At 71.3% G+C, this 113,164-nt stretch carries 111 protein-coding genes and 4 pseudogenes (2 of these 115 cut by a window edge); 57 read left to right on the top strand and 58 right to left on the bottom strand.

The features are described 5' to 3' along the window. On the top strand, positions 1-171 hold the 3' portion of the coding sequence (locus QRX50_RS41440) for an MFS transporter (RefSeq protein WP_285968538.1). It extends 1,026 nt beyond the left edge of the window; the window shows 171 of its 1,197 coding nt (coding positions 1,027-1,197); its start codon lies off the left edge, out of view; the stop codon is at positions 169-171. Positions 172-177: 6 nt separating this feature from the next. Here the strand turns inward: QRX50_RS41440 and QRX50_RS41435 are convergent, their stop codons facing one another. The 3 genes from QRX50_RS41435 to QRX50_RS41425 are packed head-to-tail and all read right to left on the bottom strand — an operon-like array spanning position 178 to position 2,776. Further along, complete coding sequence (locus QRX50_RS41435; protein WP_285968537.1) at positions 178-660, bottom strand: hypothetical protein; 483 nt, start codon at positions 658-660, stop codon at positions 178-180. Then, the gene (locus tag QRX50_RS41430) at positions 657-2,084 is read right to left on the bottom strand and encodes an ATP-binding protein (RefSeq protein ID WP_285968536.1); all 1,428 of its coding nucleotides are present in this window, start codon (positions 2,082-2,084) and stop codon (positions 657-659) included. The genes QRX50_RS41435 and QRX50_RS41430 overlap by 4 nt, the downstream gene beginning before the upstream one ends. Further along, positions 2,081-2,776, bottom strand: a complete 696-nt coding sequence (locus QRX50_RS41425; protein ID WP_285968535.1) for a response regulator — start codon at positions 2,774-2,776, stop codon at positions 2,081-2,083. Before QRX50_RS41425 ends, QRX50_RS41430 begins: the two co-directional genes overlap by 4 nt. Positions 2,777-2,999: 223 nt before the next feature. Between QRX50_RS41425 and QRX50_RS41420 the strand changes: the two genes are divergently transcribed. After that, positions 3,000-3,545 carry a M15 family metallopeptidase domain-containing protein gene (locus tag QRX50_RS41420; protein ID WP_285968534.1) on the top strand — a complete coding sequence of 182 codons (546 nt, stop codon included), beginning with the start codon at positions 3,000-3,002 and terminating at the stop codon, positions 3,543-3,545. Here QRX50_RS41420 and QRX50_RS41415 read toward each other — a convergent pair. Then, complete coding sequence (locus tag QRX50_RS41415) at positions 3,529-4,020, bottom strand: EXPERA domain-containing protein (protein ID WP_285968533.1); 492 nt, start codon at positions 4,018-4,020, stop codon at positions 3,529-3,531. The two genes, QRX50_RS41420 and QRX50_RS41415, sit on opposite strands and share 17 nt — an antisense overlap. A gap of 42 nt (positions 4,021-4,062) precedes the next feature. Here QRX50_RS41415 and QRX50_RS41410 point away from each other — a divergent pair, with 42 nt between their 5' ends. Next, the gene (locus tag QRX50_RS41410; RefSeq protein WP_285968532.1) at positions 4,063-4,875 is read left to right on the top strand and encodes a DUF1295 domain-containing protein; all 813 of its coding nucleotides are present in this window, start codon (positions 4,063-4,065) and stop codon (positions 4,873-4,875) included. Positions 4,876-4,879: 4 nt separating this feature from the next. Here the strand turns inward: QRX50_RS41410 and QRX50_RS41405 are convergent, their stop codons facing one another. The 4 genes from QRX50_RS41405 to QRX50_RS41390 all read right to left on the bottom strand — a co-directional run bounded on the left by QRX50_RS41405 (position 4,880) and on the right by QRX50_RS41390 (position 8,681). After that, positions 4,880-6,157, bottom strand: a complete 1,278-nt coding sequence (locus tag QRX50_RS41405) for a pentapeptide repeat-containing protein (protein WP_434533187.1) — start codon at positions 6,155-6,157, stop codon at positions 4,880-4,882. A 118-nt stretch (positions 6,158-6,275) separates the two neighbouring features. Further along, a complete protein-coding gene (locus tag QRX50_RS41400; RefSeq protein WP_285974687.1) occupies positions 6,276-6,800 on the bottom strand; it encodes a DUF6069 family protein in 525 nt (174 codons plus the stop codon). 44 nt (positions 6,801-6,844) lie between these two features. After that, positions 6,845-7,435: an HdeD family acid-resistance protein gene (locus tag QRX50_RS41395; protein ID WP_285968530.1), complete on the bottom strand. Its 591-nt coding sequence runs from the start codon at positions 7,433-7,435 to the stop codon at positions 6,845-6,847. 109 nt (positions 7,436-7,544) lie between these two features. Then, the gene (locus QRX50_RS41390) at positions 7,545-8,681 is read right to left on the bottom strand and encodes a cytochrome P450 family protein (RefSeq protein WP_285968529.1); all 1,137 of its coding nucleotides are present in this window, start codon (positions 8,679-8,681) and stop codon (positions 7,545-7,547) included. Positions 8,682-8,772: 91 nt separating this feature from the next. Here QRX50_RS41390 and QRX50_RS41385 point away from each other — a divergent pair, with 91 nt between their 5' ends. Continuing rightward, positions 8,773-9,825 (top strand): TetR/AcrR family transcriptional regulator, encoded by a 1,053-nt coding sequence (locus tag QRX50_RS41385; RefSeq protein WP_285968528.1) that lies wholly within the window; start codon positions 8,773-8,775, stop codon positions 9,823-9,825. A gap of 16 nt (positions 9,826-9,841) precedes the next feature. Here QRX50_RS41385 and QRX50_RS41380 read toward each other — a convergent pair whose 3' ends face one another. Then, a complete protein-coding gene (locus QRX50_RS41380; RefSeq protein ID WP_285968527.1) occupies positions 9,842-11,014 on the bottom strand; it encodes an epoxide hydrolase family protein in 1,173 nt (390 codons plus the stop codon). Between the two features lie 82 nt (positions 11,015-11,096). On the opposite strand from QRX50_RS41380, the gene QRX50_RS41375 reads away from it, so the two are divergent. Further along, positions 11,097-11,672: a CGNR zinc finger domain-containing protein gene (locus QRX50_RS41375; RefSeq protein WP_285968526.1), complete on the top strand. Its 576-nt coding sequence runs from the start codon at positions 11,097-11,099 to the stop codon at positions 11,670-11,672. Between the two features lie 80 nt (positions 11,673-11,752). Here the strand turns inward: QRX50_RS41375 and QRX50_RS41370 are convergent, their stop codons facing one another. The 4 genes from QRX50_RS41370 to QRX50_RS41355 form a co-directional block, all read right to left on the bottom strand. Then, a complete protein-coding gene (locus QRX50_RS41370) occupies positions 11,753-15,184 on the bottom strand; it encodes a S8 family serine peptidase (protein ID WP_285968525.1) in 3,432 nt (1,143 codons plus the stop codon). A gap of 217 nt (positions 15,185-15,401) precedes the next feature. Further along, positions 15,402-16,622 carry an MFS transporter gene (locus QRX50_RS41365; protein ID WP_285968524.1) on the bottom strand — a complete coding sequence of 407 codons (1,221 nt, stop codon included), beginning with the start codon at positions 16,620-16,622 and terminating at the stop codon, positions 15,402-15,404. Further along, on the bottom strand, positions 16,619-17,263 hold the full coding sequence (locus tag QRX50_RS41360) for a GntR family transcriptional regulator (protein ID WP_285968523.1): 645 nt from the start codon (positions 17,261-17,263) through the stop codon (positions 16,619-16,621). Before QRX50_RS41360 ends, QRX50_RS41365 begins: the two co-directional genes overlap by 4 nt. Before the next feature lie 55 nt (positions 17,264-17,318). Next, complete coding sequence (locus tag QRX50_RS41355) at positions 17,319-19,649, bottom strand: glycoside hydrolase family 2 protein (protein ID WP_285968522.1); 2,331 nt, start codon at positions 19,647-19,649, stop codon at positions 17,319-17,321. 265 nt (positions 19,650-19,914) lie between these two features. Between QRX50_RS41355 and QRX50_RS41350 the strand changes: the two genes are divergently transcribed. The 6 genes from QRX50_RS41350 (at position 19,915) to QRX50_RS41325 (ending at position 28,537) form a co-directional block, all read left to right on the top strand. Beyond that, positions 19,915-23,970, top strand: coding sequence for a carboxypeptidase regulatory-like domain-containing protein (locus tag QRX50_RS41350; RefSeq protein ID WP_285968521.1), 4,056 nt, complete (start codon positions 19,915-19,917; stop codon positions 23,968-23,970). Between the two features lie 97 nt (positions 23,971-24,067). Then, positions 24,068-25,231, top strand: a complete 1,164-nt coding sequence (locus tag QRX50_RS41345; RefSeq protein WP_285968520.1) for an NAD(P)/FAD-dependent oxidoreductase — start codon at positions 24,068-24,070, stop codon at positions 25,229-25,231. Further along, entirely contained in the window at positions 25,228-25,506 is a 279-nt protein-coding gene (locus QRX50_RS41340; RefSeq protein ID WP_285968519.1) for a (2Fe-2S)-binding protein, read from the top strand. Before QRX50_RS41345 ends, QRX50_RS41340 begins: the two co-directional genes overlap by 4 nt. Then, a complete protein-coding gene (locus tag QRX50_RS41335) occupies positions 25,490-26,869 on the top strand; it encodes an NAD(P)/FAD-dependent oxidoreductase (protein ID WP_285968518.1) in 1,380 nt (459 codons plus the stop codon). The genes QRX50_RS41340 and QRX50_RS41335 overlap by 17 nt, the downstream gene beginning before the upstream one ends. After that, positions 26,862-28,127, top strand: a complete 1,266-nt coding sequence (locus QRX50_RS41330; protein WP_285968517.1) for an aconitase X — start codon at positions 26,862-26,864, stop codon at positions 28,125-28,127. The genes QRX50_RS41335 and QRX50_RS41330 overlap by 8 nt, the downstream gene beginning before the upstream one ends. Next, complete coding sequence (locus tag QRX50_RS41325; protein ID WP_285968516.1) at positions 28,115-28,537, top strand: aconitase X swivel domain-containing protein; 423 nt, start codon at positions 28,115-28,117, stop codon at positions 28,535-28,537. Before QRX50_RS41330 ends, QRX50_RS41325 begins: the two co-directional genes overlap by 13 nt. 42 nt (positions 28,538-28,579) lie before the next feature. On the opposite strand, the gene QRX50_RS41320 is transcribed toward QRX50_RS41325, so the two are convergent. Beyond that, complete coding sequence (locus QRX50_RS41320; RefSeq protein WP_285968515.1) at positions 28,580-29,806, bottom strand: metal-dependent hydrolase family protein; 1,227 nt, start codon at positions 29,804-29,806, stop codon at positions 28,580-28,582. A 28-nt stretch (positions 29,807-29,834) separates the two neighbouring features. Beyond that, the gene (locus QRX50_RS41315; protein ID WP_285968514.1) at positions 29,835-31,241 is read right to left on the bottom strand and encodes an MFS transporter; all 1,407 of its coding nucleotides are present in this window, start codon (positions 31,239-31,241) and stop codon (positions 29,835-29,837) included. 139 nt (positions 31,242-31,380) lie between these two features. On the opposite strand from QRX50_RS41315, the gene QRX50_RS41310 reads away from it, so the two are divergent. Genes QRX50_RS41310 through QRX50_RS41290 form a run of 5 tightly spaced genes read left to right on the top strand, consistent with a single transcriptional unit; the run spans position 31,381 to position 35,109 of the window. After that, positions 31,381-32,289, top strand: coding sequence for a dihydrodipicolinate synthase family protein (locus tag QRX50_RS41310; protein ID WP_285968513.1), 909 nt, complete (start codon positions 31,381-31,383; stop codon positions 32,287-32,289). A 3-nt stretch (positions 32,290-32,292) separates the two neighbouring features. Continuing rightward, positions 32,293-33,294, top strand: a complete 1,002-nt coding sequence (locus tag QRX50_RS41305; RefSeq protein ID WP_285968512.1) for a proline racemase family protein — start codon at positions 32,293-32,295, stop codon at positions 33,292-33,294. Beyond that, entirely contained in the window at positions 33,291-34,187 is an 897-nt protein-coding gene (locus QRX50_RS41300) for an ornithine cyclodeaminase family protein (RefSeq protein ID WP_285968511.1), read from the top strand. Before QRX50_RS41305 ends, QRX50_RS41300 begins: the two co-directional genes overlap by 4 nt. Beyond that, positions 34,184-34,858, top strand: coding sequence for a GntR family transcriptional regulator (locus tag QRX50_RS41295; protein ID WP_285968510.1), 675 nt, complete (start codon positions 34,184-34,186; stop codon positions 34,856-34,858). Before QRX50_RS41300 ends, QRX50_RS41295 begins: the two co-directional genes overlap by 4 nt. A 38-nt stretch (positions 34,859-34,896) precedes the next feature. Continuing rightward, positions 34,897-35,109, top strand: a complete 213-nt coding sequence (locus QRX50_RS41290) for a hypothetical protein (protein WP_285968509.1) — start codon at positions 34,897-34,899, stop codon at positions 35,107-35,109. On the opposite strand, the gene QRX50_RS41285 is transcribed toward QRX50_RS41290, so the two are convergent. Next, positions 35,110-36,006 (bottom strand): isocitrate lyase/PEP mutase family protein, encoded by an 897-nt coding sequence (locus tag QRX50_RS41285; protein ID WP_285968508.1) that lies wholly within the window; start codon positions 36,004-36,006, stop codon positions 35,110-35,112. Between the two features lie 136 nt (positions 36,007-36,142). On the opposite strand from QRX50_RS41285, the gene QRX50_RS41280 reads away from it, so the two are divergent. The 7 genes and pseudogenes from QRX50_RS41280 to QRX50_RS41250 all read left to right on the top strand — a co-directional run bounded on the left by QRX50_RS41280 (position 36,143) and on the right by QRX50_RS41250 (position 41,476). Next, positions 36,143-36,775, top strand: a complete 633-nt coding sequence (locus QRX50_RS41280; protein WP_285968507.1) for a GntR family transcriptional regulator — start codon at positions 36,143-36,145, stop codon at positions 36,773-36,775. Continuing rightward, entirely contained in the window at positions 36,772-37,062 is a 291-nt protein-coding gene (locus tag QRX50_RS41275) for a hydantoinase/oxoprolinase N-terminal domain-containing protein (protein WP_353074053.1), read from the top strand. The genes QRX50_RS41280 and QRX50_RS41275 overlap by 4 nt, the downstream gene beginning before the upstream one ends. A gap of 14 nt (positions 37,063-37,076) precedes the next feature. Then, positions 37,077-38,166: pseudogene (locus QRX50_RS41270) on the top strand (hydantoinase/oxoprolinase family protein); the annotation flags it as partial. Beyond that, positions 38,167-38,985, top strand: coding sequence for a hydantoinase/oxoprolinase family protein (locus tag QRX50_RS41265; RefSeq protein ID WP_353074195.1), 819 nt, complete (start codon positions 38,167-38,169; stop codon positions 38,983-38,985). 3 nt (positions 38,986-38,988) lie between these two features. Beyond that, positions 38,989-39,282: a hydantoinase B/oxoprolinase family protein gene (locus QRX50_RS41260; protein WP_285968505.1), complete on the top strand. Its 294-nt coding sequence runs from the start codon at positions 38,989-38,991 to the stop codon at positions 39,280-39,282. Between the two features lie 2 nt (positions 39,283-39,284). Continuing rightward, positions 39,285-40,865: a hydantoinase B/oxoprolinase family protein gene (locus QRX50_RS41255; protein WP_285968504.1), complete on the top strand. Its 1,581-nt coding sequence runs from the start codon at positions 39,285-39,287 to the stop codon at positions 40,863-40,865. Next, on the top strand, positions 40,862-41,476 hold the full coding sequence (locus QRX50_RS41250) for an isochorismatase family protein (RefSeq protein WP_285968503.1): 615 nt from the start codon (positions 40,862-40,864) through the stop codon (positions 41,474-41,476). Before QRX50_RS41255 ends, QRX50_RS41250 begins: the two co-directional genes overlap by 4 nt. Positions 41,477-41,542: 66 nt before the next feature. Here QRX50_RS41250 and QRX50_RS41245 read toward each other — a convergent pair whose 3' ends face one another. The 6 genes from QRX50_RS41245 to QRX50_RS41220 all read right to left on the bottom strand — a co-directional run bounded on the left by QRX50_RS41245 (position 41,543) and on the right by QRX50_RS41220 (position 44,819). Next, complete coding sequence (locus QRX50_RS41245) at positions 41,543-41,740, bottom strand: antitoxin (protein ID WP_285968502.1); 198 nt, start codon at positions 41,738-41,740, stop codon at positions 41,543-41,545. A 114-nt stretch (positions 41,741-41,854) separates the two neighbouring features. Then, positions 41,855-42,154 carry a putative quinol monooxygenase gene (locus tag QRX50_RS41240; RefSeq protein ID WP_220239029.1) on the bottom strand — a complete coding sequence of 100 codons (300 nt, stop codon included), beginning with the start codon at positions 42,152-42,154 and terminating at the stop codon, positions 41,855-41,857. Positions 42,155-42,203: 49 nt separating this feature from the next. Next, positions 42,204-42,470, bottom strand: a complete 267-nt coding sequence (locus QRX50_RS41235; RefSeq protein ID WP_285968501.1) for a hypothetical protein — start codon at positions 42,468-42,470, stop codon at positions 42,204-42,206. A 71-nt stretch (positions 42,471-42,541) separates the two neighbouring features. Then, positions 42,542-42,799, bottom strand: coding sequence for a non-oxidative hydroxyarylic acid decarboxylases subunit D (locus QRX50_RS41230; RefSeq protein ID WP_285968500.1), 258 nt, complete (start codon positions 42,797-42,799; stop codon positions 42,542-42,544). A gap of 23 nt (positions 42,800-42,822) precedes the next feature. After that, positions 42,823-44,244 carry a non-oxidative hydroxyarylic acid decarboxylases subunit C gene (locus QRX50_RS41225; protein WP_285968499.1) on the bottom strand — a complete coding sequence of 474 codons (1,422 nt, stop codon included), beginning with the start codon at positions 44,242-44,244 and terminating at the stop codon, positions 42,823-42,825. Next, positions 44,214-44,819 (bottom strand): non-oxidative hydroxyarylic acid decarboxylases subunit B, encoded by a 606-nt coding sequence (locus QRX50_RS41220; protein WP_285968498.1) that lies wholly within the window; start codon positions 44,817-44,819, stop codon positions 44,214-44,216. Before QRX50_RS41220 ends, QRX50_RS41225 begins: the two co-directional genes overlap by 31 nt. A gap of 65 nt (positions 44,820-44,884) precedes the next feature. Between QRX50_RS41220 and QRX50_RS41215 the strand changes: the two genes are divergently transcribed. Then, on the top strand, positions 44,885-45,292 hold the full coding sequence (locus tag QRX50_RS41215) for a MarR family winged helix-turn-helix transcriptional regulator (RefSeq protein ID WP_285968497.1): 408 nt from the start codon (positions 44,885-44,887) through the stop codon (positions 45,290-45,292). 45 nt (positions 45,293-45,337) lie between these two features. Next, the gene (locus QRX50_RS41210) at positions 45,338-46,432 is read left to right on the top strand and encodes a CaiB/BaiF CoA transferase family protein (RefSeq protein WP_285968496.1); all 1,095 of its coding nucleotides are present in this window, start codon (positions 45,338-45,340) and stop codon (positions 46,430-46,432) included. Here QRX50_RS41210 and QRX50_RS41205 read toward each other — a convergent pair. The 3 genes from QRX50_RS41205 to QRX50_RS41195 all read right to left on the bottom strand — a co-directional run bounded on the left by QRX50_RS41205 (position 46,410) and on the right by QRX50_RS41195 (position 49,561). Beyond that, entirely contained in the window at positions 46,410-46,904 is a 495-nt protein-coding gene (locus tag QRX50_RS41205; RefSeq protein ID WP_285974685.1) for an MFS transporter, read from the bottom strand. The two genes, QRX50_RS41210 and QRX50_RS41205, sit on opposite strands and share 23 nt — an antisense overlap. Before the next feature lie 6 nt (positions 46,905-46,910). Next, positions 46,911-47,666: an MFS transporter gene (locus QRX50_RS41200; protein WP_285968495.1), complete on the bottom strand. Its 756-nt coding sequence runs from the start codon at positions 47,664-47,666 to the stop codon at positions 46,911-46,913. A gap of 959 nt (positions 47,667-48,625) precedes the next feature. Next, entirely contained in the window at positions 48,626-49,561 is a 936-nt protein-coding gene (locus QRX50_RS41195) for a LysR family transcriptional regulator (RefSeq protein ID WP_285968494.1), read from the bottom strand. 192 nt (positions 49,562-49,753) lie between these two features. Here QRX50_RS41195 and QRX50_RS41190 point away from each other — a divergent pair, with 192 nt between their 5' ends. Together QRX50_RS41190 and QRX50_RS41185 are read left to right on the top strand one after the other, a co-directional pair. Then, positions 49,754-50,998, top strand: coding sequence for an MFS transporter (locus tag QRX50_RS41190; protein WP_285968493.1), 1,245 nt, complete (start codon positions 49,754-49,756; stop codon positions 50,996-50,998). A 10-nt stretch (positions 50,999-51,008) separates the two neighbouring features. Continuing rightward, positions 51,009-51,404 carry a PPOX class F420-dependent oxidoreductase gene (locus tag QRX50_RS41185; protein WP_285968492.1) on the top strand — a complete coding sequence of 132 codons (396 nt, stop codon included), beginning with the start codon at positions 51,009-51,011 and terminating at the stop codon, positions 51,402-51,404. On the opposite strand, the gene QRX50_RS50145 is transcribed toward QRX50_RS41185, so the two are convergent. The 15 genes from QRX50_RS50145 to QRX50_RS41115 form a co-directional block, all read right to left on the bottom strand. After that, entirely contained in the window at positions 51,401-51,859 is a 459-nt protein-coding gene (locus tag QRX50_RS50145; protein WP_353074052.1) for a cytochrome P450, read from the bottom strand. The genes QRX50_RS41185 and QRX50_RS50145 overlap by 4 nt on opposite strands. Positions 51,860-51,910: 51 nt before the next feature. Next, positions 51,911-52,318: a cytochrome P450 family protein gene (locus QRX50_RS50140; protein ID WP_353074051.1), complete on the bottom strand. Its 408-nt coding sequence runs from the start codon at positions 52,316-52,318 to the stop codon at positions 51,911-51,913. 498 nt (positions 52,319-52,816) lie between these two features. Next, positions 52,817-54,376, bottom strand: coding sequence for a purple acid phosphatase family protein (locus QRX50_RS41175; RefSeq protein ID WP_285968491.1), 1,560 nt, complete (start codon positions 54,374-54,376; stop codon positions 52,817-52,819). 171 nt (positions 54,377-54,547) lie between these two features. Further along, a complete protein-coding gene (locus QRX50_RS41170; protein ID WP_285968490.1) occupies positions 54,548-55,084 on the bottom strand; it encodes an HD domain-containing protein in 537 nt (178 codons plus the stop codon). Continuing rightward, entirely contained in the window at positions 55,081-55,902 is an 822-nt protein-coding gene (locus QRX50_RS41165; protein WP_285968489.1) for an inositol monophosphatase family protein, read from the bottom strand. Before QRX50_RS41165 ends, QRX50_RS41170 begins: the two co-directional genes overlap by 4 nt. Next, on the bottom strand, positions 55,899-57,104 hold the full coding sequence (locus tag QRX50_RS41160) for an alpha-D-ribose 1-methylphosphonate 5-triphosphate diphosphatase (RefSeq protein ID WP_285968488.1): 1,206 nt from the start codon (positions 57,102-57,104) through the stop codon (positions 55,899-55,901). Before QRX50_RS41160 ends, QRX50_RS41165 begins: the two co-directional genes overlap by 4 nt. Further along, positions 57,101-57,838, bottom strand: a complete 738-nt coding sequence (locus tag QRX50_RS41155; RefSeq protein WP_285968487.1) for an ATP-binding cassette domain-containing protein — start codon at positions 57,836-57,838, stop codon at positions 57,101-57,103. The genes QRX50_RS41160 and QRX50_RS41155 overlap by 4 nt, the downstream gene beginning before the upstream one ends. A gap of 5 nt (positions 57,839-57,843) precedes the next feature. Beyond that, positions 57,844-59,661 (bottom strand): alpha-D-ribose 1-methylphosphonate 5-phosphate C-P-lyase PhnJ, encoded by a 1,818-nt coding sequence (locus tag QRX50_RS41150; protein WP_285968486.1) that lies wholly within the window; start codon positions 59,659-59,661, stop codon positions 57,844-57,846. Then, entirely contained in the window at positions 59,661-60,776 is a 1,116-nt protein-coding gene (locus QRX50_RS41145) for a carbon-phosphorus lyase complex subunit PhnI (RefSeq protein WP_285968485.1), read from the bottom strand. Before QRX50_RS41145 ends, QRX50_RS41150 begins: the two co-directional genes overlap by 1 nt. Beyond that, complete coding sequence (phnH, locus tag QRX50_RS41140) at positions 60,776-61,372, bottom strand: phosphonate C-P lyase system protein PhnH (protein ID WP_285968484.1); 597 nt, start codon at positions 61,370-61,372, stop codon at positions 60,776-60,778. The genes QRX50_RS41145 and phnH overlap by 1 nt, the downstream gene beginning before the upstream one ends. After that, positions 61,369-61,803: a phosphonate C-P lyase system protein PhnG gene (locus QRX50_RS41135; RefSeq protein WP_285968483.1), complete on the bottom strand. Its 435-nt coding sequence runs from the start codon at positions 61,801-61,803 to the stop codon at positions 61,369-61,371. Before QRX50_RS41135 ends, phnH begins: the two co-directional genes overlap by 4 nt. After that, positions 61,796-62,545, bottom strand: a complete 750-nt coding sequence (locus QRX50_RS41130; protein ID WP_285968482.1) for a GntR family transcriptional regulator — start codon at positions 62,543-62,545, stop codon at positions 61,796-61,798. Before QRX50_RS41130 ends, QRX50_RS41135 begins: the two co-directional genes overlap by 8 nt. A 95-nt stretch (positions 62,546-62,640) precedes the next feature. Beyond that, the gene (gene phnE / locus QRX50_RS41125; RefSeq protein WP_285968481.1) at positions 62,641-64,287 is read right to left on the bottom strand and encodes a phosphonate ABC transporter, permease protein PhnE; all 1,647 of its coding nucleotides are present in this window, start codon (positions 64,285-64,287) and stop codon (positions 62,641-62,643) included. Then, positions 64,284-65,072 carry a phosphonate ABC transporter ATP-binding protein gene (gene phnC / locus QRX50_RS41120; protein WP_285968480.1) on the bottom strand — a complete coding sequence of 263 codons (789 nt, stop codon included), beginning with the start codon at positions 65,070-65,072 and terminating at the stop codon, positions 64,284-64,286. The genes phnE and phnC overlap by 4 nt, the downstream gene beginning before the upstream one ends. After that, positions 65,069-66,028, bottom strand: a complete 960-nt coding sequence (locus QRX50_RS41115; protein WP_285968479.1) for a phosphate/phosphite/phosphonate ABC transporter substrate-binding protein — start codon at positions 66,026-66,028, stop codon at positions 65,069-65,071. The genes phnC and QRX50_RS41115 overlap by 4 nt, the downstream gene beginning before the upstream one ends. A gap of 232 nt (positions 66,029-66,260) precedes the next feature. On the opposite strand from QRX50_RS41115, the gene QRX50_RS41110 reads away from it, so the two are divergent. The 5 genes and pseudogenes from QRX50_RS41110 to QRX50_RS41090 all read left to right on the top strand — a co-directional run bounded on the left by QRX50_RS41110 (position 66,261) and on the right by QRX50_RS41090 (position 70,051). Next, positions 66,261-66,575, top strand: coding sequence for a maleylpyruvate isomerase N-terminal domain-containing protein (locus QRX50_RS41110; RefSeq protein ID WP_285968478.1), 315 nt, complete (start codon positions 66,261-66,263; stop codon positions 66,573-66,575). An 18-nt stretch (positions 66,576-66,593) separates the two neighbouring features. Continuing rightward, positions 66,594-67,019: pseudogene (locus QRX50_RS41105) on the top strand (maleylpyruvate isomerase family mycothiol-dependent enzyme); the annotation flags it as partial. Positions 67,020-67,202: 183 nt separating this feature from the next. Next, positions 67,203-68,480, top strand: coding sequence for a phosphopyruvate hydratase (gene eno, locus QRX50_RS41100; protein WP_285968477.1), 1,278 nt, complete (start codon positions 67,203-67,205; stop codon positions 68,478-68,480). Positions 68,481-68,574: 94 nt separating this feature from the next. Further along, positions 68,575-69,141: a PadR family transcriptional regulator gene (locus tag QRX50_RS41095; RefSeq protein ID WP_285968476.1), complete on the top strand. Its 567-nt coding sequence runs from the start codon at positions 68,575-68,577 to the stop codon at positions 69,139-69,141. A 10-nt stretch (positions 69,142-69,151) separates the two neighbouring features. After that, positions 69,152-70,051, top strand: coding sequence for a LysR family transcriptional regulator (locus tag QRX50_RS41090; RefSeq protein WP_285968475.1), 900 nt, complete (start codon positions 69,152-69,154; stop codon positions 70,049-70,051). A gap of 15 nt (positions 70,052-70,066) precedes the next feature. Here the strand turns inward: QRX50_RS41090 and QRX50_RS41085 are convergent, their stop codons facing one another. Beyond that, a complete protein-coding gene (locus tag QRX50_RS41085) occupies positions 70,067-70,873 on the bottom strand; it encodes a S1 family peptidase (protein ID WP_285968474.1) in 807 nt (268 codons plus the stop codon). Positions 70,874-71,020: 147 nt separating this feature from the next. Continuing rightward, complete coding sequence (locus tag QRX50_RS41080) at positions 71,021-72,271, bottom strand: DUF8814 domain-containing protein (protein ID WP_285968473.1); 1,251 nt, start codon at positions 72,269-72,271, stop codon at positions 71,021-71,023. 284 nt (positions 72,272-72,555) lie between these two features. On the opposite strand from QRX50_RS41080, the gene QRX50_RS41075 reads away from it, so the two are divergent. Genes QRX50_RS41075 through QRX50_RS41060 form a run of 4 tightly spaced genes read left to right on the top strand, consistent with a single transcriptional unit; the run spans position 72,556 to position 78,293 of the window. Continuing rightward, entirely contained in the window at positions 72,556-73,500 is a 945-nt protein-coding gene (locus tag QRX50_RS41075; protein ID WP_285968472.1) for an ABC transporter permease, read from the top strand. Then, positions 73,500-74,396 (top strand): ABC transporter permease, encoded by an 897-nt coding sequence (locus tag QRX50_RS41070; protein ID WP_285968471.1) that lies wholly within the window; start codon positions 73,500-73,502, stop codon positions 74,394-74,396. Before QRX50_RS41075 ends, QRX50_RS41070 begins: the two co-directional genes overlap by 1 nt. Before the next feature lie 4 nt (positions 74,397-74,400). Then, positions 74,401-76,464, top strand: a complete 2,064-nt coding sequence (locus tag QRX50_RS41065; RefSeq protein ID WP_285968470.1) for an ABC transporter ATP-binding protein — start codon at positions 74,401-74,403, stop codon at positions 76,462-76,464. Continuing rightward, the gene (locus QRX50_RS41060) at positions 76,461-78,293 is read left to right on the top strand and encodes an ABC transporter substrate-binding protein (protein ID WP_285968469.1); all 1,833 of its coding nucleotides are present in this window, start codon (positions 76,461-76,463) and stop codon (positions 78,291-78,293) included. Before QRX50_RS41065 ends, QRX50_RS41060 begins: the two co-directional genes overlap by 4 nt. Positions 78,294-78,489: 196 nt before the next feature. Here the strand turns inward: QRX50_RS41060 and QRX50_RS41055 are convergent, their stop codons facing one another. Next, complete coding sequence (locus QRX50_RS41055) at positions 78,490-78,687, bottom strand: hypothetical protein (protein WP_285968468.1); 198 nt, start codon at positions 78,685-78,687, stop codon at positions 78,490-78,492. Positions 78,688-79,145: 458 nt separating this feature from the next. Between QRX50_RS41055 and QRX50_RS41050 the strand changes: the two genes are divergently transcribed. Both QRX50_RS41050 and QRX50_RS41045 read left to right on the top strand, forming a co-directional pair. Beyond that, positions 79,146-80,228 (top strand): MFS transporter, encoded by a 1,083-nt coding sequence (locus tag QRX50_RS41050; protein ID WP_285968467.1) that lies wholly within the window; start codon positions 79,146-79,148, stop codon positions 80,226-80,228. 68 nt (positions 80,229-80,296) lie between these two features. Beyond that, positions 80,297-80,671, top strand: a complete 375-nt coding sequence (locus tag QRX50_RS41045; RefSeq protein ID WP_285968466.1) for a YrdB family protein — start codon at positions 80,297-80,299, stop codon at positions 80,669-80,671. On the opposite strand, the gene QRX50_RS41040 is transcribed toward QRX50_RS41045, so the two are convergent. From QRX50_RS41040 to QRX50_RS41020, 5 genes and pseudogenes are all read right to left on the bottom strand, one after another. Beyond that, positions 80,652-81,038, bottom strand: coding sequence for an Imm1 family immunity protein (locus QRX50_RS41040; protein ID WP_285968465.1), 387 nt, complete (start codon positions 81,036-81,038; stop codon positions 80,652-80,654). The genes QRX50_RS41045 and QRX50_RS41040 overlap by 20 nt on opposite strands. A gap of 97 nt (positions 81,039-81,135) precedes the next feature. After that, a pseudogene (locus QRX50_RS41035) lies at positions 81,136-82,349 on the bottom strand (RNA polymerase sigma factor). Next, on the bottom strand, positions 82,349-82,744 hold the full coding sequence (locus QRX50_RS41030) for a YciI family protein (protein WP_285968464.1): 396 nt from the start codon (positions 82,742-82,744) through the stop codon (positions 82,349-82,351). The pseudogene QRX50_RS41035 and the gene QRX50_RS41030 overlap by 1 nt, the downstream one beginning before the upstream one ends. A gap of 74 nt (positions 82,745-82,818) precedes the next feature. Further along, a complete protein-coding gene (locus QRX50_RS41025; protein WP_285968463.1) occupies positions 82,819-83,292 on the bottom strand; it encodes a mycothiol transferase in 474 nt (157 codons plus the stop codon). A gap of 47 nt (positions 83,293-83,339) precedes the next feature. Continuing rightward, positions 83,340-84,147: pseudogene (locus QRX50_RS41020) on the bottom strand (oxidoreductase). A gap of 211 nt (positions 84,148-84,358) precedes the next feature. Between QRX50_RS41020 and QRX50_RS41015 the strand changes: the two are divergent. Both QRX50_RS41015 and QRX50_RS41010 read left to right on the top strand, forming a co-directional pair. Then, positions 84,359-84,646 carry a hypothetical protein gene (locus QRX50_RS41015; protein ID WP_285968462.1) on the top strand — a complete coding sequence of 96 codons (288 nt, stop codon included), beginning with the start codon at positions 84,359-84,361 and terminating at the stop codon, positions 84,644-84,646. A 117-nt stretch (positions 84,647-84,763) separates the two neighbouring features. Further along, the gene (locus QRX50_RS41010) at positions 84,764-85,210 is read left to right on the top strand and encodes a nuclear transport factor 2 family protein (RefSeq protein WP_285968461.1); all 447 of its coding nucleotides are present in this window, start codon (positions 84,764-84,766) and stop codon (positions 85,208-85,210) included. On the opposite strand, the gene QRX50_RS41005 is transcribed toward QRX50_RS41010, so the two are convergent. From QRX50_RS41005 to QRX50_RS40990, 4 genes are read right to left on the bottom strand one after another with little or no spacing between them, the layout of a single operon-like run. After that, the gene (locus QRX50_RS41005; RefSeq protein WP_285968460.1) at positions 85,207-86,199 is read right to left on the bottom strand and encodes an LLM class flavin-dependent oxidoreductase; all 993 of its coding nucleotides are present in this window, start codon (positions 86,197-86,199) and stop codon (positions 85,207-85,209) included. The two genes, QRX50_RS41010 and QRX50_RS41005, sit on opposite strands and share 4 nt — an antisense overlap. Positions 86,200-86,247: 48 nt before the next feature. Next, positions 86,248-87,492 carry an MFS transporter gene (locus QRX50_RS41000; RefSeq protein WP_285968459.1) on the bottom strand — a complete coding sequence of 415 codons (1,245 nt, stop codon included), beginning with the start codon at positions 87,490-87,492 and terminating at the stop codon, positions 86,248-86,250. A 3-nt stretch (positions 87,493-87,495) separates the two neighbouring features. Beyond that, the gene (locus tag QRX50_RS40995; RefSeq protein WP_285968458.1) at positions 87,496-88,272 is read right to left on the bottom strand and encodes a GntR family transcriptional regulator; all 777 of its coding nucleotides are present in this window, start codon (positions 88,270-88,272) and stop codon (positions 87,496-87,498) included. A gap of 3 nt (positions 88,273-88,275) precedes the next feature. After that, positions 88,276-89,097: a creatininase family protein gene (locus QRX50_RS40990; protein ID WP_285968457.1), complete on the bottom strand. Its 822-nt coding sequence runs from the start codon at positions 89,095-89,097 to the stop codon at positions 88,276-88,278. Positions 89,098-89,190: 93 nt separating this feature from the next. On the opposite strand from QRX50_RS40990, the gene QRX50_RS40985 reads away from it, so the two are divergent. The 6 genes from QRX50_RS40985 to QRX50_RS40955 all read left to right on the top strand — a co-directional run bounded on the left by QRX50_RS40985 (position 89,191) and on the right by QRX50_RS40955 (position 96,045). Further along, positions 89,191-90,423 (top strand): NRAMP family divalent metal transporter, encoded by a 1,233-nt coding sequence (locus QRX50_RS40985; RefSeq protein ID WP_285968456.1) that lies wholly within the window; start codon positions 89,191-89,193, stop codon positions 90,421-90,423. A gap of 28 nt (positions 90,424-90,451) precedes the next feature. Then, the gene (locus QRX50_RS40980; RefSeq protein ID WP_220247576.1) at positions 90,452-91,216 is read left to right on the top strand and encodes a putative hydro-lyase; all 765 of its coding nucleotides are present in this window, start codon (positions 90,452-90,454) and stop codon (positions 91,214-91,216) included. A gap of 27 nt (positions 91,217-91,243) precedes the next feature. Then, positions 91,244-91,444, top strand: a complete 201-nt coding sequence (locus QRX50_RS40975; RefSeq protein ID WP_285968455.1) for a hypothetical protein — start codon at positions 91,244-91,246, stop codon at positions 91,442-91,444. A 324-nt stretch (positions 91,445-91,768) separates the two neighbouring features. Next, positions 91,769-93,700: a S9 family peptidase gene (locus tag QRX50_RS40965; RefSeq protein ID WP_285968453.1), complete on the top strand. Its 1,932-nt coding sequence runs from the start codon at positions 91,769-91,771 to the stop codon at positions 93,698-93,700. Between the two features lie 231 nt (positions 93,701-93,931). After that, entirely contained in the window at positions 93,932-95,284 is a 1,353-nt protein-coding gene (locus QRX50_RS40960) for an MFS transporter (RefSeq protein WP_285968452.1), read from the top strand. Then, entirely contained in the window at positions 95,281-96,045 is a 765-nt protein-coding gene (locus tag QRX50_RS40955) for an N-acyl homoserine lactonase family protein (protein WP_285968451.1), read from the top strand. Before QRX50_RS40960 ends, QRX50_RS40955 begins: the two co-directional genes overlap by 4 nt. A gap of 5 nt (positions 96,046-96,050) precedes the next feature. Here the strand turns inward: QRX50_RS40955 and QRX50_RS40950 are convergent, their stop codons facing one another. Further along, positions 96,051-96,707: a TetR/AcrR family transcriptional regulator gene (locus QRX50_RS40950; RefSeq protein ID WP_285968450.1), complete on the bottom strand. Its 657-nt coding sequence runs from the start codon at positions 96,705-96,707 to the stop codon at positions 96,051-96,053. A gap of 157 nt (positions 96,708-96,864) precedes the next feature. Here QRX50_RS40950 and QRX50_RS40945 point away from each other — a divergent pair, with 157 nt between their 5' ends. Further along, positions 96,865-97,734, top strand: coding sequence for a shikimate dehydrogenase (locus tag QRX50_RS40945; RefSeq protein ID WP_434533381.1), 870 nt, complete (start codon positions 96,865-96,867; stop codon positions 97,732-97,734). Further along, positions 97,721-99,592 (top strand): bifunctional sugar phosphate isomerase/epimerase/4-hydroxyphenylpyruvate dioxygenase family protein, encoded by a 1,872-nt coding sequence (locus QRX50_RS40940; protein ID WP_285968448.1) that lies wholly within the window; start codon positions 97,721-97,723, stop codon positions 99,590-99,592. Before QRX50_RS40945 ends, QRX50_RS40940 begins: the two co-directional genes overlap by 14 nt. Positions 99,593-99,599: 7 nt before the next feature. On the opposite strand, the gene QRX50_RS40935 is transcribed toward QRX50_RS40940, so the two are convergent. After that, positions 99,600-100,772, bottom strand: coding sequence for a citrate/2-methylcitrate synthase (locus QRX50_RS40935; RefSeq protein ID WP_285968447.1), 1,173 nt, complete (start codon positions 100,770-100,772; stop codon positions 99,600-99,602). A 180-nt stretch (positions 100,773-100,952) separates the two neighbouring features. Between QRX50_RS40935 and QRX50_RS40930 the strand changes: the two genes are divergently transcribed. The 6 genes from QRX50_RS40930 (at position 100,953) to QRX50_RS40905 (ending at position 106,895) form a co-directional block, all read left to right on the top strand. Continuing rightward, positions 100,953-102,023, top strand: coding sequence for an isocitrate/isopropylmalate dehydrogenase family protein (locus QRX50_RS40930; RefSeq protein WP_285968446.1), 1,071 nt, complete (start codon positions 100,953-100,955; stop codon positions 102,021-102,023). 35 nt (positions 102,024-102,058) lie between these two features. Continuing rightward, a complete protein-coding gene (locus QRX50_RS40925) occupies positions 102,059-103,390 on the top strand; it encodes an MFS transporter (protein ID WP_285968445.1) in 1,332 nt (443 codons plus the stop codon). Beyond that, a complete protein-coding gene (locus tag QRX50_RS40920; RefSeq protein WP_285968444.1) occupies positions 103,387-104,130 on the top strand; it encodes an MBL fold metallo-hydrolase in 744 nt (247 codons plus the stop codon). The genes QRX50_RS40925 and QRX50_RS40920 overlap by 4 nt, the downstream gene beginning before the upstream one ends. Further along, on the top strand, positions 104,127-105,164 hold the full coding sequence (locus QRX50_RS40915) for an Ldh family oxidoreductase (protein WP_285968443.1): 1,038 nt from the start codon (positions 104,127-104,129) through the stop codon (positions 105,162-105,164). The genes QRX50_RS40920 and QRX50_RS40915 overlap by 4 nt, the downstream gene beginning before the upstream one ends. Then, positions 105,161-106,003: an amidohydrolase family protein gene (locus QRX50_RS40910; RefSeq protein ID WP_285968442.1), complete on the top strand. Its 843-nt coding sequence runs from the start codon at positions 105,161-105,163 to the stop codon at positions 106,001-106,003. Before QRX50_RS40915 ends, QRX50_RS40910 begins: the two co-directional genes overlap by 4 nt. A gap of 94 nt (positions 106,004-106,097) precedes the next feature. Then, positions 106,098-106,895 carry a thioesterase family protein gene (locus tag QRX50_RS40905; RefSeq protein WP_285968441.1) on the top strand — a complete coding sequence of 266 codons (798 nt, stop codon included), beginning with the start codon at positions 106,098-106,100 and terminating at the stop codon, positions 106,893-106,895. Positions 106,896-107,008: 113 nt separating this feature from the next. Here the strand turns inward: QRX50_RS40905 and QRX50_RS40900 are convergent, their stop codons facing one another. The 3 genes from QRX50_RS40900 to QRX50_RS40890 are packed head-to-tail and all read right to left on the bottom strand — an operon-like array spanning position 107,009 to position 110,126. Further along, positions 107,009-108,196: an FAD-dependent oxidoreductase gene (locus tag QRX50_RS40900; protein ID WP_285968440.1), complete on the bottom strand. Its 1,188-nt coding sequence runs from the start codon at positions 108,194-108,196 to the stop codon at positions 107,009-107,011. 17 nt (positions 108,197-108,213) lie between these two features. Then, the gene (locus QRX50_RS40895) at positions 108,214-109,149 is read right to left on the bottom strand and encodes an alpha/beta fold hydrolase (protein WP_285968439.1); all 936 of its coding nucleotides are present in this window, start codon (positions 109,147-109,149) and stop codon (positions 108,214-108,216) included. Between the two features lie 14 nt (positions 109,150-109,163). Continuing rightward, complete coding sequence (locus tag QRX50_RS40890) at positions 109,164-110,126, bottom strand: ABC transporter substrate-binding protein (protein ID WP_285968438.1); 963 nt, start codon at positions 110,124-110,126, stop codon at positions 109,164-109,166. Between the two features lie 233 nt (positions 110,127-110,359). Between QRX50_RS40890 and QRX50_RS40885 the strand changes: the two genes are divergently transcribed. Genes QRX50_RS40885 through QRX50_RS40875 form a run of 3 tightly spaced genes read left to right on the top strand, consistent with a single transcriptional unit; the run spans position 110,360 to position 112,690 of the window. Continuing rightward, positions 110,360-111,172 carry an ABC transporter ATP-binding protein gene (locus tag QRX50_RS40885; protein ID WP_285968437.1) on the top strand — a complete coding sequence of 271 codons (813 nt, stop codon included), beginning with the start codon at positions 110,360-110,362 and terminating at the stop codon, positions 111,170-111,172. Beyond that, positions 111,169-111,936 carry an ABC transporter permease gene (locus tag QRX50_RS40880; protein WP_285968436.1) on the top strand — a complete coding sequence of 256 codons (768 nt, stop codon included), beginning with the start codon at positions 111,169-111,171 and terminating at the stop codon, positions 111,934-111,936. The genes QRX50_RS40885 and QRX50_RS40880 overlap by 4 nt, the downstream gene beginning before the upstream one ends. Then, the gene (locus QRX50_RS40875; protein ID WP_285968435.1) at positions 111,926-112,690 is read left to right on the top strand and encodes an ABC transporter permease; all 765 of its coding nucleotides are present in this window, start codon (positions 111,926-111,928) and stop codon (positions 112,688-112,690) included. Before QRX50_RS40880 ends, QRX50_RS40875 begins: the two co-directional genes overlap by 11 nt. Before the next feature lie 73 nt (positions 112,691-112,763). Here the strand turns inward: QRX50_RS40875 and QRX50_RS40870 are convergent, their stop codons facing one another. After that, positions 112,764-113,164: the 3' portion of a MarR family winged helix-turn-helix transcriptional regulator gene (locus tag QRX50_RS40870; RefSeq protein ID WP_285968434.1), read on the bottom strand. The gene runs 151 nt beyond the window's last position; the window shows 401 of its 552 coding nt (coding positions 152-552); its start codon lies off the right edge, out of view; it ends in the stop codon at positions 112,764-112,766.

Below are 113,164 nucleotides of genomic sequence, written 5' to 3'. Positions count from 1 at the left end.
GGACTCGGCTACGTCGGGCTGCTCGCCGGTCCCGCCCTCATCGGCGGGCTCACGCGGTGGATGCCGCTGAACGTCGCGTTCGCCGTGCCGTTCGCGCTCTGCGTGGCCGCGTTGGTGGCGGCGCCGGTGCTCGCCCCACGCCAGGTCCGCGAACCGGCCGAAGTGGGCTGAGGCGGCTCAGCCGCAGCGTTCGCCGCTGCGGACGTTGCCCCCGCCGACGAGCGTGAACACGCTGCCGTCCGGGGCGTCGCGCAGGTGCAGCGTGCACACGATCTGCGACACGGCCAGGGAAGACAGCGCCTGCACGTCCGTGGCCAGCTGCACGGTGACCTCCGCCGCCGAGACCGTCACCGCGGCCGGCAGGGCGGAACGGGGGACCTCGGTGGTGTAACCGGAGGCCTTCTCCGCGGAAGTCGGCCTTTGCGCCAGCGCGTCGATCAGCGCGGCGTCGGTCTGGTCCAGACCGGGGCGCTGGACCTGGACGACGGCGCCGTTGGACACCAGGTAGATCGAGCTGACGCCCGGCGCGCCCGGTATGGTGGACGCCGGGCCGCTCGGCGCGTCGTCTGCCGCGCCCGAGATCACGCCGCTCGGCTGCACCCCGCACGCGGTGGCGGTCAGCGCGACCAGCACGAGCGCTGCCGCGGCGCGCCGGATCACGCGTCACCGCCGGGGTTCAGCGGAAGCCGCAGCGTGAAGATCGCACCGCCTTGCGGACGGTTGGCCGCGGTGAGCTCGCCACCGTGCAGCTTGGCGTTCTCCCACGCGATCGCGAGCCCGAGGCCGCTGCCCTCGGAGCGGCTGCGTGCGGTGTCGGCCTTGTAGAAGCGGTCGAACACGTGGGGGAGCACCTCCTCCTTCAGCCCATGGCCCTCGTCGGTGACCTCGATCATGAGCGATTCCTCCACCGCGCTCAACCTCAGCCGGACGGGCGGCGCTCCGTGGCGCAGCGCGTTGCCGACGAGGTTCGCGACGACCACGTCGAGCCGGCGCGGGTCGAGCCGCGCGCGCACGCCCGGCGGCAGCTCCGTGGCGACCGCGTCGACCCAGCCGCGGGCGCGCAGGGTGGCGCCGATCGCCTCGGCGACGTCCACCTCGTCGAGCGCGAGCGACGCGGACCCGGCGTCGAAGCGGGTGACCTCGATGAGGTCGTTGACCAGCCGCGTGAGGTTGTGGGTCTCCTGGCTCACCAGCCGCACCGCGCGCCCGGCGATCTCGGGCAGGCCGGCGACCTCGGCCTCCAGCACCTCGGTGACCGCGGTCATCGCGGCGAGCGGGGTGCGCAGCTCGTGGGACACGTCGGCCACGAACCGCCGCGCGTCGGACTCCATGCGCTCCAGCTCGCCGACGTGGTGTTGCAGCGACTCCGCCGTGGTGTTGAACGTTTTGCCGACCTCGGCGAGCTCGTCGGTGCCGTGGATGGTCAGGCGCGTGTCCAGGTCGCCCTCGCCGAGGCGGTGCGCGGCGCGACGCAGCTCGCGCACCGGCCCGAGCACGCTGCGGGCGGCCGCGAGCGCCAGCAGCAGCGCCAGGACCACCGCGCCGGTGCCGGTCAGCCACGCGCTGCGCGCCAGCGTGGCGATGCTTTCGCTTTCGGCGGTCAGCGGCTGCACTACGTAGATCTCGATCCCGGACGGTTCAGTCACGTGCGACGTGCTGGTCGTGAGCCGCAGCTGGGTGCCGATAAGCAGCCGGGTCTCGCCGCCGACGTCCACTCGCTGCCAGGCGATCTTGCCCTGGTCCACCTGCTCGCGGAGCTCACTCGAAATCCGGGCCCCGCCCAGACTGCCGCCGGAGACGTTGCCCGCGGTCACGAGCGCGCTGGCATCGCGGTCCGCGAGCTTGCCCGCGGCGTTCAGGAGCATGTCCTTCGACGGCTGCGCGGGCAGCGGGTAGAGCAGCTGGATGCGGCTGCGCAGCTCCAGCACCGCGTTGTCCTGCGTGTTCTTCAGGATGGTGTTGCGCGCGGTCCGGTAGCCGAACCCGGCGACGGCGATGGTCGTCAGCACGCTCAGCAGCACGAACGCGAGCAGCAGCCGCGTGCGCAGGCCCCAGCCGGGCCAGAACTTGCGGAGCCCGGTCACAGGGGCCCGAAGCGGTATCCGAAACCGCGCAGGGTCTGCACGTACACCGGGGCCGCGGCGTCGTCCTCGATCTTCGCGCGCAGCCGCTGCACGCACGCGTCGACGAGCCGCGAGTCGCCGAGGTAACCCTGGTCCCACACGGATTCCAGCAGCTGCTGGCGGCTGAGCACCCGGCCCGGCGACGCGGACAGCTCCAGCAGCAGCCGCATCTCCGTGGGCGCGAGGCTGACGGGCCGGCCCTGCTTGCTCACGACGAGCCCGTCGCGGTCGATGGTGAGATCGCCGTGGCGCTCGACCTCGGGTTTCGGCGTGCCCGCTTGGCGCTGCTCGCCGCCGGTGCGCCGCAGCACGGCCTTGATCCGGGCCTCGAGCACGCGCGGCTGGGCGGGTTTCACCACGTAGTCGTCGGCCCCGGCCTCGAGCCCGGCGACCACGTCGATGTCGTCGTTGCGCGCGGTGAGCATGATGATCGGCAGGTCGCCGGACGCCCGGATGCGCCGGCACACCTCGAACCCGTCCATCCCGGGCAGCATCAGGTCGAGCACGACGACATCGGCCGGATCCGCGCTCAGCCGCGTGAGCCCTACCTCGCCGCTTTCCACCGCGTCGACGGTGTGACCCTGGTAGGTCAGCGCGATCTGCAGGCCGTCTCGCACGGCCTGGTCGTCTTCGATCAACAGCACCCGGGGCATGTCTCCCACTATCGCAGCGCACTTCCGCGTCCGCCCGTCCGGATTCCCCGGACAGTCCACAGCGGACACCTCCCGAGAGGATCCGCGTCCGGTCTCATCGCGGGGTGCGCGGAATGTCATGGTTGCGTAACAGCCTCGTCCGTGCGCAGCTGTTACAAAACTGTCGGGGTCCGCGGACACGGCTTCGACCGTCGGCGCACACGGGGCCGCGACCGTGGACACCATGACCGAACTGATCCGCTCCCGTGCCGCGGCCTACGCGGTGGCCGCCCGGCTGCTGGCCGTGCTGCTGCTGCCGGTGGCCTTCGTGCGTTCGCCCCACCACGCCCGCAGGCTCGCCTGCCAGTGGGCGCTCGCGCTGCGCTACCCGGCGGAGGACCTGGCGGGCCTCACGGCCGCGGCGCGCGAGGCGTTCGTGGCGGCGCGCACCGACGCGTTCTGGCGCGACGGGCAGCTGATCGGCCTCACCTCAGGCCACCGCGACGCTGCCCAGCAGCACGCGATGTTCACCGCCGAGGTGCGGCGCACGGGGTCCGCGTGGGCGGCCCGCCGGCTCGTGCTGCCGCCCGAGGAGTCGGCCCACGTCGGCGGCTTCGCGCTCGACGTGCGGCCCACGGAGGGCGCGGCGTGGCTGGAACGCCACGGCGCCGCGTACCACCTGCACCGCCGCTACGACAACGAGTGGTGGCACTTCGAGTACCACGCCGACACGCTCCCGCTCCGCCTGCCGCACCCGGGCGCGGCCGTGCTGGTCAGAACCGCCGGGTGAACGGCATCGGCTTGCGCATGCGGATCAGCAGGAGCAGGGGCACGAGGACGTACCAGAGGTTGAAGGCCAGGAACTTGACCGGATTGCCCGTGCGCATCGCCGGGTCGCCGAAGAACTCCACGCCGAACACGACCACGCCGGTGAGCGTGACGATCATCGTCGCGTAGATCACGGCGAAGAGCTGGATCCAGTTCTTGCCCGCGAGCAGGCACACGACGAGCACGACGTAGAACGGCATGTACACGAACGCGGAGAGCCCCGTGACGATCCGCATCCAGTCCGGCGGGTGCATGAAGAGGATGTCGGCGTCGTGGGCGTACCAGTAGTTGGAGTTCACGAAGAAGTTGTCCGACGGGCGCGAGAAGTCGACGCCCACGGTCGGCAGCAGGTCGCTGATGAGCGAGGTGATCGTGAACGCGGCGAACACGATCGCGAAGAAGATGTCGATCCCGCGTCGGCGTAGCGGCAGGTTCATACGCTGATCCTAAGGGGACGGTTTGAACGCTAGAGTGCGGGCATGAACGCGTTCCAGGTCTGCCTTTGCGTCTTCGCGGGCGTCTGTGCCCTGTGCTGGGTGCTCTCGGTGATCACGCGCGAGTACTCGTGGGTGGACCGGATCTGGTCCCTGGTGCCCGTGGCGTACGTCGCGATCTTCGCCGCCTTCGCAGGCTTCGCCGACGCGCGCCTCGACGTGATGTTCGTCCTGGTGCTGCTCTGGGGTTTGCGCCTGACCTTCAACTTCGCCCGCAAGGGCGGCTACGCCCGCGGCGGCGAGGACTACCGCTGGGTGGTGCTGCGCGGGAAGATGGCGCCCTGGCAGTTCCAGGTCTTCAACTTCTTCTTCATCACGATCTACCAGAACGCGATTCTCCTGCTGATCACGCTGCCGGCGTGGACGGCGCTCTCGCACCGTTCGGCCTTCGGCGTGGGTGATGTGATCGTCGCGGTGATCTTCGTCGCGTGCCTGGTGGGGGAGACGGTGGCGGATCAGCAGCAGTGGAACTTCCACCAGTGGAAGAAGCGCGAGCAGTCCGCCGGGCGGGTGCCTTCGCCGCGGTTCCTGCAGAGTGGCCTGTTCCGCTTCTCGCGACACCCGAACTTCTTCTTCGAGCAGGCGCAGTGGTGGCTGGTGTTCGTCTTCGGCGCGCTGGCCTTCGGCGGGATCCCCTGGACGATCGCCGGCGCGGTCCTGCTGACCCTCCTGTTCGTCGGCTCGACGATCTTCACGGAAACCATCACGCGGGGCCGGTACCCGGAGTACGCGGAGTATCAGAAGCGGACTTCGGCTGTGGTGCCGTGGGTTCCGCGGGGCCGGGTTCCGGTGGGCTGATCCTCTAGCTTTCGTCGGCGAACTCGATGTCATCCGCCTGCAGCTGCGGTGGCCGGTACGGCATTCCGTCGAGCCGGGCGCCCTCGAACCCGATGTCACCGTCGAACACGGCGCCGACGAACGTCGTGTAGCTGGCGAACGACACCCCCTCGAACCACGCCCGCTCCCCGAACCTCGCGCGGTCGAAGTAGGCGCTTTGCATCGCCACGTCGTCGTCGAACACCGGCGCGACCATGAATCCCGCTCGGTCGAAGTTCGCACTGCGCGCGAAGGTGGTGTCGCTGAACCGCACGACGCCGCGGAAGAGCGCCTTGTCGAACTGCGCGTTGTGGGCGAACCGCGCGCTGCGGAACGCTGTGGTGCCGGCGAACTCGGTGTCTTCGAAGCGGGCCTCGCCGCGGAATTGGGCGTTCTCGAACCGGGTGCTGCCCTTGAACGTGGCCCGGGTGAACCAGGCGTCGGCGCCGAAAGTGGCGCCGTCGAACCGCGTCGTGCCGGTGAACCGCACCTCGTGGAACCAGGCGTCCCCGGCGAAGTGGGTGCCGGCGAAGCGGGCGTTGTGGAGCTCGCAGCCGTTGAGCGGGAAGTCGATGAGCACGGCCCCGGAGAGGTCCAGCTCGATGCCCGCCCAGAACCGGTCGTCCTCGTCGGCCGGCACGAGGTGCCGCACGAGCAGGCGCTGCGCCGTCAGCCGCACTTCGCGTTCCTGCACCTGGTCGCGGTCGCCGTTCCGGCCGGGCTCGGGCAGCTCGTACGGCATGCGCAGGTAGGCACTGATGACATCGGCGATCGTCTGGCGCAGCTGCGCGTTGTCCTGCGCCAGGCGGTCGAGCGCGTAGAGGCCCGCGAGCCGGACCGGTGCCTTTTCCGAACCCAGCTGTTCGACGGCTTTCAGGTAGAGCTCGTTGATGCGCCGTTCGGTGGCGTCGTGCCGGGCGGCCCGGTCGGCTTGTTCGCGGAGCCGCAGTTCGGCGCGCTTGGTCGCCAGGTCGTGCTCGGCGGTCTGCTGCCGTCTTGCCGCGAGCACCAGTGCCAGGGCGCCGCCGGTGCCGACCACGATCGTCCCGACGGTGCGGATGCCGTCGAGCCGGGCGCGATCGGCGTCGGTGCCGTGGCCGTACAACGTGAGCAGGACCCAGCAGGCCGCCGTCGCGATCACCACCATCAGCGCGCCGCACAGCGCGATCGTCCGGTTGGACAGTGTCCGGCTCGGGTGCGGTCGAACCCCTGCGCCGGCGAGCGGTTCCGGGGTGGTTGAAGGGATTTCGGCCACGACTTCCATGATCGCAGTTCCCGGTGACGGGGAAAGGTGCAATCGGGTGGTGAATCCGAACCCTGGCTGCCGCCGTGCCGAATGTCCTCAGTAGACACTCATTTCACGAACGGGGCACGTGGTTGCCTCACCGGTCGTAGAAGTTCGACGGTGGTTCATTCCACTGCTGAGTCGGCGCGTCAGGACGCGTGGACCGCTTACGACGGTGCAAAGTCCGCGCATTCGCCGCCATGCTGTTCACCACGAACGCGATCACCAGGCCGATCACGAGGTTGATCGCGGCCGTCGCGTATTTGGCGCTGGGTTCGACCGTCAAGGTCAGCGGCAGGACCACCGCGATGAGGGTCACGAGCACCATGATCCAGCCGAAGAACTGGCTGGGCGCGGGCGTCGCGACGCTCAGCAGGTGCATGAGGCCCGTGGCGAGCAGGGCGGCGGCCGCGGCGGCGAGTGCGTACGTGGTGGTGCTGGCGCTGCCCCAGGCGCCCTCGCCTTTCGGGGCGAGTACGGGGACGTCGAAAATGCCGCGGGCGATGAGGAGTCCGACGATGGCGACGAGCGCGGCCACCACCGCCGTGGCGACGCCGCCCGCCCACAGCCGCGCCGCGTCGATGCCGGGCCGGGTGTCCTGGTCGTACGGGTTCTGCGCCATCACGGATCCCTCCGTCAACGAAGCTGTCCCCCTCGATTGTCGTCCTATGCGGGTTCGTTCGCCTGCTCGAGTTTTGCGACGCGCCGCAAGCGGAAGGACAGGACGACGAGCATGATCCCGTACAGCAGCGCGTAGATGCCCACGAGCAAGGCGATGCCGAACGCCCCCGCGACCGGGTGGATGAGCACCAAGACACCCGCGATGACGGACACCGCGCCGGCCACGATGAGGAACGCCTCGCCCGTGATCTGCTTGCGCAGGCGGATCGCGGCGACGATCTCGGCGATGCCCGTGACCACCGCCCACGCCCCGACGAGCGTCGCCAGCACGAGGATGGTCGCGCCGGGCCAGACCAGCGCGAGCACCCCCGCGGCGAGACCGAGCACACCCAGCAACGCGTACGCGAACCGGTGCGCGCCGTCGCCCGGGCGGAACGCCTGCATGAACGCACCCACCGCGTCGACGAGCGCGTAGACCCCGAAGACGAGCGCCAGCGCCAGCACGGTGACGCCCGGCCAGATCAGCGCGATCACGCCGAACACCACCGCCAGCACACCGCGCACGAGCACCAGCGGCCACGTCCGCCGCGGGTCCATCACGAGACCACCGACTCCAGCGGAGATGTGTGCGGACATGCCTGCCTCCCGAGCACGATGCTGACCTGGGAAAACGTTAGCAGCGCAGGAAGATCGAAGCACCGCTTCGTTGTTCACCCGATCGGTGACGAAGTGTCCGAAGAGGACGTCAGAAGCTCACCGGCAGCCCCGCCAGCCGCCACGTGCCGGGGTCGGGCGCGCGCCGCACGTCGCCAAGGCGCAGCGCGGGAAAGCGCTCCAGCAACCCCCGCAACGCCACCTCCGCCTCCACCCGCGCGAGCGCCGCGCCGAGGCAGAAGTGCGGCCCGTACGCGAACCCGAGGTGCCCGCCCTCGGTGCGGCGCACGTCGAGGCGGTCGGGCTCGGTGAACACGCGCGGGTCCCGGTTGGCCGACGCGATTGCGGCCGACACGGGCTCGCCCGCCCGGATCGCGACGCCGTGCAGGGTGAGGTCCTCGGTGGCCTGCCGGGGAATCGTCAGCAGCTGAGGTCCGCACCATCGCATCAGCTCCTCGACCGCCGTCGGCCACAGCTCGGGTTCCGCGCGCAGCACGGCGAGCTGGTCCGGATGAGTGAGCAGGGCCTCGACGGCGTTGGCGACGAAGTTCGCCGGTGTCTGCCCCGCGAGCACGAGCTGCCACACGAGGGTGACGAGCTCGGGTTCGGACAGCCCGTCCGTGCCGGCCAGCAGTTCGAGGAACTCACTCGCCGGCGGCGTGGTGAGGCCGCGCGCGCCGTCGATGATGCCCGGCACCGCGGCGGCGAAGCTCTCGCCCGAGCCGGCGACCACGTTCTGGCCGAAGATGTGCCAGCGCGGCCGATCCGCCTCGGGCACGCCGACGAGCTCGCAGATCACCTCCATCGGCAACGGCTGCGCGAACCCGGCCAGCAGGTCGGCCCCGTCAGCGGGGAGGCCGTCGAGCAGCTTGTCGACGATCGGCTCGATCCGCGGCCGGAAGTCCGCCGCGCGGCGCGCCGTGAACGCGGGGGAGACGAGGCCGCGCAGCCGCCGGTGCTCGGCGCCTTCCATCTCCTGCATGGTCCGCAGGTACGGCCGGCAGTGGTCGGGCACGTCGAGCGCCTGGTAGCTGCCGGGGCCGAGCGCGAAGCGCGGGTCGGTGAGCATCGCGCGTGCTTCGGCGAGGCGGGTGAGGACCCACAGCGGGCCGAAGCCGGGGCCGACGAGCTTGGCCACGGGGCCGTGCTCGCGGGCGGCGCCGTAGACGGCGAACGGGTCGCGGTGCACGGCGGGGTCGGTCAGGTCGATCTCGGGCACGTCGGTCACCGGTGCTCCTCATTCTGGATGATGAAATCAGATGGTCTCATCATATGTACACCGGCGCTATCGTGACCAGTACGGGAGCTCGAGGAGGACGATGGCCCGGCTGACCAGAGCGGAGGCGCAGGAGCTCAACCGCGCGAAGGTGCTCGCCGCCGCGCGTGACGAGTTCACCGAGCGCGGCTTCCGCGAGGCGAAGATCGACGTGATCGCCGAACGCGCCGAGCTCACGCGCGGCGCCGTCTACTCGAACTTCCCCGGCAAGCGCGCGCTGTACTTCGCCGTGCTCGCGGAGGAGGCCGAGCGGGTCGCCGCCGAGCCCCCGGCTTCGGACCCGGGCCTCACCGCCGCGGAAGCCCTGGGCGCCCTCGCCCGCGCCTGGGTCGCCCGCCTGCCGCTCGCCACCGACCCCGGCTCGCGCCTCGGCGTGGACCTCGGGCCGGAGATCCTCGCCGACGAGCTCACCCACCGCCCGTACGCCCAGCTCCTGCGCTTCGAAGCCGTCGTCCTCGGCCTGGCGCTCGAGCGCCTGGCCCCGTCCGCCGGCCGCCTCGTGCGCGTCGCCGAACTGGCGCTGACCACGTTGCACGGTGCCACGGGTCTCGCCGCGGCCGCGCCGGGGTTCGGTGAGCCGTTCAACGTCGTGCGTGCCTGCGAAGTCCTGCCCGCGCTGGGGTTGGCCGATACGTGGCCCGCGGTGCCGCCGATCGTGGCGCACGCGCAGCCGGTGGACGAGCCTTGGCTGCCGCCCGCGGCCTTCGACTCACTGCGGTCGGAGCCGGCCGACCTGTCCGGCGACGGCGTGGTCGCGATTCTCGGGCTGCACCGGCTTTCCGCCGCGGAGGAGGCCGTCCGGGCCGTACCGCAGGACTCTGCCGTGACGGTCGCCGTGGTGACGGGTTCGGCGCCGGAGCTGGCGCCGTTGACGCACCTCGCGCTGGCCGAGCTGCGTGGTCACTTGCGCCGGGCATTCCCGGTCTCGACCTGGCCGCGCCTGAAGGTGCTGCGCGACGACTCGGGCGCGGTCGCGTCGGCGGCCGGGGTTTCGGCGGTGAGCGACGCGACGGAAACGGCTGTGCGGATCACTTCCGGGCGTGTGGTGCGCCGCGCCGAAGGCTTCGGTGCCTGTCACGCCGCGGCGACCGGCTGAGAGAAACCGGCCGGGTTCACCGATGGGCGGCCAGCACTGCCGCGAGGCCTTCTTGGAGATCTTTGACGAAATACCCGGGAACCTCCAGCGACGGGAAATGTCCGCCGAGTTCGGGCGACTTCCAACGGACGATCTGCCGGTACCGCTCCTGTGCCCAGGGGCGCGGACACTTCTCGACGTCGCGGGGATACATCGTGAGTGCCGACGGGACGTCGACCCGAAGTTCGGGATCGAGCGAGTTGTGGCTTTCGTAGTAAATGCGGGCCGCCGACGCACCGGTCCGCGTCAGCCAATACAGGGTGACGTCGTCGAGAATTCGGTCTCGGGAAATCGTCTCGAACGGGCTGTCTTCGGTGTCCGACCACTCGGCGAACTTGTCCAGGATCCAGGCAAGAAGCCCGACCGGTGAGTCGACGAGCGAGTAGCCGATGGTCTGCGGCCGGGTCGCCTGCTGCTTCGCGTACGCCCCGCGGTGGCGCCAGAAATCGCGGGTTTCCTCGATCCACTCGCGTTCGACCGCCGTCAGCCCGTCCGTGGTCAGCCCGGGCGGTCCCTCCGCGAACGTCGTGTGGATGCCGAGAACGTGCTCCGGGAACCGGCCGCCGAGAACCGTGGTGATATTGCCTCCCCAGTCGCCACCGTGGGCGGCGAACTCGCGGTAGCCGAGCCGGCCCATCAGTTCCACCCAGGCGGCCGCGATCTTTTCGGTTCCCCACCCGGTGGTGGCCGGCTTGTCGCTGTAACCGAAGCCCGGTAGCGACGGGACGACGACGTGGAACGCCGGCGCGTCCGCATCTTTAGGATCTGCCAGCTCGTCCACCGCATCGATGAACCGGGCAATGCTGTCCGGCCACCCGTGCGTCAAGATCAGCGGAGTGGCGTCCGCGCGCGCGGATCGGCGGTGCAGGAAGTGGATTCCCAGCTCGTCGATGGTCGTGCGGAACTGGCCGATCCGGTTCAGCCGCTCCTCGAACGACCGCCAGTCGTACCCGGTGCGCCAGTAGTCCACGACCTCGACGAGGTCGGCGAGAGGAACGCCCTGGTCCCATCGGCGCGGACCGGGCGCGGCGCGATGGACCGTCTCGGCCTCCGGCAGCCGCGCCGCGGCCAGTCGCGCCCGCAGGTCGTCGAGGTCGGCGTCCGGTGCGTGGGCTTCGAATGCTTGCACGTCGCTGGTCAGACGGCGCATGAGTCCTCCTGGTCAGTGCGGAACCGGCTTAGATGGTTCTAGCAGGCCTCGATGCCCGAGCGCAACCTGCTAAGCTGGTTCCATGCGTGCCGAGTTCCCCGACTTTCGCCTCGGTACCGTGCTGGCGACGAGCTTCACGGGGACTCTGTCGGAGCGTCATGGCGACGCGGTGGAGCGCATTCCCACGCCGCAGCGACTTGTCGACTGGCTGGCGGTGAGCGGCCTCGCCGTGGACTCCTGCACCACCGCCCAGCTCGACCTCGCCCGGGAACTGAGGGAGTCGATTCACGCCGCCGCGACCGCGGCTGCGATCCAGGACGCGCTTCCTGCATCCGCAGTGCAAGTCATCAATGACCGCAGCGCTCAGGGCCGGGCCGCGGCCATCCTGACACCCGAAGGCAAGCGGCGATGGCAGCTCGGCTCGGCTTCCTGCGTGGAAGACGCTCTCAGCGTGATCGCCGCCGACGCGATCAGCATCCTCGCCGGCGAACGAGACGGAAAACTGGCCTTGTGTGCGTCGCCGACCTGCCAGGCCGCCTTCTTCGACACCAGCCAAAGCCGCACCCGCAGGTGGTGTGACATGAACACGTGCGGCAATCGTCAGAAGAAGGCGCGCTTCAATGCCAACCGGCGCAAAACCGCCGGATCAGCGGAGTGATCCGGCACCTGCGGTGAGCAAAAGAAAACCGGGCCGCCAGTCCGAAAAGGACTGACAGCCCGGTTGTCCTACTGCGACACTCAGCCGATCTTGTAGCTGTACGGCAGCGTTGCGATCACCTCACCGGTGCCGACCTGCGGGAGGCCCGTCGCGCCGGTCGGGAGGGTCGGGACGGTCACCAGGTTGAGGTGGCCGGCCACCGACGCGCCGCGTTTGCCCGAAGGCGTGATCGTCACGGTGACGGTCACCGTCTGGCCCGGCTGGACGAGCAGCGGCGTGCCGCCCGTGCCGTTGGGGTCCACGGACTGGTCGTACGGGTCGCCGGTGGACGAGGTCACCGCGGAGTCGAAGCCCGCCGTCTTGATCGACGCCGTGTAGGAGGCGTGGCCGGCCGGGGCGCCCGAGGGGCCGAACGGACCGATCTCCTGCACGTCGGCGAACCAGATGCCCTTCGTGACGTAGCCCTGCTTCTCGCCGATCGTCGCGACGGACACGGTGCTGCCGGCCTGCGCGGCCTTCAGGTCGCCGAGCACGTCGATGCCCGCGGCGGAACCCTGGAGCTCCACCTGAGCCGGCACCGAGGACGACGTCGCGACGGTGAACTTGCTCGTGTCCGGCGGGATCGAGTACACCGGCGCGTTGGCGTTGAACTCGGGCAGGTCGACCTCGGTCGATCCCTGGATGGGCTGCGGCTGCAGGGTCTGCTGCGCGTTCGTCCGCGCGTCCACGCCGATCGCGATCGGCTCGACGCCCGTGTTGCGCACCGTCACCGGCACCTTCACGGCCTGGCCGGCGGCCAGCTTCTTCGAGGCCGAGTTCGGCAGCGCCGGAGCGCTCACCACGACCTGGTCGAAGCCCACCGTGCCGGTGAACGGCTGCTCGATCTGCTTGCCCGTCACCGGGTTCTGCACCACGACCACGAAGTGCCAGCGGCCCGGCAGCGGGTTCGCGTCCGTGAGCTGCAACGTGGTGCCCTGCGACAGCTGGGTCGCGGAGCTGAGGAACACGTTGCTGTTCACGTCGGCGAGCTCACCGTTCGGGTCCACGAGCACACCGTCGACGACCGTGCCCGGGTCCTGCAGCTTCACCGCGACGTCGAGGTCCTTCTTGCCCTTGGGCACGTCGAACTCGTAGCTGAACGTCTGCGCCGGCGAGACCGCCCGCGCGTTGCCGCCCGTGATCGTGCCGCCGAAGGAACCCTTGCCGTTCTTGGTCGGGACCAGCGCGCGCAGCACGGCCGACACCGTGGTCTGGTGGCCGTCGGAGCTGCCGAACGTGATCGAGTAGTCCGCGTCGCCTCCGCTCGCCGGGGTCTGCAGCGACACCTTGACCGGCTTGGTCTGGCCCGGCTTCAGCGACAGCACGGCCGGGGAGACCTGGCCGTACGGGATGGCCCGCTGGGTGGAGGTGGCGAGCTGGATGTCGCCGGTGTAGCCCGTCGGGCCGCCCGCCGAGTACAGCACCGCGGTCCACGTGCCCGCGACCGGGCGCGTGACGTCCACGTTGGCGTAGTTCGCCGTGGCCGCGCCACCCTGCGGGCGGCTGTTGGCCACGAACGTGCCGTCCGGCGCCAGCAGCGACACGCGCACGACCGGCGTCACCGACTGGCCGTTCACCGTCTTCGGGCTGCCCTGCCACGCCATCCGGGCGAGCAGGCGCTGCGCACCGGCGGGCACGGAGAAGGTGACCTTCTTGTACGCCCAGTCCGTGCCGTTGTAGTACGGGAACGTCGGCAGCTTCGTCGAGTCGAACGCGGTGGTCTGCGTCTGCGCCGAAAGCGGCGCGAGCGAGCGCGTGCCCGCCGTGACCGTGAGCGGCTTGGTGCCGACGTTGGTCACGTTGACCGTGGCGTTCTGCGTGCTGCCCGGCGCGCCTTCCAGCGTGAGCTGGTCGGCCGACAGGGCGATGTTCGACGAGACACCCGCCGGGGCACCGGACGTGCCGGGCGAGGTCAGCGCCGCCTCCACGGCCGCGCGCGCGTCGAGCAGACCGGAGCCCTGCTCGTCGGCGGGCAGGCCGAGGTCGCGCGTGGTGCCGGTGATGAACTGCTTCACCTGCGCGGGCGTCGGCGATGCGCCGTGGTGTGTGCCGCGGTAGGCCTGGATCACCAGCGCGGCGACACCCGCGGTCAGCGGGGCCGACTCGCTGGTGCCACCGAAGGACTCGAGGTCCGTCGGCTGCGGCACGGTCTTGAAGTCGCGGCATTCGGCATACGCGGGCGCGCAGTCGGCCCAGTTGCCCTCACCCGGGGCGACCAGATCGATGGTGCGCCCGTTCTGCGTGATGCCGGACGACGACAGCGCGGAGATGTTGTCGCTCGTCCACTTCCCGTTGGAGAACGGGAAAGCCGCGTAGGTGGTCTGCGCGTAGAGCCGGTTGTCCGTGGTCGCGCCGGCGGAGATCACCAGCGGGTCGGTGGCCGGGCTGCCGATAGTCGAGGTGATGCCCGCGTCGCCGCTGGAGGCGGTGACGGTGACGCCCGCGGCCACGGCCTCGTCGTTGAACACCTGGAACAGGTTGCGCGAGCTCGCGTCCGGGTACTGGTTCAGGCCCAGCGACTCGTTGATCACGTCGACGTGGTCCACGGTCACCGCGTAGTCGATCGCCTGCAGCACCGCGGAGTTCGTGGCGGTGGAGCCGAACACGTTGAGCCCCACCAGGCTCGCGCCCGGCGAAACGCCCTTGACCACGATGTTGCAGCCCGCGGGCAGCGGGTGCTTCTCGTTCACGAACTTCGACAGGTCGTGCACCACCACGCCCTGCGCTGCGATGGACGACGCGTCACCGAAGGCCTCGGCGCCGGACTCGGTCGTGGCGGGACCGTCGCCGGAGAAGTCCTGGTAGTCGGAGAACACGTGGGAACCGTCGGGACGGATGAAGTCCGCGTAGTTCGGGTCCATGTTGTCCGCGAGGAACGCGACCTTCACGCCCGAACCGTCGGCGAGGTCTGAAGCGGCCTTGGAGCCGTCGGTGCTGTACGCGTGGATCGAGGTCAGCGCCTCGGGCTCCAGCAACGGCTTCGCCGGGTCGGTCGGGCAGATCGCGTTCGGGTCCTGGTTCTGCGCCGTGCCGCCGCCCGCCTTGGGAGCACCGGCGTCGGCCGACTTGGCCGGGTTCGCGTCGGGCAGCGTGACCTTGCTGTCCGGCAGCACCTGCGCCACGGCCGGGTCGGCCGCCAGCTGCGCCGCCTGGTCCGGCGTCACCGTGGCGGAGAATGCGTTGCCCAGAGCGAAGTGCTTGACCTTGGCCGGCGCTGTGCCGGCCAGCTTGGCCAGCACCGACTCCTGCTGCTGGGTCGCCTTGGCCCGCCGGGTGCCCGAAGCCGCTTTGGTGGCCGGCGCGTCGGGCAGCTGGTCCTTGAGGACCACGATCACCGATTGCGGTGCGCTGCTCGCCTGAGCGGTGGGCGCGGCGACGGCGGCCTGACTGCCGAGCTGGGTGACCCCGGCCAGTGCCAGACCGCCTGTCGCGGCTATGACGAGCGCGCGAACGGATCGCGAGGAACGCCGCATGTGCAGCTCCCACTTCCTTCTCGAAGGGTTCGAAAGTTACCGGCCCCGACGAAATCGAGCACGGTCGTGCCGGCCCGATTTCCCATGCCGGAGAACTATTTCGCGCACCTCGACGATCCACAAGCGACAATAGTGGTGAAGATATCCACGCAAATGGGACACCATTTCCGTAATGCCCGGAATCGGTGTCCCATTTGTCGGTGAAGCGAATTCCCGCTCAGGTCACGGGAAGGTGACTGCGGGAGTTTCGGGCAACCGTCAGTGTCCCCGCGAGCGCGATCACGGCGAGGCAGCCGAGCAGCATCGGGTAGCTCGCGAAGCCGCTGAGCGCCGCGAGCAGCGACGGCAGCAGGAAGCCGATGTAGGCCAGCGCGTAGTAGACGCCGGTCAGCTGGGCGATTTCCTCGGGCCGCGCGAGCCGTTGCAGCTCCAGCAGCCCGGACACCACGACGATCCCGTACGCGGTCCCGAGCACCACGGCCGTGAGCAGCGCGAGCCACGGCGAACGCAGATCCGCGGCCACGGCGGCGAGGATCAGACCAGTGCACATCACGGCCATTCCGGTGAGCACCGCGCGGGCGCTGGTGGTTCGGTCCACGCGTTTGGCGATCGGCTGGATGCCGACGCCCGCGCCGATCGCGCACACCGTCAGCAGCGTTGAGTAGGCGAGTGACCACGAACCGAGTTTGTCCTGCACCAATTGCGGCATGATCGCGTACGCGACACCGCACGAGCCGAAGATCCACGGCGCCATCGGCAGGATGATCCGGCGGAACCGCGGGTGCCGGGTCGTCACGGGCAGCCGGCTCAGCGCCGGCTTGCGGCTTTCGACGCCCAGTGTTTCGGGGCTGCGCGGGATGAACGGCAAGGCCACCAGCGCGAGTCCGATGTGGACGGCGAACGGCAGCACCATCGGCCACGGCCCCCACTGCGCGAGCACTCCCGCGGCGCCGGGGCCGATGCCGAGCCCGAGCGTGAGGCACAGGGCCGCGCGCCGGGTGCCGAGGTCGGCCGCGCCGCGCGGGTCGGCGTCGGCGAGCTCCTTGATCCACGTGGAGCCCACGGCCATCGCGGCCGCCACGGCCACGCCGGTGAGGAACCGGCCCGCCGCGATCCAGCCGGCGCCTTCCGGGCCGAGCGCGATCAGCACGCTCGCGAGCAGTGACAGCACGGTGCCGGCGAGCATCACGGGTCGGCGACCGTAGCGATTGGACAGTCCGCCCGAGAGCAGCAGACCCGGCACCAGTCCGACCACATATGCGCCCAGCAGCGCGTCGACGGTGAAGGTGGAGTAGCCGGCTTCCTTGTACATCACCAGGAGCGGAGTGAACTGGTTGCCGCCCCAGCCGACCACGAACACCGCGCCGGCGGCGCCGAACCAGGCCGGGCGCGCGGTGGTTTCGCGGGGGAGCGGCGTGCTTTCGGCAGTGGCGGTCATCGGCGGTGCACCAGATCCAGGTGGGCGCGCAGCGCGGGGCCGAACGCGTCGCCGTCGGCGCGCTCGATGATGCCGAGCAGGTCCTCGTGTTCGCGCAGCACCACGGGCAGCACGTCCGGGATCGGGCGCAGGGCGTGCACGTTCATCCGGCGCTGGCGATCGGCCAGCGTGGCGTAGAAGTCGAGCAGCAACGCGTTGCCGCCGGCCGCGACGATGGTGCGGTGGAACAGTTCGTCGGCCTCGGCGAACCCGTGCAGATCGCCGGAGTCCGCGTGGCCGCGCTGGGTGTCCAGCACCCCGCGCAGCTGCTCCAGCGTGTCCGGGATGAGGTCGGGCCGGCGCACGAGGCGGCGCACGGCCGCGCCCTCCACGGCCTCCCGCGCGTCGAGCACGTCCTCGGCCTCGCCCGGCGGCACGGGCACCACCACGGCGCCGCGCTTCGGGATCAGGTTGAGGAACCCCTCGACCTGCAGGCGCAGGAACGCCTCCCGCACGGGCGTGCGGCTCACCCCGAGCCGCTCGGCGATCTCCCCTTCGCTGAACAGGTGCCCACCGGGGAGCTCGCCGGTGAGGACGAGCTCCTTCGTGAGCCGGTACGCGCGGTCGGCAGCGCCGGGCGCGGTGTACTTGGCAGGTGTCACGCCGGCGACACTAGCATGCGTCCAAGCTTGTATCTAAGGCCTTGTGACCTGCGGCTCACTCGATCCAGTGCAGTACCGGAGCCGACGTCAGATCGCCCGGCTGGAGCCTGGCCTCCGTCTCGACGGTGAACGTGGCCGACTCGCCGGGCAGCAGCGTCACGAGGGCGAAGTCCACGGTCGCGTCGGCGGCGAGGCGGTCGGGGAACAGGCAGACGTCGCGCATGAGCGTGTCGGCGATGACGGTGACTTCGTAGCCGCCGTCGAAGCCGGTGACGGACTGCGTGAACTCGGCCTGGGGGTAGGCGATGTCCTTGTCCTCGGCGAAGAACCAGAACGCGCGCTTGTCGCCGGCATCGGCCACGAGGAACTCGCGCGCCGGGTCGCCGGCCGCGAACTCGGGGCCCAGCGCGGTGCCGGGCGCGACCGCGGCCGACGCCAGCTCCTCGCCGGTCACCGACATCCGCCGCACGTCGACCGTCTCCGGGGTGAAGCCCAGTGCGAAGACCGTGAGACCTTCGGGGCGCGGCTGGATCGTCAGCAGCTCGTCGGCGTAGACCTCGCGCAGCGTGTACCACAGCGGCTTCGGCCGGCCGGCTCCGTCGACCGCGGCCCACGACGTGACGGGCCAGCAGTCGTTGAGCTGCCACACGATCGCGCCCATGCAGCGCGGCGCGTGCGAGCGGTAGTGCTCCACGGCCAGCCGGATCGCGCGCGCCTGGTTGACCTGGTTGAGGAAGTGCCAGTCGTCGAACGTCTCCGGCTCGGCGAAATGCGGGGCGAGGCCGCGGGCGAGCTTTCCGTTGCCGTCGAAGGCTTTCTGGTGGTGCAACACGCCGGGGGAGTCGGCGGCGAGCGGCTCGTCGTGCACGGCCTCGGTGAGCGTCGCGAACGTCGGCGGCGCCTGCCAGCCGAACTCCGACACGAACCGCGGCACGGTGTCGCGGTAGCCGAGGTAGTCGCGCTCGTTCCACATGTCCCACACGTGCTGGCAGCCGTAGTCGGGGTCCAGTGCGTCGCGCTCCGGCGAGAGCGCCCACGGGCTGCCCGGCACGTACGGCCGCGTCGGGTCCAGCTCGCCGACGACCGCGGGCAGCAGCTTCTCGTAGAACGTCGCGCCCCACGGCTGCCCGGCCAGCCGTTCCTGCCAGTCCCAGTGGAACCAGCCGAGGTAGTTCTCGTTGTTGCCGCACCACAGCACCAGCGACGGGTGCGGCGCGAGGCGGACGACGTTCTCGCGCGCCTCGGCCTCGACCTCCTCGGCCAGCACGTCCTCGGGATACGGCATGCAGGCGAACAGGAAGTCCTGCCACACCAGCACACCCTCGCGGTCGCACTCGGCGTAGAACTCGTCGCTCTCGAAGATCCCGCCGCCCCACACGCGCAGCAGGTCGATGTTCACGTCCTTCGCCTGCTCGATGCGGCGGGCGTAGCGCTGCGCGTCGACGCGGTGGGGGAAGCAGTCGTCGGGGATCCAGTTGGCACCGCGGACGAACAGCGGCGTGCCGTTGACCGACAGGATGAACGCGCCGTCGGTGGTGTCGAGCGCGACGGTGCGGAAGCCGATCTCGCGGGTCCAGGTGTCGAGCACGGTGCCGTCGGCGGCCTCGAGCGTCACCTCCAGCGGGTACAGCGGCTGCTCGCCGAGCGTGTGCGGCCACCACAGCTGGGGCGACGGCACGCGCGCGGTGTCGCCGGTCGCCTCGATGCCGGCTACGCGGATACGCACGGTGCCTTCGCCCTCGACCTCGGTGTGGACCGTGACCACGCCTTCGGTGCCCTCGACCGTGACCACCGGCCGGACCGACGCGAGCCGGCCTGTGGTGATCTCCAGCCGCGCCGGGCGCCAGAGACCGGCGGTGACGAGCGACGGGCCCCAGTCCCAGCCGAAGTTGCAGGCCATCTTGCGGATGAAGTTCGACGGCTCGCCGTCGTTGGTGCGCGGCAGCGGATGGGCCGCGGCGCGCGCACGGGCGTAGCGCACGGCGGAGGCGAAGGTGACCGACAGCTCGTTGCCCTCGGACCGCAGCTCGCCGGTCGGGAAACGGTAGGAGCGGTGCATGTTCTCGGTCTCGCCGAGCACGCGGCCGTTGAGCTCGATCTTGGCGACGGTGTCGAGGCCGTCGAACGCGAGCGCGGCCGCGCCGGCGGCGGCCGGACGGTCGAACTCGGTCTCGTAGCGCCAGTCCGTGAGCCCGATCCACTGCACGAGGTCTTCGTTGCGGTCGAGGTACGGATCGGGGATCAGGCCGGCGGCGAGCAGGTCGGTGTGCACCGAGCCGGGCACGGTCGCCGACACCCCGGCGCGCAGCGTGTCCACGAGCTCGGCGGGCACCTCAACCAGGTCGCCGGTCGCCCGCACCGTCCACCGCGTCAGGTCCATCCGCATGCCTCGCCGTCCTCTCTCCGGGCCTGTCCGCGCGATCATGCCCTGTCTCGTCGTTGTCCGCCGCCGTGAGGGACCGCGAACGCGCTGCTCCGTATGGTCTGAACCACTGAGCCGTTCGCTGCGCGCGGGTACCGGACACCGGGAAAACCCTGATCCTGTCCGGCTTTCTGTCCGTTCGGGCGTGATCGTTGCCAGAGCGGCGCTGCCAGAATTCCGCGACGTCGGGTGAGCAGCCGACCGCGGTTCGTCAGCGAAAGGGACGCGCATGTCGTTCGCCAAAGCGGCACTGAAGATCCTCCTCACGTTCCTCCTGGCGGTGGTCGCGTTCGCGGTGGTGCCCGCGGCGGCTCAGGCTGCGCCGGCCGCCGCCGCAGCCCCGGTGGCCCCGGTCCTCGGCCGCAAGGCGTGCCCGGAGCAGCCGAAACCCGGTGAGGTCACGTGCTTCGCGCTCTTCCGCGGCGACGCGCACGGGATGCAGCGCGCCGCGGCGCCGCAAGGCTACGGCCCGGCGGACCTCGCCGGCGCGTACGAGCTCCCGACGGCCACGGGCGGCGACGGGATGACGGTCGCGATCGTCGACGCCTACGACACCCCGGACGCGGAAGCCGAAATGGGTGTGTACCGCGCGCAGTTCGGCCTGCCGCCGTGCACCGTCGCCAATGGCTGCTTCACGCGCGTGGACCAGCGCGGCGGCCAGGACTTCCCGGCCGGGAACCCGGGCTGGCAGCAGGAGACGATGCTCGACCTCGACATGGTCTCGGCCGTCTGCCCGCGCTGTCACATCCTGCTCGTCGAGGCCGACGACTCGCTGGTGCCGAACATGGGCGCCGCCGTGAACCAGGCCGTCGCCATGGGCGCGAAGTTCGTGTCCAACAGCTACGGCGCCGACGAGGACCCCTCCGAGCTCGACCTCGACGAGGCCTACTACGACCACCCCGGTGTCGTGGTCACCGCCAGCTCCGGCGACTACGGCTACGGCCCGCAGTTCCCCGCCGCGTCGCCGCACGTGACGTCGGTCGGCGGCACCTCGCTCTATCGCGACGCGAACGCCCGAGGTTGGCGCGAGACGGTATGGTCCGGCACTGGCAGCGGCTGTTCCGCATATGAGCCGAAGCCGCCGGCGCAGCCGGATTCCGGTTGCGCCGACCGGACGATCGCCGACGTCTCGGCGGTCGCGGACCTCGCCACCGGCGTCGCGGTGTACGTGCACGGCGCGTGGGGCCTCGCGGGTGGCACGAGCGCGTCGTCGCCGATCGTCGCGGCGGCCTACGCGCTGGCCGGCGCGCCCGCCGCGGGCACCTACCCGAACGCGCTGCCCTACCGCTCCGGCGCGACCTTCAACGACGTCACCGAAGGCGCCAACGGCACCTGCGCCCCGGCGTACCTCTGCACCGCGGGTCCCGGCTTCGACGGCCCCACGGGTCTGGGCACGCCACGCGGCATCTCGGCCTTCACACCCGGCGCGACCGGCCTCGTCTCCGGCACGGTCCGCGACTCCGCGGGCGAGCCGCTGGCCGGTGCGCAGGTGAAGGCCGGTGACCTCGCCACCACAGTGGACGCCGAGGGCCACTACACGCTGGGCGTCCCCGTGGGCACCTACGCCGTGACCGCGAGCAAGTTCTCCTACCGCGACACCACCGTCGACGACGTGACCGTCGAGGCCGGCAAGACCGCGACCGCTGACTTCACGCTGGCGAACGTGCGTTCGGTGCAGCTGAGCGGGACCGTGCGCGACGGCAGCGGCCACGGCTGGCCGGTGGCCGCGCACGTCCAGGTCGCCGGGCAGCCGACCACGGCCGTCCGGACGGATCCGCTCACCGGGCGGTACTCGATGACCGTGCCCGAGGGCGCGACCTATTCCGTGCAGGTCGACCCGGACTACCCCGGTTACCTGCCCGACTCGGCGTCCGTGCCAGTCGGCGACATCGCCGCCACGCACGACGCTTCGGTGACCGTCGACCCCGTGACCTGCGGCGCGCCCGGCTACGCCAACCGCTTCACCGGCGACACGCAGGACTTCGAGGCGCCTTCGACGTGGCAGGTCGTGAACAACCTCGGTGACGGCGTGGCCACCTGGGCGTTCGACAACCCGGGCGGCCGCGACAACTACACCGGCGGCAGCGGCGCGTTCGCCACGGTCGACAGCAACTCGATCGGTGGCGACCAGGACACGTCGCTGGTCAGCCCGGTCGTCGACCTGAGCGCCACGGCGAACCCGACCGTGCGGTTCGCGTCCGACTACCAGGGCACGCAGGGCCAGCAGGCAGCCGTGGACTTCACGACCGACGGCGGCGCCACCTGGACCACCGTGTGGCAGCACGGCAGCGACACCCTGGCCGGGCCCTCGACGCAGGTCGTGCCGCTGCCGGGTGCGGCGGGCAAGAAGGCCGTGCAGGTGCGTTTCCACTACCGCGACCAGCTGTTCGGGTTCTGGTGGCAGGTCGACGACGTGCTGATCGGCGACCACGCGTGCGACGTCGTGCCCGGCGGGCTCGTCACCGGCACCGTGCACGACCACGTGAGCGGTGCCGCGCTCGGCGGGGCGTCGGTGGACAGCGTCGACCGGCCCGGCGAGGGTGCGACGACGCAGGCCGACGGCTCGTACTGGTTCTTCTCCAGTGTCACCGGCAGCCACCCGGTCACCGCGTCGGCGACGAACTTCGTGCCGGGCACGCAGAAGACCGTGGTCGCGCCCGACGCGGTGACCCCGGCCGACTTCCGGCTCGACGCCGGCCAGCTCGAAGTGACGACCGCGCCGGTGAACAAAACCGTGGCGTGGCAAGGGAAGGCGACGGCGAACGTCAAGGTGCGCAACACCGGCACGGCACCCGTGGACGTGCGGCTGAACCCGTCGTCCGGCGCGTTCACCCCGGCCGTGGCGCACTCGGCGCCGCTGCAGCGGATCAAGGGCGACTTCAGCACGGGACCGTTGCTGGGGCACGTGAAGCAGGCCGCGCCCGCCGAGACGCTGGCGGCCGGTGACGCGTGGCAGACCGTGGCCGACTACCCGACGAAAATCATGGACAACGGCGTGGCGACCGTGAACGGGAAGGTTTACTCCTTCACCGGCTTCGACGGCGCGGACCTGACGACCAAGAACTTCGTCTACGACCCGGGCACGCTCGCGTGGTCCCCGATCGCCGACCTCGCGACTCCGCGGGAAAACCCCGCGGTGGCGGCCGTCGGCACGAAGATCTACGTGACCGGCGGCTGGGCGGACGGCAGCATCCCGGTGACGAACACCGACATCTACGACACCGTCACCGACACGTGGACCACAGGCGCGCCGATGCCCACGGCTACCTCCGCGATGGGGGTCACCGTGGCCGGCGGGCGGATCTACACGGTCGGCGGCTGCGACGGCGGCAACTGCGGTGTCACGCGGGTGCAGGTCTACGACCCGGCCGTGGACAAGTGGTCGGCCGGCCCGGCGCTGCCCGCGCCGATCGGCTGGACCAACTGCGGCACCATCGCCGGCTCGATCTACTGCGCCGGCGGCGTCAGCGGCCTGGACAACCTGAAGACCGCGTACAAGCTCGACGTCGAGAAGGGCACGTGGTCGCGGGTCGCCGACCTGCCGGTGCAGATGTGGGGCTCGGCCTCGACCGTCGCGAATGGACAGTTGCTGCTCTCGGGCGGCATCGCCGACGGTGCGCTCACCAACGCCGGCTACGCGTACGACCCGGCGGCCAACCAGTGGTCGGCGCTGCCGAACTCCAACGAGACGCTGTTCCGAGGCGGCAGCACCTGCGGTTTCTACCGCATCGGCGGCTCGGCGAACGCGAGCTTCAACCCGACCAGCCACGACCTGCTGCTGCCGGGCTACGGCGAATGCGGGGAGTACGTGTCGATCCCGTGGCTGTCGACCACACCGTCGGTGACCACGATCGTGCCGGGCAGGACGGCGACGTTCACGGTGACGCTCGACGCGAACGTCGCGGCGATCACGCAGCCGGGCACGTACACGGCGCAACTGGTCGTCGGGGCGCAGGTGCCGAAGGCGGTGGCCGCGATCCCCGTGTCGTTCACGGTGAAGCCGCCGGCGACGTGGAGCAAGCTGACCGGCACCGTCACCGGTGCGCGCTGCGGAGCGACGGCGGGCCCGCTCGCCGCGGTGACCATGCAGGTCGACAGCTGGGCGGCGAGCTACACGCTCAAGACCGACGCCGCGGGCCACTACACGCTGTGGCTAGACCGCCGCAACAACCCGCTCACACTCATCGCGGCGCGCGACGGCTGGCAGCCCCAGACGCGCAGCGTCAAACTGGTCGAGGGACAGGCGGTGACGGCGGACTTCGTCCTGAAACCGGGCGGCTGCTGAGCTCGAGCTTCACGCACCGACCGCCGCATTGGGTGCGTTGAATGGAGCGTGAGGAACCGCACGTCCGGGCATTGTGCAATGTGACATACTACTGGCCATGGTGGCGACGGGAAGGTCCCCCGACGTGGTCGTCGTGGGCGCCGGAGTGGTCGGAGCGGCGTGCGCGTACTACTGCGCGGCCGCGGGCCTGCGCGTCGCGGTGCTCGACCGCGGCGGTGTCGCCGGCGGGACGACGAGCGGCGGCGAGGGCAACATCCTCGTGTCGGACAAGGAGCTCGGCCCGGAGCTGGATCTGGCGCTGCTGTCGATCCGGCTGTGGGCCCGGCTGGGCGAGGAGTTCGGGCCCGCTTCCCTGGAGCTGGAGCACAAGGGTGGCGTGGTCGTGGCGCAGTCCGCGGACGCCGCCCGGGGCTTGGCGGAGCTGGCGGCGGAGCAACGTGCGCGAGGTGTTTCGGTCGACGACCTGACGCCGGCCCAGGTCGCCGAGCTGGAGCCGAACCTCACGAAGGACGTCGCGTCCGGCGCGTATTACCCGCAGGACAAGCAAGTGCAGCCGATGCTCGCCGCCGCCTCGCTCCTGCGTCAAGCGGGCCGGCTCGGGGCCGAGCTGCACACGGGAGTCGAGGTGCGGGCGTTCCGGCGCCGCGCCGACGGTTCGGTCGGTGGGGTCCTCACGTCGGCCGGCGAGTTCTCGGCGCCGTGGGTGGTGAACGCCGCGGGCACGTGGGGCGGCGAAGTCTCGAAGCTCGCCGGTGCCCCGATCCCGGTGCTGCCGCGGCGCGGGTTCGTGCTGGTCACCGAACCGCTGCCGCGCGTGATCCGGCACAAGGTCTACACCGCCGACTACGTCGCCAACGTCTCGAGCGGTGATGCCGGGCTCGAAACGTCCGTGGTCGTCGAGGGTACGCAGGCCGGCACGGTGCTCATCGGCGCCAGCCGCGAACGCGTGGGGTTCGACCGGCAGTTCTCGCTGCCCGTGGTGCGCAAGCTGGCGGCCCAGGCGATCGGAGTTTTCCCGTTCCTCGCCGACGTTTCGTTGCTGCGCAGCTATCTGGGCTTCCGGCCGTACTGCCCGGACCACCTGCCGGTCATCGGCGAGGACCCGCGGCTGCCGGGGCTGGCGCACGCGTGTGGCCACGAAGGGGCGGGCATCGGGCTGGCCGCGGCGACGGGACACCTGATCGCGCAGGTGGCGACGGGCGTGAAACCGGAGCTGGACTTGACGCCGTTCCGGGCGGACCGCTTCGAGGAGGTCGCGTGAGCGAGTGCGTGAAGTTTTCCTTCCGCGGTCAGGAGATCGTGGCGGAAGCCGGGCAGAGCGTGGGCGCCGCGTTGATCGCCGCCGGCCACCGGTCGTGGCGGACGACGCGCCGCGAGGGCGCGCCCCGCGGGGTGTTCTGCGGGATCGGCGTGTGTTTCGACTGCCTGGTCGTGGTGAACGGCAAACCGGGGCGGCGCGCGTGCCTGACCGAGGTGCTGCCGGGTGACGTCGTCGAGCCGCAGGAAGGAGCGGGCCGTGGTGAGCTTTCCTGCTGAAGCGGCGGAGATCGCGGTCCTCGGGGCCGGCCCGGCCGGGCTCGCCGCCGCGGTGACCGCCGCGTCGGCCGGCGCGCGAGTGGCGCTGATCGACGCCGGCACGCGCGTGGGCGGACAGTTCTGGCGCCACCGTGAAGGCGACGAAGGCGTGGGCCACCACGACTGGCCGACGCTCGTGCGGCTGCGGGCCGGACTGTCCCGAGTGGACGTCCGGACGCGGCACGCGATCTGGCACGTCGAGCGCGCGGACGGCGGCTTCACGGTGCACACCGACCGCGGCGAGATCGCCTGCCGCACGGTGATCGTGGCGACGGGCGCCTACGACCGGCAGGTGCCGTTCCCCGGCTGGACGCTGCCGGGCGTGTACACCGCCGGCGGCGTGCAGGCGCTGGTCAAGGGCCACGGTGTGCGCGCGGGGGACCGGGTCGTGGTGGCGGGGACGGGGCCGTTCCTGCTGCCCGTCGCCGCCGGACTGGTCGACGCGGGCGCCGAGGTGGCGGGGGTGTTCGAGGCCGGTTCGCCCGCCGGGTTCGCGCGCTCGCCGCTGGCCGTGCTGGCCAACGCGGGCAAGCTCGCCGAAGGCGCCGGCTACCTGAAAACGCTGCTGCGCCAACGGGTTCCGTACCGCACGCGCACCGCGGTCGTCGCCGCGCACGGCACGGACGAGGTCGAGAGCGTGACGGTCGCGTCGCTCGATCGGCAATGGCGGATCGTGCCGGGCAGCGAGCGGACCGTCGCGTGTGACACCGTCGCCGTCGGCTACGGCTTCACGCCTCAGCTGGAGCTGCCGGTGCAGCTCGGCTGCGAAACCCGGCTCGGCGCGGACGGCAGTCTCGTCGCCGTGGCCGACGACCGGCAGCGCGCCACCACGGCCGGGGTCTACCTCGCCGGCGAGGTCTGCGGGGTCGGCGGTTCCGCGCTGTCGCTGGTGGAGGGTGAGCTGGCCGGCCTCCACGCGGCTCTCACCGCGGTGGGGGCCGAGCCGAACCGGGACACCGTCGCGCGCTTGCTGCGGCAGCGAAAGTCGTTGCGGGCCTTCGCGAACGCGATGCACGCGGCCCACCCCGTGCGTCCGGGCTGGCAGACGTGGGTCGACTCCGGCACGCAGATCTGCCGGTGCGAGGAGGTGTCCGTCGGCACCGTTCGGAGCGCGGTGAAGGACCTGGGTGCCACGGACGCCCGGACCGTCAAGCTGCTCGCCCGCCCGGGAATGGGTCTGTGCCAGGGCCGCGTGTGCGGCTACGCGACGGCCTGCCTCGTCGCCGCCGAATGCGGCCGGGAACCGACGGCCGCCGATCTCGACGGCGTCGCGGCGCGGCCGATCGCGCAGCCCGTGACGCTCGGGGACCTCGCGCGTGGCTGACCTCGAACTGTCCGAAGAGGACGAAGCCATGCTCGCCGGCGACCACGGCGAGGCGGCGAAACTGTGCCTGCGCATGGTCATCGCGCTCGCGCGGGTCCGGGGCGCCACCCGGCTGCTGACGGTCGAGTCCGCCCACGTCGATGGCTGCCTCTACCACGGTCAGGCCGGCTTGGACTTCGTCGAACGCCTGGGAGAGCTCGGCGGCCGCGTCGCCGTGCCGACCACGCTCAACGTCGGGTCCCTCGACCTGCGTCACCCCGACCTGGTGCACGCCGATGCCGAAACGACCGCCAATGCGCGCCGCCTGATGGCGGGTTACACCGCGCTGGGCTGCAAACCGACGTGGACCTGCGCGCCGTACCAGCTCACGCACCGGCCGGCGTTCGGCACGCACGTCGCGTGGGCGGAGTCCAACGCGATCGTGTTCGCCAACTCCGTGCTCGGCGCCCGCACCGACCGCTACGGCGACTTCCTCGACATCGGCGCCGCCATCACCGGCCGCGTCCCCGACGCGGGCCTGCACCGCGACGTCCACCGCCACGCGACGATCCGGCTCGACTGCGCGGGCCTGTCGCGGCGGCTGCTCGGCGAGGACGCGGCGTGGGGCGTGCTCGGCCACCTCGCCGGCCGGCTCGCGGGCAGCGGCGTGCCGGTGCTGACGGGCGTGCCCGCGACCGTGACGGAGGACCAGCTGAAGGCTTTCGGCGCCGCAGCCGCGTCGAGTGGGGGAGTGGGGCTGTTCCACGTCGTCGGCGTGACGCCGGAGGCGCCGGAGCTCGCGGCCGTCGCGTCGCCGGACCTCGTGCCGCACGTGGTGGACGCGGACCGGGTGCGCGCCATCCGCGACGAGCTGACCACGGCCCACGGCACGGACCTCGACGCGCTGTGCCTGGGCACGCCGCACTTTTCGCTCACGGAGTTCGAGCGCCTGGCCGGTCTGCTCGCCGACGGCGCGCCGTTCCATCACACCGTGAGCGCCTACGTGACCACGAGCCGCGCCGTGCTCGCGGAGGCCGATCGGCTGGGTTACGCGGAAACCGTGCGCTCCGCCGGGGCCCGGATCGTCGTCGACACCTGCACCTACCTCACGCCGATCCTCGACGCCGGCCTGCGCACGGCCATGACGAACTCCGGCAAATGGGCCTGGTACGCGCCCGGCAACATCGGCGTGGACGTGGCGCTGGGCTCGTTGGCCGAATGCGTCGCGTCGGCGCGGGCCGGCCGGATCGTGCGGGACGAGGCGCTGTGGGCGAGCTGACCGGACGCACCGTTTTCCCCGGCGAAGCCACCGGGGAACCGCTCGTGCTCGACGCGCCACTGTCGTTCTGGGGCGGCACCGACCTGTCCGGCCGGATCGTCGACGAACACCACCCCCAGCGCGGCGCCACGCTCACCGGCCGCGTTCTCGTGCTGCCGCGGGCGCGCGGCTCCAGCTCCTCGTCGTCGGTGCTCGCCGAGCAGATCCGCAGCGGCACCGCACCCGCCGCCCTCGTCCTCACCGAACCCGACGCCATCCTCATGCTCGGCGCCTGGGTCGCGGCCGAGTTGTACGAGCTGCGGTTGCCGATCGTGGTTCTCACCCCGCAGGACTACGCCCGGCTCGCCGCCTGCCGCGGGCCGGTGCGGGTTTCCGCGGGCCCGGAGAACGCGGTGATCCGGCTCGGCTGACGGTGTTCCGGCCCGGCCCGGACCAGGCCGGAACACCGTCGATCAGCGCTGTACGCGCACCACCCCGTCCTGCACCACCGCCGCGAGCCCCGTCGACGGGTTCGCCAGCACGTCCAGGTCCGCCAACGGGTTCGCCCGCGCGAGCACGACGTCGCCCCTGGCGCCGGGCGCGAGCGTGCCCACCGTGCCGACCTGCCGCAGCAGCTCGGCCGCGACCGTGGTGGCCGAGCGCAGCACCGCGGCCGGCTTCTGCACCTTGGCGCGCAACGAGAACTCCTCCGACTGCCGAGCCTGCATCGCGCCCAGCAGGTCGCTGCCATAGGCGATGCGGACGCCGGCGGAGTCGGCGAGCTGCAGAGCCTGGTAGCCGTTTTCCGTCACCCGCACGACCTTTTCGTACTGCTCCGCCGTGAAACCCAGCTCCCGGCTCTGCTCCAGCAAGGCCTGGTAGGTGATCAGCGTCGGCACGTAGAACGCGTCGTGCGCGAGGAACAGGTCGATCGACGTCGCGTCGAGGAGGTTGCCGTGTTCGATCGTGCGGACGCCGAGGCGCAGGCCGCGGTTCACGGCGTCGGCGGTGTAGGCGTGGCCCGCCGTGTAGAGGTTCGCCGCGGCCGCCTCCTCGACGATCGCGGTCACCTCCTCGTCGGAGAACTGCAGGGAGTCCACGCGGTCCGTGGGGCTCGCGCAGCCGCCCGACAGCATGATCTTCAGGTGGTACGCGCCGCGGCGGATCTCATCGCGCGCGGCGCGGCGGACCTCGTCCACGCCGTCGCACACGCGGCCGAGCACGGGGATCGCGTAGTGCTGGTCGTGCACGTCGCGTCCCGCCGGCCGCAGGTCGCCGTGCCCGCCGGTCTGGGAAAGGGCCTTGCCGCCGAAGAAGATCCGCGGGCCCGTGAACAGGCCTTCGGCCACGGCGGCGGCGATGCCGAAGTCGGCGCCCCCGACGTCGCGGACGCTCGTGAAGCCGCGGGCCAGCATGTCCTTCAGCAGCTGCGAAGCCTGCGCGGCCACGTACGCGGGCGACTCGTCCGCGACCGTGCCGAGCGCCGCGCTCACGGCGTTCACGTGCACGTGGCAGTCGATGAGCCCCGGCACGGCGAACAGTCCCGTGCCGTCCAGCTCGCCGGCTCCGGCCGGGCCACCGGGGTCGGCTTCGATCGCCGTGATCCGGCCGCCGGTGATGCGGACGACCTGGTCGCCGGTCACCTGCTCGGACTCGGGATCGACGACACTGACATGCCGGACGCTGAGGTCGGCGGCCATGCGGGCACCTCCAGAGGGTTCGCGGGGTTCAGCCACGTCCGATCGTCTCCTGCCCGATCGTCTCGAGCGAGCGGCCGGTGGTGCGCTGGCCGAACACGGCCACCACCCCGGCGCCGATCACGAGCAGGACCAGCAGCATGGTGAACACGCCGCCGAATCCGACGTTGCTGTAGGAGAAACCGATCACGATCGGCGCGATGATGCCGCCGATCCGCCCGACCGCCGACGCGACGCCGAGGCCGGTGGTGCGGATCATCGTCGGGTAGATCTCGGACGTGTAGGAGTACTCGAGCGCCGCGTTGCCGTTCATGAAGAACGACAGCACGATGCCCCAGATCAGGATCTGCGTGCTGTTGCCCGCGAACGCCAACCCGAGCGCACCGAGCGCGCCGCCCGCCAGGTAGATCACGATCGTCCACTTGCGCTCGATGCGCTCGCTCACGAACGCGGCGGAGTAGTAGCCGGGGATCTGCGCGAGGTAGATGACGATGGAGAACAGGAAGCTCTTCGAGATGTCGAAGCCCTGCTTCACCAGTAGCGACGGGATCCAGGTGAAGAAGCCGTAGTAGGTGAAGATGGCGACGAACCAGTAGACCCACGACGTGATCGTGGTCTTGCGCAGCCTGGACGACACCAGCGCGCGCAGGTTCGACAGGATCGTGCCCGAGGACACCTGCACCTCTTCGTCCTGTGTGGACGGTTGTGGCGCCGGCAGCGGGCCGACGCGGGCGCTGACCTGGCGCTCGATGTCGGCGACCACCAGTTCGGCCTCGGCGACGCGGCCGTGGACGTGCAGGAACCGCGGCGACTCCGGCAGCGAGCGGCGCCACCACAGCAGCATCACGATCGGCACCGCCGTGAGCACCTGGACCCAGCGCCAGCCGTGGGGCACGTCGCTGACCACGAAGTAGCCGAGCAGGCTCGCGAACACGTAGCCGAACGCGAAGAACCCGGCCAGGGAACCGATGTAGCGCCCGCGCACGCGCGAAGGCACGAACTCCGACAGGTAGGGCGCGATGATCGCGCTCTCCGCGCCGGTGCCCATGCCCGCCACGACGCGCGCGACGAACAGCACCGCGAAGTTCGGCGCGGCGGCCGCGACGAGGCTCGCGGCCGCGTAGAGGATGAGTGCGCTGACCATCACCGCGCGCCGGCCGATCTTGTCGCCGAGCACCCCGGCGCCGAACGCGCCGAAGAGGAAGCCGATCAGCAGGCTGCTGCCCAGGATGCCGGTGGCTCCGCTGGACAGGCCCCATTCGGCGGTGACGGAGGGGAGGATGAAGGCGACGATCGCGCCGTCCATCGCGTCGAAGGTGTACCCGAGGCCGCCCGCGAAGAGCAGCTTGTAGTGGAACCGGGAGATCGGCAGGCGTTCGAGCCGGGCCGCCAGCACGTGTGACGTGAGCTTCGGGGGCGCGCCGGTCGTTTCTGACATGGAGCCTCCCACACGAGGGGGGACGAGGTCAGGACACTGTACAATGTCACATGACACATGGCACGATGAATTTCCGACCGAGTTTCGGGCTCGGCTCCGGCCGGCGGCGCTGAGTAACATCGACTTCGTGGAGGGCTTGATGACCGGGCGCGAAAAGCCATGGCACGGCGTGCTGGTGGCGGCCGCACTCCCCTTGCGGGAGACCGAGCCGGGTGCGCTGACCGTCGATTTCGACGCGTACGCCGAGCACGTCGCGTGGCTGGCCGAGAGGGGTTGTGACGGCGTCACGCCCAACGGTTCGCTGGGGGAGTACCAGACGCTGAGCGTCGAGGAGCGCACGCGCGTGGTCCGCACGGCGATCGAAGCGGCGCCCGAGGGCTTCACGGTGATGCCGGGTGTCGCCGCGTACGGCGCGACGGAAGCGCGGCGCTGGGCCGAGAGCGCGGCGGAGGCGGGCTGCCCCGCGGTGATGCTGCTGCCGCCCAACTCCTACCGGGCCGACGAGCGCGCGGTGGTCGAGCACTACCGCGAGGTCGCGAAGGCCGGCGTGCCGATCGTCGCGTACAACAACCCGTTCGACACCAAGGTCGACCTCGTGCCGGAGCTGCTGGCCGAGCTGCACGCCGAGGGCCTGATCGTGGGCGTGAAGGAGTTCTCGGGCGATGTGCGGCGGCCGTACCGGATCGCCGAGCTGGCGCCGGAGCTCGACGTGCTGTGCGGTGCCGACGACGTGCTGCTGGAGCTGGCGATCGCCGGCGCGCCCGGCTGGGTCGCGGGCTACCCCAACGCGTTCCCGAAGGCCACCAGCGAGCTGTGGGCCGCGGCGTCGGCCGGCGACCTGGAGAAGGCCGTGCCGCTCTACCGGCTGCTGCACCCGTTGCTGCGCTGGGATTCGCTCACGGAGTTCGTGCAGGCGATCAAGCTGAGCATGGACATCGCGGGCCGCTACGGCGGGCCGTGCCGTCCGCCGCGGGTGCCGCTCACGCCCGAGCAGGAGAAGGCCGTCCGCCAGGCCACCGAACGAGCGCTCGAGGAAGGGCTTTCCTAGACCATGCGTGCCAAGCGGCTGTTCCACGCGGTCGACTCCCACACCGAGGGCATGCCGACCCGCGTGATCACGGGTGGGGTCGGCGTCGTGCCGGGTGCCACGATGTTCGAGCGCCGGCAGTACTTCGTCGAGCACCTCGACCACATCCGGCAGCTGCTGATGAACGAGCCGCGCGGCCATTCGGCGATGAGCGGGGCGATCCTGCAGCCGCCGACGCGGCCGGACGCCGACTGGGGCGTGCTGTTCATCGAGGTGTCGGGCTGCCTGCCGATGTGCGGGCACGGCACCATCGGCGTCGCGACGGTGCTGGTCGAGACAGGCATGGTCGAGGTCGTCGAGCCGGTCACCACGATTCGGCTCGACACCCCGGCCGGGCTCGTCGTCGCGGAGGTGGCGGTGGAGGACGGCGCGGCGCGGTCGGTGACGATCCGCAACGTGCCGTCGTTCTCGGTGGGCCTCGACCGCAAGGTGGCCGTGCCGGGGCTCGGCCAGGTGCGCTACGACCTGGCCTTCGGGGGCAACTTCTACGCGATCGTCGAGCTCGAGGAGCTCGGGCTTCCCTTCGACCGCGCGGAGAAGCAGAAGCTGCTCGACGCGGGACTGTCCATCATGGACGCGATCAACTCCCAGGACCTGCAGGTGCACCCGGAGAATCCCGCGATTTCCGGGTGCCACCACGTGTACCTCGCCGCACCGGGTTCCGACGCGCGGGTCTCGCGCCACGCCATGGCCATCCACCCGGGCTGGTTCGACCGTTCACCGTGCGGCACCGGCACGAGCGCGCGGATGGCGCAGCTGCACGCGCGTGGCGAGCTGGCGCTGCACACCGACTTCCGCAACGAGTCGTTCATCGGCACGCACTTCATCGGCCGGCTGGTGGAGGAGACAACGGTGGCCTCGCTGCCCGCAGTGGTGCCGACCATCACCGGCCGCGCGTGGCTGACCGGCACGGCGCAGTACTTCCTCGACCCCGACGACCCGTTCCCGACGGGGTTCGAACTGTGATCGAGGTGCTGGCCGCGCGGCCGTCGATGCCCGCGGCGATCGCGGCGTTGCGGGCCGCGCTGGCCGACGGTCTCGACCCTTCGGCGGATCCGGCGCGCGCCGTCGTACCGGTACCGAGCGGGCAGTTCCTGCTGATGCCGGCGTTCTGGGGTTCGTTCGCCGGGGTGAAGGTGGCGACGGTCGCGCCCGGAAATCCGGCCCGTGACCTGCCGCGGATCCAGGGGGAGTACCTGCTGCTGGACGGGACGACGTTGACGCCGCTGGCCTTGTTCGACGGGGTGGCGTTGACGTCCGTGCGCACCGCGGCGGTGTCGGCCCTGGCCGTCGACTGCCTGGCCGCGCCGGACGTGTCGCGGCTGGTGGTGTTCGGGACCGGGCCGCAGGCGGCGAGCCACCTCGAAGCGCTGCGGGAGGTCCGGCCGGTGCGCGACGTCGTGGTGGTGGGCCGTTCTGCTGCGCGTACCGAAGCTTTCGCGTCGGCTTGGGGCGCCCGGGTCGGCACGGCGGCGGACGTGGCTTCGGCGGACCTGGTGGTGTGCTGCACCACCTCGTCGACGCCGTTGTTCGACGGCGCCCTGGTTCCGGACGGAGCGACGGTGGTGGCGGTCGGTTCGCACGAGCCACACGTGCGTGAGGTCGATGCCGCGCTGATGCGCCGCGCCACGGTGGTCGTCGAAGCGGTGGACACCGCCCTGCGCGAGGCCGGCGACGTCGTGCTGGCGGTTTCGGAAGGAGTTCTGGCGCCGGACGTGCTGGTGCCGCTGTCCGATGTGGTCCGCGGGAAGGTGCTGCCCGCGTCGGGGCCCCGGCTGTTCAAGAGCGTGGGAATGGCGTGGGAGGATCTGGTGGTCGCCGCCACCACCTACGAGGCCGCCCGGGGAGAGTCACGTTGACCAGCCAGGAGCACCTCACGCTGACGCTGCCCACCTTCGGCGTCCAGCGGAACCTGCGCGACCAGATCACGCAGACGCTGCGGGCCGCCGTCATCTCCGGCGAGCTACGCCCCGGCGTGGTGTACTCGGCGCCCAGCCTCGCCACGCAGTTCGGCGTCTCCGCGACACCCGTGCGCGAGGCCATGCTCGACCTCGTCAAAGAGGGCCTGATCGACACGGTGCGCAACAAGGGTTTCCGGGTCACCGAACCGTCCGAAAAGGACCTCGACGACCTCAGCGAGCTGCGTGCCCTCATCGAGGTGCCCACCGTCCGCCGCCTCGCCGAGACCGGCGTCGCCCCCGCCGTGATCGCCGAACTGCGCCCACTGGCCACCGGCATCGAACACGCGGCCGCCGAGCACGACCTCATCGCCCACGTCGCCACGGACATGCAGTTCCACCTGCGCCTGCTCGAACAGGCGGGTAACCCGCACCTCGTCGAGACCGTCCGCTCCCTGCGCTCCCGCTCCCGCATCTACGGCCTCCGCGGCCTCGCCGACCGCGACGAGCTCATCCCCTCCTCCCACGAACACGCGGAACTCCTGGACCTCATCGAAGCCCGCGACGCGGACGGCGCGGAGGCCTTGATGAGCCGCCACATCCGGCACGTGCGGGGGATCTGGGCCGAGTAACGCCGGCGAACGCAAATTTGCAGTCTGGCGGGCGGTTCGTGCTGATCACGGTTCTGGAAGACATCGAGGACCTGCGATTCGAGTTCCTCGACCAGGTCGTCCAGGCCGCGAGTTTCGCATCCGGCGAGTTCGAAAACCGGGTGCGGGCCGCCGGGCTCGAGGTGACCTCGACGCGGTCGGAGGTCTTCGAGCCCGGCAAGCCCGGCGCCGAGCCTGAGGAGCACTTCCTCGTCACCGCGCGAAAACCCTGATCACTCCCCGGAAAACCGCTGCTCCAGCTCGCTCACCTCGGGCAGCCCGATGAGCGTCGTGAACTCATCGAACGTCGGCACGCCCGGCAGAGCGGCCGCCGGCGTGCCGTCGCGGCGGATGACGTCGAGCAGGGAGCGGATGCCGGCCGTCGCGGCGAGCAGTGTGCCGATCGGGTAGAGCACCAGCGAGAAGCCGAGGTCCGTGATGCGCGACAGCGGCAGCGGCGGCGTCCGGCCGCCTTCGGCCCAGTTGAACACCAGGGGCGCGACGCCGCGCAGCTCGGTGGCCACGCGCTCGATGCTCTCCTCGCTCGTCGGCGCTTCCACGAACAGCACGTCGGCGCCCGCGTCGGCGTAGGCCTTGGCGCGGCCGAGGGCGTCGTCGAGGCCGTGGACGGCGGCGGCGTCCGTGCGGGCGATGAGGACGAAGTCCGGGTCGCGCCGGGCGGCGGCGGCCGCGGAGATCTTGCCGACCATCTCCTCGCGCGAGATCACGGCCTTGCCCGACATGTGGCCGCACTTCTTCGGCATCACCTGGTCTTCGAGGTGGATCGCCGCGACGCCGGCCTGTTCGTACGCCCGGACGGTGCGCACCACGTTGATCGCATTGCCGTAGCCGGTGTCGGCGTCGGCGATCACGGGCACGTCGACGGCCGAGACGATGCGCGTCGCGTTGTCGATCATCTCCGCGGCCGAGAGCAGGCCCACGTCCGGGCGCCCGATCAGCGACGCGGTGGTGCCGAAGCCCGTCATGTACACGACGTCGAACCCGGCCTGCTCCACCAGCCGGGCCGAAAGCGCGTCGTACGCCCCGGGCGCGACCAGCGGCGGGCCCGCCGCCAGCAGCTCGCGCAGGCGCTTGCGCGGGGTTCCGGCGGTACCGAGCAGATTTCCCACGGAATTCCTCCTTGTATACATCAACAGCAAAATTACGCCGCACGCCTTGCGGAGGACAAGACTCCAGCCTAGATTGCACACAATCTGCGAGACGGGGTGACGGGTGACACAGGCGGCGACTTCATCGGGACGCGCGGTGGACGCATTGCGCGAGCTGATCCTGAAGGGCGAGTTCCCGGCGGGCGCCCGGCTCGGCGAGGTCGAGCTGGCCGTCCGGCTCGGCGTGAGCCGGACCCCGGTCCGCGAGGCGCTGACCCGCCTCGCCGCCGAGGGGCTCGTGGAGATCGTCCCGAACCGCGGGGCCCGGGTCAGCCGGTGGACTGTCGCCGAGCTGGAAGGCGTGTTCGAGCTGCGCACGCTGCTGGAACCCCAGCTCACCGCGCTCGCCGTGCCCCACGCGACCGAGGCCGACCTGGCCGCGCTCGACGAGCTCGCCGCACGCATGGTCGAGATCGGGTGCCCCGGACCGGGGCAGGATCTCGACGCGCTGGTGCCGATGAACCGCGAGTTCCACGCCAAGCTCGTGGAGCTCGCGCGGCACCCGGCGCTGGCCGGCGCGCTCGCGAGCGCCATCCACGCGCCGATCGTGCTGCGCAACTTCCACACCTACGACGAACAGTCCCTGCGGCGCAGCCTCGCGCACCACGTCGAGATCGTCGCCGCCCTGCGCGCCGGCGACCCCGACTGGGCTCGGGCAACGATGACCGCCCACATCCGCAACGCCCGTGCCGTGATGGTGCGCGCGGCTCAGAAGACGGAGAACCCATGACTCATCTCCTCAGCCACATCACCATGGCGGCCAGCACGTCCTCCCGACAGCAACCACAGCGCGAGATCGGCTCAAAGGCGATCTCGCACGCCTCGGCGGAGCCGAGGCCAACAACACAGAGTTACCGGCTCGGTGTCGACGTCGGCGGTACCTTCACCGACGTACTGCTGGTCGAGGAGACGACCGGCGGCACCTGGCGGGCGAAGACCCCGTCCACCCCCGCCGACCAGTCGGTCGGCGTCCGCAACGGCATCGCGAAAGTGGCGCCGACGCGGGCATCGCACTGAGTGAGGTCGCGCAGGTGCTGCACGGCACCACCGTGGCCACCAACGCCATCCTCGAAGGCACGGGCGCCCGTGTGGGGCTCGTGATTACGCGCGGGTTCCGCCAGGTGCTGCAGATCGCGCGCTCCTACGTCCCGGGAGGGCTCGCCGGCTGGATCATCTGGCCGAAGCCGGAACCTTTGGCGGCACTGGAGAACACCGTCGAGGTCGATGAGCGTATCGCCAGCGACGGCGCGGTGATCCGCGAGCTCGACGAGGCCGACGTGCGGGCGCAGCTGGAGAAGCTGCGCGGCCGCGACATCCAGGCGCTCGCCGCGTCGCTGATCAATTCGTTCGCCGATTCCGCGCACGAACGCCGCGTGGGCGAGATCGCGGCCGAGGTGCTGCCCGGCGTGCCGGTGTCGCTGTCTTCGGACGTGCTGCCCGAGCTGCGCGAGTACGAGCGCACGGTCACCACCGTCGCCAACGGCTACGTGCAGCCGCAGGTGAAGAAGTACGTGGAGACGCTGGCCAGTGAGCTCGCCGGCAGCGGCGTGGCCGGTGAGCTGGCCATCCTGCGCAGCGACGGTGGCCTTTCGGCGGCCGACGCCGCGGTCGCCGCCCCCGTGACGATGCTGCTGTCCGGTCCCGCCGGTGGCGTGACCGGTGCGGTGTGGGTCGCCGAGCAGTGCGGCCACCGCGACCTGATCACGTTCGACATGGGTGGCACGTCCACCGACGTCGCGCTCGTGCAGGACCTCAACCCGCGCATCGGCCGCGAGACGCAGGTCGGTGACCTCACCGTGAGGGCGTCCAGTGTGGACGTTCGGACCGTCGGCCGGCGGTGGTTCCCTCGCCCACGTACCGGAACTGACGAAGGCGCTGCGCGTCGGCCCGCAGTCCGCGGGCGCCGACCCCGGCCCCGCCGCGTACGGCAAGAGCGGCACCGAGCCGACGGTGACCGACGCCAACGTGGTCCTCGGCTACCTGCCCGCGCAGCCGGCCGGCGGCGAGATCACGCTCGACGTCGCGGCCGCCCGCGCGGCCGTCGCCAAGGTGGCCGACGCGATGGGCCTGCCGAGCGTGGAGGCCGCGGCGGCCGGGATTATCGACATCGTCAACGAGAACATGCTCGGCGGCCTGCGGCTCGTCTCGGTGCAGCAGGGCTTCGACCCGCGCGACTGTGTCATCGGGCCCGGCTCCGCCAGGCCGTGCGAGATCGCCGAGAAGCCGGTGCGTCGGATGGACGGCCGGATCGGCCGGGGCCGATCGCGCCGCCCATCCGACACACCGGCGCGATCTCGCGTTGTGGTCACCGTCGCTGGAGGCGCTGCCAGCGCCATGTGCTCAGTCTGGTGTGCGGGCCGACGCATCGCGCGGGCTCGTGTTCGCGTCGCACAGCGCTCACAACACGCCGCCGTGTCGTGTTGCCGCAGTCCGGGCCGCGAATCGGCTACAGCAACCACGGCGCGAGATCGCGCCGGCGTCTCGACTGAGCGGTGCGATCGGCCCCCGGCCGATCCGACCGTTCAGTCGAGACGCCGGCTTCCCGGCGATCTCGCACGCCCCGGCGGAGCCGGGGCCAAAGACACAGCCAAGCACTTCGGCGCCGAGCACGACCGGCTGTTCTCCTTCCTGCTCAACGTGGACCACGAGCTGGTCAACGCCCGCGCCACGGTCACCGGCCCGCGCCCGTCGGTGGCGGCCGTGACGCTGGCTGAGGGCACCGGTGACCCGGTCGCCGCGCTGGTCGACACGCACCCGATCCACGTGTCGGGCAAACAGCTCGACGCGAAGGTCTACGACCGCGCGAGACTCCTGGCCGGCGACGTCGTCGCCGGGCCCGCGATCGTGACCGAAATGGACTCCACGACCCTCGTGCTGCCCGAGCACGCCGCCACCGTGCACGCGTCCGGCAGCCTGCTGATCACCCCGCTGGAGGGCTGAACCTTGGCTGAGATCATCGAGACCGCCACCGGCGCGATCACCAGGTCCGAAGTGGACCCGGTCACCCTCGACCTCATCGAGAACGGGCTGCGCAACGCCCGCTACGAGATGGACGAGGTGCTCTTCCGCACCGCGCTCTCGCCGGGCATCGGCGAGCAGCACGACGAGTTCCCGCTCATGGGCGACCCGAGCGGCAAGATGGTGGTCGGCCAGTTCGGACTGTCCATCCCGGACTTCCTCGAGGTCTTCGACGACACCATCGAAGAGGGCGACGTGCTCATGACGTCGGACCCGTAGGCGTGCGGCGCGGCGATAGCCACGCCAACGACTGGCTGATCGTGATGCCGATCTACCACGAGGGCCGGCTCGTCGGCTGGGCCTCGATGTTCGGGCACATGTCCGACGTCGGCGGCAAGACCCCGTCGTCGATGCCCACGGACGCGCGCACGATCTACGAAGAGGGCGTGGTCGTGCCGCCGTTCAAGCTGTACCGCGAGGGAAAGCTGAACGAGGACGCCCTGCGGATGATCCTCAACCAGGTCCGCATGCCCGACTGGAACCGCGCCGACCTCAACGGGCTCGTCGCCGCCTGCCGCACGGCGTCGCGCCGCGTGGTGGAGATGTGCGACCGGTTCGGCACGGCGACCTACATGTCCGCTTTGGACGCTCTGCTGCAGCGCAACTACGACGCCATGAAGATCCTGCTGCAGACGGTGTTCGAGGACGGCAAGACGATCAGCTTCACCGACTACATCTGCGACGACGGCGTGGGATTCGGTCCGTACGAGCTGAAGCTCTCGCTGAGCCGAACCGGCGAGAAGGTCCACCTGGACTTCACGGGCAGCTCGCCGCAGGCCGCGGGGCCGATCAACTACTACATCAACGAGAACCTCACCCGGATGTTCTTCGGGATCTACATGATCACCGTGGCCGACCCGCAGATCCTGTGGAACGACGGGTTCTACCCGCTGGTCGACGTGACCATTCCGGACGGTTCCTACTGGAAGCCGAAGCACCCGGCTTCGCTCAACGGCCGCAACCACGGCATCGGCCGCGTGTTCGACCTGTTCGGCGGCCTGCTCGGCCAGACGAACCCGGCTCTGCTCAACGCGGCGGGCTTCTCGTCGAGCCCGCACTTCATGTACTCCGGCAACTACTCGACCGGCGAGCGCAAGGGCGAATGGTTCCAGCTGTACTCGATCGGCTTCGGCGGCATCCCGGGCAGGCCGCTGGGCGACGGGCCCGACGGGCACTCGCTGTGGCCGAGTTTCGTCAACATCCCGTGCGAGTACCTGGAGTCCTACTATCCGCTGCGCATCGAACGCTGGGAGACCGTCGCCGACACCGGCGGCGCGGGCCTGCACCGCGGCGGCAACGGCGTGAACGTGACCTACGTCTTCGAAGAACCAGGCACGATCGCCATCCACGACGACCGCTGGCTCACCTACCCGTGGGGCGTCAACGGCGGCGCGCCCGGCGCGCGCGGGACCAAGTGGATCGACCGCGCGGACGGCACCAGGGAAGTGCTGCCCAGCAAGTGCCACGACGTCCCGGTGCACACCGGCGACGTGCTCCACTTCGTCACCTGGGGTGGCGGCGGCTGGGGCGATCCGCTGGAGCGCGACCCCGCTCTGGTGGGGCTGGAGGTCGAACGCGGCCTCGTGACGCCCGACGGCGCCCGCGCCTACGGCGTGGTCATTGGCGCGGACGCCACTGTGGACACCGAAGCGACGAAGACGTTGCGCGATCAGCTGCGCGCGGCGCGGCCCGCGGAACCGCCCGTGTTCGACATGGGGCCGCCGATCGAGGAGCTGCTGGCCAACTGCGAGGCGGAGACCGGTCTGCCGGCCCCGCAGCGCCCGGTCTGGTCGGCGTCGTGAGCGGGCCGCACGGGTCCGCGTTCTCCGGCCGGCTCGGCTGGGGAGCGCGGCCCGCGCTGCTCGTGATCGACCTCGTGCGCGCGTACACCGAAGCCGGCGGTCCCTTCGAGCTTCCCGGTCCGGGGCCGGCGATCGAGGCGACGCGGGCGTTGCTCGAAGCCGCGCGCACGGCCGGGCACCCGGTGGTGTGGACGTCGGTGGCCTACACCCGCGGCCTCGCCGACGGCGGCCTGTTCGTGCGGAAAGTCCCGGAGCTCAGGGCGTTCGAGGAAGGCGGCGAGGGTGGCTGGGGCAAGATCGGCCCGCTGAAGCCCGAACCGGGGGAAGCCGTGGTGACCAAACAATATGCGTCGGCGTTCTTCGGTACCTCGCTGGCGTCCACTTTGCACACGTCCGGTGTGGACACTCTTGTCACCACCGGGGTTTCGACGTCCGGCTGTGTGCGAGTGTCCGCGATGGACGCGCTGAACCACGGGTTCCGGCCCCAAGTGGTGCGCCAGGCGTGCGCGGACCGCACGGAAGCCGTGCACGAGAGCAACCTGGTGGACCTCGACGCGAAGCACGCCGACGTCGTGGACCTCGACGAGGCCCTGGCGCACCTGGCCCGATAAGCCACGAGGGGCCCCCCGGCCGGCTCGGGATACCGGCGGGGAGGCCCCTCTGTGGTGCGGCCGCGACTACTGCTGCTGCTGGTCGTCGCCGCCGAAGCGTTCCTTCAGCTTGTCGGCACCCTGGTGGATCTGGTCGCCGTGCTTGCCGCCGGTCTTTTCGTCGGCGAAGTCGGCGGCCTTGTCGACGCCCTGGCCGACCTTGTCCGGGTGCTGGCCCGCGAACTCCTGCAGCTTCTCCTTGGCCTTGTCGAACATGCCGTCCATCTCGCGCTCCCTTCCGTCGTGCCGAATTCCGGTGGACGATTCGAGGAGTACCCAGCAGTTCACCGGGTCAGCCCCATTGTCCCCTCATCGGGTGAGGTGGGAGCGCGAGGTTTTTCAGTTGAAGCGGCCGGCTCCGTCGATGTAGGACACCTTGTCGACGGTGATCCCGCCCTCGAGCAGCTCGTCGGCCCGCGCGACCAGGCCGCGTAGCGCGTCGTTGCCACTGTGGACCTTCAGGGCGTCGAGGTCGGCGAACATCTCGTAGAAGACGAACTCGTCCTCACGCTTGTTCAGCAGGTAGAGCAGCGTGCCCTCTTCCTGCCGAGCCGCGTCGACGAGCCCGCGCAGCAGCTGCTCCACCTCCGCCTCTTTGCCCGCTTTGGGACGGATGTAGGCGATCTGCGCGACTGTCATTCCTGACCTCCAAGACGAGGGTGTTCCCGGCTCTCCCAACCTACTGGGTTCAGGGCGCGACGGTGCTGTGGTGTTGGAAGGGCCATTGCGCCACCGGACGCGCGAGCAGCTCCTCCGGCGGGTCTGGTAGCCGCGGGGGAGCGGTGGTCCAGCGCGCGATGACCACGACGCGGTCCTGGCCGCCCAGGTAGACGTCGGCGCCGGCGAAGTGCTCCGTGGCGGAGAGTTCCGGCACGGCGGTGGTCTCGACCCACGCCAGCAGATCCTGCTGGCGGCCCGGCGCTGCGCGGACTTCCCACATCAGTGTGTCGCTCATGGCCGCGACTCTACTGTGCCGATCGTTACTGATCCGACCACAGTCACGGCCGAATGGCTTCGCGGCAACGGTTACGTGCCGCGTGGGGGTCGGCCTGCCTTCGGCCGGATTAGTAACGGCGGCACCGTGGGCACGTCAGTGGCCGAGGCGATGTCGTGTGCGGTCAGGCGGAACGCTTCGGGGTAGTGAGCACGCCGGGTGCGGCGGGCCGGTTCGGTGCTGCGCCAGGTGTAGCGGCAGCGCTCGCACTGGTGGACGGTCCAGACACCGGCCACGGGGGAGTCGGCGAGCTTCGCGATGTCGGGGTGGTCACAACGGGGGCAGGTCACGGGCGGGGCTCCTTCCGGGGCGGTCATCGGGCGGCCAGTTTGCGCAGTTTGTCCAGCCACGCGGCGGTTTCCGGCAGGTCCTTCACCGGCTGGCTGAAGTGGCCGCGCTCGTCCGGCGCGACGGGGGTGGTCGCGTCGATGATCATCTTGTGGGTGATGCCCGCGGGGTCGGCCGCCGGATCGAGGGCCACCACGGGCAGGTTCGGCAGCACCATCACGTCGCCGGCCGGATTGACCTTGGTGGACACCGCCCACATCACGCGCGGCAGGTCGAACGGGTCCACGTCCTCGTCGACCACGATCACCGTCTTGAGGTACCCGAGGCCGTGCGGCGTGGTCATGGCGCGCATGGCGACGGTTTTCGCGAAGCCGCCGTAGCGCGACTTCGTGGAGATGATCGCCAGCAGGCCGTGGGTGTACATGGCGTTCACCGCCTGAACCTCGGGGAACTCGGCCGTGAGCTGCTGGTGCACCGGCACGCAGGTGTTAGCGGCCATGAGGAAGTCGATCTCGGTCCACGGCATGCCGAGGTAAAGCGACTCGAATACCGGGTGCGTGCGGTGGGAGATCCGGTCGATGCGGATCACGGGCATGCTGCGCCCGCCGGAGTAGTGGCCGGTGAACTCGCCGAACGGGCCCTCCAGCTCACGCCGCCGGCCGACGATCACGCCTTCCAGCACCACTTCCGCACCCCACGGCACGTCGAGGCCGGTCAGCGGCGCGGCCGTGACCGGGGCGGGGGCGCCGCGCAGGGCGCCGGCCAGCTCGTACTCGTTCTGGTCGTAGGCCAGGGGAGTGGCGGCGACGATGGGGATCACCGGGTCGTTGCCCAGCGCGATCGCCACCGGCAGGTCTTCGCCCGCGCGTTCGGCCTTGGCCAGCTGCAGCGCGATGTCGTGCATCGGCACCGGCTGGATGCCCAGCTCGGCAGGGCCTTTCACCTGCAGGCGGTAGATGCCGACGTTCTGCTTGCCGTCGTTGCCCGGATCCTCGGGATCGCGTGAGACGACGGCGGCCTTGTCCAGGTAGAAGCCGCCGTCGCCGTCGTTGAGGCGGAACAGGGGCAGCACGGAGAACAGGTCGACGTCGTCGCCTTCGAGCACGTTTTCCGCCCACGGCGGGTCTTCGCGGCGCTCCACGGGCACCGGGAAGGCCTCCCAGCGGCGGATGAACTCCGCGACCTGGTCCTTCACCCCCGTGCCGGCGGGCAGCCCGAGCGCGAGCGCGTGGTTGGCCCAGGAACCGTGGACGTTGAGGGCGACGCGGGCGTCGGTGAAACCTTCGAGGTTGTCGAAGTACAACGCGGGGGCGGCGTCGCCGAGCTTCGGCGCCGCGTTGGCGGCCGCGGCGAGGTCGGGTTCGGGGGAGACCTGCTCGGTCACCCGGACCAGCTGGCCTTCTTTGTCGAGCGTGGTCAGGAACGACCTGAGGTCGTCGTGGGGCATGGGTCCTCCTGCGGGTTCGGCCCGGTCCAGCGGCGGGCCGCGGGCGCGGACAGGCCGAACTGGTCGAGCATGCGCGCGACGACGTGGTCGAGCACGTCGTCGAGCGACTGCGGGTGGTTGTAGAAGGCCGGCATCGGCGGCACCATGACCGCGCCCATGCGGGTGAGCGCGAGCATGTTCTCCAGGTGGATCTCCGAAAGCGGCGTCTCGCGCGGCACCAGCACGAGCTTGCGCCGCTCCTTGAGCACCACGTCGGCGGCGCGGCCCAGCAGGCCGTCGGCGTAGCCGGTGCGGATGCCGGCGAGGGATTTCATGCTGCACGGCACCACGATCATCCCGTCGGTGCGGAACGAGCCGGACGAGATCGAGGCCGCCTGGTCCTCGGGCGAGTGCACGACGTCGGCCAGCTCGCCGACTTCGCGCGCGGACAGCGAGGTCTCCAGGTGGATGGTGGTGCGGGCCCAGCGGCTCAGCACCAGGTGCGTCTCCACGTCCGGCATCGCGCGCAGCACCTCGAGCAGCCGGATGCCGAACGGGGCGCCGGTCGCGCCCGTCATGCCGACGATCAGCCGCACGGGCACCTCCTCCGGGTCAACAAGTTCGTATACGAACCGTTCGCAGTCATACTAACATGGCGATCATGACGAGCCGGATGGACGAGTCGGTCTTCCACGCGCTGCGGCGCGCGATGCAGGAGCACGGCGCCCGTTGGCAGGCGAAGCTGCCAGGGCTCACGAAGCCGCAGTACGCCGTGCTGGTGGCGATCTCGGAGACGCCGGGCCTTGATCAGGGCGCCGCGGGGCAACGGGCGGCGACCGACAAGGCGACGCTCGCGAACCTGCTGCTGCGCCTGGAAGAACGCGGGTTGATCACGCGCACGGTGGGCACCGACCGGCGCCGCCGCGAGCTGCGGCTCACGCCGGCGGGGGAGGAGCTGCTCGCCACGGCGATGCCCGTCGTCGATCGGGTGAACGAGTCGATGCTCGCGCCGCTCGACGACGACGAACGGCGCCAGCTGGTGGCGCTGCTCACCAAACTGGCGCTATGAGGCCCGGTAGGGTCGGGTGATCGGCACCGGAGCTGAGGAGGGCACGTGGCGGGACCGCTGAGCGGACTGAAGGTCGTGGAGCTGGCCGGGATCGGCCCGGGCCCGCACGCGTGCATGGTGCTCGCAGACCTGGGGGCCGACGTCGTGCGCGTGGAGCGTCCCTCGGGCTCGCTCGACCTCACCGGCGGCAAGGCGGATCCGTTGCTGCGCGGCCGGCGTTCCGTCGCGGCCGACCTGAAGACGCCCGAAGGCCGCGACCTCGTGCTGCGGCTCGCGGCGAAGGCCGACGTGCTCGTGGAAGGCCTGCGTCCGGGCGTCACCGAGCGCCTCGGCGTCGGCCCGGCCGACTGCCACGCGCTCAACCCGCGGCTGGTCTACGGCCGGATGACCGGCTGGGGCCAGGAGGGTCCGCTCGCGCAGCGCGCCGGGCACGACATCAACTACATCGGGCTCGTCGGCGTGCTCAATGCGATCGGCCGCGCGGGCGAGCGGCCGGTGCCGCCGCTCAACCTCGTGGGCGACTTCGGCGGCGGGTCGATGTTCCTGCTCGTCGGCGTGCTTTCCGCGCTGTGGGAACGCGAACGCACGGGCCTGGGCCAGGTCGTGGACGCCGCGATGGTCGACGGCACGAGCGTGCTCGCGCTGATGGTGTGGTCGTTGCGCGGTCTCGGTGTGTGGTCCGACGAGCGCGGCGTGAACCTCCTCGACGGCGGCGCGCCCTTCTACGACACGTACGTGTGCGCGGACGGCCGCTACGTCGCCGTCGGCGCGCTGGAGCCGCAGTTCTACGCGGCGCTGCTCGCCGGGCTCGGCCTGGCGTCCGCGGATCTCCCGCCGCAGCTGGAGAAAACGAGCTGGCCGACGCTGCGGGCCGAGTTCACCAAGGCGTTCCTCTCGCGCACCCGCGACGAGTGGGCCGAGGTGTTCGGCGGCGTCGACGCGTGCGTCACCCCGGTGCTGGAACCGGACGAGGTCGCGGCGCACCCGCACATCGCGGCCCGCGCGGGCCTGGTCGAGCTCGACGGGATCCTGCAGCCCGCTCCGGCGCCGCGGTTTTCGCGGACGGCACCGGATCTGCCGTCTTCGCCGCCGAAGCCGGGCGCCGACACGGAAGCGGTCATCGCAGACTGGGGCGTGTGACGAGCACCGGTTCGGCACTGTGTTGTGGGGCCAGGTGCTTCGGGGCCGGCGGTTTCAGGGCCGGCGGTCGCGGGGCCAGGGCCAGCACGACCACCACGACCGCGGCGCCGCACGCGCCGACGAAGACGAACACGGCCGTGTAGCCCAGCGACAGGGAGATCTGGCCGATCAACAGCGGGCCGAACGCGTTGGCGAGGCGCCCGGCGCCGGAGCAGAAGCCGGTGGCCCTCGCGCGGATCTCCGCGGGGAACAGGCGCGGGGTGTGGGAGCAGAGGAGCGCGACGAGCGTCTGGTTCAGCGCGGCCACGAGGAAGCCGAAGACCACGATGGCGGCGGGCGCGAACGTCAGTCCATACGCGATACCCGCGCCGGCGAACAGCACGCTGAACACCGTGACGGGGCCGCGCAGGCCGAAGCGGTCGGCGACGGGCCAGGCGAGGAGCGCGCCGGGGACCGCGCCGAGGGTGGTCAGCGCGGTTTAGCCGACGCTGTGGGTGACGGTGAAACCGCGCTCGTGCAACAGGGCCGGCGCGAACGAGGCGAACCCGTAGTAGCTGGTGGTGAGGAAGATCCAGACGCCGGCCAGCATGGTCGTGCGGCGGGCGAAGCCGCCGCGGAAGAGCCGGAGCGGTGTTTCGGGGACGCGCTGCCACGCCGGTGATTCCGGCAGCCATCGGGTGATCACCAAGGGGACGACGCCGAGCGCGCCGAAGACGACCACGAGCCGCCAGCTCTGCGGGCCCAGCCCGATCACGGCTCTCGCGAAGAACGCCATGGCCGGGATGCCGCGCAGTCCCAGTGCGAGCGTGCCGGCCTGCACCTGGCCGCGCTGGTTCCCGGGGATGAGCTCCGTGAGGTAGGTGACCGCGACGACGGTCATCGCGCCGAGCCCGCAGCCGGTGAGAAAGCGGGCGGCCAGCAGGCTGATCGGGTCGAAGGCGCCCGCGGTGGCCAGTGAGCAGACGGAGAACCACAGCACGCAGGCGCGCAGCGCGCGCTTGCGGCCGGCTCGTTCGGCCACCCGGCCGCCGGCGAACATGCCGAGGAACCCCGAGGCCGTCCCGACGGAGATCTCGCGCAGCCCGAGGTGGAGCGCGTGGTGGACGGCCGGGGCGACGTAGGCGAAGGAGTTGATGTCGGCCAGCTCGAACGCGAAGCAGAGCGCGAGCGTGCCGGCCACTTTTCGGTGGTAGCGCGTCCAGGGGAGGTGGCCGAGCCGGATGGGCAGCGTCACGTCAGTCCCTTTCGGACATCAGTGCCCAGCGGCCGCGGAGAGGGGCCGCCTCGGTTACCGCGGTACCGCCCCGCCGAGGGTGGTGGCGGGGCGGCACCTGATCGGGCGCGGTGGGGTCACCAATCGGCGCCGGAGGTCACCTCGACGGGCGGCGCGGTTTCGGCCCCGAGCGCGCACGCGAGAGCGGCGAGCTCGGCGCTTGCCCGGGGTTGAGCCGGCGGGTTCACCAGTCGGCCTTGCGGGCGAGGGAAACAGAGTTCGTCGTCACGGGACGGGCTCCTTTGCCCGATCGGCGGAAGGGGGCACGAGCGGGGAGAGGGGAAGTCTCGGAGTGGGCGGCCGGGCCCTCGGGCGCGGCGGCCCCGAATGGGACGTCTCCACAGTGGACAGTGCGCAGCGGCAGGGTTCGGAACCGCGAGCCTCCCGATGGGAGAACTCGCGATCGGGAATCCCGGGGCGGAAGGTGGAGACGGTGGAATGGCCGCGGCACACGTCCCTTGGTGCCGCCCGCGGTCACCGGTCGGCCCCCTCGGCCGGCCGGGTCCGCCACGAGCAGCACCCCGGGCTCGGGCTCCGCGCCCTGGCCCCGCACGGCGGCGGCCGGCCGCCGCGTCGCCCCGGGACTGAGAACGTCGGGAACTCCCGCGAGAAGCCAGTCGTCGCACCGCTGCCTACGTCCGGGTTGCGCCATTCGCCCTGGCGCCACGTCCGGATCAGTGCGGCCGGCGTCCCCGCTGTGCGGGCTCGCCGGCCCGCCCTCGCCCGTGCCGCTGCTTTCGCGCGCGGCGGCGGGGCGAGCCTCGTCGGTGGCCCCCGGAAGGCTGCGCAGGGTTGCCGCGGAACGGGTCGCGCGCACCCACCAGGAGGACTCGGGAGTCCTCGGGTGAACGGAAGCGGCGCCCATGATCACGAAGCGTAGGGAGGCGCGTGGTGGTGAACAACGCCATCGCGCGGCGGGATCATTGCACCCGGCGCAACGGTCGGGACATGCGTTTGCCGTGGGCGCGGGCGAGGCGCGCGAGGGTCTGCACGCTGTCGGCGACGGTGGAGCTGCGGTGCCACGCCAGGAAGATCGTGCGGCCGGAGAAGGACGGGTCGTCGATGGGGACGCGGGTGATGCGGGGGTGCTGGTGGTCGTTCATGCCCTCCGGCACCACCGATACGCCGATCCCCGCGCCGACCATGGACTCGACGACGAACAGATCGTTGCCCTCCACCGTGATCCACGGGACGAACCCGGCCCGTGCGCACGCGTTGACCATGTGCGTGCGGCTGCTGGACCCCGGTTCCATCGCGACGAACGGCCGCTCGCTCACCTCCCGCAGCGACACGCGCTCGCGCCCGGCGAGCGCGTCGCCGATCGGCACGGCCAGCAGCAGCGACTCGGTGAACAGCGGCTCCACCACGAGGTCCGTCTCGGTCGGCGCCACCGACGAGAAGCCGGCGTCGGCGTCGCCGCGCAGCAGCATCTCGACGACGCCCGTGGCCGGGCTCTGCGTGCAGCGCAGGCGCAGCTCGGGGCGTTCGGCGAGCAGGTCGGCCAGCACACCCGGCACGAACCCCAGTCCGAGCGAATACGTGTGCGCGATCCGGAGGAGCCGTTGCGGCTCCCCGGCGTCCGCGAGCGCCGCGCCGACCGCGTCGGATCGCGCGCGCAGCACCGCGTGGGCCTCGCGCACCAGCACGTGCCCCGCCGGCAGCATCCGCACGCGGCGGCCGTCCTGCTCCACCAACCGGATCTCCAGCTTCCGCTCCAGCGCGCGGATCCCGCGCTGGACCGTCGCCACGCTCACGCCGAGCTCCGTGGCGGTCTGCCCGAAGTGCTCGGTGTCGGCGAAGCTCAACAGCAGCTCCAGGTCCGCGAAAGTGACCTTGCCGGCGCGTCCGTCGTCCACCCGTCCGATTATCCGCCGATGGCCGAGGTGACGGATGTCGCTGCGAATGTCACCTTTCCGGCCTGGTCGTGCGGGATGTCGTTCCACCAGCGGCGATGGAAGTGCCGGGCGGGCTGAGAGCGGGGTCCGAAAGTACCGGTGCCGCTGCCCCGATGGTCATTTCGACGGCCCGGCCCCGGTATCGTCATCCGGATGCGGGGGCTGGGGGCGGATTTCCGACGGCTGTGGTGGGCGTTCGTCGCGAGCGAGACCGGCTCGGCCATCGGCTACGGCGCGATGCCCCTCGTGGCGGTGCTGATCCTGCACGCGTCCGCGGCCGAGGTGTCACTGCTCGCCGCGATCCCCGGCCTCGCCGGCGCGCTGATCTCCCTGCCGATCGGCGGGTTCGTGGAGTTCCGCCGCAAACGGCCGGTCATGATCACCGCCGATGTCGTGCGGTTCGCCGCTCTCGCGAGCGTGCCGGCGGCGATCGGGCTCGGCGTGGTGTCGCTGTCCCAGCTGTACGTGGTCGGGGTTGTGCAGACGGTCGCGCTCGTCGCGTTCACCGCCGCCAGCGGGGCGCACCTGCGGGCACTGGTCACTGCCCGTCAACGCACCGAAGCCGCCAGCCGGTTCGAAGCCGCGAGCTGGACGGTGAACTCCGCCGGGCCACCCGTCGGCGGCGTGCTGGTCTCGCTGACCGGCCCGGCCGTGACGATGCTGATCGACGCCGTCTCCTACCTCGCCTCCGCGCTCGGCGTGCGCTCGCTGCGCGGCCCGGAGCCCCCGCCGCCCGCCCGCACCACGCCGGCGCACGTCGGCCGCGACCTGCTCGAGGGCTGGCGCTACGTGCTGCGCAGCCGCGAACTCGCGCTGCTGTTCGCCAACGCGCTGCTTTTCGGCTCCGCCGTGCTCGCCATTTCGCCGCTGGAAACCGTGTTCATGCTGGAGGACCTGGGTTTCGCGCCGTGGCAGTACGGCCTCGTCATCGGCCTGCCCTGTCTGGGCGGCGTCCTGGGTGCCGGGCTCGCCCCCCGGCTGGCGGCCCGCTTCGGTACGCGCCGGGTGCTGATCTGGTCGGGGATCGCCCGTACGCCATGGGTGCTGGCCATCCCGTTCGTCCCGGCCGGCCTCGGCGGCGTGCTCGCGTTCCTGGCGATCGACACCCTGCTGCTGCTCGGCGCCGGGGTGTTCAACCCGCTGTTCAGCGCCCACCGCATGACGTTGACGCGCGAGGACATGATGGCGCGCGTCCTCGCCGGCTGGTCCGCCGGCGGCCGACTGGTCCGGCCGCTGTTCATCGTCGCCGCGGGTGTCCTCGCGAGCGTCACCGACGTCCGCGTCGCGATCGCCGCCGCAGGTGTCCTTTGTGTCCTCAGTGTCCCGTTGCTCCTGGTCCCCGGAACCCGGGAAACCAGCGCCGAACCTGACTCGGTCACCCCCGCCGCCGGCGGCTAGCGTGAGACCTATGGATCTCCCTGAGGAGCTCGTCGCGCTGCTGGAGCAGCCGAGTCTCTGCTTCGTCGCCACGACCATGCCCGACGGCTCGCCCCAGCTGACGCAGACGTGGGTGGACACCGACGGCAAGCACATCCTCGTGAACACGGTCGAGGGCTTCCGCAAGGTGCGCAACATCGAGCGCGACCCGCGGGTGGCGCTGAACATCGCGGACGCCACGCATCCGTTCCGCTACTTCACCGTCCGCGGGCGTGTGCTGGAGGCGACCACCGAGGGCGCGGCCGAGCACATCGACAAGCTCGCGCTCCGCTACACCGGGCAGCCCTACGCGTGGTACGGCGGCCGCGACCAGGTGCGGCTGCTGCTGCGCATCGAAGCGGAGCACATCGGCTCGATGGGCCACTAGAACAGCCGCGACGGCAAGGACTCGTGCCCGTTGGTGATGAACGAAGCCACCGGGCGCAGGTCCTCGGCGGGCACGGCCAGCGCCAACTGCGGGAAGCGGCCGAACAGCGCGGGCAGCGCGATTTCGGCCTCCATCCGAGCCAGCGGCGCGCCCAGGCAGTAGTGCACGCCGTGGCCGAACGCCGGCGACGACTTGTTCGCCCTCGTCACGTCGAAAACCCCGGCGTCGGGCCCGTGGCACGCTTCGTCGCGTCCGGACGGGCCGAACGACGCCAGGATCGGGTCGCCGGCGTGGATGGTGGTGCCGGCGACGTCGATGTCGGCCAGGGCGTCGCGCAGCGGCAGGTGGGAGACAGGCGACTGCCAGCGCAGGCTTTCGTCGATCACGTCGGACCAGCCGTGGTCGCCGTCAAGCACGAGGCGCAGCTGCGCGGGGTGCGTGAGCAGCGCGGTCACGGACTGGTCGAGGAGGTTGACCGTTCTCGTGCCCGACCGTGATCACGAGCATCAGCGAGTCGAGCAGTTCCTCGTCCGTGAGGGCGGAACCGCCAGGTCGTCACCGGGTTCGGCCCGGCGGGTCTCGACGAGCTCGCCCAGCAGCTCGTACAGCCGCGCGACGTGGGCGGTCGCCTCCTGGGCCGTGGCCGACGTCGCGAACAGCTCCGCCACGCCCTCGCGCAACCCCGGCCGTGACTCCTCCGGCACGCCGACGAGCCGGCAGATCACCTCGATCGGCAGCGAGTAGCAGTAGTTCTCGCGCAGGTCGGTGTGCGCGGGCTCGGCGGCGAGGTCGTCGAGCAGGTCCGCGGTGAGCTCCTCGATCCGCGGCCGCATGCCCTCGATGCGCCGGGGCGTGAACGCCTGCGACACCAATGAGCGCAGCCGGCGGTGCTCGCCGCCGTAGGCGGTGAACATGTTCTGCACGGAAACCCAGATGTGCAGGGGCAGTCTTCGGGGATCTCGCCGGCGCGGTAGGCGGGCCAGTGCCGCCGCGGGTCCTTGGCCACCCGCGGTCGGTGAGCAGCTGTTTCAACGCCGCGGGGCTCGTGACCGCCCACGCCGGCACACCACCCGGCAGCTCGACCGGCGTCAGCGGCCCGCGTTCGCGCAGGCGCGCGCCTTCGCCATGCACGTCGCGAGCGGCGGGGTCGAGCACGAAGGGGGTCGCGGTGTGGTCCATCGGCGGGCGCTCCTCGCTGGCCGGTGTGTCTACAGAGGACGGTTGTCCTGGCGCCGGTCCTGGGGAACCGTAGCGCGCGACCGTCCCGAATCGTCCCCCCGGAAGGGGTACGGACGATCATTCCGCGTGAAGCGCGTGAAAAGGGGTTGACCGGCCGGGAACGCGCGCTCCGGAACGCGGAAAGGGCGCCATCCCGGCCCACCCGGATGGCGCCCCGCCCTCGGAGATTCCGCTCAGCCGTCGGAACGGCGGCGGTGCAGCGAGAACTTCTCGAACACCGAGAGCTCGCCGTGCGGCTTGTTCACGTTGTAGTAGGTCACGTGCATGGTCGTCGTGTCGCCGCGGTGGCGGCCCGGGTCCACGGTGAAGGACGCGAAGCCGTAGGGGTGCTCCTCGTCGCGGACCGCGCTCCACACGGCCTGCTCCTTCACGTAGGTCGACACGCGCTTGCCCGTGGCCGGGTCGGCCTTCGCGGAGACGGCGGTGATGACCTTGCCCGTGCCGTCCTTGAAGAAGCTGCCGTTGGTCGTGCCGGAGACCCCGCCGCCGCCGAGGATCATGTGCACGGTGCCGTGTGAGGCATCGATGTTGTCGGTCGCCGTCGAGACCGGGTTCGGCGTGAGCGTCTCGCTGCCGGAGACCACGCCGTGCACGGCCAGCGAACGCTCGTAGTCGTGCTCGTGGCCGCACAGCACCAGGTCCACGCCGTACTGGTCGAACAGCGGCCCGTACTTCTCGCGCAGGCCGAGGTCGGAGCCGTTGGCGTCCGAGGTGCTGATCATGACCTGGTGCATCGCCACGACGATCCAGTCGATGTCGTGCGACGCCCGGGCCACGGCCAGCTCCTTCTTCAGCCACGCGAGCTGGCGGCCGCCGGAGTAGCCGCTGATGTAGACGTCGCCGCCGTCCTGCAGGGCGTTGTCGTCGTTCTGCAGCACGATCACGCGCACCGAGCCGACGGTGAAGCCGTACCAGAGGCCGGCCAGCTCGCGGTCGGTCTCGGTGGAGGGCAGCTGGAAGTAGGCCTGGTACGCGCCGAGGCCGATCTCGCCGTTGAGCTTCTCGATCTCGTGGTTGCCCGCAGCGGGCATCCACGGCCGGTAGCGCGCGGAGCGGGTGTTGTTGGTGAAGAAGTTGTTCCACGTGCGCACGCGGTCGACGTCGAGGTTCGCGTAGCAGAGGTCGCCGTTGAGCAGGTGGAACAGCGGCGCGACCGTCTCGATGCCGGTGACGATGTCCTTGGTCGCCGGCGTGGAGTTCGCGTCGAGGCCCACGGCCCCCTTGGCGTCCCAGGTCACCTGCGGCGCCGACTGGTCGCCGAAGCTCGTGAACGTGAAGGCCGAGCGGCCGCTCGGGGCGGTGCGGAAGGTGGCCGCGTCGGGCGTCGCGCCGTCGTGCTGCGCGGCGTAGATGTACTCGGTGCCCGGTCGCAGCCGGTCGAGCATCGCGTGGTGGACCCAAACGGTGCGGCCGGACGTGCCGTCGACGTAGGTTCGCGTGTCGGCCTGCGCCACGGCGCCGAACCCGCCGTCGAGCGTCCCGTACAGCACGCGCGGCTTGCGCACGGAGGCCTCGGTGATCCACGAGACGACCATCTGGCGCGCGGGGTCCCGGCCGAACGTGAGGTGCAGGCCCTGCACCGGCGTGGTGCCGGACCCGACCTGCGGCACGAACGCCGCGCTCTGCGGCGCGGCCGCGGCCACCCCGGTGCCCAGCAGGGGCACTGCGGCGCCCGCGCCCAGCAGGCCCAGAGCCCCCCGGCGGCTTACGGTGTGTTTGCTGGTCTCGGACATGACCCTCCTCGGCTTCGGCCAGCAGAACCTAGGCGCGCAGCCCGACGCGGCGATGAACGAGACCTGTCAGCCGCGTGAAGTGTCCCGAGCGCGGGCGTCCGCTCTGGGCCGGACGGTCCAATCAGGACACCCGCGCACCGGAACTTTTCGGGCATAGGCGGCGAAACCGTGTCAGCGGCTCGCGAGGAACCGGTCGTACGCGGCGAGCACGTCGGCGGTCGCCAGTGCCGGGCCGTGCGGGTCCTTGGCGTCGTCGTCCCAGCGGCGGACGAGCACGGCCTCCTCGGCGTTCGGGTGGGACGCGAACTCGGTGACCTCCTCGGCCGTCATCGGGCCACCCTGGACCTTGAGCGACGCGACGGACGCGGGGGACAGGTGGTCGTGGTACTCGGCGTCGGTGGCGACGAGGTAGCGCTTGGCCGGCACGTGCTGCGCGATGATCCACGCGGCGCGCTCGCCGAGGTGGCGGCGGGCGAACTCGGCGCCGGACAGCTCGTGCGGCAGGCCCGGCCACTCCTCGCGGACCGCGCGGGCGCGGCCGATGTCGTGCAGCGTCGCGGCGAGGACGAGTTCGTCGTCGCCGCCGTGCTGCGCGGCGAACCAGCCGGCCTGCAGCGCGTGGAGGCGCTGGTCCACGGCCTCGCCGCCGTAGGGCAGGCCCGCCAGACCGTCGACGAGCTCGGCCAGCGCTTCTCGGGTGAGGGTCACGGCTTCTCCTTCAGGGTGCTCACGAGCTCTTCCGCGAGCTCGCGGGTCGCGGCGACGACCCCGGACCAGCGGCGCGTCAGGTCGGGGTCGATCTCGAGCGGGCGGCCGTTCACGTCGAGCACGGCGCCGCCTGCGGCGGGGACCATGACCATCGCCGCGGCGAGGTCCATGATCCGGTGGGTGTCGGAGCCCGCGTCGGCGAACGCGTCGGTGGAGCCCTCGGCGACCAGGGCCGCCTCCAGGCAGCTGGTGGACAGGATCCGCACGCGCGAGGCGCGCTTGGCCACACGCCACCACGCGGCGTCGTCGGAGCCGTGCGGGCGCAGCAGGCTCACGGCCGCGCCGTCGAGCTCGCGGCGACCCGTGGTGCGGTACGGCGTCGGCTGCCCCGCGACGGCGTGCCAGCAGCGGCCGGTGTCGAGCCAGCAGGTCAGGGCCTCGGTCGCGACCCCGTCCACGGCCACGACCCCGGCGAAGGCCGAGAGCGGCACGCCGGCGGCCGCGTTGGCGGTGCCGTCGACCGGGTCGACCACGAGCGTCACCGACGAACCGTGGTCGATCACGCCGATCTCTTCGCTCAGCAGGTTGACGCGATGCTTGTCGACGACCTCGGCGACGGCGGTGTCGACGAGGATGTCCAGCCGCATCGTCGGCGTCCCGTCGGCGCCCATCTGCACCTTTTCCGCCAGATCCGCGCGGGTGTGCTTCGCCCGGGCCCCGGCGAACGCGGCGACGGCCGCGCGCGTGGCGTCGGCGAGGGCGGGGTGCGTGCCTTCGGGGATCACGGGTTCGGGCACCGGCCAGCCGATGAAGCTCATGCGTTGCTCACCAGGGTGGTGTGGACGACCGGCCACCGCGGGCCCGCCGCGATGAGGGCGAGGTCGGCGCGACGGCCCGGCTCGAGCCGGCCGCGGTCGTCGAGTCCCGCGACGGCCGCGGGACCGCTCGTGACGAGCCCGATCGCTTCGGGAAGGGTCACGAGACCGTCGTCGGCGAGCGCGAACGCCGCCGCGAGCAGGCCCGAGGGCAGGTAGTCCGACGCGAGCGCCGTCACCAGGCCCAGCGCGACGAGGTCGCGGCCCGACGCGTTGCCGTTGTGCGAGCCGCCGCGCAGCACGTTCGGCGCGCCCATCACCACGGGCAGGCCGTGCTCGCGGGCCGCCCGCGCCGCGTCGACGGTGGTGGGGAACTCGGCGACCGAGCCGCCGCGCTCCACCAGCTCGCCGATCTCCCCGGCCGACGCCGGATCGTGGCCCAGCAGCCGGATCCGGCCCGCGCGGGCCTGCTCGCCGAGCCACGCCATCGCGTCCTCGCGCACGCCGACGCGGCCGTCGCGCTCGGAGATCAGGTTCGTGACGTGGTCCGCGGCTTCCTGCTCCGACAGCCCGCGCACGCCCATGAGGTAACGCTCGTAGTAGCTGCGGTCGGCGTACTGGCCCTGGCCCGGCGTGTGGTCCTCGTGCGACACGAGCGGCGCGACGCCGGTGTCGGGCGCCTTCGCGAGCCGCTCCTGCAACGCCTGGAGACCCTCGGGGGAGCGGACGTCGAGCCGGTAGAGGATCCGGTGGTCCACCAGGTTCGCCGAGCGCTCGTCCACCGCGTGACAGACGTCGTGGGCGCGCTCGACCGTGCGAGCCAGCCCCCGGCCGTGGCTCTGCTCGAACCCGGCGCCGTGGAACACCGTCGTCACGGCCGCCGCGCGCAGCTTGCCCTCGAAGGACAGCAGCGCGAACTCCATCGGCAGCTCGGCACCGGGCCGCGGCAGGCGTTCCTTCTCCAGCCCGTCGCTGTGCACGTCGACCAGGCCGGGGACGCACAGCAGGCCCTGACCGTCCACATCGGCCTCGACACCGGGCGCGTGCGGCTCCACGGCGGCGACCACGCCGTCGCGCACCGCCACGAGCGCGTCGTCGAGCACGCGGTCCGGCAGCACCGCGCGCACGTGCCCGAGCACGTAGCTCGCGGGCGGGGCGCCGAGCGTCCACTGATCGGTTCGGGATTCGAACACTTCGATCGTCACGCCACTTCCTCCAGGATTTCTTCAGGCGCGCCGTCGCGAGCGATGCGGCCGTCGCTCATCAGCACGACGCGGGAAGCCAGGCGCCGCATGGCGTCGAGGTCGTGGAACACCGCCAGCACGGCCACGCCCCGCGCGGTGAGCGAGGCGATGAGCTCCAGGGCGGATTCGCGGTTGGCTGGGTCCAAAGCGGACACCGGCTCGTCGAGCAGCAGCAGCCGCGGCGGGCGAACCGTGCCCGCCGCGAGGTTCACGCGCTGCCGTTCGCCACCCGAGAGCACCGAGCAGTCGACGTCCCACAGCGCCTCGTCCAGGTTGAGCCGCTTCAGCGCTTCGGCGGCGGCTTCACGCGCCTCGGCGCGTTCCACCCCCCGCCGCCGGGCCGTGGCGGCCACGACTTCGAGCGGCCCGGTACGCGGGGGAGCGGCCAGGAACTGGGACACGTAACCGAATTCGCGGCCACGCACCCGCGCCATCGCGCGGTCGGGCAGCTCCGTCAGTTCGAGCTCGGTGCCGTCGGCGGTGCGCAGCCCCACCGAACCGGAGTCGGGCAGGTAGGTGCGGTTCACGCAGCGCAGCAGCGACGACTTGCCGGCACCGCTGGGCCCGGCGAGCGCCACGTGCTCGCCGGCGCGCACGTCGAGGTCGACGCCGTGCAGCGAGTGCACGGTGCGGCCGTCGATCGTGTGCAGCGTGAACGACTTGCGCAGGCCGCGCAAGGACAGGACGGGGGACACGGGGGTCACCTCCGGGCCGCGGCGACGAGCCGCTGGGTGTAGGGGTGGTGGGGGTCGTGGAAGAGCTGGTCGGTCAGGCCGCGCTCGACCACGCGGCCGAGCTGCATCACGATCGTGCGGTCGGTGAGCGCGTCGATCACGGAGAAGTCGTGGCTCACGACCACGGCCGCGATGTCGCGTTCGGACAGCAGGCCGCGCAGCAGGTCGAGCACACCCGCGGCCACCGAAGCGTCGAGCCCGGTGGTCGGCTCGTCGAGCAGCACCACCGGCGGTTCGGTGGCCAGGGCCTTGGCGATCTGCACGCGCTGGCGCATGCCGCCGGAGAACGTCCCCACAGGATCGTCCATCCGCGACAGCGGAACCTCCACGCGGTCGAGCAGCTCGGCCGCGCGCCGGCGGATGTCGTGGTAACCGCGCCAGCCCGCCGCCGTGAGGCGCTCGGCGATGTTGCCGCCCGCGCTCACGCCCAGGTCGAGTCCGTCGGCCGGGTTCTGGTGCACCACGGCCATCGAGTCCACGCGCAGGCCGCGCCGCTGCGCGTCCGGCAGGGTCAGCAGGTCGGTCCGGCCACCGTCCACAGTGGCCAGCCGGACCTCACCGGCGGTGGCGCGCTCGTCGCCGATCACGCACGCCAGCACGGTCGACTTGCCCGAGCCCGACTCGCCGATCACGCCCAGTGCCTCACCCGGTGCGACGTCGAAGGACACGTCCCAGGCCGCCACGATCGCGCCCGTCGCGGGGCTGACCGCCGTGCCGTGCTCGGGTCCGGTGCCGGGCACGGCGTCCGCGCCGCCCGCGCCGTGGACCTTGCCGATGCCGGTGACCTTCAGCGCCCACTCGGGTGCGTCCGCGGCGATCTCGCGCCGCGGCATCTCCCGGTGCTCGCCCGTCACCGCGGCGCGGGCGCGTCGGCCCGGATCCGGCAGCAGGTTCAGCGGCGCACGGTGGTAGTGGCCGGTCACGTCAGCGTCGCCGGCGCGCACCCGGGCGCACCACTCGGTGTCGCTGCAGGCGTAGTCGCCCTTCGTGCCCGCGGCGACGAGGAAGGCGTCGTCGCGGCCGCACAGCTTGCACACCGCGCCGGGCGTGTACTCGACCTCGAAGGGCACGTCGTCGAACGTCAGCGGGGTCACGTCGGTGTTCGGCGGCACGGCGTAGATGCGCTTCTCTCGGCCCGCGCCGAAGAGGTTCAGGTGCGGCGACTGGTGCAGCCGCGGCACGTCCCAGCGCGGGATCGGCGTCGTGGCCATCACGTACCGGCCGCCGACGAGCACGGGGTAGCCGGTGGTGCGGGTGATCATGCCGTTGCGGACGATGTCCTCGTACAGGCTCACCCACATCGCCGAGTAGTCGCCCTCGGCGTGCATCCGGCCGCACTCGGCCATGGACTTCTCCACGCCGCGCAACGGTTCCGGCACGGGCACCTGGTACACGAGCACGTCGCCTTCCGCCAACGCCTCCTCGGGCACGCGGTGTCGCGTTTGGACGATCGTGGCCTCGCGGGTGTCGGCCGTCTCGGTCGCGCCCGTGGTGGCGGCGATCATGCGGCGCAGGTTGGTGGCGTTCACGCCGGCGTCGTCACCCTGGTCGATCACCTTCACGGTGTCGGTCGTGCCGACGACGGCGAGGGTCACCTGCAGGCCGCCCGAGCCCCAGCCGCGGGCCACCGGCATCTCGCGGGAGCCGAAGGGCACCTGGTAGCCGGGCACGCACACCGCGGTGAGCGCGGCGCGGCGGACCTCGCGCTTGCCGCCCTCGTCGAGGATGCCCGCCGGTTCGGCGACCGCCTCGAGGTCGGTGAGCAGTTGTGCGGTCGTGCTCATCAGCATTGTCCTCCGAACGGCTCGGACTGCCGGGGCGCCGGTCCTTCACCGGTGCCGGCCGCGGCCTGCAGAGCCCGCTTGCGTTCCACCATGGAGCGGAACGTGACGTAGTGCGGGAGCTTGAGGTGCTCCAGGAAACCGCCGGAGTCGAGCCCGTCGGTGGTCAGCAGCAGCAGCTGTTCGAGCGGGCCGGACTTGCCGAAGCGGCGGTTGGCGATGTCGAGGTTCGCCATCGCGATGGCCTTGCGCTCGTTGTGGCCGAAGCACAGGCCGTAGCCCACGTCGAAGCGGCTGCGGTCCTCCTCGGCCCCGTTGAGGTCCTCGATGGCCTCGGCCTCGGTCACCCGGAAGTTCCCGACGGCCACGGGGTTTCCGGTGTGCGGGTGCTTCACCCGCAGCGGCAGCCGGCCGTGGCGGACCTCGCCGAGCGTGACCTCGTGGAGATTGCCGTCGGGTCCGAGGATCGAGCGGTACCACAGCGAAACCAGCGCGCCGGTCTCCGCGCGCGCCATGGCGGCCAGCGCGGCCGAGCGCGGGGCCGGCGGCCGGGCGGGCTTGCGCGTGAGGTCGAACGGCTCGGCGTCCTCGGCCTCGCCGCGGTGGTCCACGGCGAGGCCGAGGTCGCGCAGCAGGTCGAGGAACCGCCGCGGCCGGCGCTGCTCGTCGGTGCGCGGCTTCGGAGTGCCCGCCACGTGCTCGTCGGCCTCGGGCCGCGCGGTGGGCTTCTCCAGCAGGCGCCCGGTGTAGTCGGTGGTACGGCCCAGCAGCTGCGGGCCGTCCGGCTCGCGGAACGCCGGCACGATGCGGCGCAGGATCAGCATGTCGTCCGGGTCCACCGGCTCGCCCACGGCCAGGCGCGGCAGCGTGGAGCGGTAGGCGCGCAGCAGGTGCGACGCCTCCAGCGGGTCGCCTTCGGCCTGGCGGAACGCGGCGGCGGCGGTGTCCTCGTCGAACAGGCCGGCCTCGCCCATCACGCGGTCGACCGCGAGCCGGAACCGCGCGACGATCTGCTCGGTGTCGGCCCACGCCACCGGAGCGTGGTCGCGGGCGCGGCGCACCAGGTCTTCGGCCGCGAGGATGGCTTCGAGCCCGCCCCGGGCTCCCGAGTACCCCATCAGTCCTCCTCGAAAATCGTGGTGGTGCGCGGCAGGCCGACGACACGGCCGTCGTCCGTCACCAGCAGCACGTCGATCCCCGCCGGGTAGCCCGCCACGGCCTCGGCGCGCGCGGCGACGAAGCCCTCCGGCAGGCCGCGCGGGGCCAGGGTCAGTTCGCCGGGCACACCCGGCCCGGAGATCCGCCAGCGGCGGTCTCCACCGTCCACATCGGACACCGCGAGGGCGGCCAGCGCGGCGTCCTCCGGGGCCGGGGCGGTGCCGCGGCACAGGCGCGTGATCTCGGCCGTGGTCACCGGGCGCACGGCGGCGACCAGGCGGGCGAGCTCGAGCGGCCGCATCGGCGCGGACGTCGCCAGCGCGGCGGCGTCGGCCCACTTCGTGCTCTCCTCCAGCATGCAGACGCCGGTGCCGAGGTCGGCCAGTGCGAGCACCGGGAGCACCGCGGGATCCGTGCTGTGCACCAGATCCTGCGGAAGATCCTGCGGCACACCCGGACGGGAAAGCGCTTCCAGTACGGTGCGGAACACCTGCTGCGACTCCGCGGGGCGCAGGACCGCGGCGGGCGCGGTGGTGGTGGCGGTCGTGGCGATCACGTCAGCTCCTCGAACTCGACGACGGTCGGGGCCAGCTCGGCCCATTCGCGTTCTTCCCGCTCGACCAGGCGGCGCGCGACCTCCCGGCACAGCTCGTCCACTTCGGCCGCGCGGGCCCGGCCGGCCTCGACCTCGGCGTCGAGCACCGCGGCGGCGAGCACGGCCGCGCGGTCGTCGCCGAGGCGCATCGCCCAGCCGCGGTGGCCGGCGAGCTCCACCTCGGCGCGGCACGCGAGCACGTCGCCGAGCAGGAACCGTTCGCCCGCGACGGGTTCACGCACCTGCGTCTGCACGCAGCCGACCTCCGGCGCGAGCAGCACCCGCACGTCGGCGCCGTCGGCGAGGCAGGCATCGGCGAGCGCCCGAAGTTCGCCGGGTTCGGCTTCGGCCAGCAGGCCGCAGCGCTCCTCCCGGCCCAAGGGGTCAGTCACCCTGTTCTCCTTCGTGTTTCGCTGGGAAGGCCGGGTCTTCCAGCTCCACCACCACGCGGACGGCGTCCATGCGCGTCCACGCGCTGCTGGTCATGAGAACCCGGCCGGATTCGGCGTCCCGGTTGACGCTTTCGATGCACCACACCGGGACCCTGGCCTCGATCTGCAGGCCGCGCAGCACCTCGGCGGGCGGGATGTCCACACTCGCCCGGAACCACGCGCGCACCGGCTGCACGCCGCCCAGCTGCCGCAGCACCAGGTCCACCGACTCCACGCTGTGCAGCGCGAGGTCGAGGTTCGGGGCCACGTCGACCGGGATCAGCTCCTCGGTCCAGGAGGCGAGCAGGTCGTCGATGTAGAAGTGGCGGATCACCCGGTGCACGGGCGAGCCCACCGGCCGTTCCAGCTGCCGGGCGGCCGCCTCGCCGGCCGCGACGCGCTCGACGTCCTTGATCTGCGACCGCGGCGTGGCACCGGCCGCTGCCACCGTGGCGTGCCAGGAGGGTGGCCGGCTGTGCGAGATCACGTAGTCGATGCGCCGGCTCACGAACGTGCCGGCACCCTGCACGCGGCGCACGAGCAGCCGCCGTTCCAGCTCCTGCAGGGCCGAGCGGGCGGCCGCCCGGCCGACCCCGAAGCGGGTGGCGAGCTCCGGCTCGCTCGCCACCCGCGTCCCGGGTGCGCAGGCCACCAGCTCGGTGGCCAGCTGGTCGGCGATGTCGAGGTACCTCGTCGAGGTCATGTCACCCACAGTGCTCGCCGAGCTTGTCCGGACAACTGCGCCGTGGCCAACGTCCGCACGCCCGAAGGTGAACATCAGCGACAGTTGTTGCCGGCTCAGCGCACGACGTGCCGGAGCCAGACCGAGAGCAGCTCCACGAGCAGAACCGTGACGAACACCAGCAGCAACACGGTCGTGACCACGCCGAACTCGATCACCCGCGAAGCGCTGAGCAGGTCGAACCCGATGCCACCCGCTCCGACGATGCCCAGCAGCGTCGCCGAGCGGATGTTCGTGTCGAGCTGGTAGAGCACGTGGGCCACGAACGCGGGGGCCGCCTGCGGCAGCGTGCCGGTGAAGAACACCTGCCACCGCCCCGCCCCGGTCGCCCGGATCGCCTGCTCGACACCCGAGTCGACCTCTTCGAGCGAGTCGGCCACGAGCTTGCCCAGCAGGCCGATCGCGCCCACGGCGAGCGCGAGCGTGCCCGCCACCGCGCCGAGCCCGGTGATCACCACGAACACGATCGCCAGCACCAGCTCCGGGATGCCGCGGATCAGCACCAGGATCATCCGGAACGTGCGCGCGACCCAGGCGGCCGGTGCGACGTTGCGCGCGGCCAGCGACCCGATCGGCACCGCGAGCACCGCGCCGAGGACCGTGGCACCCAGCGCGATCTGCACGGTGACCCACAGGTCATCGAGCAGCTGTCCGAGGATCCCGGCGGTTTCCGGCGGCCAGAACAACCCGGCCGTCTGCCCGAGATTGCCCAGGGCGCCGAAGAACTGCGCGGGATCGAGGTCGGCACCCCACGCGGACGCCGCGATCACCAGCACGGTCACCAGCGCGTAGGCGACCTGGCGGGCCCGGCGGAACGTCCACCCGGGACTGACCTGGTTCCCCCGCTGCACGGGGATCGCCACGGTCTTGCGGGTGTCCTGCCCGCGCAGCAGCGCGCGGCGGATGGCGCCCGAGAGCAGCTCCACCGCCACGCACAGCAGCAGCACCACGAGCGCCAGTGCCATCCCGCGCGGGTAGTCGAGCTGCTGGAACGCCGTGGCGATCGCGTAGCCGAGCCCGTCGACGCCGACGAACCCGAGCACCACCGAGACCCGCAGATTGATGTCCAGGCGGTGCAGCGCGGTCGCCACGAACGCCGGCAGCACCTGCGGGAGCACGCCGGTCACGAGCTCCTGGAACGTCCCGGCGCCGCCCGCCCGCACAGCCGAACGGGCGCCTTCGTCGATCTGCTCGACCGCGTCGGCGTACATCTTGCCGACCATGCCGACCGAGTGCAGGCCCATGGCCAGCACCCCGGTCATGGCGCCGAGGCCGAAGATGCGGAAGAACACGATGGCGAGCACCACGTCGGGCACCGCCCGGGCCAGCACGATGAGCGTGCGGGCCCCGGCGCGCACCGCGCGGTGCGGCGTCGTGTTCACCGCCGCGAGGATCGCCAGCGGCACGCTGATGAGCACCGACAGCAGCGTCGCGGACACCACGATCGCCAGCGTCTTCCCGCACAGCTCGAGCAGCTCGCCCACGGGCGGGAAGTCGAGCGGGAACATCCGGCCCGCGAAGTCGACGGCGTTGTCGGCGCTGTCGACGAACGTGGCGACGTTGATCTTCAGGTCCGCCACGGCCCACACGCCGACGGCGACGATCGCGGCGAGGACCAGCCACGCCGCCGTGCCACCGGCGCGCGGCCGGGCCAGGGTCCGCTGCGCCACGTGGGCGGTGGACAGCGGCGGCGCGGCGGTCATCCGACGGCCGCGGGCACGGGCAGCGGGGCCGCGGCCACCTTGGCGTACAGGCCCATGGCCGCGTCGCGGTCCAGGCCGGCGACCGGGGTGTCGAGCACCGCCTGGCCACCGCGCAGCCCGACCACGCGGTCGCCCCAGCTCAGCGCCAGGTCGACCTGGTGCAGGCTGCACAGCACCGTGAGCTTCTGCTCGGCCCCGACCTCCCGGATCAGGGCCATGACCTGAGCCGACGACTCGGGGTCGAGCGAGGCCACCGGCTCGTCGGCGAGCAGGATCTCGGGCCGCTGCATCAGCGCCCGCGCCACGGCGACGCGCTGCTGCTGGCCGCCCGAGAGCGTGTCGGCCCGCTGGAACGCGCGGTCCAGCAGCCCCACGCGCTCGAGGTGGCCCAGCGCTTCGAGCCGCACCGCCTTCGGGTAGGTGAACAGGCCCAGCCGGGGCCCGCGCAAGCGCCCGAGGGCACCCGCGCACACGTTCTCCAGCACCGTGAGGCTGCCGATGAGGTGGAACTGCTGGAACACGAACCCGATCCGCCGGCGCAGGCGCCGCAGCTCGCCGCCGCGCGCTTTGCCGACGTCGGTGCCGAGCACCGTGACCGAGCCGCCGGTGGGCCGTTGCAGCCCGTCGACGTGGCGCAGCAGCGTGGATTTGCCGGAGCCGGAGAGCCCGAGCAGCACCACGACCTCACCCGGGTGCACCTTCAGCGAAACCTCGTCCAGCGCCCGGACCTCGGGCCCGAAGTGCTTGCTGACGCCGTCGAAGACGATGGCGGGTTCGTCGGTCACGCCGCGGTGCACTGCTTGTCCTTGGTGGTCGCGCAGACCTTGCGGACACCGGCGTAGAACGCGTCGTCGACCTTCGCGTAGCCCCAGTCACCGGCGTCGTCGACCGCCTTGCAGGCGGTGGAGCAGAAGCCGTTGGCGGTGAGGTAGTCGACGTTGGCCTTGTTCTGGAACACGTCGGAGATCTTCGCCTTGAGGTCGGCGGAGAGGTCGTCGTCCACCGCGACCGGCGAGCCGGCGATGATGTCGGACTTCCAGACGGTGTTGAGGTCGCCCTGCTTCAGCTGGCCCTTGTCGATCAGGATCTTGTCGACCATGACGTCCTCGGCGAAGCCGGCGTCGCACTGGCCGCTGTTCACGGCGAGCACGGACGCGTCATGGCCACCGGTCATCACCGGGGTGATGTCCTTGACCGGGTCGATGCCGGCCTGCAGCAGCGCGGCCTTCGGGTACAGGTAGCCCGAGGTCGACGCCGGGTCGACGAAGCAGATCTTCTTGCCCTTGAAGTCGGCGATGCTCTTGATCGGCGAGCCCGCCTTGGTGATGCCGTAGGACTTGTAGCCGGGCGTTTCACCCTTGGTCGTGATCCCGGCGGCGATCGGGGTGGCCTTCACACCGCTGTTCTTGGCGAGCACGTAGGAGAGCGGGCCGTAGTTCGCGATGTCGACCTTGCCGCTGCGCTGCGCCTCGATCACCGCCGCGTAGTCGGTGGCCGGCTGGAACTTGATCTTCTTGCCGGTCTCCTTCTCCAGGAGATTGATCACCGGCTGGAAGGACTGCTGGAGGCTCTGCGCGTTTTCGGACGGAACCGCCGAGAAGACGAGCTCGTCGGGGTTGCGACCGCCACCATCGGCTGCGTTGCCGGTGTTCGTCGCCGCGCTCTGGCCGCACGCGGCCAGGAGGAAGGCGGCGGCTACACCGAGGACGGCCGCGGCCGTGCGTCGGGGGAGACGGGACATCGGGGACTCCTTTTTTTCGCCCGGGTAGGGCGGCATGGTGTTGACGCCCTGAGAGTCGTTCCGGTCTGTGCAGTTGAGGCGAAGCCGTGGTTACGCTGAGTAGAACTCCGCACGTCCCTTGTCTCAACCCGGTCGGAGGAGTGCCGTACCGGTGGCCGGGACCTCGCCCCGTGTGTGGATCTTCGGCAAATGGCGTGGTGGTCGTGTCGCGGTTCGTGGTTGCATCGGGACCATGAACCTGGGGAACGACCGCTACACCCGTGAAGTTCTCGCGCAGAGCGACGCTTTCGCGGCACTCGTCGACGGTGCCGACCCGACGGTAACGGTTCCCACCTGTCCCGAGTGGACACTCGGTGAACTCGTGGGGCACGTCGGGCAAGCGGTGCGCTGGGCCGCGGCCGTGACGGCGAAGGGCGAGTTCGTGCCGCCGCGCCTTGTACCGGAGGCGGTGGTGCCCGCCGACCCGGCGCGGTGGGTGCGCTCGGCGGGCGAGACCCTCGTCGCGGCCGTCGCGGAGATCGGTGCCGAGCAGGAGACGTGGACGTGAAGCAGTGACCGGCGGGCCGGGTTCTGGCTGCGCCGCATGACCCACGAGCTGCTGGTGCACCGCGCCGACGCGGCCGCCGCGCTCGGCGCGCCGTTCACCGTCGAGCCCGACCTCGCCGCCGACGCGATCACGGAGTTCGTCGAACTGCTGCCCGACCGCATGCGGCACAACCCCGCTGCACCGGTGCAGGAGCTGGCCGGCGCGGGGGAGCTGCTGCACCTGTCGGCGACCGACGCCGCGGGCGACTGGCTGCTCATCCGCACGCCCGAGGGCCTCATCAGGACGCACGAGCAGCCGGCGCAGGCGCCCGACGTCACGGTGCGCGGCACGGCCGCGGACCTTGCGCTCGTGCTGTACGGCCGGCGGTCTCCGGCCGAAGCGGGGCTGGTCGTGACGGGGGACGCGGAGCTGTTCGAGTTCGTCCGCGAGGCCGCGAAGTTCTGAGCTGGTGCCGCTCAGTGGAACGTCGCTGGAGCCGGCACCGGAGTGGCCCTCAAACGTCAGGATCGATTCAGTCGACTTCTGCTAGCCTCCCCGTGATTCGCGGCTCACCGTGGTGCCGCCTGCCGCCGCAGTGCCCACGGTTCTCGTCCGACGCGCTCCGGCCAGACCTTCGTTAGGAGTGACATGACACGCATCGTCCGGGTCAAGGGCCGCGAGGTGCTGGACAGCCGCGGGAACCCGACGGTCGAGGTCGACGTGGAGCTGGCCGACGGGTCGCGCGGGCGTGCGGCCGTGCCGTCGGGGGCGTCCACGGGCACACGCGAGGCCGTGGAGCTGCGTGACGGCGACAAGTCCCGCTACCACGGCAAGGGCGTGCGCAAGGCCGTCGACGCCGTGAACGGCGAGATCGCCGAGGTCGTGACCGGCCTGGAGGCCGAGGCGCAGGCCGACGTCGACCGCGCGCTGATCGCGCTCGACGGCACCGCGAACAAGGCCCGCCTCGGCGCCAACGCGACGCTCGGCGTGTCGCTCGCCGTGGTGAAGGCCGCCGCGACCGCCAACCACCTGCCGCTCTACCGCTACGTCGGCGGCGTCTACGCGCACCTGCTGCCGATGCCGATGATGAACATCATCAACGGCGGCGCCCACGCCGACAACCCGATCGACTTCCAGGAGTTCATGATCGGTCCGGTCGGCGCCGAGACGTTCGCCGACGCCGTGCGCATGGGCTCCGAGGTCTTCCACACGCTGCGCAAGTCGCTGCACGAGGCCGGGCACAACACCAACGTCGGCGACGAAGGCGGCTTCGCACCGCAGCTCGGCTCGGCCGACGAGGCGCTCGAGTTCGTGGTGCGCGCGATCGAACAGACCGGCTACACACCGGGTGAGGACATCGCGCTGCTGCTCGACCCGGCCGCGTCGGAGTTCTACACCGGCGAGGTCTACGACTACACCGGCGAAGGCCGCAAGCGCAGCATCGAAGAGCACGTGGCCTACCTCGAGGACCTCACGCGGCGCTTCCCGATCGTGTCCATCGAGGACGGTCTGGCGCAGGACGACTACGCGGGCTGGAAGCAGCTCACCGACACCATCGGCGACCGCGTGCAGCTCGTGGGCGACGACCTGTTCTGCACCAACGTCGAGATCCTGAAGGACGGCATCGAGCGCGGCATCGCGAACTCGATCCTCATCAAGGTCAACCAGATCGGCACGCTCACCGAGACGCTCGCCGCCGTCGAGACCGCGCACAAGGCCGGCTACTCCGCGGTCATGTCGCACCGCTCGGGCGAGACCGAGGACACCACGATCGCCGACCTCGCCGTGGCCACCAACTGCGGCCAGATCAAGACCGGCTCGCTCTCGCGCTCGGACCGCACTGCGAAGTACAACCAGCTCCTGCGCATCGAGGAGGAGCTGGGCACCGAGGCCCGGTACGCGGGGCGCGCCACGCTGCGGGGCTGAAAAAGGCCTGGCAGCGCTCGACGACAACGGGCGGCCCGGCCCGATCTTCCGCGACTAGTATCACCGAGACTACTCACGAGCTACAGTGTCGGACGTGGAAGACGGAGCCGGGTTGTCCGCTGGGTTGTCACTGAGCGAGTGGATCGTGCTCTGCCTGGTGGCGGAGTCCCCGACGCACGGTTTCGCCCTCGTGCGGCTCACGTCGGAGGCCGGCGCGGTCGGCCGCGTCTGGCGGCTGCCGAAGCCCGTGGTCTACCGGGCCGTGGATCGGTTGCCGGCCCGCGGGTTCGTCGTCGGGGCGGGCACCGAGCCCGGTGACTCCGGCCCGCCGCGCGCGCTCGTGCAGGCCACGCCCGAAGGTCACGCGGCCGTGGGCGAGTGGCTCGCCCGCCCGGCCCGGCACGTGCGTGACGTGCGCTCGGAGCTGCTGGTGAAGCTCGCGTTGCTGGAACGCCGCGGGGCCGACCCGGCGCCGTTGCTCGGCGAGCAGCGGCGGGTGCTGGACCGGATCGTCGACGGGCTCGAGAAGCGGCGGGGCTCCTCCGACGGGTTCGACACCGTGCTGCTCACCTTCCGGATCGAGAACGCGCGGGCGGCCCTCGCGTTCGTGGACGCGACTCTCGGCGGGCGGGCACCGCAGTACGCCGTCACGGGCGAGTAGGCAGCCACCTGTGCTGGACGTCAGGCGCCTGCGGATCCTCGTCGCGGTGGTCGAAGGGGGCTCGTTCACCGCGGCCGCGCACCGGCTGCAGCTCACGCAGTCGGCGGTCTCGCAGCAGATGTCGGTGATCGAGCGCGAGGTCGGGATGTCGCTGCTCAACCGGCTGCCGCGCGGGGTCGAGCTGACCCCGGCGGGCGAGGTGCTGGCTGCGCACGCGAAGAGCCTGTTCGGTGAGCTCTCGGCCACCGAGCAGGAGGTGCGCTCGTTCGGCACCGAGCCCACCGAGCTGCGGATCGAGGCGTTCGCGACCGCCGGGGTCGAGCTGCTGCCGCCGGTGGTGAAGGCGTTCCGCGAACGGCACCCCGGCGTGCGCCTGCGCCTGTCGGCCACCCACGGCGACGACGCGTTCAGCCGGCTGCGCGAGGGCGCCGCGCAGGTGGTCCTGGTGTGGGGCTACGACTTCGCGCCGCAGCCCGTGGACCGCGGGCTGCACCACGTGGCCCTGCCCGACGACCCGCTGCACGTCGTGCTGCCGCTCGACCACCCGCTCGTCGACGCCGAAGAGGTGGCGCTGGCCGACCTGTCCGGCGAGCAGTGGGTGACGCGCACGCACCGCGCGCCGTACGAGCAGGCGTACGAGACGATGTGCCGCATCGCCGGGTTCGAACCGCAGATCACTTTCCGGGCCGCGGATTACCAGTCGCTGCAAGGGCTCGTGGCCGCGGGCATGGGCGTGAGCCTCGTGCCGCGGCTCTCGCTCGCGGCGCACCGCAAGGATCTCGCCGACCGGCCGCCGGCCGGCCGCGGGTTCGCCCGGCGGGTCACGGCGGTCACGCTGCCCGAGGCGCAGCGGTCCAAGCCGGTCGCGGATTTCCTCGAGGTGCTGCGCTCGTCGGCCGGCGGCGGGTAAGTCCGCTGTGGACGGTCAGCGTCCGCGGGTCTGCTGGGCGATCGTGCCGGCGAACGTGGTCACGCGCGTGTAGACGCCGGGCTTGCCGGGTTTCGCGCAGCCGTCGCCGAAGGACACGATCCCGACGAGCGTGTCGCCGATGACGAGCGGGCCTCCGGAGTCGCCCTTGCACGCGTCGATGCCGCCCTGCTGGTACCCCGCGCACACCATGCTCGCCGGGTCATAGGAGCCGTAGGCCTGCTTGCACGTCGAGTCGCTGACCATCGGCACGACGGCGCCGCGCAGGTAGTCGGAGCGGTCGCCGCCGTCGGCGACGCGGCCCCAGCCGAGCACGGTGGCCTTCGTGCCGGCGGCGTACACGTCGGTGTCGCGGGCCACTGACACCGCGCGGCCGGGCAGCCGGCCGCGCACGGTCAGCACCGCGATGTCGTCGCCCTCTTCGGCCTTCTCGAAGTCCGGGTGCACCCAGGCTTTCGAGACGGAGAGCGTGCTGCCCTCGTTCGTGCGCTTGTCCTCGCGCCCGACGACGACGCGGATGTCCTTCGTGGACACCGCCTCGGCGCAGTGGGCCGCGGTCGCGACCGCCGAGCTGCTCACGATCACGCCGCCGCAGAACTGTGTGCCGGCGTCGTCCACGAGGTACACCGCGTACGGGTGCTCGGCCAGCGATGCCTTTTCCCCGCCGACGATCGCGCCCGACGCGGCCGCTTCCGGGCCGGTGGCCACAGTGGTCAGTGCCGCCGCGCCGAGCATCGCCGTGACGAGCGCCGCCGCGGCGAGCACCGCGTTCGGACGTCTTCCGGGCAGTCGTGTCTTCGGCATGAAAACCCCCTCGGCGCAAAGAAAACGATGGCAGACACAATAGCCCGGCCGAGGGGAAACCGGTGTCGCTGAACCGGGTGGAAAAAGCGTTGCGCGCAAGGGCGAACGGTCCGGCGGAGTGTCTCCACCGGACCGGTCACCGGGAACTCATGAGCAGAGCGGGGCGACGGGGAGGTCGGACCCGGTCTTCACGTAGGCGTCGGAGATGAAGTTGTCCGGGCCGATGCGGTCCCAGATCGTGCTGGTGCCGAACGTTCCGGTCACCGAAGAACCGTTGACGTAGCACTCGATGTCGACCTTGGCGTAGTTCGCCGCGAGGCCCTTGACCGCGGCCGTGGTGCTGGCGCTGGCGCGCACGTTCATCGGGTCGCCCGCGGTGCTCACGACCCCGGTCGCGGCGGCCGAACCGGTCCACAGGTAGGTCACCTTCACGTTGCCGTTGTCGGCGAGCCCGAGGCCGGAGTTGAACACGCCGTCGGCGAGGTCGATGCCGGCCGGGTTGCCCACGGTGTAGCCGAGGTCGTCCTTACCGCCGTTGTAGTGGTTGTGGTAGGCGGCGTACGCCTCCGGTTGGCCCTGCGGCAGGTCCTGGTACTCCGAGCGGACCGACGCCGGGTTCCAGTAGTCGTCCTTGGTGTTCCACGGGCCGACGTCCCACACCGGCGCGTACTCGCAGCGGCTGCCGTCGGTGCGGCACACCTTCACCGTGTAGTTCCCGGTGCCCTTGGGCGAGGTCGCCTTGCCCGAGGGCAGTGCGACGAAGTGGTCGTTGGCCGTGATCACGTGGCCGTTGGCGGTGGTGTGGCCGGTGAGGCCCTCGCGCGTGGCGTAGATCGTGTAGGTCAGCGGGGTCGTGGCGGCGAGCGCGTCGGCCTGCGGGGCGAGGGTGCCGGTCAGGTCGACCTCGCGCACGGTCGGGCGCACGCCGTCGGTGGTGCTCGACAGCGAGATCCGTGCCTGCACCACGCTCACCGCGCGGCCGAACGAGGCCGCCTGCGCGCCGACCGGCGTCCACTCGGTCCAGTCGTCGGAGCCGGCGCGGCCGCGCACGTCGATCTGCACGTCGGTGCCCTTCGGCAGGTCCGCGGCGACGTTCGTCGTCACGCGGTTCGCCGGCGAGGCGAGCTGCTTCGCGGCGGAGACCAGGTAGCCCTGGCTGCCGGCGGTGAGCAGATCCGTTCTGTGCCAAGCGGAATCCTTCAGCGTCAGCGCGTCCCCGGCCGCCTCGACGTTGACGTCGTCACCGTCGACGTGGGACAGATCGGCGCGCCAGGACCCGGCCGGCGCGGCACTCGCCGGCACCGCCGGCGACACTCCGCTCGTGGTGACCGCGCCCGCGGCCAGGACCGCCGCGACCACGCGGCGGGCGGTTGTCTTCCCGACTGTCTTCCCCAGCACGGCCATCTCCTTCACTCGTCCGTCGCGAACGGTGAGGAGTCTGTGCGCGTTCCGTACACGATCCGTACAACGCGAGTGCGGGGCCGTGTATCACGGTGTGCCCCGGATTGTCCGGTTTGTCGATCATCTACATCGGACACCGCGGATGCGGGTAGCGCCGAAAGTAGGAAGATCACCAGGTGGGACAACGGCACGTCAGTTTCCGTGGGCGCCGTGGACACGTGAGCCTCCGCCGTGTAGGTGTATGCATCGGGCAAGTACTGGAACGATCACGAGGACGGTTGATGGCGGGGTACCTGGCGCGCCGCGTCCTGCAGTCGGTCGTGGTGGTCGTGCTGGTCGCGGTGCTCACGTTCGTGCTGCTCCAGCTGCTGCCCGGCGGGCCGGCCCGCGCGATCCTCGGGCCGAAGGCCACGCAGCTGCAGATCCGGACGTTCCTCCACGACAACGGCTACGACCGCCCGCTGGTCACGCAGTTCCTCACCTGGGCCGGGCGAGTGCTGCACGGTGACCTCGGTTACTCGTACAAGCTCAACCAGCCGGTGACCGACGTGATCGCCGATCACCTGCCCAAGACGATCCTGCTCATGACACTGTCCACTTTGGTCGCTCTCGTGGTGGCGGTGCCGCTGGGCGTGTACCAGGCGCGCAAGCGCAACACCCTTGGCGACTACGTGGCCACGGGCCTGTCGTTCGCGTTCTACTCGATGCCGAGCTTCTTCCTCGGTGAGATCCTCGTGCTGCTGTTCGCGGTGCAGCTGCAGTGGTTCTCCCCACTCGGGCCGAGCGGCGACTCGCTGGGCGAGATCCTGTCGCAGGCGCCGGCCCTCGTGCTGCCCGTGCTCACGCTGGCGCTGATCACCATCGCGTCGTTCAGCCGCTACGCGCGCTCGTCGGTGATGGAGAACCTCGGCCAGGACTACGTGCGGACCGCGCTCGCGGGCGGGGCGAGCGAGGGCAAGGTGCTCACGCGCCACGTGCTGCGCAACTCGCTGATCCCGATCGTCACGCTGCTGGGGCTTTCCCTGCCGCAGCTGTTCGCGGGCGCGCTCATCACCGAGCAGGTGTTCAACTACCCGGGCATGGGCTTCACGTTCATCCAGGGTGCCCAGGTGCACGACTACCCGGTGCTGCTGGGGATCGGGCTGGTCGTCGCGCTCGCGACGGTGGCCGGTTCCCTGCTCGCCGACATCGGCTACGCCGTGCTCGACCCGAGAGTGAAGTACTGATGACCGACCCAGCGGCCCCGATTCCGGTGGCTTCGCCCGCGACACCCCCGCGCTCCGCGGTGCGGGCGACCCTGCGGGCCTTCCTGGAGAACCGCCTCGCGGTCGCGGGACTCGTGCTCATCGTCTTGTTCGTGCTGTTCTGCTTCTTCGGCCCGCTCGTCTACCACACCGAGCAGATCGCGACGAACCTCGCGGGCGCCAACCAGCCGCCGGGCGCCGGCCACCCGCTGGGCACCGACGACGTGGGCTACGACGAGCTGGGCCGGCTCATGGTCGGCGGCCAGTCGTCGCTCGAGATCGGGGTGGCCGCGGCGGTGCTGGCGACCGTGTTCGGCACGTTCTGGGGCGCCATCGCGGGCTACGTGGGCGGGTTCGTCGACGCGGTGATGATGCGGATCGTCGACACGCTGCTGGCCATCCCCACGCTGTTCCTGCTGCTGATCCTGGCCGCGATCTTCACACCGACGCTGGGGCTGCTGATCCTGGTGGTGTCGTTCGGCGCGTGGCTGAGCCCCGCCCGGCTCGTGCGCGGCGAAACGCTCTCGCTGCGCACCCGCGAGTACGTGCAAGCCGTGCGGATGATGGGTGGCGGTGGGAAACGCGTGGTGCTGCGCCACATCATGCCCAACGCGATCGGCACCATCGTGGTCAACGCGACCTTCCAGGTGGCCGACGCGATCCTGCTCGTGGCCGCGCTGAGCTACCTGGGCCTCGGCATCGCGCCGCCGCACGCCGACTGGGGCAACATGCTGTCCAACGGCACCGAGTTCGTGCAGAACGGCTACTGGTGGATGATCCTGCCGCCCGGCATCGCGATCATGCTCGTGGTCGTGGCGTTCAACCTGCTCGGCGACGCCCTGCGCGACGCGCTCGAAGTGCGGCTGCGGAGGCGCTGAACCCATGAACCCCGTCCTGCGCCTGGAAGACCTGCACACCACCATCGACGTCCGTGACGGCGTCGTCCACCCCGTCGACGGCGTGACGCTGGACGTCGGCCGCGGCGAGCTGCTCGGACTCGTGGGTGAGTCCGGCTGCGGCAAGACGATGACCGCCCTGTCGATCCTGCGGCTGCTCCCGTCCGGCGGGCGCATCGCGTCGGGCCGGATCCTGCTCGGCGACGACGACATCGCGGCCATGACCCCCGCCGAGCTGCGGGAGGTCCGCGGCAAGCGCATCGGCACGGTGTTCCAGGACCCGATGACCTCGCTGAACCCGTCGCTGCCCATCGGGCGCCAGGTGAGCGAACCACTGGAGCTGCACTCGACGCTTTCCCGGCGCGAGCTGCACGAGCGCGCCGTCGCGATGCTCGAGCTGGTGGGGCTGCCGGACGCGCGCAAGCGGGCCGAGGACTACCCGCACCAGCTCTCGGGCGGTATGCGCCAGCGTGTGATGATCGCCCGCGCGCTCGTGTGCGAGCCGGAGCTGCTCATCGCCGACGAGCCGACGACCGCGCTCGACGTGACCGTGCAGCACCAGATCCTGGAGCTGATCGACGATCTGCGCCGGCGCCTCGGCATGGCCGTGATCCTCGTGACACACGACCTCGGCGTGGTCGCGGGCCGCGCCGATCGCGTCGCGGTGATGTACGCGGGGAAGATCGCCGAGCTCACGGACACGCGCCGGCTGTTCGGCAACCCGCGCCACCCGTACACCGAGGCGTTGTTCGAGGCGCTGCCGGAGAACTCGGCGGAGTCGGGGGAGAAGCTCTACAGCATCCCCGGCCTGCCGCCGGACCTGCGCGAGCCACCGGCCGGCTGCCGCTTCGCGCCGCGCTGCCGGTACGCGAGCGAAGAGTGTGTCGAGAAGGAGCCGGACCTGCGCGCCGACGTGGCCGGGCACGAGTACGCGTGTTTCCACCCGGTCGGATCGGCCGGGGTCGACGAGCCCTCGGCCGTGGTCCGCGTGCACGAGCGGGCGGGCGCGCCGGCCTCGGAGCCCGCGGCAGGTGCGCCGCTCCTGGAAGTCGAGAACCTGGTGAAGGACTTCCCCGTCACCAAGGGCGCGGTGCTGCGGCGGCGTACGGGCACGGTGTCCGCCGTCGCCGGGGTGAGCTTCTCCGTGGCGGCAGGGGAGACCTTCGGGCTCGTCGGGGAGTCGGGCTGCGGCAAGACGACCGTGGGCCGGGCTGTGGTCGGGCTCGACGAACCGACGTCGGGCCACATCCGGATCAACGGCACGGAGCTGACTTCCTTGCACGGCGCCGAGTTGCGGCAGCGCCACCGCGACACGCACCTGGTGTTCCAGGACCCGTACGCCTCGCTCGACCCGCGCATGCGCGTCGGCGCGATCCTGGCCGAGCCGCTGGAGATCCACGGCGTCGGCAGCCGGGCGCAGCGCAGCGCGCGCGTCCGCGAGCTGCTGGGCGAGGTGGGCCTGCCCGCCGACGCCGCGCAGCGGTACCCGCACGAGTTCTCCGGCGGGCAGCGCCAGCGTGTCGGGCTCGCGCGGGCCCTGGCGCTGGCGCCGAAGCTGATCGTGGCCGACGAGCCGGTGTCGGCGCTGGACGTGTCCGTTCAGGCGCAGATCCTGAACCTGATGAACGACCTGCGCGAGCGCCACGGGCTCACGTACGTGTTCATCTCCCACGACCTGTCCGTGGTGCGGTACCTGGCGCAGCGCATCGGCGTGATGTATCTCGGCAAGCTCGTGGAGACCGGTCCGGCCGCCGAGGTGCACGGTAACCCGCGGCACCCGTACACGCGCGGGCTGATCGACACGGTCCCGGTCGCGGATCCGTGGGCGGCTCGGCAGAGCGGCGGTGTCTCGGGTGAGCTGCCGTCGGCGATCTCGCCGCCGTCGGGCTGCCGCTTCCGCACGCGTTGCCCGTTCGCGCAGGAGATCTGCGCCGCCGAGGAGCCCGTGCTGCGGCCCTTCGGCGCCGGGCACGAGGCGGCCTGCCACTTCCCGCTCGACGCCGCTCGTGAGCACGACGCGACGAAGGTCTACCAAGGAGAAAACGGATGAGACTGCGCAAGGCACTCGTGGCGCCGGTGGTGGTGCTGGCCGCGGCCGCGCTCGCCACCGCGTGCAGCGGCGGGAGCTCGAGCTCGGGCGGCGGCACGCCGACCGAAGGCGGCACGGCCGTCTTCGCCGAATCACCGGGCACCCAGCCGAACTGGATCTTCCCGTTCGTGGACTCGGCGCACAACAGCGGTTACGCCACGGGTGACCTGCAGCAGCTGATGTACCGCGAGCTGTACTGGTTCGGCGACGCAGGTGGCAGCACCGGCGTCAACACCCGCAAGAGCCTCGCGGACCCGCCCGTGTTCAGCGACAACAACACCAAGGTGGTGATCAACGTCAAGCCGTACAAGTGGTCCAACGGCGAGACGGTGAACGCCAAGGACGTGGTGTTCTGGATGAACATGATGTTCGCGGAGAAGGCCAACTGGTACGGCTACGTGCCGGGCCAGTTCCCGGACAACGTGAAGTCCGCGACGGCGACCGGGCCGCAGCAGGTGACGTTGCAGCTCACCGACTCGTACTCGCCGACGTGGTTCACCGGTCAGGAGCTCGCGCAGATCGCGCCGCTGCCGATGGCGTGGGACAAGACGTCGGACTCCGCGGCGGCGGGCAGCGGCGGCTGCGCGGACGACCGCGCGAAGTGCGACGCGGTGTACAAGTACTTGTTCAACAAGAGCAAGGACCTCTCGACCTACGCCACGGATCCGCTGTGGCAGGTCGTGGACGGGCCGTGGCACCTCACGTCGTTCGACGCCGAGGGCAACATCAGCTACGACCCGAACCCGAAGTACAGCGGGCCGGACAAGCCGCACCTGGCGCACTACAAGATGCAGCCGTTCACGAGCACCAGCGCGGAGTTCAACACGCTGCGCAGCGGCCGGACCATCTCCGTCGGCGGCGTGCAGGGCGCGGATCTGCCGCAGAAGAAGGCGAGCGAGAAGCTGCCGGCGACGAACCCGTTGCAGGCCAACTACAACCTCGTGCCCGCCGCGGCGTGGGGCTGGAGCTCGACGATCCTGAACATGGACAACCCGAAGTACGGCGCGGTGTTCAAGCAGCTGTACGTCCGGCAGGCGTTCCAGCAGACCCTGGACCAGGTGACGGACGTCAACGTCGCCTACCGCGGCTACGCCACCGTGACCACCGGGCCGGTGCCGATCAACCCCGACAACTCCTACGTGACCGACGCCGAGCGCGGCGCGGGCCCGTACCCGTTCGACAAGGCGAAGGCGAAGTCCTTGCTGACGTCGCACGGCTGGACCCTGCAGAACGGCGCCATGACGTGCACCGCGCCCGGCACCGCCCCGAACCAGTGCGGCGCCGGCGTCGCGGCGGGCACCCGGCTGGAGCTCACTTTGCAGTACTCCACGGGCAATCCCGCGTACGGGCGGATCATGCAGCAGTGGAAGTCGGACGCCGCCGAGGCGGGCATCGTGTTCGACCTGAAGGGCCAGGAGTTCAACGCGCTGCTGGGCGACGTCAGCGACTGCCACGGCTCCGGCCCCGCGTGCGACTGGCAGCTGGGCTACTTCGGGTACCAGCAGTACAACGCCGTGCCCACCGGTGACCAGCTGCTGCTCCCCGGCTCCACCGGCAACATCGGCAACTACGACGACCCGCAGCTGGACAAGCTCATCAACGCCACGCTCCACAGCGACGACAAGAACGCCTTCGCCGCCTACGAGGACTACGCGACGAAGACCCTGCCGGGCCAGATCAACATGCCCCTGCGCGGCCCGATGGAGGTCGTCGCGAAGGACCTCGGCGGCGTCTCGTTCCCGGCCGTGCAGACGGCGCGCAGCCCTGAGGACTGGTACTTCACGAAGTAGGTTTTCTTCTCTTCGAGGGGCCGCCCTTTCCTTCGGGGCGGCCCCTTTTCGCTCGCCGGCTCCTCGCTTCTCCAACGGCCCACCCCGCCCCAATGTGGCGTTGGTTGCGTTCAACGCACCGAATGCCACATTGGGTGCGCTCAGCGCACCGAACGCCACATTGGGGGAGCCGGGTCGCCGTGCGAGAAACCGGTGTTCAGTCGTCTCTTCGGCCCAGCCGCAGGAGTTCGAACACGAAGATCCACGTCAGCATCCCCACCAGCAGGCTCCCGCCCAGCCAGCTCCACCACGTGGCCGCCGACCACCACAGGCTCGCCACCAGGAACCCCAGTCCGGCGACGATGCCCAGGCCCGCCATCTGGACCGTGCGGATCCCGGTCCTTCGGTCGTTCATGGCGGAGAAGATTACTGAGACCCAGGGTAGAGCGACGCCGCCGAACGAAGGACACGATCTTCGCCTGTTGCTCCGTTCGAGCGCTACCCTTCGTGACCGCTGCCCGGAACTACCACCGAGGGTGGCCCTTGTCCTCTTGGCAGGTGACCTTTCCGGCCCCCACGGCCCGTTACGGGCGCTCCGGTGCAGCGAATCCGGGGCGCTTTCCAGGCGCGAGCCGTCGCCGTCGGGGAGTGGTGGTGGAAAACCGTTCGGCGCCACCGCGCCGCGCTGCTACCGTGCGCGCCGTGAGCAGTCCTGAGGCGAACAGAGTGGCGCCACCGGTCGAGCGGTGGCGTTGTGGGGTCTGTGTTCCTTAGCGGCTGTGTTATCCGGTAGCCGAGGCCAGCGCTCCGATCGACCGTGCCTTCTTCCACCGTCCGAACAGGACGGTCACGTCGATCTCGGGAGTGTCTTTCTTGCCTGTTTTGCCGTATCTGCTCGCCCTGGCCGTGTTCGCCCAGGGGACGTCGGAGTTCATGGTGTCGGGCCTGGTGCCCGAGGTGGCGCGGGACCTGGGGGTTTCGCCGGCGACGGCGGGGTCGCTGACGGCGGTGTTCGCCGTGGGGATGGTGGTCGGGGCGCCGGTGCTGGCGGTCGCGGGGCGGGGGTGGCCGCGGCGGGGCGTGTTGCTGGGGTACCTCGGGGTGTTCATCGCGGTGCACGTGGCGGGGGCGCTGGCGCCCGGGTTCGGGATCCTGCTCGGCACGCGGCTGGTGGCCGCGCTGGCGACGGCCGGCCTTCTCGCTGTCGCGCTGACCGCGGCGGCCGATGCCGCGCCCGGAGGCGAGGGGCGGGCGACCGCCGTGGTGCTGGCCGGGACGACGCTGGCGTGCATCGCCGGGGTGCCGGCGGGCGCCGTGCTCGGGCAGGTGTGGGGGTGGCGCTCGGCGTTCTGGGCGGTCGCTCTGGTGTCCGTGCCCGCGTTCGCCGCCATCGCGCGGTGGGCGCCCACGACGGAAACCGCGAACACGCCGGTCCGAGCCGAGTTCGCGGTGCTGAAGCGGCCGCGGGTGCTGGCCGCGCTCGGCCGGGGCGCGCTCGTGAACGGCGCCACCTTCGCCGTCTTCACCTACCTCGCCCCGATCGCGAACTCGGAAAGCCGGCTTCCGGTCCTCCTCGCGTTGTTCGGCATCGGGGCCTGCGCCGGAGTCGCGCTCGCCGGCCGGCGTCCGGCCACGCGAAAGACGCAAGTGGCGCTCGCCGTCGGCTGGCTGGCCCTCGTGCTCGGCACGGGGAACGCGACCGTGCTGCTCGTCCTCGTGCCGCTGCAAGCGCTGCTGTCGTTCGCCGTCGGGTCGACCGCTGTCGCTCAGGTGCTGCGCGCCGCCCCGGACGCGCCGGCGCTCAGGGGCGCGTTCGCCACCGCCGCGCTCAACGTCGGCGCCGCCGCCGGGCCGGGGCTCGCCGCCGCCCTCATCGGCACCGGTTACCGCGCGCCGGTGTGGCTCGCCGCCGTGCTGGCGACCGCCGCGCTGGCTATCCGAGAGCAGTGCTCTTGACAACGCGGACCCGTCGGGTGAACACTGCTTCCAACGGAGAGCACTGCTCTCATTTCAAGGAGTCGACCGTGATCGAGACCGTGTGGCGCTGGGGAAACCTGGGCCTGGCTTTCCTGCTGGAGCTGGCCGCGATCGTCGCGCTGGGGTACTGGGGGTTCCACGCGGGGGAGTCCACCGCGGGCAAGCTGCTGCTCGGACTGGGTGCGCCCGCCGTGGGCATCGGCCTGTGGGCCCTGTTCGCCGCGCCGACCGCGAAGCTGCACACGCCGCTGCTCTACGCGCTCACCGTCGTCGTGGTGGTCGGGGGTGCCGGCGCGGGCCTGTGGTTCTCGGGCTTGCGAACGCTCGGGCTCCTGTTGCCCACGCTGTTCGTCGCGAACCTCGCCGTGGTGAAGCTGATGCACCTCGACGCCGCGACGGCGCTCAGGGCAGCTTCCAGGTGACGCACTCCGGCCGGACCCGGGTCCGGCCGAACTCCTCCACCGCGCGGAGCACGAGTTCGGCCGGCACCTCACTGCCCGCGGGCTGCGGGAAGTGGCCGCCTTGCAGGCTGAAGTAGTCGGCGGACGCGGCGCCGGCGCCGTCGGCGGGCAGGTGCGTGGCGCCGTTCTCCTGCCACACCAGGGCGCCGCGCTCGCCGCGCAGGCCGACGACGAGGTGGGGGGTCCCAGGGCCCTGACCGGCGTAGATCCACCAGACGACCCCCGCCGTGACCGACGGCGGCACGGCTGCCCGCAGCGCGGCGAGCACCGTCTCGGCGGGGACGCTCGTGAGGTCGTACCCCGTCCGCCGATCACCCGTGGTGGCCATGGTCCGCTCCGCTTCCCGTGAGGATCGGTGCTGATCCTACTGGGCCCCGTTGTGAGAGCGAAGTGTGGAACATCAACTCACCGTCCGAAGAGGACGGTCAGGGGTGGTCCGCCCGCAGCCGCGCGGCGCGAACCGTGAGGTAGCGGCGTTCCGGGGCGTTCGTGGTGCGCGCCGCGGCGGCCTCGTAACAGCGGATCGCGGCCGCGGTCTCGCAGGCGCGTTCCAGCAGGTGGGCGCGCACGGCGGCGAGGCGGTAGTGTCCGGCGAGCCGCACGTCGAGCGTCGCGAGCAGGTCCAGACCTGTGGCCGGGCCGTGGACCATCGCGGTCGCGATCGCGCGGTTCAGCGTGACCATCGGGTTGTCCGCCGATGTTTCAAGGCGCTGGTAGAGGGCCAGGATGCGGGGCCAGTCCGTGTCCTGCGCGCGCAACGCGATGTCGTGGCTCGCCGCGATTGCCGCCTGCAGCCCGTACTCGCCGGCGGGCCCGCCGGAAAGCGCCGCGGTGGCGAGCGCGATGCCTTCCCTGATCAACGACCGGTCCCACAATGCGCGGTCCTGGCCCTCCAGCGGCACGAGGTCACCGTCGGGCCCGGTCCGCGCGGGGCGCCGCGCGTCGATGAGCAGCATGAGGGCCAGCAGGCCCGTGACCTCGCCGTCCTCGGGCAGCACGCCGTGCAACAGGCGGGCGAGCCGGATCGCCTCGCCCGACAGCTCTGTGCGGTGCAGGCTGGTCCCGGCGCTGCTGGTGTAGCCCTCGTTGAACACCAGGTAGAGCACGTGCCGCACCGATTTCAGCCGTGCCGGGCGCTCGTCGTCAGCCGGCAGCCCGAACGGCACGCCTGAAGCCTTGATCTTCCCCTTTGCCCGGCTGATCCGCTGCGCCATCGTCGCCTCGGGCACGAGGAACGCGCCCGCGATCTCCGCCGTCGTCAGGTCGCCGACGGCCCGCAGTGTCAGCGCGATGGCCGACGCCGGCGTGAGCGCGGGATGGCAGCACAGGAACAGCAGCGTGAGCGTGTCGTCCTCGTCCGCGACCTCGGCGCCCGCCGGTTCGGCGAACACCGCCAGCTCACGCCGCGCGCGGGCTTCGGCGCTGCGGTACGCGTCGGTCAGCCGCCGCGCCGCCGCCTGGATCAGCCAGCCGCGCGGGTTGTCCGGCACGCCGTCGCCGGGCCAGTGCAGCGCGGCGGCGAGCAGGCCTCCTGCACGGCGTCCTCGGCGGCGCCGAAATCGCCGAACCGCCGGGCCAGCACGCCGAGGACCTGCGGCGCGAGCGTGCGCAGCAGGTCTTCGACGCTCTCGGCCGCCATCAGGCCGGCGCGCTCATCACCTGGCGGACCTCGATCGGCTGGCGGATCGGCGTACCCCCGAGCCCGGGCGCCGCCGAGAGCCGCGCGGCGATCTCGAGCGCCCGCTCCTCCGAGTCGACGTCGATGATCCGGTACCCCGCGAGCAGCTCCTTGCTCTCCGTGAACGGCCCGTCGGTCACCACGGTCCCGCCTGCGCCGCCGGACACGACCTTCTTCGCCGCCTCCGGCCCGGCCAGCCCCTGCGCGTCCACCAGCCCGCCCTGGTCGGCGAGCTCCTCGTTCAGCGCCCGCTGGAACGCGATGTGCGCCCGGATGTCCTCGGGGGACCACTCGCTCATCGGCACGTCGCAGGCCTCGCCGCCCGAGTACGTCTGCATCACCATGTACTTCGTCATCGTGGCTCCTCCGCCCTTCCGGCGTGCCGCGAGCCGGCACGCTCACTGTAAGGACGGAGCCGGCCTGGTGTCCTCTACCCGGTTTTCCCGCCGGGTCCGAGCAGCACGTCGCGGGTGAGGTCGAGGTGGCCGCGGTGCTGGGCCAGCTCCTCGTACACGTGCAGCAGCGCGACGCCCTGAGCCGCGCCGATCGGGGTGTCGCGGTACTTCGGCGGGACCTCGCCCTTCGGTGGCGCCGCCGCGGTGCACCCGGCGACATCGGCGCCGAAACGCTCCCGGACCGCCCGCATCCGCTCCAGCAGTGGCGCGACGGGGCCGGCGGCCTCGAACTCCGCGGCCCGGTCGCGCGCCACGTCGCGGCCCGCGACGACCTGGCCGCCCCAGAACGCCATCACCCCGAGACAGTGCGTGACGATCGCGTACGGCGAGTTCGTCCCGGCCGCCTCGGGGCGCACGTTCACGAGCTCGTCGCCGAGCTCGGTGAGCGTGGCCGCCATCCCGTCGAGCGCGCGGTCGACGAGGTACAGGTATCCGTCCGTGGTGATCACACCGGTGAGCCTAGCCCCGCGATCGCGGTTGGGTCCACTGTGGACGTTCAGACGCCGATGGCGTCGAGCTCCGCCACCGCTTCGGCCGGCAGCACGAGGTCGGCCGCGGCGATATTCTCGCGCAGGTGCCCACGCGACGACGTGCCGGGGATCAGCACGGTCGTGGCGGAGCGCTGCAGCAGCCACGCGAGCGCGACCTGCTGCGGCGACGCACCGAGGTTCGCGGCGACCTTGGCCAGCGTCTCCGACTGCAGCGGGCTGAAGCCGCCGAGCGGGAAGAACGCCGCGAACGCGATGTGCTCCGCGGCGCAACGTGCCACGAGGGCGTCGTCGTCGCGGGTGACCAGGTTGTACTGGTTCTGCACCGCGACCACGGGCGCGATGGCCTGCGCCTCGGTGAGCTGCGCGGCCGAGACGCCGCTGAGCCCGAGGTGGCGGATCAGGCCCTGCTCGCGCAGCTCGGCCAGCACGCCGATCTCCTCGCCGAGCGGGGTGTCGTCCGGGCCCTCATGGGCGCCGACGCGCAGGTTCACCACGTCGAGCACGTCGAGGCCGAGGTGCTGCAGGTTCTCGCGCACCTGCGCCTTGAGGTCTTCCGGCTCCAGCGACGGGATCCACGCGCCGTCCGGGTCGCGGCGCGCGCCGACCTTCGTGACGATGCGCAGGTCGGCGGGGTAGGGGTGCAGCGCTTCCTTGATGAGCTCGTTGGTCACGACCGGGCCGTAGAAGTCGCTGGTGTCGATATGGGGGGATGCCGCGCTCGACCGCTTCGCGCAGCACCGCGATGGCCTCGTCGTGGTCCTTCGGCGGACCGAAGACGCCGGGGCCGGCCAGCGGCATGGCGCCGTAGCCCATGGGGCTGAGGGTGAGGTCGTCGGCGAGGGTGAGCGTGCCGCCGGGAAACGCTGTCGGCCATGGCCGGATGCCTTTCCTGCTGGGTCTTCCGGGCGGCTGTCCCGCCTGCGTTCCACCATGCGCTCGCGCGGCGGGGGAGGGGACGGTCCTCGTTTTCCTGGGAGTGGCAGGGCCAGGTTTTCCGGCGCCGGCCGCGGTTACCGTCGCCGGTGTGGACACGACGCACGCGCTGACGACGGCCGACGGCGTGGCGACGCTGCGCGCCTGCGTCGGCCCGGGCGTCGACGACCCGCGGTTGCCGGCCGCCGTCACCCTCTCCGCCCTCGGCGAGGCCCTCACCGCGGGAAACGTGGCGCACCTCGGCAAGGTCGAACTCCGGGACATTGACCTCTTCGCCGCGGCCATGACGGAACGCGACCCCCCGGCCGACGCGGTGACTGGTCGGGCAGTTGCGGGGGCCGGCGGCTTGGTGGAGTTGATGAGGACGCTGACGAAGTAGCGTCGAGGGCAGGTCGGTTCACCGGATCGAGGGAAGCCGCGGCGGCCGGAACTGTCGGTGCCGGGTCCTACCGTTCTCGGTTGCGGGACAAACCCCGGATCGAGAACAGGACACCCCATGACCGTGGAACACCTCGAAGACTTCGCCGCCCTCGACCCGTTTTTCGGTGTCATCGAGGAAGGCCTCGCGGGCCACGCCGAAGGCGAGCACTTCTTCGACCTGCTCGCCGAAGACCTCGTCACCGAGTTCGTCGTCACCGTGCCCGGCTATCCGAAACGGGTCGACGGCCGCGAAGCGCTGGCCGAGCTCTACCGTGGCTACGGCGACGCCATCGTGCTCGAAGGGGCCGGCGACCTGGCGGTGCACCACGACCGCGAGAAGTCCGTCGTCACGCTCGAATACTCGGTGCGCGGCCGGATCGTCAAAACCGGCCGGCCTTACGAGAACCGCTTCGTCTCCATCGTCACCCTCGCGAACGGCAAGGTCGTGCACTGGCGCGACTACCTCGACTCGCTCGCGGTGATCCAGGCGCTGGGCGAAGCGGTTCCCGTAAGCGGAAGCTAGCCCGCGGCCAGTCGGGGGCCGATGACGTCGGCGAACGCGGCGACGTCAGCCTCCGGCAGGTCGTAGCCGCTTTCGGCCGTGTGCGAAGGGAAGAAGAACACGTGCTCCACCCCCGATTCCTCGCGTGCCTGCAGGAGCCGCTCCGCGCAGTACTCCGCGGGCCCGAACAGCCCGAACGCCTCGCTGATCTCCTTGGCCTGCGCGGCGGTGAACGCGGTCGGGTCGTGGTCCTCGGGGATGTCGAGGCCGGCCGCGCGCAGCCAGCGCAGGTTGGCGGTGCTCGGGTAGTTGAGGAACGGCTTGTCCGGCCGGAAGTAGCGCCGCACCCACTCGCGCGCGGTGTCGAACGGCTCGATCGCGGTGGGCACGATGAGGATCTCCTGCACCGACTCCGGCGCGCGGCCGGCGCGCAGGGCGCCCGCGCGCACGTGCGAGCGCGCCGCTTCGATGCTGTCCGGGTGCAGGCCCGCGAGCATCACCACGCCGTCGGCGACCTCGCCGGCCAGCTCCAGCATCTTCGGCCCGGCGGCGAGCACGAAGATCCCAGGCGCGGGCTTGGCCACGTTGTTCATCTTGATCTCGTGACCGTCCACAGTGGCCGTTTCGCCGGCCACGAGCTGGCGGATGGCGGTGACCGCCTCGCCGAGCTGCTCGCGCCGCCCTTGCGGCCGGCCGGCCTTCTCGACGGAGAGGAACCCCGGCGCGAGCGTGAGCAGCACGCGACCGGGGCCGATCTCGGCGAGCGAGTTCGCGATCGCGGCGAGCACGAGCGGGTGGCGCGTCACCGTATTGGTGGTGGCCGGGTACAGCTGCAGCTTCGACGTCGCCGCCGCGGCCAGCGTCAGGGCGGAGTAGACGTCGCGGCCCGAGTGGTGGTGATCGTGCACGCCGACGCCGTTGAACCCGGCCTCTTCACACGACACGATGAACTTCGTCAGCTCGGGCAGCGGGCGGCCGACGGGAACCCGGATGTCGACCTTCACGGTCATGGGTGGTCCTTTCTTCCAGCGACAGGCACTCAGTCCGGCGAGAAACACTCAGTCCGGCAGGGGTTTGCCCTTGGTCTCGGGCAGGAACAGCACGGCGAGCATGCCGAGCAGGTAGATCGGGGCGAAGATCGCGGCGGCGTGGCCGAAGCCGCCCACGGCCGAGGCCAGCGGGCCGATCAGCACGGCGCCGGCCATGGCGAGGTAACGCGAACCGCTGAACACCACGCTGATCGCCGTCGCGCGGATCGACGTGGAGAACAGCTCCGGCGTGTGCACGGTGTACCAGCTGTACACGCCACCGGTGAGGAACCCGGCGATCAGCTGCAGCCACGTCGCGGTCGCCGCGTCGTGCACCAGCAGGAACACGATGGGCACGATCGCCACGCACCCGGCGAAGTACACCTGGATCGTGAGCTTGCGGCCCCAGCTCTCGGCGAGGAACCCGAGCAGGATGCAGCCCGCGATCTCGCCGAGGTTGTACAGCGCCCCGGCCCAGCCCGTGTAGAACGCGATCCGCTTCGGATCGTCGACGAGGCCGCCGACGAAGCTGGGCAGGAAGGAGCTCACCGCCCACCAGCCGCCGGTGATCGCGATCGAAACCGCCAGCGCGCCCAGGAAATTGCGCCGCACGCCGGGCGCCAGCAGCTCGCCGAGCCCGACTTTTCGCTTGCGTTGCGCCGCCCAGCGCGGGGATTCGGGGATGCTGCGGCGCACGAGCAGCACCACGACGAGCGGAATCACGCCGAACAGGTACATCCAGCGCCACGACAGCCCGAGCGTCGAGCCGAGCAGCACCCACAGGCCCGACACGAGCACGCCGCCGACGGAGAACCCGGCCTGCAGCAGGCCGGCGCCCCGGGCCCGCCAGCGCTCCGGCCACACCTCCTGCAGCAGCGAAGTGCCCACGCCCCACTCGGCGCCGATCCCGAGCCCGGTCAGGAACCGCGTGAGCCCGAAGATCCACCAGTTCCCGGACAACGCCGAGCACGCCGTGAAGACGCTGTACACGGCGACCGCCACGATCATGGTCCGCCGCCGGCCCAGCCGGTCGCCGAGCACGCCGCCCACGATGCCGCCCGTCGCCCAGCCCGCGAGCGTGATGGCGACCAGGTAACCCTGGTACGTCGTAAGGTGCGGCAGCTGGTCGTGCGGCAGCAGCTCGGTGAGCGTCGGCCGCGCGGTGATCAGCAGCACGAATGTGTCGTAGCCGTCGGCGACCCAGAACACCAGGGTCAGCGCCAGCACGCCCCACGCCTTGCGGTCGAGCCGCGGCGAGTTGGCCAGTGTGGTCATCTCTCACTCATCGAGGTAGGTCCGGATCACCGAGAAACGCAGGTATTCGTCGTTGACGTGCGCGACCGTGACGGCCACGGGCTGCTCGTCGGCCCGGATGTGGGTGTGGCGCAACCGAAGCAACGGCTGCGCCGCCGGGATCTTCAGCGCCGCGGCGACTTCCGGCGGCGGCAGCACCGGCCGGACTTCGGCCACGGAGTAGCACACTGGCGGGCCGAGGTGGCGCTCCACGAACTCGAACGTCGACTGCGCGGGCTCCAGCACCCGCGGGTTCTCGCCGAGCAGCGGGGCCGGGAAGTGGTCCACGCTGTGCACCGCCGGCTCGCCCGAAGCGGCGAAGACGCGCTCGATCCGCAGCGCCTGCTCGCCGGCGCGGATCTCGAGCGACGTGGCCACGTCCGCCTCGAGCGCCACCACGCGCTGGTCGGCCGTGCTCACCGACGCCTCGTGACCCGCCTCGGCGAGCAGATCAAGGAACGCGCCCGCCTCCGCGAGGTTGGCGCCGAGGCCCAGCGCGTGGCGGTTGATGAACGTGCCGTGGCCGTGCAGCCGGCGGATCCGCCCCTCCTTCTGCAGCGACTGCAGAGCCGAGCGCAGCGTGGCCCGGCTGACGCCGAGCGCGGCCGAGAGCTCCGCCTCCGACGGCAGCCGCAGCCGGCCCGCCTCGCCGAGCCGGGTGATCACCTCGCGCAGCCGGTCCTTGACCTGCCGGTACGCGTCGGACGTGATCGCCGTGAGGTCGGCCGGCAGCGCCGGTTCGGGGTGGATCCGCGTGACCACGGGTCAGTCCTCGCGGCGGCCGATGGGGCCGTCGTACGTGCGCAGCCAGTCGACCAGCTCGCCCAGGCGCCCGACGATGTGGTCGTGGTAACGCTTGCCCTTGTCCTCGGAGAGGCCCTTCGACGAGCTGAACGAGCCGGTCGGGGTGAACGCGCGCTGCTCGTCGCCGGACCAGATGATCTCGACGCCGTCGGGCGCCGGGCCGAACAGGTCGTTGCCGACGAAGCCGCCGAAGACCTTGTCGAAGTCGACGGAGGCGTCGGTGAGGCGGTCGGTGCGGATCTTGCCCGGGTAGCGGTAGTGCACGTGGGAGAGCTCGAGCTCACCGGCGTGGTGCTCGTTGGTCTCCTTGATCGTCGGCGAGGCCGACCGCGCCAGGTGCAGCGGGTCCGCGACGGCGAAGAGCACCTCGGGCAGCTCCTCGTCGTGCAGCACGCGCACGGCGCTGTTGAGTGCGGGCAGGTTCGAGCCCTTGTGCCCGTTGAGCAGGATGATGCGGGTGAAGCCGTGGCGCGCGAGGCTGCGGGCGACGTCGCGGATCAGCAGCGTCAGCGTGTCCGGGCGCACCGTGATGGTGCCGGGGAACGCGCCGTGGTGCGACGAGTCGCCGTACCAGATGGGGGGCGCGACCAGCACGCCCTTGCGCTCGGCCACGTCCTCGGCCAACGTGATGGCCACGTAGGAGTCGACCCCCAGCACACCGGCCGGGCCGTGCTGCTCGGTACTGCCGATCGGCACGATCACGATCCGCTCGTGCTCCAGGTACGAGCTCACTTCTTCCCAGGTCAGGTCCTGGATCCAGACCGAAGGCAGGGTGTCCGCCACGGATACCTCCCAAATGGTGAAACAGGTCGTAAGACGTCAGACGTCTAACTTAAGCTGCGCGGCAACCCCCGCCAATCGGGACCAAGGAGTGGGATGGACAGCGTGACCAGTACCGACGACCGGCAGGCCCGGCCGGGCAGGCTGCGCGTGCCGCCGCTGTTCGGCGCGGCACTGCTGATGGCCATGAGCGCGGCAGGACCTGGGTTCATCACCCAGACCGCCTCGTTCACCGTGCTCTACGGGGCCTCGTTCGCGTGTGCGGTGGTGGTCTCGATGATCATCGACGTCGCCGTGCAGCTCAACGTGTGGCGCATCCTCGGCATCTCGGGGCAGCGCGCGCAGGACATCGCGAGCAAGGTGTTCCCGGGCGCCGGCCAGGTGCTCACGGTGTTCGTCGTGCTGGGCGCGGTGGTGTTCAACATCGGCAACATCGCCGGCACCGGCCTCGGCCTGCACAACCTGCTGGGCATCGACCCGCGGATCGGCGCGGCGATCAGCGGCATCCTCACCATCGCGATCTTCCTGGTCCGCTCGGTGCTCACGGCCGTGGACCGGGTGATGGTGGTGCTCGGGTTCGTGAAGATCGCGCTGATCATCGCGCTGGTCGTGGCCACGGCGCCGCCCGTGGGCCAGGCCGCGGTGGGCACCGTCGACCCGAAGGGCCTGCCGTTCCTGCCGATCCTCACGCTGATCGGCGGCACCGTCGGCGGGTTCATCACCTACTCCGGCGCGCACCGGCTGATCGACGCCGGCATCACCGGGGTGGCGAACCTCAAGCGCATCAACCGCGGCGCGTGGACCGGCATCCTCGTGGCCTGTGTGCTGCGGATCGTGCTGTTCCTCGGCTTCTTCGGCGTGGTCGCGACCGGTGCGACGCTGGCCAACAAGAACGACGCCGCGGGCTCGGCCTTCCTCTCCGCGTTCGGCACCGTGGGGCTGCACCTGTTCGGCCTGGTGTTCTGGGCCGCCGGGATGACGAGTGTGATCGGCAACTCCTACACCACCGCCACGTTCCTGCAGTCCTACGTCAAGCCGGTGCGCACGCACTTCAACCGCGCGGTGATCGTGCTGATCGGCCTCGCGACGATCGTGTTCATCGCCGCGGGCCAGACGCCGCAGTCGATGCTGGTGTTCGCCGGCGCGATCAACGGGCTCGTGCTGCCGATCGGCCTGGCCATCATCCTGTGGGTGGCGCTGCGCCGCCGCGACCTGATCGCGGGCTACCGCTACCCGAAGGTGCTGCTCGGCGTCGGCATCGCCGCCTGGCTGTTCACCGCGTACGCCGCCGTCGAATCCCTGACCTCACTCGGTTCGATCTTCTCCTGAGGAGCTGTTGATGACTGTCACCCCCGCTCTGAGCCCGGCCGAATCCCGTGAAGCCTTCCGCGGCGGCCTGCGTGTGCCGACCGCCGGCTGGGCGCCGGGCTACGCCCAGGCCAACATGATCATCGTGCCGCGCGAGTACGCCTACGACGCGCTCCTGTTCGGCCAGCGCAACCCCAAGCCGTGCCCGATCATCGGCGTCACCGACACCGGCAGCCCCCACACCGACCTCGCGCCAGGCGCCGACCTGCGCACCGACGTCGGCGCCTACCGCGTCTGGCGCGATGGCGAGCTGGTCGACGAGCCTGACGACGTGCTGGAGTACTGGAACGACGACCTGGTCACGTTCCTCATCGGCTGCAGCTACACGTTCGAGACGCCCATGGTCGCCGCGGGCATCGAGGTCCGCCACATCAGCAAGGGCCAGAACGTCTCGATGTACAAGACTTCCCGTGAGTGCGCCCCCGCGGGCCGCCTGAGCGGCCCCATGGTCGTCTCGATGCGCCCGATCGCCGCCGACCGCGTCGCCGACGCCGTGCGCATCTCCGGCCAGTTCCCGTCCGTGCACGGCGCGCCGGTCCACATCGGAGCACCCGAGGCGCTCGGCATCGAGGACCTGTCGAAGCCCGACTTCGGCGACCCCGTGGAGATCCGGGAGGGCGAGGTGCCGGTGTTCTGGGCGTGCGGCGTGACCCCGCAGGCCGCCATCATGCGGTCGAAGCCGCCGTTCGCGATCACGCACGCGCCGGGGTACATGTTCGTCACGGATGTGCCGGATTACACGTACGCCGTGTGAGACTTCGCGGTGCTCAACCTCGAGACGGTGACCGTCGCGCAGCTGACCGAGCTGCTGATCACGCGGCAGCTTTCCGCCGTGGCCCTCGCCCGCGCGTGCCTCGACCGCATCGCGGCACTCGACGAGCGGGGCCCGGCGCTGCACGCGGAGCGCGCGCTGAATCCCGGCGCCTCGCCGACGCGGAGGCGGCCGACCAGCGGTTGCTCGCGGGTGACCACGGCCCGTTGACTGGGATACCGGTGCTGCTGAAGGACAACATCGACGTACTCGGTCGGAATTCGGCGCGACCCTGCTGCTGTGATGAGGGCATGGGTCGTGAGCTGAGCTGCCGGCAGGTGGCGGGCGGTAAACAGCGGAGGCCGTCCGGACTCGGTGTGGAGTAGGTCCCGCGCTTGGCTCCGACACGCGTGCGGCCGACTGGGCAACGACGACCGCGTAGGCGGCGCCCCCACGCACCTGCGGCATCCGCCGTCCGTGGTCGATCCGGCATTGTTGCGGGGCAACGGGTGCAACGCGGCCCCTGGGGTGCGGGAGATCGGCTAGCGTGGCGCCGTGCAGATCTCCGAGTTCGGTTCCTGGGCCACGCCGTTCACCGCCGGCCTGATCACGCAGAGCGCGGTGCGCGTCACGGATGTGCGGGCGGACGGCGGCGCCGTGGTGTGGTCGGAGGCGCGGCCGTCCGAGGGCGGGCGGGTGCAGCTCGTGCGGCGGGACGCCGACGGGACCACCGCCGACCTGTTGCCCGAGGGTTTCGGCGCGCGCACGAGCGTGCACGAGTACGGCGGGGCCGACTGGTGGATGCGCGACGGCGTGGTGTGGTTCGCCAACTGGGCCGACCAGCGGCTGTATCGGCTCGGCCGCGACGGCGAGCCGGAAGCGGTCACCCCCGAGCCCGAGGTGCCGCGTGGTGACCGGTACGCCGACGGCGACCTGACCGCCGACGGGACGCGCCTGGCCGTGGTGCGTGAGCACCACCCGAAAGGCGGCCGGGGTGCGGCCGAGGTGCGCAACGAGATCGTGCTGCTCACCGAGAACGCCGAGCCCGAGGTGCTCGTGTCCGGCCCGGACTTCGTCGCGAGCCCGCGGTTCTCGCCTGACGCGGGGAAGCTCGCGTGGGTGGCGTGGGGCCACCCGAACATGCCGTGGGACTCGACCGAGCTGCGGGTGCGCGACCTGGCCACCGGCGAGGAGACCGTGGTCGCGGGCGGGCCGGGGGAGTCGGTGACCGAGCCGCGCTGGCACGCCGACGGCACGCTGTACTTCCTGTCCGACCGCACCGGCTGGTGGAACCTCTACCGGCTCGGCGAGAGCGGCACCGTCGAGCCGGTGGTCGTGCTCGACGCCGAGATCGGCGTGCCGGCCTGGGGCCTGGGCACGGGCCGGTACGTGGTGCTGGCCGACCACCGCGTGGTGTTCGCCCGCTGGGCCGGCGGCATCGACGGGCTCGCGATCGCGACCCCCGACGGCACCGTGACCGACCTCGACACCCCGTTCACCGCGGTCAGCGCGCTGCGCCCGGCCGGCGGTGACGAGCTGCTCCTCCTCGCCGGCTCGCCCACCGCCGAGCCGAGCGTGTACACGCTGAGCGCCGACGGCAAGGTCGCCACCGTGCGCGAACCCCGCGACACCGGCATCGGCGCCGAGTACGTTTCCGCGCCCGAGGCGATCGACTTCCCGTCGGGCGACCGCGTGTCCCACGCGCTGTTCTACCCGCCCGCGAACCCGGACTTCGCGGGCCCCGCGGGGTCGAAGCCGCCGGTCGTCGTGGTCGTCCACGGTGGACCGACGTCGCACGCGGTTCCCGTGCTGTCGCTGGGAATCCAGTACTGGACCAGCCGCGGCTTCGGTGTCGTGGACGTGAACTACGCGGGTTCCACCGGTTTCGGCCGCGCCTACCGCGAGGAACTCCACGGCACGTGGGGAATCCTCGACGTCGCCGACTGCATCGCCGCGGTCCGCTGGCTCGCCGCCGAAGGCCGTGTCGACGGCGGCAAGCTCCTCATCCGCGGTGGCTCGGCCGGCGGGTACACGGTGCTGGCCGCCCTCTCGCGCGCCGACACGCCCTTCGCCGCCGGCACCGACCTCTTCGGCGTCGCCGACCTCCAGGCGCTCGCGGCCGACACGCACAAGTTCGAGAGCCGCTACCTCGACCGCCTGATCGGCCCGTACCCCGAGATGCGCGAGGTGTACCTCGACCGCTCGCCGATCCAGCACATCGACGCCTTCGCCCGGCCCCTGCTCGTCCTTCAGGGCGCCGACGACCCCGTGGTGCCGCCGAACCAGTCGGAGCTCATCGTCGACGCCCTGCGCTCCCGCAAGGTGCCCGTCGCCTACCTCCTCTTCGAAGGCGAGCAGCACGGCTTCCGGCGCGCGGAGAACATCCGCCGGTCGCTTGACGCCGAGCTGAGCTTCTACAGCCAGATCCTCGGCTTCGACCTCCCCGAGGGCGAGGCCATCGAGGCGGTCGAGGTGGAGAACCTCTAGCCGAACGAGCCCGAGAACGCACCGGAAACCCCTGACCAACCGCGGGTATCCGGTGCGTTTCGCACACTCTCCACAAAGGATCACCCGGCGGTCCGGCGAGCCCGGACGGAGTCGATCCCGCGCCGAAACTCGTCCTTGACAACCTCGGGTGCGCCCTTCACTCTCTCTAATTAACCGCACGGTACATTAGCCGTCGGGCGAGGCAACGGCGCACCGCAGGAGGAGACAAACGTGAACGGTCGAGCAGATCGAGCGGCGCCCGCCGCGGGCCGGCCCGCGAAAGCGGCGCTCGCCGCGTGGATCGGCAGCGCGCTCGAGTACTACGACTTCTTCATCTACGGCACCGCCGCCGCGCTGGTCTTCGGCAAGATCTTCTTCCCGGCGTCCTCGCCGGCCGCGGGCACGCTCCTCGCGCTCTCGACGTTCGGCGTCGGTTACGTCACGCGCCCGCTCGGTGCGCTGCTGCTCGGCCACCTGGGCGACCGGTTCGGCCGCAAACGCGTGCTCATCGCGACGCTGCTGCTCATGGGCCTGTCCACTGTGCTCGTCGGCTGCCTGCCCAGCTACGAGGCGATCGGCGTCGCGTCGCCGGTGCTGCTCGTCGTTTTGCGGCTGCTGCAAGGGCTTTCCGCGGGCGGCGAGCAGGCGAGCGCCAACTCGATGAGCCTCGAACACGCGCCGGAGCACCGCCGCGCGTACTACACGAGCTTCACCCTCAGCGGCACGCAAGCCGGGCAGATCGTGGCCACGGCGGTGTTCCTGCCGGTCGCCGCGCTGCCGCAGGACGCGCTGCTGTCGTGGGGCTGGCGCGTGCCGTTCTGGCTCAGCGCCGTGATGGTCGCGGTCGGGTACTTCATCCGCCGCTCCGTGGAGGAGACGCCGGTGTTCCGCGAGGAGGTCGCCGCCGGCGAGGTCGTCCGGCTGCCGCTCGCCGTGCTGCTGCGTGACCACTGGGCCGACGTCCTGCGCGTGATCGTCGCCGCGCTCATCGCCTCGGTCAGCACGATCTTCACCGTCTACGCCCTGAGTTACGCCGTGAACACGGTGGGGCTGAGCAAAACGCCGATGCTGTGGGTCGGGGTGCTCGCCAACGTTGCCGCCGTGATCTCGATCCCGCTGTGGGCCAAGCTGTCCGACCGCAAGGGCCGCAAGAAGATCTTCATCGCGGGCTCGCTCGGCTGCGCGGTGCTCATCTTCGGTTACCTCGGCGCGATCGCCGCCGGCAGCTACGTGTGGATCTTCGTGCTCGGCATCGGCATGTTCGGCATCGTCTACACCGCGACGAGCGCCATCTGGCCCTCGTTCTACGGCGAGATGTTCCCGGCCCGCGTGCGCCTGTCCGGCACCGCGATCGGCACCCAGATCGGCTTCGCCATCAGCGGTTTCCTGCCGAGCGTGGCGGCGGCTGTCGCGGGTGACGGCCGCGGCGCGTGGCTCGGCGTCGCGATCTTCACCGCCGGGCTGTGCGTGGTCAACGCGATCGCCGTGGCCACCGGCCGAGAGACCTACCGGGTCCCGACCGCGTTGCTGGGCCTGAAGAACGCGCCGGCACGGCAGGCGAGTGAGGTCGGCGTCCAGCAGTGAGCACGTTCGAGGTCCACGCCCTGTGCTACGCCCGGCGAGACGGCGTCCGCGGAGACCACTTCCTGGGCCACGGCACGGATTCCACCGAGCCGCACCCGACGGCGTACTACGTGTGGCTCGCCGTCTCACCGGAGCACACGGTGCTCGTCGACGCCGGGATGCGCCCGGAACGTGCGGCGGAGGTGCCCGGGCTGGCATACACCGACCCGGTGGAGTTGCTCACGGAGTTCGGCGTCGGGCCCGAAGGCGTGGACCACGTGGTGCTCACCCACCTGCACTACGACCACGCCGGCCGGGCGAGCGCCTTCCCGGGCGCGACCTGTGTCGTGCAGCAGTCCGAAATGGACTACTGGACCGGGCCGTGGGCCAAGCGCATCACTCGGGAGCACTGGCTGCTCGACGATGTCGAGCTGCACCGGCTCCAGGCCCACGACCGGCTGCGGCTCGTCGACGGCGACGCCGACGTGGTGCCCGGCCTCAGCGTCCATCTCGTGGGCGGCCACACCGCCGGCACGCAGGTGGTGCGGATCGCGACCGCGGCCGGGCCGGTCGTGGTCGCCTCCGACGCCAGCCACTTCTACGAGAACCTCGAAGCCGACCACCCGGCGCCGCTGCTGCACTCGACCACCGGCGTGTACGGCGGCTTCGACCGCATCCGGGAGCTGGCCGGGCCGTCGGGGATCTTCCTGCCGGGCCACGACCCGCGCGTGCTCGACCGCTACCCGACGGAGAAGTCCGGCCGGATCGCGAGGATCGCGTGAGGGCCTCAGCTCGCGGTCAGGTAGCTCACGAGCAGGTCGCCGAGCATGCGCCGGTGGTGCTCGCGCGTGGCCGGGTCGAGCAGGTCGCGGCCGAAGATCGCGTTGAACGTGTAGCGGTTCGCGGTGCGGAACACGCAGAACGCGCTGATGGCCATGTGCACGTCGAGCGCGTCCACGTCCTCGCGGAACAGCCCGGCCGCGCGGCCGCGTTCGAGGATGCGGGTGAGCACGTCGAGCGCCGGGTTGGCGAGCGTCGACAGCGTGGTGGAGCGCGCGATGTGCTCGGCGCGGTGGATGTTCTCGATGCTCACCAGCCGCACGAAACCGGGGTGGGACTCGTGGTGGTCGAAGGTGAGCTCGGCGAGCTGGCGGATCGCGTCGACCGGGTCGAGGTGGTCGACGTCGAGCTCCTGCTCCAGCGACCGGATCACCGTGTAGGCCCGCTCCAGCACCGTGACGAAGAGCTGGTCCTTGCTGGTGAAGTAGTAGTAGATCATCCGCTTGGTGGTGCGGGTCTTCGCCGCGATCTCCTCCACGCGGGCGCCGTCGTAGCCCTTCTCGGCGAACTCCGCGGCGGCGACGTCGAGGATCTCGGCCTTGGTCCGCTCGGCGTCGCGGGTGCGGTCTTTCCCGGCGGCGTCTTCCGGCGACGGTGCGGCCACAGACGTCCCTTCTCCCTCCGGCTGGATCTCGCTCCACTGTAGGCCGCTTCGCCGCAAACCCGCCCGGCACCACCGCCTCGTCGAAAGGAAACCTGTGTACCCAGCCACGGTCGTGGACGCGGTCCGCGAGCACGCCCGCCGCTCCGGCCCGGGCACCGTGCTCGCCGGGCTCGTCGGTTCGGGCATCGGCCCGTCGCTGAGCCCGCCGCTGCACGAGGCCGAGGCGCGCCGGCTCGGCGTGCGGCTCGCCTACGCCCGCTTCGACCTCGACGACTGGGGCCTGCCCGCGAGCGCCGCGGGCGAGGTGGTGGCGGCCGCGCGCGCCGCGGGCTACGCCGGGCTCAACGTGACGCACCCGTGCAAGCAGGTCGTGCTGGAGCACCTCGACGAGCTGTCGGCCGACGCCGCCGCGCTCGCCGCCGTGAACACCGTGGTGTTCCGCGAAGGCACGGCGGCCGGGCACAACACCGACTGGTCCGGCTTCGCTCGCGGCCTCGAAACGGGGCTGCCGGGCGTGCCGCTGGGCTCCGTCGTGCTGCTGGGCGCGGGCGGCGCCGGAGCGGCCGTCGCCCACGGCCTGCTCACGCTCGGCGCGGGCCGCGTGCGCGTGCTCGACCTGGACACCGCGCGGGCCGAGGCGCTCGCCACGGCACTGCAAGCGCGCTTCGGTGCGGAGCGGGCTTCGGCCGGCGGCTCGGTGGCCTCGGCGCTGGCCGCCGCCGACGGTCTGGTCCACGCCACCCCGGTCGGCATGGCCGCGCACCCGGGCTTGCCGCTGCCGGCCGAGCTGCTCGATCCGCGGCTGTGGGTCGCGGAGGTCGTGTACCGGCCGCTGGAGACGGAGCTCGTGCGCGTCGCCTCCGAACGCGGCTGTCGCGTGCTCGACGGCGGCCGGATGGCCGTGTTCCAGGCCGCCGACGCGCTCGCCCTGTTCACCGGCGCCGAACCCGACGCCGCGCGCATGCGGCGGCACTTCGACCGGCTCGCCGCCCCAGGGGAAAGGGAACCCGCCGATGTCCTCGACTGAAACTCACGCCCTCGAAAACCGACGGGCGATCGCCACCGTGTGCCTGTCCGGCACGCTCGAGGACAAGCTCACCGCCGCCGCGGCCGCCGGGTTCGACGGCGTGGAGATCTTCGAAAACGACCTGATCGCCTCGCCGTGGTCGCCGAAACAGGTGCGCGAGCACTGCGCGGACCTCGGCCTGACGGTGGACCTCTACCAGCCGTTCCGCGACTTCGAGGCCGTGGCGCCCGCCGTGCTCGCGGCGAACCTGCGCCGCGCGGAACTCAAGTTCGACGTGATGGAGCAGCTCGGCGCCGACACGATGCTCGTGTGCTCTTCGGTATCCCCGGACGCGGTCGACGACGACGATCTCGCCGCCGAACAGCTGCACACGCTGGCCGAGCGCGCCGCCGCGCGCGGGCTGCGGATCGCGTACGAAGCCCTGGCGTGGGGCCGGTTCGTGAACACCTACGAACACTCGTGGCGGATCGTGCGCCGCGCCGCGCACCCCGCGCTCGGGCTGTGCCTCGACAGTTTCCACATCCTGTCCCGGGGCAGCGATCCCGCCGCGATCCGGACGATCCCGGGGGAGAAGCTGTTCTTCCTCCAGCTGGCCGACGCGCCGCGGCTGGAGATGGACGTGCTGCAGTGGAGCCGCCACCACCGGCTCTTCCCGGGCCAGGGCGCGTTCGACCTCACGGCCTTCACCGGCCACGTGCGCGCGGCCGGCTACTCCGGGCCGCTGTCGCTGGAGGTGTTCAACGATGTGTTCCGCCAGGCCGACCCAGGCCCGGCCGCCGTCGACGCCATGCGATCGCTGCTGGCACTGGAGGAATCGCTCGGCGCGACGACCTTGCCGGCCGCGCCGGCGCTGAGCGGGCACGCGTTCACGGAGATCGCCACGGCCGGTGCCGAGGTCGGGCAAGCGTTGGCGGCACTCGGTTTCGCGCACATGGGGCAGCATCGGACCAAACCCGTCGCGCTGTGGCAGCAGGGCGAAGCGCGGATCCTCGTCAACTCCGCCGCGTCCGGCACAACGTCCGACACTGCGTTCGACAAGGGGGCCGGCCAAGGGGCCGGCGAGAGCGCCTCTGTGGTCGCGCTCGCGGTGGAGAGCGCCGACCCGGTGGCCTCGGCGGACCGCGCGCAGCGGCTGCTCGCGCCGTTGCTGCCGCGCACGCACAGCGCGGGGGAGGCCGACCTGTCCGCGGTCGCCGCTCCCGACGGCACCTCGGTGTTCTTCTGCCGCACCGGTCCCGGTGGCAGCTGGCTGGACGATTTCGCCGCCGTGGCAGGAAAAGCCGTGGATGCCGGAGTCACGGGCGTCGACCACGTGTCGCTGACGCAGCCGTTCGACCACTTCGACGAGGCCGCGCTGTTCTACCGTGCGGTGCTCGGCCTCGAGCCCGACCCGGTCACGGAGTTCGCCGCGCCGTTCGGTCTCGTGCGCAGCCGCACGGTCAGCGGCGGAACCGAGAGCGGCACCGTGCGCATCGCCCTGGACTCCGCGCTCCTGCGCCGCGGCGACTGGGCCCCGGGCGTGCGCGAACCACAGCACATCGCCTTCACCACGGCCGACGCGCTCGCGAGCGCCCGCGTGATGCGCGACCTCGGCGCGCCGCTCCTGCCGATCCCCGGCAACTACTACGACGACCTCGACGCCCGCCTCGCCCCGCCGCCGGACCTGCTGGATGCCCTGCGCGCCCACTCGATCCTCTACGACCGCGACGAGCACGGCGTCCTGCTGCACTTCTTCACCGAGATCCTGGGTGGACGGGTGTTCTTCGAGGTCCTGCAACGGATCGACGGCTACGCGGGTTACGGCGCCGCCAACGCACCCGTCCGCATGGCCGCCCACCGCCGCAGCCGGCTCGGCTGAGGCGTCCTCACTGGACGGTGTAGGTCTCCAGCGAGTGCGCGATCCACCCCGCCGTGCGGGCGATCACGAACACCGCCTCCCCGGCGCCCTCGGCCATCCCGTGGACGAAACACAAGGCGCCCAGCGCGAACTCGACGTTCGGCTCGAGATCGCGGCGGCGGCGCACGAGGTCGATGGCCGCCTCGACGATCGCGAGCCGTTCGGGGTCGGCGGGCGCCTCGGCGAGCAGGCGCAGCAGCTCCGTCGCGCGGGGGTCGGCACTGCGGTACCGCGGCTGCCCGAAGCCGGACAGCCGGTCGCCGCGCAGGAGGCGTTGTTCGAGCACCCGGGAAACCGAAGCGGGCGAGGCGATGTCACCCAGCCAAGCCTGCACCGCGAGTGACGACCCACCGCCCAGCAACAGTCCACTCGCGACACTCATGCCCGCGAGCACGGCCGAGTACGGGTCCGCCGCCTTGGCCGCGGCCTCGCGCACGGCACGCGTCGACGGGCCGAGGCCGTGGTCGGCCAGCAGGACCAGGGCGGCCGAGAGCACCGCGAGCCGTTCCGGCGTCGCGGGTTCCGCGGTGAGCCGGCCCCACAGCCGCTCCGCGATGGGCCGGCCGCGCTCGCATACCGCGCCCGGCTGGGGCAGCGACTCCACGAACGCGGGCGCCATCGTGCGCGCCGCCGAGAGCACCGACGGCACGGACAGGTCGTAGCGGAACGAGTCGCGCGCGCCGAGCAGCGTCGCGGTGACCTTGAGCCGGTCGAGCGGCAGGCTGCTGGCCGGCATGGTGTCCTGCAGCCGGCGGATGGCCGTGACCAGCTCCGGTTCGAGGTCCCGCGCGGGCGCCACATCGGGCTGCTCCCACAGCAGCTCGGCCACCTCTTCGTACGACGCCGTGCGCGCGAGCTCCACGGCGTCGCGCTCGCGGTAGAGCAGCGCGTCGCCGTCGAGGCGCGCGACCTGGCTGGTGTCGGCCGAGACCGCCGGCTCGTCGTCGTGCAGGAGTGTGCGCGTGCCCTTGCGCTGCCCGAACCCCTCGACCTCGCTGCGCGAGAGCCAGCTGCGCCGGTCGCGGGGGAGCCGGTGGCGTTTCAGCAGGCCACGGCTGATGTAGGCGTACACCGTGCTCTGCTTGACCCCGAGGACGTCGGCTGCCTCGGCGATCGACAGCACCTCAGTGTCGGTGCTCACTGCAGCTGACCCCTCCTCCTGCGCATACTTCGGTTCGCGGCGAGTCTAGTGACCGCCAATGCTTGTCACGGAACAGAAACATCGGGTTGACAACGGATTCCGGGCAGGCCTACGTTCTCGTCGTTCTCGTCAATGTTGATGCTCAATGTTGATTATATTGATTTTCGAGGTGGAGTGCCAGTGCAGGTTCACGACATCGCCGTCATCCGAGGGGACGGGATCGGTCCCGAGCTGGTCGACGCCGCGCTCACCGTGCTGGGCGCGGTCACGGCCAAGGGCGGCTTCGAGCTGAACTACAGCGAAGTCGACGCCGGCGCCGACACCTACCGCCGCACCGGCGTGGCCTGCTCACCCGAAGACCTCGAATACCTGCGCACCGCCGTGGCGGCCACGCTCAAAGGCCCGGTCGGCCTGCCCGACGTGCGCTTCCCGGACGGCACCGAGGCCGGCCTGCTCGGCGGCATCCTGCGGATCGGGCTCGACGCGTACGCCAACGTCCGCCCGGCCCTGTTGCTGCCCGGCGTCACGTCGGCGCTGGGCGGGGTGCCGGCCGGCGGCATCGACTACGTCATCGTCCGCGAGAACACCGAGGGCCTTTACGCTTCGCGCGGTAAGGGCGTCGGCAACCGCTGGGCCGTGTCCGACACGCTCATGACCACCCGCGAGGGCACGCTGCGCATCTGCCGGCGCGCGTTCGAGCTCGCGGCCGCCCGCGGCGGCGCGCCCGGCGACGGCAAGCACCGCGTGACCTGTGTGGACAAGAGCAACGTGCTGCGCAGCCACGCGTTGTTCCGCGAGACCTTCTTCGAGGTCGCCGCCGACTTCCCGGACATCGAGACCGAGGTCCTCTACGCCGACGCCGCGGCCCAGGCCCTGGTGCTGCGCCCGGGCGACTTCGACGTGCTGGTGATGGAGAACTTCCTCGGTGACGTGCTCAGCGACCTCGGCGGCGCGACCGTCGGCGGCATCTCGCTGTGCGGCTCCGGCAACATCGGCGACGTCAGCGCGTACTTCGAGCCCATCCACGGCAGCGCGCCCTCGATCGCCGGCCAGGGCCTCGCGAACCCGATCGGCCAGATCCTCGCCGCCGCGATGATGCTCGACCACCTGCACCACACCGCCGAGGGTGACCTCGTGCGCGCGGCCGTCGCCGGTGCGCTCGAGGCCGGCGACATCCGCATCCGGCCCGACGGCTCGGCGACGGGCGGCCCCGTGGCCGTCGCGGAAGCCGTCGCGGCGCGGCTCACCTGACTCCTTTCCCGATGAAGAGAACGGAAACACCCGTCATGAACACGGAGCTCGAGTTCACCGGCGCCCGCCGGCGCCGCATCATCATCGCGGCCTCGGCCGGCAACTTCGCCGAATGGTACGACTGGGGCGTCTACGGCGTGGTCGCCACGATCATCGCCGCCAAGTTCTTCCCCGGCAACGATCCCGCCGTGGCGCTGCTCAACACCTACGCCGTGTTCGCGCTCGGCTACATCGCCCGCCCCATCGGCGGCATCTTCTTCGGCTGGATCGGCGACAAGTACGGCCGCCGCCGCGCGCTGTCGATCTCGATCCTGTTCACTTGCTTCGGCACCGCGCTCATGGGCGTGCTGCCCACCTACGCGCAGATCGGCCTGCTGGCGCCGGTGCTGCTGCTCGTGTGCCGGCTCGCGCAGTCGATGGGCGCGGGCGGCGAGTACGCGAGCGCGATCAGCTTCGTGTTCGAGCACAGCCCGGCCGCCAAACGCGCCCGCAACGTGAGCACGCTGATCGCCACCACGTTCATCGGGATCCTTTGTGGATCGCTGCTCGCGCGGGTGTTCTCGAGCGTGTTGACCAAGGACGAGTACCAGACGTTCGGCTGGCGCATCCTGTTCCTCGTCGGCCTGCCGCTGGCCGCGTTCGGCGTGTACCTGCGCTCGAAGGTCGAGGAGAGCCCGGAGTTCGAGCTGCTGGTCAAGGCGCGCGAGAAGGCGAAGGCCGCCGCCACCCCACTGCGCGACGCCCTGCGCCTGCACTGGGTGCCGATCGTCATCTTCATCGTCTGCACCGCGAGCTACGCGCTGCTGAGCACCACCATCACGTCGTTCCTCACCACGTTCCTCATCAACGTCGGCAAGCTCGACAGCACCGAGGCCTACAACGCGACGATCGTGAGCAACGTGCTCGTCATCGCCGGCACGCTCGTGATGGGCCCGGTGGCGGACAAGATCGGGCTGCGCAAGGCGTTGAGCCTGACCGGGCTCGTGGTCGCGATCCTCGCGGTGCCGTCGCTGGCGCTCGCCGCGGGTGGCGGGGTCGGCGCGTTCACCGGCGGCGCGCTCATCGGCGCCTGCAAGGGCCTGCTCGCGCTGCCGGCGCTGCTCGCGATCAGCCAGATCTTCCCGACGGCCGTGCGCGTCACGGCGGGCGCGCTCGCCTACAACGTGGCGCAGGCCCTGTTCGGCGGCACCGGCCCGATCATCGGCGTGTGGCTCAACGACGTGACCGGCGGCCCGTACGGCCTCGGCGTGTACCTGGCCGCGCTCGGCCTGATCACCGCGATCGTCTTGTTCTACGCCCGGCGGACCTTCGACCACGACGAGGCCGTGGTTCCCGCCGTCGACAAGGTTTCCCCGGAGGCGCGGTGAACATCCTTCCGCTGACCCAGGGTTATCCCGGCAAGAGCACGCAGCACGGCGGGCTCGGCTGGAGCAGCGTCACCCTCGTGCGCCACGGCGAGCGGCTGATCCTGGCCGACACGGGTTCGTTCGGAATGCGCTCTCTGCTCGCGCAGCGCCTCGCCGACCACGGCGTGGCACCGGGTGAGGTCACCGACATCCTGCTCACGCACGCGCACTACGACCACGCCGCGAACTACCTGCTCTTCCCGTCGGCCACCGTGTGGGTGGGTGCGGCGGAGCTGGAGTGGGCGGCCGGGCGCGAGCCGGGGTTCGACCCGTTGCCCGAGCTGTACGCCGCCGATCTGGCGAGCAACCCGCGGACGCGGCGGGTGAGCGAAGACGGCGAGATCTTCCCCGGTGTCGAGGCGTTCGCCGCGGCCGGGCACACGCCGGGCTCGCTGGTGTTCCGCGTGGACGGTTCCGTGCTGTTCAGCGGCGACGCGGCGAAGAACCGCGCGGAGCTGCTGGGCGGGGAGGTCGACATGACGCTCGACCGCGACGCGAGCCGCGCGTCCGTGCGCAAGATCCTCACCCTGTGGCGGGAACACCCGGACACGCTGCTCGTGCCGGGCCACGACGTGCCGATGCTGTGGCACGACGGCCCGGTTTACACGGACACCCGGCGAGCCGGGATCCGTTCGTGGTTCGGCGAAGATCTCGCCGCGACCACCGAGTTCGACCTGACCGAAGGAGAAAACCACCGATGACCGGCGACACCCAGATCACCGCCGAGGACCTGCGCGGGCTGGCGGCCCGCGCGCTGGCGGGGAACGGGATGTCCGAAGAGGACTCCGCGCGCGTCGCCGACGTGCTGGTGCTCGCCGACCTCTTCGGCATCCGCACGCACGGCGTCGCGCGGATCCCGCAGTATCTCGACCGCGCGCGCCTCGGCGGCGTCGACCTCCACGCGAAGGTGGCGGTGGACCAGGTCGCGCCGGCGTTGTCGCGAGTGGACGGGGCCAACGGCATCGGGCCGCTGGTCGGCTCGCACGCGCTGGACGTGGCGCTGGCCTCGGCCCGCGCGACCGGCCTGGGCGCGGCTTTTGTCCGCGGCAGCAACCACTTCGGACCGGTGATGCCGTATCTGTTCCGTGCTGCGGAGCAGGGGTTTGCGGCGATCATCGCGAGCAACGCGACCACCACCATCGCCCCGTGGGGCGGCCGCGAGGCGCGGCTGGGCAACAACCCGCTCGGCATCGGCGTGCCCATGCCCGGCGGCGACCCGGTGCTGCTGGACATCGCGATGAGCGTGGCGGCGCGGGCGAAGATCCGCGCGGCCGCGGCGGCGGGGGAGTCCATTCCGGACACCTGGGCCACCGACCGCGACGGCAAGCCGACCACGGATCCCGCGGCCGCGTTGGACGGCTTCCTGCAGCCATTGGGCGGGCACAAGGGTTACGGTCTGTCGGTGATGGTCGACCTGTTCGCCGGCGTGCTCTCGGGCGCCGGTTACCTCACGCGCATCAGCTCGTGGAGCGTCGATCCGGAGCGGCCGCAGAACCTGGGCCACGTGTTCTTCCTGATCGACACGGCGAAGCTCGTGCCCGGTGCCGAGCTGGCGTCCCGGATGGACGACTTCGCGGGCATCCTGCACACCACGCCGCCCGCGGACCCGGCGCAGCCCGTGCGGTTGCCGGGTGAGTTCGAGCTCGCGCGCTACCACCGGCAGCTGCGCGACGGCGTGCCCGTGGACGACGGGGTGCTGGCCCGGCTGTCCGAGTTCGCGAGCGCCGTGCGGTGACGGTGGTGCCCTCCGGTTCGTGCGACTGCCACGTGCACGTGTTCGACCCGCGGTTCCCCTATGCCGAGGACCGGGCCTACACACCGGGCCCGGCGAGCGGTGAGCAGCTGGACGAGCTGCACTGGCGGCTCGGCGTGAGCCGGGCGGTGCTCGTGCAGCCGAGCCCGTACGGCACGGACAACTCGTGCCTGCTCGCGCAGCTGCGCGTCCGCGGCGACCGGGCGCGGGGTGTCGTGGTGTTCGACCCCGCTGCCCCGGCGCCGCTGGGGGAGTGGCACGCCCTGGGGGTGCGCGGGGCGCGGGTGAACCTGGCGACGTTCGCGGTCGACGACCCGGCCGTGGCCCTGGCGCCGCTGCGCGCGACCGCGGCGGCCATCGCGGACCTCGGCTGGCACCTGCAGGTGTTCACGGAGCTGTCGGTGGTCGCGGCTCTGGCCGACGACCTGGCGCGGCTGCCGGTGCCGGTTGTCCTCGACCACTTCGCGCTCGCTTCTCCCGACCTCGGCCGGCCCGGCTTGCCCGAGCTGACCGACCTCCTGCGATCCGGTGCGGCGTACGTCAAGCTCTCTGCGCCGCACCGGATTTCCACTGCTGCTGACCACGCGGACGTCGGGCCGCTCGTGGAGGCTTTGGCGACCGCCGCACCCGAGCGGCTCCTGTGGGGTACCGACTGGCCCCACACCGGTGGCCGGCCGCGCACTCCGGGAAACCGCCTGAGCGTCGAGCCGTTCGAGCGGATCGACGACGCGCGGGCGCCGGCCCGCCTGCTCGACTGGACCGGCCCGGACGTCGGCCGGCGGATCCTGGTCGACAACCCGGTCGAGTTGTACGGGTTCTGACGGGGGTGGTCTCCGTCTCACTCGACGGGCGCGCACGGGCCGGGCGAGCTAAGTTGCGCGGAACAACCCTCTGCCCGGCGAGGAGGCGGTCCTGGTGAGCACGACGACCTTCGCCGCGGTGTCCGCCGTCAAACGGCGGTCGCCCGATGGTTTCGACGCGGACATCAGCCCGCAGTGGACGATCGGCGGCAAGCCCAACGGCGGCTACCTGCTCTCGCTGATCGCGCGCGCCGCCGTCGCCGAGCGTGAGCACCCCGACGTGCTCGCCGCCAGTGCCCACTACCTGCGCTCACCCGACCCGGGCCCGGCCGAGGTCGAGATCGAGACGCTGCGCACCGGCCGCGGCTCGAGCCAGGTGCGCGGCCGTCTCGTCCAGAACGGCAAGACGGCCGTCGAGGCCCTCTTCACGGTCGGCACGCTCGCCGAAGGAGAGCCGTACTGGCAGGACGGCCTGCCCGACCCGCGCCTCGACGTCGAGCCCTCGTTCCGCGTCCCGGGCACCACACCGCTCGGCCTGCCGGTGGCCATCATGGACGAGATCGAGATCCGCCTCGACCCCGACAGTGCCCGCGTCTTCACCGACGGCCCCTCCGGCCGCGGCGAGCTCCTCGGCCACCTCACCCTGCCCGGCGGCGAACCCTTCGACCCGGTCAGCCTCCTGTTCGCCGTCGACGCCTTCCCGCCCGCCACGTTCGACATCTCACCGAGCGGCTGGGTACCCACGCTCGAGCTCACGGCCTACGTCCGCGCCCACCCGGCCCCCGGCCCGCTCCGCGTCCAGCACCGCGCCCACCTGATCACCGACGGCCGCGTCGACGAGTCCTGCCACGTCTGGGACAGCACCGGCAAATTGGTCGCCCAGGGCACCCAGCTCGCCGGCATCCGCCTCTAGCACTCCCCCAATGCCGCACTGGTTGCGTTCAACGCACCCAATGTGGCGTTCGGTGCGTTCAGCGCACCGAACGCCACATTGGGGCGCTGGGGGAGGGGGAGCGCGGAGGGGAGTCAGCCGAGCGAGGCCGCGCGGGCCACGCTGTTGAGCAGGGAGGAGTTCATCAGGAACTTCAGCTCCAGCTCCGCGTGGTCACCCAGCGCCGCGAGCTCGGCCAGGCGTTCCTTGCGCCGCACCGGGTCCTTCTCCTCCAGGCGGCGCTTGTTCGTCACGGTCTGCTGCTGCACGAACTCGATGTTCACCGTGCGGCGGCGCAGGTCGTAGCGGTCGAGGACGTTCTCGTCGGCCGTGGCGGCGAAGGTGTGCAGCGAGGAGGCCAGCTCCACGGCGTCGTGGATGCCGCAGTTCAGGCCCAGGCCGCCGATGGGGTTGTTGACGTGGGCGGCGTCGCCGGCGAGGAAGACGCGGCCGGAGCGGAAGCTGGCCGCCACGCGCTGGTGGACGTTGTACAGCTTGCGGTGCACGAGCTGGTCCGCCGGGTTCGCCGAGAGCGCCAGGCCCGAAAGCCGGGCCCGCGCGCCCTCGTCGCCGACGGCTTCCTCGTCGGTTTCGCCCACGGTGGTGGGGAAGACGGCGCGCCAGCGGCCCTTGCCGTCGTCGCCGGCGACCTTGAAGAGGTTGACCCACTCGCGCGGGTCGGCCCAGTAGTTGCGGTAGCTGCAGTCCAGTTCGGACTGGAAGTCGAACAGCGTGGTGAGCACCAGGAACCGCTCGGGCCACGTGTAGCCCTCGAACTCGATCCCCAGCGCCTTGCGCACGGTGCTGCGCCCGCCGTCGGCGCCGATCACGTAGTCGGCGGTCACCGGGCCCTCGGACGTGTGCACGGTGGCGGAGTCCGCGTCCTGCGTCACGCCCGTCACCGCGGCACCGAAGCGGACGTCCACTCCGGACAGCCGCTCCAGCACCATGTTCACGATCTTGTGCTGCTCGATCTGGACCACGAACGGATAAGGCGTCACGTCTCGCAGCACGTTGTGGTCGAGCCGGGCGATGAGCGAACGCTCCGGCCGGTCCCAGAAGTCGAAGTACCGCGCGACGAGCCCGCGGGCGACCACGTCGTCCATCAGGCCCAGCTCGCCGAGCATCGCCAGGGTGGAGGGGTGCACGGTCGCGGCTCGCGGGGCGTCCTCGACGGCCTGCTCCGCTTCCAGCAGCGTCACGTCGAACCCCCGCCGGGCGGCCGCGAGCGCGAACACCGCGCCCACCGGACCCGCGCCCACGACCACCACGCTCTGTCCCATGTCTTCGTCAGTTCCTTTCAGCCGAGTTTCGCGAGCCAGCCGGCCACGGTGTCCACCAGCGACTCGCCCGAGCCGTCGAAGCGGTGCCCCTCCGTGCCTTCCGGCGAGGGCAGCGACACCGACGTGACCGACGGCGAGATGCCCTGCTCCAGCGCCGCCTCCAGCCAGCCGGGCTCGAAGTCGTGGATCACGGTGTCGTGCTGGTCCCGCACCATGAGGATCGGGTTCGGCACGCGGGCGATCCACTCGATACTGCGCGCGCCCGCGGTGCCTGTGCGCCGGTAGGTGAGGAAGTGCTGTGCGGTCACCGGAACCGTGCGCCCGCCGAGCCACGACATCTGCGTGGACAGCGTGCGGCCGAAGTCGCCGGCCTGCGCCGCGGCGACAGCCTCCTCGGTCAGCGCGCGGTAGGTGGCCTCGTCGTTGATCAGCAGGTGGCGCGACTTCCACGGCAGGTCCGCGAACATCCCGGTCAGCGCGATGCCCGCGGTCTCCGGGTGCCAGTGCGTGGCCGCGAAGTACGAGACCTGCGACGTGCCCAGGCTGTGCCCGTGCAGCACGATCTTCGAGTAGCCCAGCGAACGCGCCGTCCAGTACGCGGCCTCGATGTCGCGCACGGTCGCGTAGAAGTTGTCGGTGTTCACGGCGTCGCCCGACTGGCGGGTGTTGATCGCGAGCACCGGCACGCCGCGGCCGCTCAGGCCGAGGGCGAGCGTGCGCACCGGCAGGCTGCCGATGCTGCCGCCGCTGCCGTGCACGCTCAGCACGAGCGGAGCGTCGGGCAGCGGCTCGGCCGGCACCAGGTGCGCGGCCGGCCCGGAACGCCCGTCGAGCGAGGTGATCTCGTAGTACTGCAGCGAAACGCCGTCGGGTGCGTGGAAGTCGAGCAGAGACTCGGGCGTTTCCGCGGGGCGGTAGCTGACCGCCGCTGCCGTTCTGTCCTCGGTGGACACTTGTGGTGCTCCCGTCACTTCGAGCCGGTGTAGACGAGCTTGCTGTAGTCGACCGTGCCGCCGAAGCCGCCGAACTGCTTCATGGCGTCGCCCCAGATCTTCAGGTCGTCCTGCGAGACCTCGGTCGTGAACTCGCCCAGCGGCGACTTCTTGGCCTGCTCGGGCGTGACCTTGGTGTAGGCGGCCAGGGCGGTGTAGGCCTTGTCGTTGTTGGCCTTGATCCACTGCGCCGCGTCCTGCAGCGCCGCCTTGAACCCGTCGGCGAGCTGGGGGTTCGCCGTGGTCCAGTCCTTCGACGCGATCCAGTACGTGCCGCCGAGGTAGTTGGGGCTCAGCGCCCGCTCCGGGTCGCCGAGGCTGCGCATGCCGGCCTGCTTGCCGACGGTGATGAACGGGTTGATCACCTCGACGGCGTCGACCTGGCCGGCCTTCAGCTCGTCGATCATGTTCGGCGTCGGCACCTGCACGAACTGCTCGGCCGCGGGGTCCACGCCGTTCTTCGACAGCCACGCCTTCGTGGCGATGTTGATGTTGCCGGTGAGTGTCGGCGAGCCGATGCGCTTGCCCTGCAACTGTTTCACGTCCGTGATGTCCGGGCGCACGAAGATCTGCACGCTCTGGTCCTCGGGTGAGTCGCCGTTGTTGCCCGACACGGCCACGAGCGGCACGCCGGAGGAAGACGCGCGCAGCATGATCGGCGCGACGCTGAACCCGAGGTCGTACTGCTTGCCCAGCAGCGAGGGCACCAGCGTGATGTCGTTGAGCGTGGTGGTGGAAACGCCCTTCACGCCGTGCTTGGCGAAAAATCCCTGTTGCTCGGCCACGAGCACCGCGAGCGAGTCGTTGGTGTTGTTCAGCGCGACTCGGATCTTGCCGTCGGCCGAGGAAGTGGAGCCGCCGGAACCGCCGCAGGCGGACACGGCGAGTGCGGCCGCCAGGAGTGCGGTGGCCAGCGTGGTGATGCGGGTGCCCCTCATGACGCCTCCGTAGGAGTGGGGGGTGGGGGATCGGGGAGAGATTCACTATCCGAAGTAGTTGAGCAGAGACAGTAACTCAAGTTAGCTAATCTCTCAATGGTCCAGCTCAGAACGTTGGTAACGGCCTTGTTAAGCCTGGATCGCAGACCAAAAAGCACTACTCAAGTCATTGACGTGTGGAAGGTTAGGCGCCCATCATGGCCAACGCCAGCCCTGAAGGAGGTCCCGATCCCGTGACCGTAGAAGCCACCGCGCCGGCCACCGAGACGGCGGATGCGTTTTCCTGTTCGAAGCTTTTCGTCGAGTACCGCACGCGCAACAAGGTGCTGCGGGTGCTCGAGGATGTCGGTTTTTCCTGTGCCCAAGGGGAGTTCCTCAGCATTCTCGGACCGTCCGGCACCGGGAAGACGACCCTGCTGCGGATCCTCGCCGGGCTCCTCTCCCCCGGGGAGGGCTCGTCCGTGCGGTTCCGCGGGAAGGAGATCACCGGTCCGCCCACCGGCGTCGGCATCGTGTTCCAGAACTACGCCGCGTCGCTGCTGCAGTGGCGCACGGTGGAGCGCAACGTCGCGCTGGGCCTGGAAGGCCGCACGAGCAAGGCCGAACGCGACGAACGCGTCCGCGAGGCGCTCGAGCTGGTCGGCCTGGCCGACCGCGGCAAGGACTACCCGTGGCAGCTCTCGGGCGGCATGCAGCAGCGCGTGCAGATCGCGCGCTCGCTCGTGATGCGCCCCGAGGTGTTGCTGATGGACGAGCCCTTCGGCGCGCTCGATGCGATGACCAAGATGCAGCTGCAGGACGAGCTGCTCAAGGTCGCCGAGGTCACCGGTGCGACGGTGGTGTTCGTGACCCACGACATCGACGAAGCCGTGTACCTGTCCGACCGCGTGCTCGTGCTCGCCGGCCGCCCGGCCACCGTCGGGCGCGAACTGCGCATCGACCTGCCGCGCCCGCGCGACCAGGTGACCACGAAGGAGCTCCCGGCCTACCTCGCCGCTCGCCACCGCGTGTACGAGGCGCTGCGGGCGGAATCGGAGGCTCAGTGAGGCGCCTTATCGGCTTCGCGGTGCCGGTGGTCGTGATCCTGCTGTGGCAGCTCGTGAAATCGACCGGGCTGCTGCCGTATGACAACATCCCGGCACCGTCGGACATCTGGTCGTCCACAGTGGATCTCGCTGCCTCCGGCGAGCTGCTCACGAACACCGCGCACACGCTCGCCGCCTGCCTCGGTGGCTGGGCCCTGGGTTCCGTGCTGGGCCTGCTGCTCGGGCTGTTGCTCGGGCTCGTCCGTCCCGCGTGGACGTATGGCATGGCGTCGGTGGAGGTGCTGCGCGCGCTGCCCGCGATCTCGTTCGTGCCGATCGTGGTGATCCTGCTGGCGCAGACCGTGGAGATGGAGATCGTGATCGCGGCGTGGGTTGCGATCTGGCCCGTGGCGATCAGCACGATCGACGGCGTGCGCGGCGTGAACCCCGTGCACCAGGACCTCGCGCGTACCCTCGGCCTGTCGCCGGTGGCCAAGGTCGTGAAGTTCGCGCTGCCCACGGCACTGCCGAAGATCGTGGTGGCGCTGCGGCTGAGCCTCTCGGCCGCACTGGTGCTCGCCATCGTCGCCGAGATCGTCGGCGACCCCGCGGGCATCGGCTACGCGCTCGTGGAGCAGCAGCAGTCGCTGCGCCCGGCGGCGATGTTCTCCTACATCCTGCTCACCGGTGTGCTCGGCATCGTGCTCAACTTCATTCTCGTGTGGACACTCCGGTTCGTGCCGGGTGCCCGTCAAGCCGCCGGGGGAGCCGACGATGCCGCGTAGAACCCGTAAGTCCGGGGTCGCGCCCCTGCGCGGCCTGCTGCCGTTGGCCCTGGTGCTCGTGCTGTGGCAGGTGATCGGCGACAGTTCGAGCACCTTCTTCCCGCCGCCGGCCGCCTGGTTCAGCCAGACGTGGGAGCTCACCTCCGGCGGCGCGCTGGTCGAGGGGCTGCTCGCCACGCTCGAGACGTTCGTGCTGTCGCTGCTGGCCGCCACCGTGCTCGGCGCGGTGCTGGGCCTGCTGATCGGGCACGTCCCGCTGGCGGAACGCCTGCTCGGCCCGATCCTGGAGTACTTCCGGTTCCTGCCGGGCGTCGCGCTCGTGCCGCTCGCCGTGCTGCTCGTGGGCTACACCGAATCGATGAAGCTCTACGTGGTGGTCTTCGGCGCTCTGTGGCCCGTGCTGCTGCAGGTGCGCCAGTCGGCGAAGTCGGCCGACGTCGTGCTCTCCGACGTGGCCTCGACGCTGCGACTCGGGAAGTTCGCGGCGTTCCGCAAGATCCACCTGCCCGCGATCGTGCCGGGACTGCTGCTGGGTGTGAAGATCGCGGCGCCGCTCACGCTGGTGCTGGTGCTGGTGGTCGAGATCAGCACGCAGGTGTCCGGGCTGGGCAAGCTCATGGAGACCGCGCAGCAGAACTTCCAGTCGGGCCAGGTCTACGGGCTCGTGGTCGTGGTCGGGCTGGTGGCGCTCGTGATCAACATGCTCGTGTCGGGGATCGAGGGGTTCCTGCTGCGGTACCGCCCGCAGAACTGACGAAGACCGAGGGGCTCCGGTCCGGTGTGGACGCACCCGGGCCGGGGCCTCTTTCCATGCCCGCGGCAGAGTGTCAGTGGTGGTGCGCGTGCGCGTGGTGCCCGGCCGCGGTGAGCAGCAGCGCCAGCCGGGGGTCGGAGTCCAGCCCCAGGTAGAACGAGAACGTGGCCAGCGCGCCGAACTTGCCCTCGTCGGTGAGCTGGCGCTGGAAGTGGTTCACGTGGTGGTGCACGGCGTTGTCGATGGTGCGCAGCACCTCGATGCCGGCTTCCGAGGCATGCACGGCGATGACCCGACGGTCGTCGGGGATGCGGGCGCGGTGCACGAGCCCCTTCTCCTCGAGTTGGCGGATCAGGCGCGACGCGAGCGCGGGAGCGATGTCGAGCCGCTCGGCGACCTTGTTCACCGGCAGTGGTCCCTCGGCGCCGAAGATCTGCAGCAGTGCCTGGTGCTGCAACGGCTGCAGCCCACCCG

The organism is Amycolatopsis sp. 2-15 (assembly GCF_030285625.1).
GTDB lineage: Bacteria > Actinomycetota > Actinomycetes > Mycobacteriales > Pseudonocardiaceae > Amycolatopsis > Amycolatopsis carbonis.
Note: the sequence above shows the minus strand (reverse complement) of the source record. Positions and strands in the feature narration are given on the sequence as shown.

Excerpts from the sequence above, each read along its gene's own strand:
- QRX50_RS41425 (WP_285968535.1), bottom strand. The coding sequence starts at position 2,776 with ATGCCCCGGGTGCTGTTGATCGAAGACGACCAGGCCGTGCGAGACGGC.
- QRX50_RS41420 (WP_285968534.1), top strand. The coding sequence starts at position 3,000 with ATGACCGAACTGATCCGCTCCCGTGCCGCGGCCTACGCGGTGGCCGCC.
- QRX50_RS41415 (WP_285968533.1), bottom strand. The coding sequence starts at position 4,020 with ATGAACCTGCCGCTACGCCGACGCGGGATCGACATCTTCTTCGCGATC.
- QRX50_RS41410 (WP_285968532.1), top strand. The coding sequence starts at position 4,063 with ATGAACGCGTTCCAGGTCTGCCTTTGCGTCTTCGCGGGCGTCTGTGCC.
- QRX50_RS41405 (WP_434533187.1), bottom strand. The coding sequence starts at position 6,157 with ATGGAAGTCGTGGCCGAAATCCCTTCAACCACCCCGGAACCGCTCGCC.
- QRX50_RS41400 (WP_285974687.1), bottom strand. The coding sequence starts at position 6,800 with ATGGCGCAGAACCCGTACGACCAGGACACCCGGCCCGGCATCGACGCG.
- QRX50_RS41395 (WP_285968530.1), bottom strand. The coding sequence starts at position 7,435 with ATGTCCGCACACATCTCCGCTGGAGTCGGTGGTCTCGTGATGGACCCG.
- QRX50_RS41385 (WP_285968528.1), top strand. The coding sequence starts at position 8,773 with ATGGCCCGGCTGACCAGAGCGGAGGCGCAGGAGCTCAACCGCGCGAAG.
- QRX50_RS41380 (WP_285968527.1), bottom strand. The coding sequence starts at position 11,014 with ATGCGCCGTCTGACCAGCGACGTGCAAGCATTCGAAGCCCACGCACCG.
- QRX50_RS41375 (WP_285968526.1), top strand. The coding sequence starts at position 11,097 with ATGCGTGCCGAGTTCCCCGACTTTCGCCTCGGTACCGTGCTGGCGACG.
- QRX50_RS41370 (WP_285968525.1), bottom strand. The coding sequence starts at position 15,184 with ATGCGGCGTTCCTCGCGATCCGTTCGCGCGCTCGTCATAGCCGCGACA.
- QRX50_RS41365 (WP_285968524.1), bottom strand. The coding sequence starts at position 16,622 with ATGACCGCCACTGCCGAAAGCACGCCGCTCCCCCGCGAAACCACCGCG.
- QRX50_RS41355 (WP_285968522.1), bottom strand. The coding sequence starts at position 19,649 with ATGCGGATGGACCTGACGCGGTGGACGGTGCGGGCGACCGGCGACCTG.
- QRX50_RS41350 (WP_285968521.1), top strand. The coding sequence starts at position 19,915 with ATGTCGTTCGCCAAAGCGGCACTGAAGATCCTCCTCACGTTCCTCCTG.
- QRX50_RS41345 (WP_285968520.1), top strand. The coding sequence starts at position 24,068 with ATGGTGGCGACGGGAAGGTCCCCCGACGTGGTCGTCGTGGGCGCCGGA.
- QRX50_RS41320 (WP_285968515.1), bottom strand. The coding sequence starts at position 29,806 with ATGGCCGCCGACCTCAGCGTCCGGCATGTCAGTGTCGTCGATCCCGAG.
- QRX50_RS41315 (WP_285968514.1), bottom strand. The coding sequence starts at position 31,241 with ATGTCAGAAACGACCGGCGCGCCCCCGAAGCTCACGTCACACGTGCTG.
- QRX50_RS41310 (WP_285968513.1), top strand. The coding sequence starts at position 31,381 with ATGACCGGGCGCGAAAAGCCATGGCACGGCGTGCTGGTGGCGGCCGCA.
- QRX50_RS41305 (WP_285968512.1), top strand. The coding sequence starts at position 32,293 with ATGCGTGCCAAGCGGCTGTTCCACGCGGTCGACTCCCACACCGAGGGC.
- QRX50_RS41275 (WP_353074053.1), top strand. The coding sequence starts at position 36,772 with ATGACTCATCTCCTCAGCCACATCACCATGGCGGCCAGCACGTCCTCC.
- QRX50_RS41265 (WP_353074195.1), top strand. The coding sequence starts at position 38,167 with ATGCTCGGCGGCCTGCGGCTCGTCTCGGTGCAGCAGGGCTTCGACCCG.
- QRX50_RS41245 (WP_285968502.1), bottom strand. The coding sequence starts at position 41,740 with ATGGACGGCATGTTCGACAAGGCCAAGGAGAAGCTGCAGGAGTTCGCG.
- QRX50_RS41240 (WP_220239029.1), bottom strand. The coding sequence starts at position 42,154 with ATGACAGTCGCGCAGATCGCCTACATCCGTCCCAAAGCGGGCAAAGAG.
- QRX50_RS41235 (WP_285968501.1), bottom strand. The coding sequence starts at position 42,470 with ATGAGCGACACACTGATGTGGGAAGTCCGCGCAGCGCCGGGCCGCCAG.
- QRX50_RS41225 (WP_285968499.1), bottom strand. The coding sequence starts at position 44,244 with ATGCCCCACGACGACCTCAGGTCGTTCCTGACCACGCTCGACAAAGAA.
- QRX50_RS41215 (WP_285968497.1), top strand. The coding sequence starts at position 44,885 with ATGACGAGCCGGATGGACGAGTCGGTCTTCCACGCGCTGCGGCGCGCG.
- QRX50_RS41190 (WP_285968493.1), top strand. The coding sequence starts at position 49,754 with ATGCGGGGGCTGGGGGCGGATTTCCGACGGCTGTGGTGGGCGTTCGTC.
- QRX50_RS41185 (WP_285968492.1), top strand. The coding sequence starts at position 51,009 with ATGGATCTCCCTGAGGAGCTCGTCGCGCTGCTGGAGCAGCCGAGTCTC.
- QRX50_RS50140 (WP_353074051.1), bottom strand. The coding sequence starts at position 52,318 with ATGTTCACCGCCTACGGCGGCGAGCACCGCCGGCTGCGCTCATTGGTG.
- QRX50_RS41175 (WP_285968491.1), bottom strand. The coding sequence starts at position 54,376 with ATGTCCGAGACCAGCAAACACACCGTAAGCCGCCGGGGGGCTCTGGGC.
- QRX50_RS41165 (WP_285968489.1), bottom strand. The coding sequence starts at position 55,902 with ATGAGCTTCATCGGCTGGCCGGTGCCCGAACCCGTGATCCCCGAAGGC.
- QRX50_RS41150 (WP_285968486.1), bottom strand. The coding sequence starts at position 59,661 with ATGAGCACGACCGCACAACTGCTCACCGACCTCGAGGCGGTCGCCGAA.
- QRX50_RS41145 (WP_285968485.1), bottom strand. The coding sequence starts at position 60,776 with ATGGGGTACTCGGGAGCCCGGGGCGGGCTCGAAGCCATCCTCGCGGCC.
- QRX50_RS41130 (WP_285968482.1), bottom strand. The coding sequence starts at position 62,545 with ATGACCTCGACGAGGTACCTCGACATCGCCGACCAGCTGGCCACCGAG.
- phnE (WP_285968481.1), bottom strand. The coding sequence starts at position 64,287 with ATGACCGCCGCGCCGCCGCTGTCCACCGCCCACGTGGCGCAGCGGACC.
- QRX50_RS41115 (WP_285968479.1), bottom strand. The coding sequence starts at position 66,028 with ATGTCCCGTCTCCCCCGACGCACGGCCGCGGCCGTCCTCGGTGTAGCC.
- QRX50_RS41110 (WP_285968478.1), top strand. The coding sequence starts at position 66,261 with ATGAACCTGGGGAACGACCGCTACACCCGTGAAGTTCTCGCGCAGAGC.
- eno (WP_285968477.1), top strand. The coding sequence starts at position 67,203 with ATGACACGCATCGTCCGGGTCAAGGGCCGCGAGGTGCTGGACAGCCGC.
- QRX50_RS41085 (WP_285968474.1), bottom strand. The coding sequence starts at position 70,873 with ATGCCGAAGACACGACTGCCCGGAAGACGTCCGAACGCGGTGCTCGCC.
- QRX50_RS41075 (WP_285968472.1), top strand. The coding sequence starts at position 72,556 with ATGGCGGGGTACCTGGCGCGCCGCGTCCTGCAGTCGGTCGTGGTGGTC.
- QRX50_RS41070 (WP_285968471.1), top strand. The coding sequence starts at position 73,500 with ATGACCGACCCAGCGGCCCCGATTCCGGTGGCTTCGCCCGCGACACCC.
- QRX50_RS41065 (WP_285968470.1), top strand. The coding sequence starts at position 74,401 with ATGAACCCCGTCCTGCGCCTGGAAGACCTGCACACCACCATCGACGTC.
- QRX50_RS41060 (WP_285968469.1), top strand. The coding sequence starts at position 76,461 with ATGAGACTGCGCAAGGCACTCGTGGCGCCGGTGGTGGTGCTGGCCGCG.
- QRX50_RS41055 (WP_285968468.1), bottom strand. The coding sequence starts at position 78,687 with ATGAACGACCGAAGGACCGGGATCCGCACGGTCCAGATGGCGGGCCTG.
- QRX50_RS41040 (WP_285968465.1), bottom strand. The coding sequence starts at position 81,038 with ATGGCCACCACGGGTGATCGGCGGACGGGGTACGACCTCACGAGCGTC.
- QRX50_RS41030 (WP_285968464.1), bottom strand. The coding sequence starts at position 82,744 with ATGACGAAGTACATGGTGATGCAGACGTACTCGGGCGGCGAGGCCTGC.
- QRX50_RS41010 (WP_285968461.1), top strand. The coding sequence starts at position 84,764 with ATGACCGTGGAACACCTCGAAGACTTCGCCGCCCTCGACCCGTTTTTC.
- QRX50_RS41005 (WP_285968460.1), bottom strand. The coding sequence starts at position 86,199 with ATGACCGTGAAGGTCGACATCCGGGTTCCCGTCGGCCGCCCGCTGCCC.
- QRX50_RS41000 (WP_285968459.1), bottom strand. The coding sequence starts at position 87,492 with ATGACCACACTGGCCAACTCGCCGCGGCTCGACCGCAAGGCGTGGGGC.
- QRX50_RS40985 (WP_285968456.1), top strand. The coding sequence starts at position 89,191 with ATGGACAGCGTGACCAGTACCGACGACCGGCAGGCCCGGCCGGGCAGG.
- QRX50_RS40940 (WP_285968448.1), top strand. The coding sequence starts at position 97,721 with ATGTCCTCGACTGAAACTCACGCCCTCGAAAACCGACGGGCGATCGCC.
- QRX50_RS40925 (WP_285968445.1), top strand. The coding sequence starts at position 102,059 with ATGAACACGGAGCTCGAGTTCACCGGCGCCCGCCGGCGCCGCATCATC.
- QRX50_RS40915 (WP_285968443.1), top strand. The coding sequence starts at position 104,127 with ATGACCGGCGACACCCAGATCACCGCCGAGGACCTGCGCGGGCTGGCG.
- QRX50_RS40900 (WP_285968440.1), bottom strand. The coding sequence starts at position 108,196 with ATGGGACAGAGCGTGGTGGTCGTGGGCGCGGGTCCGGTGGGCGCGGTG.
- QRX50_RS40890 (WP_285968438.1), bottom strand. The coding sequence starts at position 110,126 with ATGAGGGGCACCCGCATCACCACGCTGGCCACCGCACTCCTGGCGGCC.
- QRX50_RS40875 (WP_285968435.1), top strand. The coding sequence starts at position 111,926 with ATGCCGCGTAGAACCCGTAAGTCCGGGGTCGCGCCCCTGCGCGGCCTG.